General features: G+C 33.1%; 107 protein-coding genes and 2 riboswitches (2 of these 109 cut by a window edge). Of the genes, 83 read left to right on the forward strand and 24 right to left on the reverse strand.

Annotated elements, in window-relative coordinates:
* The 22 genes from NRK67_10355 to NRK67_10460 form a co-directional block, all read left to right on the forward strand.
* Positions 1 to 723: the 3' portion of an ABC transporter permease gene (locus tag NRK67_10355; GenBank protein UUV19802.1), read on the forward strand. Its footprint begins 444 nt before the window's first position; the window shows 723 of its 1,167 coding nt (coding positions 445-1,167); its start codon lies beyond the left edge, outside the window; the stop codon is at positions 721 to 723.
* 72 nt (positions 724 to 795) lie between these two features.
* Positions 796 to 1,485: an ABC transporter ATP-binding protein gene (locus NRK67_10360; protein ID UUV19803.1), complete on the forward strand. Its 690-nt coding sequence runs from the start codon at positions 796 to 798 to the stop codon at positions 1,483 to 1,485.
* Positions 1,486 to 1,580: 95 nt separating this feature from the next.
* On the forward strand, positions 1,581 to 2,486 hold the full coding sequence (locus tag NRK67_10365; protein ID UUV19804.1) for a phosphate butyryltransferase: 906 nt from the start codon (positions 1,581 to 1,583) through the stop codon (positions 2,484 to 2,486).
* A gap of 32 nt (positions 2,487 to 2,518) precedes the next feature.
* A complete protein-coding gene (buk, locus tag NRK67_10370) occupies positions 2,519 to 3,586 on the forward strand; it encodes a butyrate kinase (protein UUV19805.1) in 1,068 nt (355 codons plus the stop codon).
* 319 nt (positions 3,587 to 3,905) lie between these two features.
* The gene (raiA, locus tag NRK67_10375; protein ID UUV19806.1) at positions 3,906 to 4,451 is read left to right on the forward strand and encodes a ribosome-associated translation inhibitor RaiA; all 546 of its coding nucleotides are present in this window, start codon (positions 3,906 to 3,908) and stop codon (positions 4,449 to 4,451) included.
* 155 nt (positions 4,452 to 4,606) lie between these two features.
* Positions 4,607 to 6,100 carry a cobyric acid synthase gene (locus NRK67_10380; protein ID UUV19807.1) on the forward strand — a complete coding sequence of 498 codons (1,494 nt, stop codon included), beginning with the start codon at positions 4,607 to 4,609 and terminating at the stop codon, positions 6,098 to 6,100.
* Between the two features lie 79 nt (positions 6,101 to 6,179).
* Positions 6,180 to 6,734: a bifunctional adenosylcobinamide kinase/adenosylcobinamide-phosphate guanylyltransferase gene (cobU, locus tag NRK67_10385; protein UUV19808.1), complete on the forward strand. Its 555-nt coding sequence runs from the start codon at positions 6,180 to 6,182 to the stop codon at positions 6,732 to 6,734.
* 21 nt (positions 6,735 to 6,755) lie between these two features.
* Positions 6,756 to 7,493 carry an adenosylcobinamide-GDP ribazoletransferase gene (cobS, locus tag NRK67_10390; GenBank protein UUV19809.1) on the forward strand — a complete coding sequence of 246 codons (738 nt, stop codon included), beginning with the start codon at positions 6,756 to 6,758 and terminating at the stop codon, positions 7,491 to 7,493.
* Positions 7,486 to 8,088 carry a histidine phosphatase family protein gene (locus tag NRK67_10395; GenBank protein UUV19810.1) on the forward strand — a complete coding sequence of 201 codons (603 nt, stop codon included), beginning with the start codon at positions 7,486 to 7,488 and terminating at the stop codon, positions 8,086 to 8,088. Before cobS ends, NRK67_10395 begins: the two co-directional genes overlap by 8 nt.
* Entirely contained in the window at positions 8,075 to 9,124 is a 1,050-nt protein-coding gene (gene cobT / locus NRK67_10400) for a nicotinate-nucleotide--dimethylbenzimidazole phosphoribosyltransferase (GenBank protein UUV19811.1), read from the forward strand. Before NRK67_10395 ends, cobT begins: the two co-directional genes overlap by 14 nt.
* A gap of 13 nt (positions 9,125 to 9,137) precedes the next feature.
* Positions 9,138 to 9,821, forward strand: a complete 684-nt coding sequence (radC, locus tag NRK67_10405) for a DNA repair protein RadC (protein ID UUV19812.1) — start codon at positions 9,138 to 9,140, stop codon at positions 9,819 to 9,821.
* Between the two features lie 11 nt (positions 9,822 to 9,832).
* A complete protein-coding gene (locus NRK67_10410; protein UUV19813.1) occupies positions 9,833 to 11,125 on the forward strand; it encodes a stage 0 sporulation family protein in 1,293 nt (430 codons plus the stop codon).
* Positions 11,125 to 11,790 (forward strand): methyltransferase, encoded by a 666-nt coding sequence (locus tag NRK67_10415; protein ID UUV19814.1) that lies wholly within the window; start codon positions 11,125 to 11,127, stop codon positions 11,788 to 11,790. The genes NRK67_10410 and NRK67_10415 overlap by 1 nt, the downstream gene beginning before the upstream one ends.
* A 215-nt stretch (positions 11,791 to 12,005) precedes the next feature.
* The gene (locus tag NRK67_10420; GenBank protein ID UUV19815.1) at positions 12,006 to 14,441 is read left to right on the forward strand and encodes a DEAD/DEAH box helicase; all 2,436 of its coding nucleotides are present in this window, start codon (positions 12,006 to 12,008) and stop codon (positions 14,439 to 14,441) included.
* Positions 14,442 to 14,463: 22 nt separating this feature from the next.
* Positions 14,464 to 16,536, forward strand: a complete 2,073-nt coding sequence (locus tag NRK67_10425; GenBank protein ID UUV19816.1) for an HDIG domain-containing protein — start codon at positions 14,464 to 14,466, stop codon at positions 16,534 to 16,536.
* Between the two features lie 47 nt (positions 16,537 to 16,583).
* The gene (ybeY, locus tag NRK67_10430) at positions 16,584 to 17,054 is read left to right on the forward strand and encodes an rRNA maturation RNase YbeY (protein ID UUV19817.1); all 471 of its coding nucleotides are present in this window, start codon (positions 16,584 to 16,586) and stop codon (positions 17,052 to 17,054) included.
* A gap of 249 nt (positions 17,055 to 17,303) precedes the next feature.
* Complete coding sequence (locus NRK67_10435) at positions 17,304 to 18,017, forward strand: diacylglycerol kinase (GenBank protein UUV19818.1); 714 nt, start codon at positions 17,304 to 17,306, stop codon at positions 18,015 to 18,017.
* A 12-nt stretch (positions 18,018 to 18,029) separates the two neighbouring features.
* Positions 18,030 to 19,571: a DUF2974 domain-containing protein gene (locus tag NRK67_10440; GenBank protein ID UUV19819.1), complete on the forward strand. Its 1,542-nt coding sequence runs from the start codon at positions 18,030 to 18,032 to the stop codon at positions 19,569 to 19,571.
* A 110-nt stretch (positions 19,572 to 19,681) separates the two neighbouring features.
* Positions 19,682 to 20,254 carry an elongation factor P gene (gene efp / locus NRK67_10445; protein UUV19820.1) on the forward strand — a complete coding sequence of 191 codons (573 nt, stop codon included), beginning with the start codon at positions 19,682 to 19,684 and terminating at the stop codon, positions 20,252 to 20,254.
* Positions 20,255 to 20,345: 91 nt separating this feature from the next.
* Positions 20,346 to 21,206, forward strand: coding sequence for an endonuclease/exonuclease/phosphatase family protein (locus NRK67_10450; protein ID UUV19821.1), 861 nt, complete (start codon positions 20,346 to 20,348; stop codon positions 21,204 to 21,206).
* Between the two features lies 1 nt (position 21,207).
* Entirely contained in the window at positions 21,208 to 21,831 is a 624-nt protein-coding gene (locus tag NRK67_10455; GenBank protein UUV19822.1) for a thiamine diphosphokinase, read from the forward strand.
* Positions 21,832 to 21,899: 68 nt separating this feature from the next.
* The gene (locus tag NRK67_10460) at positions 21,900 to 22,187 is read left to right on the forward strand and encodes a hypothetical protein (GenBank protein UUV19823.1); all 288 of its coding nucleotides are present in this window, start codon (positions 21,900 to 21,902) and stop codon (positions 22,185 to 22,187) included.
* 75 nt (positions 22,188 to 22,262) lie between these two features.
* On the opposite strand, the gene yfcE is transcribed toward NRK67_10460, so the two are convergent.
* The 7 genes from yfcE to NRK67_10495 all read right to left on the reverse strand — a co-directional run bounded on the left by yfcE (position 22,263) and on the right by NRK67_10495 (position 27,404).
* Positions 22,263 to 22,799 (reverse strand): phosphodiesterase, encoded by a 537-nt coding sequence (yfcE, locus tag NRK67_10465; protein ID UUV19824.1) that lies wholly within the window; start codon positions 22,797 to 22,799, stop codon positions 22,263 to 22,265.
* 1 nt (position 22,800) lies between these two features.
* Positions 22,801 to 23,808 (reverse strand): UDP-glucose 4-epimerase GalE, encoded by a 1,008-nt coding sequence (gene galE / locus NRK67_10470; protein UUV19825.1) that lies wholly within the window; start codon positions 23,806 to 23,808, stop codon positions 22,801 to 22,803.
* Between the two features lie 369 nt (positions 23,809 to 24,177).
* Positions 24,178 to 25,056: a DMT family transporter gene (locus tag NRK67_10475; GenBank protein UUV19826.1), complete on the reverse strand. Its 879-nt coding sequence runs from the start codon at positions 25,054 to 25,056 to the stop codon at positions 24,178 to 24,180.
* Complete coding sequence (locus NRK67_10480) at positions 25,049 to 25,801, reverse strand: hypothetical protein (GenBank protein ID UUV19827.1); 753 nt, start codon at positions 25,799 to 25,801, stop codon at positions 25,049 to 25,051. The genes NRK67_10475 and NRK67_10480 overlap by 8 nt, the downstream gene beginning before the upstream one ends.
* 16 nt (positions 25,802 to 25,817) lie before the next feature.
* Entirely contained in the window at positions 25,818 to 26,165 is a 348-nt protein-coding gene (locus tag NRK67_10485) for a hypothetical protein (GenBank protein UUV19828.1), read from the reverse strand.
* 19 nt (positions 26,166 to 26,184) lie between these two features.
* Positions 26,185 to 26,814 (reverse strand): tetratricopeptide repeat protein, encoded by a 630-nt coding sequence (locus NRK67_10490; GenBank protein ID UUV19829.1) that lies wholly within the window; start codon positions 26,812 to 26,814, stop codon positions 26,185 to 26,187.
* A gap of 74 nt (positions 26,815 to 26,888) precedes the next feature.
* Positions 26,889 to 27,404 carry a hypothetical protein gene (locus tag NRK67_10495; GenBank protein UUV19830.1) on the reverse strand — a complete coding sequence of 172 codons (516 nt, stop codon included), beginning with the start codon at positions 27,402 to 27,404 and terminating at the stop codon, positions 26,889 to 26,891.
* Between the two features lie 443 nt (positions 27,405 to 27,847).
* On the opposite strand from NRK67_10495, the gene NRK67_10500 reads away from it, so the two are divergent.
* The 7 genes from NRK67_10500 (at position 27,848) to NRK67_10530 (ending at position 35,617) form a co-directional block, all read left to right on the forward strand.
* Positions 27,848 to 28,732, forward strand: coding sequence for a radical SAM protein (locus NRK67_10500; GenBank protein UUV19831.1), 885 nt, complete (start codon positions 27,848 to 27,850; stop codon positions 28,730 to 28,732).
* Positions 28,726 to 29,019 (forward strand): SPASM domain-containing protein, encoded by a 294-nt coding sequence (locus NRK67_10505; GenBank protein UUV19832.1) that lies wholly within the window; start codon positions 28,726 to 28,728, stop codon positions 29,017 to 29,019. Before NRK67_10500 ends, NRK67_10505 begins: the two co-directional genes overlap by 7 nt.
* Positions 29,016 to 30,296 carry an MFS transporter gene (locus NRK67_10510; protein UUV19833.1) on the forward strand — a complete coding sequence of 427 codons (1,281 nt, stop codon included), beginning with the start codon at positions 29,016 to 29,018 and terminating at the stop codon, positions 30,294 to 30,296. Before NRK67_10505 ends, NRK67_10510 begins: the two co-directional genes overlap by 4 nt.
* A 479-nt stretch (positions 30,297 to 30,775) precedes the next feature.
* Positions 30,776 to 31,060 carry a hypothetical protein gene (locus tag NRK67_10515; protein ID UUV19834.1) on the forward strand — a complete coding sequence of 95 codons (285 nt, stop codon included), beginning with the start codon at positions 30,776 to 30,778 and terminating at the stop codon, positions 31,058 to 31,060.
* Positions 31,054 to 32,751, forward strand: a complete 1,698-nt coding sequence (locus NRK67_10520; protein UUV19835.1) for an ABC transporter ATP-binding protein/permease — start codon at positions 31,054 to 31,056, stop codon at positions 32,749 to 32,751. Before NRK67_10515 ends, NRK67_10520 begins: the two co-directional genes overlap by 7 nt.
* Positions 32,752 to 33,028: 277 nt before the next feature.
* Positions 33,029 to 33,673 (forward strand): hypothetical protein, encoded by a 645-nt coding sequence (locus NRK67_10525; GenBank protein UUV19836.1) that lies wholly within the window; start codon positions 33,029 to 33,031, stop codon positions 33,671 to 33,673.
* A gap of 270 nt (positions 33,674 to 33,943) precedes the next feature.
* A riboswitch (purine riboswitch) is annotated at positions 33,944 to 34,041 on the forward strand.
* Between the two features lie 289 nt (positions 34,042 to 34,330).
* The gene (locus NRK67_10530) at positions 34,331 to 35,617 is read left to right on the forward strand and encodes an NCS2 family permease (GenBank protein ID UUV19837.1); all 1,287 of its coding nucleotides are present in this window, start codon (positions 34,331 to 34,333) and stop codon (positions 35,615 to 35,617) included.
* A 75-nt stretch (positions 35,618 to 35,692) separates the two neighbouring features.
* On the opposite strand, the gene NRK67_10535 is transcribed toward NRK67_10530, so the two are convergent.
* Positions 35,693 to 36,145, reverse strand: a complete 453-nt coding sequence (locus NRK67_10535; GenBank protein UUV19838.1) for a SoxR reducing system RseC family protein — start codon at positions 36,143 to 36,145, stop codon at positions 35,693 to 35,695.
* 202 nt (positions 36,146 to 36,347) lie between these two features.
* Here NRK67_10535 and NRK67_10540 point away from each other — a divergent pair, with 202 nt between their 5' ends.
* The 12 genes from NRK67_10540 (at position 36,348) to NRK67_10595 (ending at position 47,960) form a co-directional block, all read left to right on the forward strand.
* Complete coding sequence (locus NRK67_10540; protein UUV19839.1) at positions 36,348 to 37,622, forward strand: maltose ABC transporter substrate-binding protein; 1,275 nt, start codon at positions 36,348 to 36,350, stop codon at positions 37,620 to 37,622.
* Between the two features lie 133 nt (positions 37,623 to 37,755).
* Positions 37,756 to 39,045 (forward strand): sugar ABC transporter permease, encoded by a 1,290-nt coding sequence (locus NRK67_10545; protein ID UUV19840.1) that lies wholly within the window; start codon positions 37,756 to 37,758, stop codon positions 39,043 to 39,045.
* The gene (locus NRK67_10550; protein UUV19841.1) at positions 39,045 to 39,884 is read left to right on the forward strand and encodes a sugar ABC transporter permease; all 840 of its coding nucleotides are present in this window, start codon (positions 39,045 to 39,047) and stop codon (positions 39,882 to 39,884) included. Before NRK67_10545 ends, NRK67_10550 begins: the two co-directional genes overlap by 1 nt.
* A 186-nt stretch (positions 39,885 to 40,070) precedes the next feature.
* The gene (locus tag NRK67_10555; GenBank protein ID UUV19925.1) at positions 40,071 to 40,943 is read left to right on the forward strand and encodes a radical SAM protein; all 873 of its coding nucleotides are present in this window, start codon (positions 40,071 to 40,073) and stop codon (positions 40,941 to 40,943) included.
* A 33-nt stretch (positions 40,944 to 40,976) separates the two neighbouring features.
* On the forward strand, positions 40,977 to 41,678 hold the full coding sequence (locus NRK67_10560) for an NAD-dependent protein deacylase (GenBank protein ID UUV19842.1): 702 nt from the start codon (positions 40,977 to 40,979) through the stop codon (positions 41,676 to 41,678).
* Between the two features lie 60 nt (positions 41,679 to 41,738).
* Positions 41,739 to 41,966: a hypothetical protein gene (locus NRK67_10565; protein ID UUV19843.1), complete on the forward strand. Its 228-nt coding sequence runs from the start codon at positions 41,739 to 41,741 to the stop codon at positions 41,964 to 41,966.
* A 100-nt stretch (positions 41,967 to 42,066) separates the two neighbouring features.
* Positions 42,067 to 42,166, forward strand: a riboswitch (TPP riboswitch).
* Between the two features lie 125 nt (positions 42,167 to 42,291).
* On the forward strand, positions 42,292 to 42,591 hold the full coding sequence (locus NRK67_10570; GenBank protein ID UUV19844.1) for a thiamine-binding protein: 300 nt from the start codon (positions 42,292 to 42,294) through the stop codon (positions 42,589 to 42,591).
* Positions 42,560 to 43,333: an ABC transporter permease gene (locus tag NRK67_10575; GenBank protein UUV19845.1), complete on the forward strand. Its 774-nt coding sequence runs from the start codon at positions 42,560 to 42,562 to the stop codon at positions 43,331 to 43,333. The genes NRK67_10570 and NRK67_10575 overlap by 32 nt, the downstream gene beginning before the upstream one ends.
* A 17-nt stretch (positions 43,334 to 43,350) precedes the next feature.
* Positions 43,351 to 44,304 (forward strand): ABC transporter substrate-binding protein, encoded by a 954-nt coding sequence (locus tag NRK67_10580; GenBank protein ID UUV19846.1) that lies wholly within the window; start codon positions 43,351 to 43,353, stop codon positions 44,302 to 44,304.
* 14 nt (positions 44,305 to 44,318) lie between these two features.
* A complete protein-coding gene (locus tag NRK67_10585) occupies positions 44,319 to 45,047 on the forward strand; it encodes an ABC transporter ATP-binding protein (protein UUV19847.1) in 729 nt (242 codons plus the stop codon).
* Between the two features lie 10 nt (positions 45,048 to 45,057).
* Positions 45,058 to 46,014 (forward strand): thiamine ABC transporter substrate-binding protein, encoded by a 957-nt coding sequence (locus tag NRK67_10590; GenBank protein UUV19848.1) that lies wholly within the window; start codon positions 45,058 to 45,060, stop codon positions 46,012 to 46,014.
* A gap of 440 nt (positions 46,015 to 46,454) precedes the next feature.
* Entirely contained in the window at positions 46,455 to 47,960 is a 1,506-nt protein-coding gene (locus NRK67_10595; GenBank protein ID UUV19849.1) for an ABC transporter permease subunit, read from the forward strand.
* Between the two features lie 122 nt (positions 47,961 to 48,082).
* Here NRK67_10595 and NRK67_10600 read toward each other — a convergent pair whose 3' ends face one another.
* Complete coding sequence (locus NRK67_10600) at positions 48,083 to 48,718, reverse strand: LysE/ArgO family amino acid transporter (GenBank protein ID UUV19850.1); 636 nt, start codon at positions 48,716 to 48,718, stop codon at positions 48,083 to 48,085.
* 208 nt (positions 48,719 to 48,926) lie between these two features.
* On the opposite strand from NRK67_10600, the gene NRK67_10605 reads away from it, so the two are divergent.
* From NRK67_10605 to NRK67_10625, 5 genes are all read left to right on the forward strand, one after another.
* A complete protein-coding gene (locus tag NRK67_10605) occupies positions 48,927 to 49,532 on the forward strand; it encodes a hypothetical protein (GenBank protein UUV19851.1) in 606 nt (201 codons plus the stop codon).
* Between the two features lie 252 nt (positions 49,533 to 49,784).
* Complete coding sequence (locus NRK67_10610) at positions 49,785 to 52,433, forward strand: valine--tRNA ligase (GenBank protein ID UUV19852.1); 2,649 nt, start codon at positions 49,785 to 49,787, stop codon at positions 52,431 to 52,433.
* 169 nt (positions 52,434 to 52,602) lie between these two features.
* Entirely contained in the window at positions 52,603 to 52,896 is a 294-nt protein-coding gene (locus tag NRK67_10615; GenBank protein ID UUV19853.1) for a WYL domain-containing protein, read from the forward strand.
* 100 nt (positions 52,897 to 52,996) lie between these two features.
* Positions 52,997 to 53,377 carry a VOC family protein gene (locus NRK67_10620; protein ID UUV19854.1) on the forward strand — a complete coding sequence of 127 codons (381 nt, stop codon included), beginning with the start codon at positions 52,997 to 52,999 and terminating at the stop codon, positions 53,375 to 53,377.
* Positions 53,378 to 53,650: 273 nt separating this feature from the next.
* Entirely contained in the window at positions 53,651 to 54,436 is a 786-nt protein-coding gene (locus NRK67_10625; protein UUV19855.1) for a Cof-type HAD-IIB family hydrolase, read from the forward strand.
* A 129-nt stretch (positions 54,437 to 54,565) separates the two neighbouring features.
* On the opposite strand, the gene wrbA is transcribed toward NRK67_10625, so the two are convergent.
* Positions 54,566 to 55,171, reverse strand: coding sequence for an NAD(P)H:quinone oxidoreductase (wrbA, locus tag NRK67_10630; GenBank protein UUV19856.1), 606 nt, complete (start codon positions 55,169 to 55,171; stop codon positions 54,566 to 54,568).
* 181 nt (positions 55,172 to 55,352) lie between these two features.
* Between wrbA and NRK67_10635 the strand changes: the two genes are divergently transcribed.
* A complete protein-coding gene (locus NRK67_10635) occupies positions 55,353 to 55,529 on the forward strand; it encodes a hypothetical protein (GenBank protein ID UUV19857.1) in 177 nt (58 codons plus the stop codon).
* A gap of 51 nt (positions 55,530 to 55,580) precedes the next feature.
* Here the strand turns inward: NRK67_10635 and NRK67_10640 are convergent, their stop codons facing one another.
* Genes NRK67_10640 through NRK67_10650 form a run of 3 tightly spaced genes read right to left on the reverse strand, consistent with a single transcriptional unit; the run spans position 55,581 to position 59,256 of the window.
* Complete coding sequence (locus tag NRK67_10640) at positions 55,581 to 57,230, reverse strand: iron ABC transporter permease (protein UUV19858.1); 1,650 nt, start codon at positions 57,228 to 57,230, stop codon at positions 55,581 to 55,583.
* Positions 57,230 to 58,225 carry an ABC transporter ATP-binding protein gene (locus NRK67_10645; protein ID UUV19859.1) on the reverse strand — a complete coding sequence of 332 codons (996 nt, stop codon included), beginning with the start codon at positions 58,223 to 58,225 and terminating at the stop codon, positions 57,230 to 57,232. The genes NRK67_10640 and NRK67_10645 overlap by 1 nt, the downstream gene beginning before the upstream one ends.
* 8 nt (positions 58,226 to 58,233) lie before the next feature.
* Entirely contained in the window at positions 58,234 to 59,256 is a 1,023-nt protein-coding gene (locus tag NRK67_10650; protein UUV19860.1) for an ABC transporter substrate-binding protein, read from the reverse strand.
* A 358-nt stretch (positions 59,257 to 59,614) separates the two neighbouring features.
* Between NRK67_10650 and NRK67_10655 the strand changes: the two genes are divergently transcribed.
* Together NRK67_10655 and NRK67_10660 are read left to right on the forward strand one after the other, a co-directional pair.
* A complete protein-coding gene (locus tag NRK67_10655) occupies positions 59,615 to 60,556 on the forward strand; it encodes a sugar phosphate nucleotidyltransferase (GenBank protein ID UUV19861.1) in 942 nt (313 codons plus the stop codon).
* 216 nt (positions 60,557 to 60,772) lie between these two features.
* The gene (locus NRK67_10660; protein UUV19862.1) at positions 60,773 to 61,576 is read left to right on the forward strand and encodes an SIR2 family protein; all 804 of its coding nucleotides are present in this window, start codon (positions 60,773 to 60,775) and stop codon (positions 61,574 to 61,576) included.
* Positions 61,577 to 61,937: 361 nt separating this feature from the next.
* Here NRK67_10660 and NRK67_10665 read toward each other — a convergent pair whose 3' ends face one another.
* Positions 61,938 to 62,801: a GNAT family N-acetyltransferase gene (locus tag NRK67_10665; GenBank protein UUV19863.1), complete on the reverse strand. Its 864-nt coding sequence runs from the start codon at positions 62,799 to 62,801 to the stop codon at positions 61,938 to 61,940.
* A gap of 599 nt (positions 62,802 to 63,400) precedes the next feature.
* On the opposite strand from NRK67_10665, the gene NRK67_10670 reads away from it, so the two are divergent.
* The 3 genes from NRK67_10670 to NRK67_10680 all read left to right on the forward strand — a co-directional run bounded on the left by NRK67_10670 (position 63,401) and on the right by NRK67_10680 (position 67,676).
* Positions 63,401 to 65,977 carry a PEP-utilizing enzyme gene (locus NRK67_10670; GenBank protein ID UUV19864.1) on the forward strand — a complete coding sequence of 859 codons (2,577 nt, stop codon included), beginning with the start codon at positions 63,401 to 63,403 and terminating at the stop codon, positions 65,975 to 65,977.
* A gap of 415 nt (positions 65,978 to 66,392) precedes the next feature.
* The gene (locus tag NRK67_10675) at positions 66,393 to 67,265 is read left to right on the forward strand and encodes a YadA-like family protein (protein UUV19865.1); all 873 of its coding nucleotides are present in this window, start codon (positions 66,393 to 66,395) and stop codon (positions 67,263 to 67,265) included.
* 21 nt (positions 67,266 to 67,286) lie between these two features.
* Positions 67,287 to 67,676 carry a hypothetical protein gene (locus tag NRK67_10680; GenBank protein UUV19866.1) on the forward strand — a complete coding sequence of 130 codons (390 nt, stop codon included), beginning with the start codon at positions 67,287 to 67,289 and terminating at the stop codon, positions 67,674 to 67,676.
* 79 nt (positions 67,677 to 67,755) lie between these two features.
* Here the strand turns inward: NRK67_10680 and metH are convergent, their stop codons facing one another.
* The 6 genes from metH to NRK67_10710 all read right to left on the reverse strand — a co-directional run bounded on the left by metH (position 67,756) and on the right by NRK67_10710 (position 76,448).
* Complete coding sequence (gene metH / locus NRK67_10685) at positions 67,756 to 71,181, reverse strand: methionine synthase (protein UUV19867.1); 3,426 nt, start codon at positions 71,179 to 71,181, stop codon at positions 67,756 to 67,758.
* Entirely contained in the window at positions 71,178 to 72,377 is a 1,200-nt protein-coding gene (locus tag NRK67_10690; GenBank protein ID UUV19868.1) for an aspartate kinase, read from the reverse strand. Before NRK67_10690 ends, metH begins: the two co-directional genes overlap by 4 nt.
* A gap of 27 nt (positions 72,378 to 72,404) precedes the next feature.
* On the reverse strand, positions 72,405 to 73,211 hold the full coding sequence (locus tag NRK67_10695; GenBank protein ID UUV19869.1) for a homoserine O-succinyltransferase: 807 nt from the start codon (positions 73,209 to 73,211) through the stop codon (positions 72,405 to 72,407).
* 25 nt (positions 73,212 to 73,236) lie between these two features.
* Complete coding sequence (gene metF / locus NRK67_10700; protein UUV19870.1) at positions 73,237 to 74,112, reverse strand: methylenetetrahydrofolate reductase [NAD(P)H]; 876 nt, start codon at positions 74,110 to 74,112, stop codon at positions 73,237 to 73,239.
* A 64-nt stretch (positions 74,113 to 74,176) separates the two neighbouring features.
* Positions 74,177 to 75,448: an O-acetylhomoserine aminocarboxypropyltransferase/cysteine synthase gene (locus NRK67_10705; GenBank protein UUV19871.1), complete on the reverse strand. Its 1,272-nt coding sequence runs from the start codon at positions 75,446 to 75,448 to the stop codon at positions 74,177 to 74,179.
* A 40-nt stretch (positions 75,449 to 75,488) separates the two neighbouring features.
* Positions 75,489 to 76,448: a homoserine dehydrogenase gene (locus tag NRK67_10710; protein UUV19872.1), complete on the reverse strand. Its 960-nt coding sequence runs from the start codon at positions 76,446 to 76,448 to the stop codon at positions 75,489 to 75,491.
* Positions 76,449 to 77,041: 593 nt separating this feature from the next.
* On the opposite strand from NRK67_10710, the gene NRK67_10715 reads away from it, so the two are divergent.
* From NRK67_10715 to NRK67_10740, 6 genes are all read left to right on the forward strand, one after another.
* Positions 77,042 to 77,182 (forward strand): hypothetical protein, encoded by a 141-nt coding sequence (locus tag NRK67_10715; protein ID UUV19873.1) that lies wholly within the window; start codon positions 77,042 to 77,044, stop codon positions 77,180 to 77,182.
* A 244-nt stretch (positions 77,183 to 77,426) separates the two neighbouring features.
* On the forward strand, positions 77,427 to 78,944 hold the full coding sequence (locus NRK67_10720; GenBank protein ID UUV19874.1) for a 2-isopropylmalate synthase: 1,518 nt from the start codon (positions 77,427 to 77,429) through the stop codon (positions 78,942 to 78,944).
* Entirely contained in the window at positions 78,945 to 80,261 is a 1,317-nt protein-coding gene (locus NRK67_10725) for an aconitase/3-isopropylmalate dehydratase large subunit family protein (protein UUV19875.1), read from the forward strand.
* Positions 80,254 to 80,793 (forward strand): 3-isopropylmalate dehydratase, encoded by a 540-nt coding sequence (locus tag NRK67_10730; GenBank protein ID UUV19876.1) that lies wholly within the window; start codon positions 80,254 to 80,256, stop codon positions 80,791 to 80,793. Before NRK67_10725 ends, NRK67_10730 begins: the two co-directional genes overlap by 8 nt.
* A 26-nt stretch (positions 80,794 to 80,819) precedes the next feature.
* Positions 80,820 to 81,878 carry a 3-isopropylmalate dehydrogenase gene (gene leuB / locus NRK67_10735; protein UUV19877.1) on the forward strand — a complete coding sequence of 353 codons (1,059 nt, stop codon included), beginning with the start codon at positions 80,820 to 80,822 and terminating at the stop codon, positions 81,876 to 81,878.
* A 25-nt stretch (positions 81,879 to 81,903) separates the two neighbouring features.
* On the forward strand, positions 81,904 to 82,821 hold the full coding sequence (locus NRK67_10740; protein ID UUV19878.1) for a branched-chain amino acid transaminase: 918 nt from the start codon (positions 81,904 to 81,906) through the stop codon (positions 82,819 to 82,821).
* Positions 82,822 to 82,971: 150 nt separating this feature from the next.
* Here the strand turns inward: NRK67_10740 and NRK67_10745 are convergent, their stop codons facing one another.
* Positions 82,972 to 83,628, reverse strand: a complete 657-nt coding sequence (locus NRK67_10745; protein UUV19879.1) for a hypothetical protein — start codon at positions 83,626 to 83,628, stop codon at positions 82,972 to 82,974.
* A 170-nt stretch (positions 83,629 to 83,798) separates the two neighbouring features.
* On the opposite strand from NRK67_10745, the gene NRK67_10750 reads away from it, so the two are divergent.
* The 5 genes from NRK67_10750 to NRK67_10770 all read left to right on the forward strand — a co-directional run bounded on the left by NRK67_10750 (position 83,799) and on the right by NRK67_10770 (position 91,047).
* Complete coding sequence (locus NRK67_10750; GenBank protein UUV19880.1) at positions 83,799 to 85,634, forward strand: glycoside hydrolase family 3 protein; 1,836 nt, start codon at positions 83,799 to 83,801, stop codon at positions 85,632 to 85,634.
* A 158-nt stretch (positions 85,635 to 85,792) separates the two neighbouring features.
* The gene (gene murQ / locus NRK67_10755) at positions 85,793 to 86,710 is read left to right on the forward strand and encodes an N-acetylmuramic acid 6-phosphate etherase (protein UUV19881.1); all 918 of its coding nucleotides are present in this window, start codon (positions 85,793 to 85,795) and stop codon (positions 86,708 to 86,710) included.
* 95 nt (positions 86,711 to 86,805) lie between these two features.
* A complete protein-coding gene (gene murP / locus NRK67_10760) occupies positions 86,806 to 88,209 on the forward strand; it encodes a PTS N-acetylmuramic acid transporter subunit IIBC (protein ID UUV19882.1) in 1,404 nt (467 codons plus the stop codon).
* Between the two features lie 50 nt (positions 88,210 to 88,259).
* The gene (locus NRK67_10765) at positions 88,260 to 89,309 is read left to right on the forward strand and encodes a MupG family TIM beta-alpha barrel fold protein (protein UUV17770.1); all 1,050 of its coding nucleotides are present in this window, start codon (positions 88,260 to 88,262) and stop codon (positions 89,307 to 89,309) included.
* 127 nt (positions 89,310 to 89,436) lie between these two features.
* Positions 89,437 to 91,047, forward strand: coding sequence for an alpha,alpha-phosphotrehalase (locus NRK67_10770; protein ID UUV17771.1), 1,611 nt, complete (start codon positions 89,437 to 89,439; stop codon positions 91,045 to 91,047).
* A 55-nt stretch (positions 91,048 to 91,102) separates the two neighbouring features.
* On the opposite strand, the gene NRK67_10775 is transcribed toward NRK67_10770, so the two are convergent.
* A complete protein-coding gene (locus tag NRK67_10775) occupies positions 91,103 to 91,918 on the reverse strand; it encodes a hypothetical protein (GenBank protein UUV17772.1) in 816 nt (271 codons plus the stop codon).
* A gap of 192 nt (positions 91,919 to 92,110) precedes the next feature.
* Here NRK67_10775 and NRK67_10780 point away from each other — a divergent pair, with 192 nt between their 5' ends.
* Together NRK67_10780 and gmhA are read left to right on the forward strand one after the other, a co-directional pair.
* Positions 92,111 to 92,980, forward strand: coding sequence for a LysR family transcriptional regulator (locus NRK67_10780; protein UUV17773.1), 870 nt, complete (start codon positions 92,111 to 92,113; stop codon positions 92,978 to 92,980).
* A 14-nt stretch (positions 92,981 to 92,994) separates the two neighbouring features.
* Positions 92,995 to 93,570 carry a D-sedoheptulose 7-phosphate isomerase gene (gene gmhA / locus NRK67_10785; GenBank protein ID UUV17774.1) on the forward strand — a complete coding sequence of 192 codons (576 nt, stop codon included), beginning with the start codon at positions 92,995 to 92,997 and terminating at the stop codon, positions 93,568 to 93,570.
* 63 nt (positions 93,571 to 93,633) lie between these two features.
* Here the strand turns inward: gmhA and NRK67_10790 are convergent, their stop codons facing one another.
* Positions 93,634 to 94,821, reverse strand: coding sequence for an ROK family protein (locus NRK67_10790; protein ID UUV17775.1), 1,188 nt, complete (start codon positions 94,819 to 94,821; stop codon positions 93,634 to 93,636).
* A gap of 219 nt (positions 94,822 to 95,040) precedes the next feature.
* Here NRK67_10790 and NRK67_10795 point away from each other — a divergent pair, with 219 nt between their 5' ends.
* The 3 genes from NRK67_10795 to galT are packed head-to-tail and all read left to right on the forward strand — an operon-like array spanning position 95,041 to position 98,821.
* The gene (locus NRK67_10795) at positions 95,041 to 96,204 is read left to right on the forward strand and encodes a galactokinase (protein UUV17776.1); all 1,164 of its coding nucleotides are present in this window, start codon (positions 95,041 to 95,043) and stop codon (positions 96,202 to 96,204) included.
* Between the two features lie 26 nt (positions 96,205 to 96,230).
* The gene (locus tag NRK67_10800) at positions 96,231 to 97,265 is read left to right on the forward strand and encodes a galactose mutarotase (protein ID UUV17777.1); all 1,035 of its coding nucleotides are present in this window, start codon (positions 96,231 to 96,233) and stop codon (positions 97,263 to 97,265) included.
* Between the two features lie 38 nt (positions 97,266 to 97,303).
* Complete coding sequence (gene galT, locus NRK67_10805; protein ID UUV17778.1) at positions 97,304 to 98,821, forward strand: UDP-glucose--hexose-1-phosphate uridylyltransferase; 1,518 nt, start codon at positions 97,304 to 97,306, stop codon at positions 98,819 to 98,821.
* Between the two features lie 99 nt (positions 98,822 to 98,920).
* Here the strand turns inward: galT and NRK67_10810 are convergent, their stop codons facing one another.
* The gene (locus NRK67_10810; GenBank protein UUV17779.1) at positions 98,921 to 99,397 is read right to left on the reverse strand and encodes a hypothetical protein; all 477 of its coding nucleotides are present in this window, start codon (positions 99,395 to 99,397) and stop codon (positions 98,921 to 98,923) included.
* 576 nt (positions 99,398 to 99,973) lie between these two features.
* On the opposite strand from NRK67_10810, the gene rapZ reads away from it, so the two are divergent.
* The 15 genes from rapZ to NRK67_10885 form a co-directional block, all read left to right on the forward strand.
* Positions 99,974 to 100,831 (forward strand): RNase adapter RapZ, encoded by an 858-nt coding sequence (gene rapZ / locus NRK67_10815; protein ID UUV17780.1) that lies wholly within the window; start codon positions 99,974 to 99,976, stop codon positions 100,829 to 100,831.
* The gene (uvrC, locus tag NRK67_10820) at positions 100,819 to 102,588 is read left to right on the forward strand and encodes an excinuclease ABC subunit UvrC (protein UUV17781.1); all 1,770 of its coding nucleotides are present in this window, start codon (positions 100,819 to 100,821) and stop codon (positions 102,586 to 102,588) included. Before rapZ ends, uvrC begins: the two co-directional genes overlap by 13 nt.
* Before the next feature lie 45 nt (positions 102,589 to 102,633).
* On the forward strand, positions 102,634 to 102,999 hold the full coding sequence (locus NRK67_10825; GenBank protein UUV17782.1) for a response regulator: 366 nt from the start codon (positions 102,634 to 102,636) through the stop codon (positions 102,997 to 102,999).
* A gap of 85 nt (positions 103,000 to 103,084) precedes the next feature.
* Positions 103,085 to 104,071: a hypothetical protein gene (locus tag NRK67_10830; GenBank protein UUV17783.1), complete on the forward strand. Its 987-nt coding sequence runs from the start codon at positions 103,085 to 103,087 to the stop codon at positions 104,069 to 104,071.
* Positions 104,071 to 105,582, forward strand: coding sequence for a SpoIIE family protein phosphatase (locus tag NRK67_10835; protein UUV17784.1), 1,512 nt, complete (start codon positions 104,071 to 104,073; stop codon positions 105,580 to 105,582). Before NRK67_10830 ends, NRK67_10835 begins: the two co-directional genes overlap by 1 nt.
* A 177-nt stretch (positions 105,583 to 105,759) precedes the next feature.
* Complete coding sequence (locus NRK67_10840) at positions 105,760 to 106,374, forward strand: hypothetical protein (GenBank protein ID UUV17785.1); 615 nt, start codon at positions 105,760 to 105,762, stop codon at positions 106,372 to 106,374.
* 15 nt (positions 106,375 to 106,389) lie between these two features.
* On the forward strand, positions 106,390 to 107,205 hold the full coding sequence (locus tag NRK67_10845) for a purine-nucleoside phosphorylase (GenBank protein ID UUV17786.1): 816 nt from the start codon (positions 106,390 to 106,392) through the stop codon (positions 107,203 to 107,205).
* A 30-nt stretch (positions 107,206 to 107,235) separates the two neighbouring features.
* A complete protein-coding gene (locus NRK67_10850) occupies positions 107,236 to 108,753 on the forward strand; it encodes an ABC transporter ATP-binding protein (GenBank protein ID UUV17787.1) in 1,518 nt (505 codons plus the stop codon).
* Complete coding sequence (locus tag NRK67_10855; protein UUV17788.1) at positions 108,753 to 109,805, forward strand: ABC transporter permease; 1,053 nt, start codon at positions 108,753 to 108,755, stop codon at positions 109,803 to 109,805. Before NRK67_10850 ends, NRK67_10855 begins: the two co-directional genes overlap by 1 nt.
* Positions 109,805 to 110,683, forward strand: coding sequence for an ABC transporter permease (locus NRK67_10860; GenBank protein UUV17789.1), 879 nt, complete (start codon positions 109,805 to 109,807; stop codon positions 110,681 to 110,683). Before NRK67_10855 ends, NRK67_10860 begins: the two co-directional genes overlap by 1 nt.
* A 171-nt stretch (positions 110,684 to 110,854) precedes the next feature.
* Complete coding sequence (locus NRK67_10865) at positions 110,855 to 111,715, forward strand: B12-binding domain-containing radical SAM protein (GenBank protein ID UUV17790.1); 861 nt, start codon at positions 110,855 to 110,857, stop codon at positions 111,713 to 111,715.
* A 225-nt stretch (positions 111,716 to 111,940) separates the two neighbouring features.
* The gene (locus tag NRK67_10870; GenBank protein ID UUV17791.1) at positions 111,941 to 112,261 is read left to right on the forward strand and encodes a DUF3870 domain-containing protein; all 321 of its coding nucleotides are present in this window, start codon (positions 111,941 to 111,943) and stop codon (positions 112,259 to 112,261) included.
* 77 nt (positions 112,262 to 112,338) lie between these two features.
* Positions 112,339 to 113,169 (forward strand): glutamate racemase, encoded by an 831-nt coding sequence (murI, locus tag NRK67_10875; GenBank protein UUV17792.1) that lies wholly within the window; start codon positions 112,339 to 112,341, stop codon positions 113,167 to 113,169.
* A 282-nt stretch (positions 113,170 to 113,451) separates the two neighbouring features.
* Positions 113,452 to 114,456: a toxin-antitoxin system YwqK family antitoxin gene (locus tag NRK67_10880; protein UUV17793.1), complete on the forward strand. Its 1,005-nt coding sequence runs from the start codon at positions 113,452 to 113,454 to the stop codon at positions 114,454 to 114,456.
* Positions 114,457 to 114,544: 88 nt separating this feature from the next.
* On the forward strand, positions 114,545 to 115,343 hold the 5' portion of the coding sequence (locus NRK67_10885; GenBank protein UUV17794.1) for an MATE family efflux transporter. 554 nt of this gene lie beyond the right edge of the window; only the first 799 of its 1,353 coding nucleotides appear in the window; it begins with the start codon at positions 114,545 to 114,547; its stop codon lies off the right edge, out of view.

A 115,343-nucleotide genomic window follows, 5' to 3' on the forward strand; every position in this document is an offset into this window, starting at 1 on the left:
GATCAGCTGGGAGCGAAATTAGGAGATAGAATCACTGTAGTATCTGCTGATAATAGGGAGATGCATCTGACTATAGTGGGAGTCTTCCAATCGGGGTACTATGAATATGATACTACTATGATAATAGTTCCGCTTCGGGCAGTACAAATTTTATCCTATACTGGTGATACGGTCACTAGTTTAGAGGTTTTTTTAGATGATGTATATAGTGCAAACAAAGTGTCGGGACAAATTCAGACGAAAACCAATATGAGTACAAGGACCTGGGGAGATTTAAACAGGAATTTACTAGCTGCCCTGTCCCTTGAAAAAACAGTGATGATCTTAGTATTTTCATTGATTGTAATCATTGCAGGGTTTGTAGTATGGGTAATATTAAATATGCTGGTTAAGGAAAAAACAAGAGATATTGGAATAATGAGATCTATGGGATTTAGCAGCAAAAATATAATGAGAATATTTATGTTGGAAGGGCTGTTTCTGGGATCCCTCGGAATCATGATTGGACTCGGTATATCAGGCGGTATCCTCTGGTATGTAAAGGACAACACGATAAATCAAATAACCAATATTTATTACTTAAATAAGATACCTGTAGAGATAACTTCTAAGGAAGTGCTGGTAATAGTTGCGGCAAATATAGTTATTATATTTTTATCAAGTATTTTCCCGGCTTATAAAGCGGCAAAGTTAGAGGTAGTCGAGGCATTGAAGTATGACTAATATTTAGAACTTAGTCTATATTAAAAATAAATTCGCGGGCAAAAAAAGGTTTTAAAAATAGGAGTTGAAAAGATGTCTGATATAATATTAAAGATAGAGAAATTGAACAAACGTTATAAGGATAAAAAAAGAGATATACAGATATTAAATGATTTGGATTTTGAGATAAATAGGGGAGAATTTGTTTCGGTACTTGGAAAATCCGGTTCAGGTAAAACTACATTTTTAAATATGATCGGGATGCTGGATAGACCGGATTCCGGAGATGTTTATTATGCAGGTAAAAATGTAAGTGTGGCACATAGTTCAAAAATAGATCTTTTAAGAAATGAGATGCTGGGATTTATATTTCAATTTCATTATCTTTTACCGGAATTTTCAGCTCTTGAAAATGTTATGCTGCCAGGACTTATCGGGAAGAAAAAAAATCGGGAAGAAGTAAGGAAAAAAGCTGTAGAATTACTTACAGAGATGCAGTTAGGTGATAGGTTGGATCATAAACCTACTGAGCTTTCTGGAGGAGAAAAACAGAGAGTGGCTATAGCAAGGGCAATGATAAATGAACCTAAGATAATATTAGCTGATGAGCCGACAGGAAATCTAGATGAAGAAACTAGTGAGGTAATTCATGACCTCTTGAGAAAAATCTGCAGAGAGAAAAATCAAACTATAATAGTGGTAACTCATAGTACGGAATTAGCAAATATAACAGATAAAAGGTATCATCTGACCAAGGGAAAATTAGAGCTGGTAATTGATTAACTAAAAATTTTGATTACAAACTAAAATCTTATAATTACTTTATTGGAGTAATTATAAGTTTTTAGTTTGTATGAAATATAACCGAGGGGGGCAAGATGAAAAATTTTGAAGAAATACTATCTAAAGCACAACAGCAAGGGGAAAAAAAAGTTATTTCTGTAGCTGTAGCTCAAGATAGGGAGGTTTTATTATCAGTTGAGGAAGCTAGAAAAAAAGGTGTTGTAGATGGAATATTAGTAGGAGACTCTGTCAAGATAGAAAAAGTGGCCGAGGAACTGAACATAGACCTGTCTAACTACAGAGTTATCCACAAAACAGATGATGTAGAAGCTGCCAGACAAGCTGTAATAGAGGTATCTAGTGGAAGAGCAGATATGTTGATGAAGGGGCTAGTTGATACAAGTGTGGTTTTGAAAGCTGCATTAGACAGAGAAGTTGGTCTTAGAGGAGATGGGATACTGTCTCATGTTGCTGTATTTGAAATTGAAAACTATGACAGATTATTTTTTATTACAGATGCAGCTATGAATATAGCTCCAGATGTGGAAGCTAAGAAAAAAATAATAGATAATTCTGTAAAGGTAGCTCGTGCTTTGGAGATAGAGGTTCCAAAGGTGGCTTGTATTTGTGCTAAGGAAAAAATGAATCAAAAAATGCCGGATACAGTGGCTGCACATGAACTGGAAGAGATGAGCAAAAGGGGAGAGATAGAAAATTGTATAGTAGGAGGACCTTTTGCACTGGATAATGCTGTGTCAATAGAGGCTGCTAAACATAAGGGGATCGATCATGAAGTAGCTGGGATGGCAGATATTTTATTGGCTCCGGATATCGAAGGCGGGAATATCCTATATAAATCTATATCTTACTTTGCAAGATCTAAGGGAGCAGGATTGATAGTAGGAGCTACAGCTCCAATTATTCTTACTTCTAGAGCAGACAGTGAAGAAACTAAGTTAAATTCTATAATATTAGGAGCAATGACAGCAGGAAAATTATAAATTTATATATGGTCCATAGGGGGGATAAAGAAATGAGTTACAAAATATTAGCAATTAATCCAGGGTCTACATCTACAAAGATAGCGATCTATGAAAATGAAAAGGAGATCTTTGAAAAAACTCTGAGACATACTAATGAGGAGTTAGCACCATTTGAAAATATTTCAGATCAATTGGAGTTTAGAAGGGAAGTTATCTTAGATGCGGTATCTGAATCAGGGATAAAAATCGAAGAATTAGCAGCTATTGTAGGTAGAGGCGGATTGTTAAAGCCAATTGCTGGTGGAACTTATGAAGTAAATGAAGATATGCTGGCAGATTTAAAGGTTGGAGTATTGGGAGAACACGCTTCAAACTTAGGTGGGAGGATAGCTCATGAGATAGCTTCTACGATCTCAAAACCTTCGTACATTGTAGACCCTGTAGTGGTAGACGAGTTAGATGAAGTAGCCAGAGTATCTGGTATTCCTGAATTGGAAAGAAAGAGTATTTTCCATGCATTGAATCAAAAAGCAGTAGCCAGAAGAGCTGCTAAAGAGATGGGTAAATCTTATGATGAGTTAAACTTAATTGTTGTACATCTTGGAGGGGGAATCAGTGTAGGAGCTCATTCAAATGGTAGAGTTATAGATGTAAATAATGCACTGGATGGAGATGGACCATTCTCACCTGAAAGATCAGGACAACTTCCTATTGGAGATTTGTTAAAGATGGCTACAAGCGGTAAATATGATATGGACTTTATAAAAAAAAGAATCAAAGGAAATGGTGGGGTAGTAGCATATTTAAACACCAATGACATGAAAGAAGTTACTGATAATGCTGAAAACGGAGATGAGAAATCAAGCCTGATTGTAAAAGCTATGGGATACCAGGTAGCTAAAGAGGTAGGAGCTATGGCTGCTGTACTTTCTGGGAAGGTAGATGCAATAATCTTAACTGGAGGAATCGCTTATTCTAAGAAAATAGTAGGAGATATCACAGACAGAGTTTCATTTATAGGAGAGGTAAAGGTGTATCCTGGAGAAGATGAGATGCTGGCTTTGGCTGAAGGTGGTTTAAGGGTATTGACAGGGGAAGAATCTCCTAAGAAATACTAATATATATAATTTATCAGAAAAAGGGTTCCCATAATGGGAGCCCTTACTTTTATAGTTTGATAAATTAAACTTGTAAGGGGCATCACCAAGTTTCCTAATTGATAAAAGTAACACTAAGGGATCTAAAAAAATTAGGAAATATAAAAAAATAAAAATCTAGATCATGCCTATCTGAATGTGATGTTACATTGCTTATTTTTATATAGAAATTTATTTTTTTAAATTAAAGTAGGAAAATCAAAAAAATGAGGTATACTTAAATTAAGAGGAACAGCTAAAACCTCTGAATACATAATTTCTAATAAAGGAAGTGAAGTCTATGAGAATGATTATAAGCGGGAGACATTTAGAAGTTACACCAGGAATAAGAGCGCATGCTGAGAAAAAAATAGGGAAAATTAAAAAATATTTTGATCAAATAGCGGAGGTGTATATCACTCTTTCAGCACAACACGTAAAAACAGGGAAGGTTCATACAGCAGATGTATTAGTTTATGTAAATGGTTCTAAAATAAAAGCTACAGTAGAAGAGATAGATCTATATGCTGCAATTGATGAGGTAGTAGATGTACTTGAAAAACAACTGACTAAACATAAAGAAAAATTAAGAGACAATAAACATGCTAAAGCTCTTAAGAAATTTGATTATAATGCTGAAACTGGAAATATAACAAGGGAAAAGACAAGTAGGATCATCCCTACTAAGATAATGGCTAAGCCTATGGAAATAGGAGAGGCTATCTTACAGATGGAAACTATGGGTAAAAAATTCTACATATTTATGAATGCTGAAACAGAGGAATTAAATGTAGTATATAAAAGAAGAGACGGAGATTACAGCCACGTAGAAGCTGGATGGGAATAGGAATAACTGAAAAGGGGTTAATCATACCGATTAACTCCTTTTTTTCTTGTTTTTATCACTGTAAATAAACCCCAAATCATGGTATATTTTGATGTGTTATAAATATTTAAAGAAAAAATAATTTTTAATTTCGCTATATGCGATGGGGGGAAAAGATGAAAACACATAAAAATCTAATGGTTCAGGGAACAGCATCATCAGTGGGGAAGAGTTTGATAACTACTGCATTATGCAGATTGATATATAAGAAGGGGTATAGTGTTTGTCCGTTTAAATCACAAAATATGGCGCTTAATTCATATATAACTGAAAATGGACTGGAAATGGGAAGAGCCCAAGTGGTACAGGCAGAGGCTTGTGGAATAAAACCTGAGGTATATATGAACCCAATATTATTAAAGCCTACCAGTAACAGAAAATCCCAGGTGATTTTAAATGGAAGAGTTGTAGAGAATATGGGGGCTGTGAAATATTCAGAGTATAAGGAAGGTCTGAAAAAAGAGATCTTAAAAAATTATGATTATATAAAGTCAAACTATGATATATCTATAATTGAAGGTGCAGGAAGCCCGGTAGAGATCAACCTTACAAAGGGAGATATAGTAAATATGGGAATGGCCCATATGGCAGATTCACCTGTAATCTTAGTGGCAGATATAGACAGGGGGGGAGTATTTGCAAGTGTAGTAGGGACTATGACACTTTTTACTCCTGAAGAGAGAGCTAGAGTAAAGGGGATAGTTATAAATAAATTCAGAGGTGATGTGAAGATATTGGAACCTGGACTCAGACAGTTAGAAGAAATTATAGGAGTACCTGTTTTAGGAGTAGTACCCCATACAAAATTAGATATAGAGGATGAAGACGGAGTAACCGATAAATTTAAAAGAAAAACTATAGATAAAGATATAAGAATATCCGTGGTAAAATTAAAACATATGTCTAATTTTACAGATCTAGATGCCTTTAACCTCTATGAAGATGTATCTATAAAATATGTAGACAGGGCAGAGGATCTAGGAGATGAAGATATGATAATTATTCCTGGATCTAAAAGTACGATAGATGATTTAAAAGAACTAAAAGAGATGGGGATAGCAGAAAAGGTAGTTAAATTATCTAAGAGCGGAACTATAATATTTGGGATCTGTGGCGGATATCAAATGCTGGGAGGGAAAATAGAGGACCCCCAGAAATTAGAGGGAGATGTCAGTGAAATATCTGGATTGGGACTACTAGATCTTACTACTACCATGGAAAAATCAAAAAATACCCTTCAATATAATGGTGAAATATTAACAGATGAGGGGTTGTTTGAGGGGCTTTATGGTAAACCGATAAAGGGATATGAGATCCACCAGGGTATAACTAATGGTGAGGAAAAAGGAATATTTTTAGATGGGGAAAGATACATAAACGGAGTTATAAAAAACAATATAATCGGGTGTTATATCCATGGAATTTTTGATAATACAGAATTTACTCGTGGTTTTTTAAATAATATAAGAGCACAAAAAGGCTTAGATGGAATAGATGCTACAACTACTTTTGAGGAGTTTAAAGAAAAAGAGTATGATAAATTAGCTAAAGTTGTAGAAGAATCCTTGGATATGGAAAAATTATACGAGATAATTGGAGTATCCCGTTAATTGAAATGTCAGTCTATAAGTGATATACTTAAACTAAGGCTATAATCTTTAGGTTTTGCAAAGGCACACAGGGGGAACAATGGGAAAAATTATATATATAACAGGGGGAGCCAGAAGCGGGAAGAGTACTCTAGCTGAAAGTATAGCTCTGAATAATTATAAAACGAGAACATATCTTGCAACAGCGATTCCGTATGATGATGAGATGGTAGACAGGATAGATAAGCATCTGATTCAAAGGGGAGAAGACTGGGAGACGGTAGAAGGGTATAAAGATATATCAAAACTCTTAGAAGGCAGGATGGAAAGTGAAGTGGTCCTTTTAGACTGCCTGACTAATATGGTAAGTAATCTTCTTTTGGATAACCATGTGGACTGGGACATGGTGACTCCTTCAGAGGTGAATGAGATGGAGGATAAAATAATCTTAGAGATAGATAACCTCTTGGAGTGTATAAGTTCGCATAGGGGAGATTTTATAATTGTCAGCAATGAACTGGGAATGGGGCTGGTACCGCCATACCCGTTGGGAAGATATTTTAGGGACATTTCAGGCAGGATAAATCAAAGGATCGCTGGAGAAAGCCGTGAAGCTTATATGGTGGTTTCAGGACTTAAAGTTAAATTAAAATAGAGAATTAATAGGAGGAATGTGATGAAGGGATTTTTACTTCTTTTACAGTTTATGACGAGAATACCTACTCCAAAAATGGAGTATGAACCAAAAAAATTAGGGAAGGCTATGAAGTTTTTCCCGGTAGTTGGAATGATAATAGGTGCAATTTTATATTATTCATTTATAGTTTTAAATCAATTTTTTGACAGTCCAGAGGTAATAGCAATACTAATAATATTAATAGATATAGTACTTACAGGTGGACTACATCTAGATGGTTTAGCAGATACATTTGATGGAATATTTAGTTATAGAAGTAAAAAACGTATGTTAGAGATAATGAAAGACTCTAGAATTGGAAGTAATGGAGCGCTATCTTTAATAATTTATTTTGCTTTGAAGGGAACACTTCTAAAAGAGGTTATATCGGTAGATGAATCACCTTATTTTTTACTTGTAATGCCTGTAATAGCAAGATTTAACAGTACTTTAAACTGTGGGGTAGGAAAATATGCCAGACCTAGCGGAATGGGGAAACATATAGTAGAGGAAACAAATATGATAGGTGTGATGATATCATTCGCTATAACAGCTGCTTTTTCATATTATTTTATAGGAATAACAGGGATATACGCTCTTATAGTAGTTAGTATCTTAGGAATATACTTTGCTAAATTAATGGAAAGAAAGATCGGCGGGATAACAGGAGACACCCTTGGTGCTGTAGTTGAGATGTCAACAATAATAGTACTTCTGGTTGGAGCTATAAATGGGTAAATTAGTTTTAGTAAGACATGGAGAGAGTGAACTAAATAAAGAGAATATTTTTTTTGGGCATTTGGATCCTAAACTTACAGAAAAAGGACAGGATCAGGCTCTGAAAACAAAGGAGATATTATCTGGTGCAGAGTATAAAGAGATCTATAGCAGTCCGTTAAAAAGAGCGGCACAAACAGCTGAAATAATAAATATAAAAAAATATAATCTGAATTTTGTTGAGGAGCTGAAGGAACTAAATTTTGGGATTTTAGAGGGCCTTACATATGAAGAAATACTGGAAAAGCACCCTGAAGATGCTGTGGAATGGAAAGAAAACTGGCAGACATATGACTATAAAACAGGAGAAAGTGTCCAGCAATTACAGGAAAGATGTGTGAATTTTGTAGAATCACTGGATCTATCCAATGGGAATGTAGTAGCAGTGTGTCATTGGGGAGTAATCAATTGTATCTTAAGTTATTATTTTTCCGGGGGGTTGAATGGATACTGGAAATTTGCTCCTAATTATGCCGGAATAATAGTTATAGAATTTACAGATGGATATCCAATCTTAAAGGGGATTAATATAGGAGATGTCGATGGAATTATATAAGGCAACATTAAAGAGGATAAAACCTTTGAATACTGAGGTAGCTGTAGAGGCTAAGAAAATATTGGATGAAAAGATGAAACCTTTAGGCAGTCTGGGGAAATTAGAAGAACTGGCTATTCAGATCTCTGGGATAACCGGAAAACTGGATAATACTATTTTAAAAAAATTACACCTGGTGGCTTCGGCAGACAATGGAATAGTGGAAGAAGGAGTCTCCTCTTGTCCTATTGAATATACCAAGATTGTTTCTGAAGCGATGTTGTCCAAGGTAGCTGCTATTGGAATTTTATGTGACACACTGGATGTTGATTTTAAATTAATAGACATAGGGATAGCAGGAGAGATAGACAGAAAATACACAAATTTATACAGAAAAAATATAAAAAAGGGTACCAATAATTTTGTGTATGAGCCGGCTATGACCTATGATGAGTGTATAAAAGCTATAGAAGTAGGTATATCTATTGTAGAAGAAAACCTGGATTATGATATATTCTCCAATGGAGAGATGGGGATAGGAAACACTACTACAAGCAGTGCTATCCTTTATGCATTGACAGGAGAAAATTTAGATCTGATTGTGGGCCGTGGCGGCGGATTGAGTGATCAGGGACTTATGAAGAAAAAAAAGGTGATAAAGGATGCTGTAGAAAAATACAACCTCTTTGAAAATGATCCTATAGAGATCTTACGATGTGTAGGAGGGCTGGATATTGCCTGTATGGCAGGTATCTACCTTGGGTGTGCATCTAATTCGAAACCAATATTGATCGATGGATTTATATCTAGTGTGGCAGCGTTGGTCGCTCAAAAGATAGCTCCTGATACGGTGGAGTATATGATAGCTACCCATAGAAGTGAGGAGCCGGGAATGGCAATTATAAGTAAAACTTTGGGAAGAAAAACATTTTTAGATATGAATATGAGGCTGGGAGAGGGAACAGGGGCAGTCCTTGCCTATCCAATAGTAACCTCGGCTTTAGAGGTAATGAAAAGGATGAAAACTCCAAAGGAAGTTTATAAAATCTTAGGATAGCAGGGGGAGTGTCGTGAAAGCTAAAGAACATTCAGGGCATAGAGACAGAATTAAATCTAAAATTTTAAAGAATGGTTTAGATGGATTTTTAGACTATGAAATTTTAGAAGCACTATTATTTTATACCATCCCAATGAAAGACACCAAGGAATCAGCTAAGAAGCTTTTAAATGAATTTAAAACTTTAGAAAGGGTTTTGAGTGCGTCTAAAGATGAGATATTATCGTTAAAAATAAAAGGGATAACCGAAAATACCTGTATTTATTTTAGACTCCTACACGATTTAAATAAAAAATTATACAAGGAAAAATTCAGGGAACAGATTGTTTTAAACTCTGTAGAAGCTGCATATGATTATTTAAAAAGCAGTATAGGACTCTTGGAGAAGGAAGTTTTTAAAATTATATTTTTAAGTGCTGATAACAAATATTTAGGAGATGAAATTATATTTTTAGGAACAATAGACAGAAGTCAGATATATCCCCGGGAGATAGTGAAATGTGTGTTGAAATATAATGCAAAATCAGTTATATTTTCCCATAATCATCCTTCAGGGAATCCAAAACCATCTCAGGCGGATCTTGAGATAACCAAAAAGTTAAAAAAAATACTAGAACCTTTAGAAGTGAGGGTTTTAGATCATATAATTATAACCCCGGAAAAATATTATAGTTTTTCAGAAGAGGGGATTATATAGAGGAGGCTACAATGAATAAATCTAACAAGATGACTATAGAGGAAAAAATGGCCATGAGATTAAGGGAAAAAAATAAAAAAGAAAATCCAAAAAAAGAAATAACAGATGAAAGTCATAAAAATAAAGCAGAAAACAAAAAAAATGATAAAAAGAGTAAGCCAGAAGTTGTAAAAAAAGAGATGAAAAAACCAAATAAACCAAACAAATCAAACAAACCAAATAAACCCAAAAAAGTAGAGAAAGCAGAGAAAGTTAAAGAGGAAGAATTAGCTATGCCGGCTCCTGCTGCTTGTGGAACAGAACCTTGTGATGAAAACTGTGTGAAAAAGAAGGCTGCCAAAGAGGAATTGAATAGAGATATTTTAGATGAAGAGTGGGAAGCTGAAAATAAGGCTGCAGATGCCAAGAAAAAAGTTGAAAAAAAACAATATAAGATCTTAGGGATTATGTTTGAAATAACTAGAAAAAGATATTACTTTGAAGTGGTAGATGAAGTTGAGTATGCAGTTGGAGATAGGGCTGTAGTAGATACTGCAAGAGGTAAGGAGATAGGGTTAGTATACATGGCTCCTAAAATGATGGGAGAAGAATCATTGGTATTGCCATTAAAGCCGGTAATTAGAAAGGCTACTCCAGAGGATAATCATCAGTTTGAAACTCTCAAAGCAGAAGCAGAAAAAGCTAATATTATAGGAAAAGAAAAGATCAAAAAACATGAACTGCCTATGAAGTTAGTAGCTACGGAATTTACCTTTGATAAATCAAAATTAATCTTTTACTTTACAGCAGAAGGCAGGATAGACTTTAGAAATTTAGTAAAGGAATTAGCAACTATATTTAAACTGAGAATAGAGCTGCGTCAAATAGGTGTAAGAGATGAAGCTAGAATATTAGGGAGTCTGGGAATCTGTGAGAAGGAACTTTGCTGCAGGATCTATATCAATAAATTTGACTCAGTACTAATTAAGATGGCGAGAGATCAAGGACTGGTAATAAATCCTTCAAAAATTTCCGGAGCCTGCGGCAGACTACTTTGTTGTATTAAATATGAATATCAGCAATATGCTGAAGCTCTGTTAAAATGCCCGAGTATGGGGCAGACAGTAAGTGTGGAAAATAGCAGAGGAAAAGTAGTCGGGATAAATCCATTGAATGAATATCTATATGTAGATGTAGAAGGAAAAGGCAGAATGAGGTTGAATTTGGATGAGGTAAGTTTTGATAAAAAAGAAGCCAGAAAACAACATAAATCTAAGAAAAAAACACCTGAAGAAGCAGCTGTGAAAGGATTGGAAGCAAAATAATGAGAACAGATGAAAATTTAGAACCCCTGGATCATGGGATGGTTATTTTACAGAAAAAAGATGGATTTAGGTTTGGGGAAGATGCTGTTATGGTGGCAGAATTTTTTAGACCAGCTAAAAATGGGAAGCTTTTGGATATAGGGACAGGAACGGGGATAATCTCCCTTATTCTGTCTAGAAATCCCAAGATAGATAATATTACATCGGTAGAGATCCAGGAAGAGATGGCTGGTATGGCCAAAAGAAGTGTAGAAAAAAATGATCTTGGAGAAAAAATAGAGGTCCTCAATATAGATATAAAAAAATTGAACAGAGGGAATACCTATGACTATATAGTAAGTAACCCACCTTATATGAAAAGTTCCAATGGGAAGGTAAATCCCCACTCTATGAAAGCGATTTCCAGACATGAAATCACTTTAAATTTGAAAGAATTGATAGATGAGAGTAAGAGACTTCTAAAACCAGGAGGTACTCTGACACTGATCTATAGGAGTGAGAGGATGGTAGAACTACTTAATAATCTATCTCAATCTGGATTTTATCCAAAGAGGATACAAAATATATTCAGTGAAAATACTAAAGTCTCCAAGCTTTTTATGATTGAAGCTGTCAAGGGGAAAAATAAAGGTTTTGAATTTTTAGAGCCCCTGTATATAAAATAAAAGAGATAATATAATATTAATCTATAACTAAAATTTTAAACTATACATTTTGAATTTTTAACTAAAAAGAGGCGTTGCCTCTTTTTTAGTATACGAAAAATTCTAAAATTTTTATAAAAATAAAGTTAAAAAAATGTCGTATTCTGCATAACTGGATGAAACATCACGTTTCTTTTATTTTGTGGTATAATAGGAGAATAGAAGGTGAATAAATAATGATATTAGAAAAAATTTCAGAAGATATAATAGAAAAGATGAAAGAAGAAATTGAGAACGCCCATGGAAATGAGGTGTTTTTTCGTGGTATTCCAAATAATGAAGGAATAGTAGATGAGATAGAGGTGATTGCCAGAGGAAACAAAGGATCGGTCCCGGCTCTTCTCAAGAGGATGAAAAAAAAGGAAGTAATAATCCATAACCATCCTTCGGGATATCTATATCCATCTGATGCAGATGTAGCTGTGGCTTCTATGTATTCTGATCAAAAAGATGGAGCTTCATATATTGTAAATAATAGTGTAGATGACATCTATGTCATGGTAGAGATAAATAAAACAGAGATTCAAAAGATAGATATAGGGCCCTACTTTGAGGAGAAAGGTCTTTTAGCAGGAATATTTAAGGGATTTGAGTATAGGAAAGAACAATTTCATATGGCTAAACATATTGAGGAGGGACTCAATAATAAAACTAAGGTTGTAGTAGAAGCAGGGACAGGAACTGGAAAAACCCTCGCTTATCTAATACCCAGTATAGAGTGGGCTGTAAAAAATGAGAAAAAAGTAATTATTACAACAAATACTATAAATTTACAGGAACAGCTCCTCCACAAAGATATCCCCATAGTTAAAAAACTGCTGCCACAGAAATTTACCTATGTTTTGGTTAAGGGCAGGGGAAACTACCTGTGTAATAGAAAGGCGGCTAATATAGGGATTGGAGGAAGTTCAGAGATCGATGAGATGAGTAGTTCTCAAAAAGATCAGGTAAGCTATATATTGAAGTGGTTTAAATCCACTGAAGCCGGTGATAAGGGCGAACTCCCCTTTGAGGTAGATTATATAGTTTGGGAACAGTTTATGAGCGAAACGGATATATGTGCAGGGAGTAAGTGTGCTTTTAAGGAGAGCTGCTTCTTTTTAAAATCCAGGGAGGAAAAGAAAAAGGCCGATGTGTTGATCACCAATCACCATATGTTTTTTGCTGATTTATCCATACGAAAGGAAGTGGGATTCAATACAGATTATTCAATATTCCCGGACTATGATTTGGTAGTATTTGATGAAGCCCATAATATAGAGAATGTTGCCAGGGATTATTTTTCTTATGAGGCGTCTAAATATTCATTTAATAAGACGATGAACAACATCCATCACATAGGAAAGAAAAAAGATTCCAGCAAGTATACAGGTCTTTTGAATTATTTGAGAAACATAAAATATAAGGGGTATGATTCTATAAAAAAGGAGATCATAGAAGAGTTGATATCCCGGCATATAGATCTGTCTAACCGTGGAAATGAATACTATCTAAAGGTTATAGAAGCCTTTGCAGGACAGTCCCAGGGGAATATCAGTCTTCGTCTGAGAAAGGAAGAGTTAAAACACTGGGAACACTGGGAAACATTGAAGGAGCTGGAAGAAGAGATGCTTCTGACCTACAATGCCTATATGAGAAGACTGAAGAGTTTAACCCGGGTAATAAAGGATATCGACGATGAAACAGGAATAATAAGTGATTTCACAAAATATACCGAGAGGCTGGAAACATATTTTTCCAACTATAATTTCATAAAAGAGATGGATGATAAAAACTTTATCTATTGGATATCTCTGAACCAAAAAAAGAGTAATGTAAAATTTGTAGCGACACCTTTAAAAATAAGTGATGAATTGGATGAGAATCTATATTCTAACTTGGAACATATGGTGTTTACCTCTGCAACGATAGCAATTAACGGCAGTTTTAAATATTTTAAAAAATCTATAGGACTTCATGAGGAGGTCTTGGAAAAGATAATCGATTCACCCTTTGATTATGACAGACAGATGAAGGTATATATTCCAAGGGATCTTCCATCTCCTACAGATCGTGGGTTTTTAGACGGGATAAAAGATTTTGTAGAAAAACTTATAAAGAGGACAAAGGGGAACACATTTTTATTGTTTACCTCATATTCTACATTAAATTACCTATACTTTATGTTGAAAGACAGACTAGAAGATGAAGGGTATGAATTGTTTATCCAGGGGCAGGCACCGAGGAATCAATTGGTGGATATGTATAAAAAAAGTACTAAACCTGTACTCTTTGGGACAGCATCATTTTGGGAAGGGGTAGACGTGAAGGGAGATAAGCTAAGCTCTGTAATCATAGTTAAACTGCCATTTAAAGTACCCAGTGATCCTGTGGTAGAAGCCATCATAGAAAATTTAAATGATGAGGGGAAAAATGCCTTTATGGAATACCAGATACCTGAATCAATAATTAAATTTAAACAGGGAATCGGGAGGCTTATCAGGAGCTGCGATGATAGAGGTGTAATAACAATTTTAGACAATAGAATTATAAGAAAACGATATGGGAGTCTATTTATAGATTCAATTCCAACAAGAAATATTCATATAAAAAACAAAGATAATATCATATAGGAATGGTATTGGAGGAAAAATTATGAAGAAGATTGAACTTTTTGGTAGAAGGTTGACAATTGGGTTTGAAAAAAAAGAAAAAATGAAAAAAGAGATTAAAGATCTTGAATATTCTGCAAAGGAAGTAGTCAATGAGAAAGTAGTATATCTTATCCTAATCTTGGTTCTGACTGTAGTCAGTGCGAATACATATTTATTTAACGGTTATTTAAAATTAGGAGACGTAGCCATAAGGGATATAGTCGCTCCTACAGATATAATTTATAATGATACAGCTGCAAAGGAAAGGATAATCTCTGAAATAATAGAAAATTCCAGAAAGGAATATATAAGTGTAGGAAGTGTAGAAGAAGCTACTATTCAGAGGGTAAAAGTTTTTTTTGAACAAATAAAAAAAGAAAAAAAAGTAGAATCCGAATTAGCTTATCAGAATATAAAAAATAGTTTTAATATCGAAATTTCATCTGAACTTTTTACATATTTATTTGAAAAATCAGATAAGGAATTAGATGACCTGAGGGATAAATATTTAAACGATATAAAGATCCTATATAAGCAGGGAGTTAAAAAAGACGGAAATCTATTGAGGCTCAATAGTTTATTTGAGAAAATTGAGGAATTGGATTCTTATGAAGAAAATTTTATGAAAATTTTTATCAAACCTAACTATATCTTAGACAGTGAAAAAACGGAAGAATTACTCAACGAAAAGATAGACCAGGTAAAAAATGTTTCGGTCCGTATAAATGCCGGGTCGGTAATTTTAAAAAAAGGTGAGGCAGTTTCAGAGAGTAAGGTAATCATATTAAAAAATGCAGGACTGTATGGGAAAACCAGTAAGGTAATAAAGTTTATGGGAACACTTATCTATCTGTTTATATTATCCATAGTATTTAAAAATATTTGTACGAAGTTTCTGTTCAATGAAATAAGAAAAAAAAGTTATTATAGTGCTATAATGCTATCTATTGCTGTAGGAATAATATCTTTCAGGGTTATAGATCCCAACTGGAAATATATTCTCCCTATAGAAACAGTATTTATCCTGTTGGGAATCCTGATAAATGTAAAAACCAGTTTGATTATAGGTGGATTTTTGATCCTCTATGGTATTCCATTAAATGGATTTAGTATAGAATATCTGGTTATAGAAATATTCAGTTTGATAGTTTCGTTATATCTGATAACAAAAATAAAAAATAGAACAAATATTATCAATACAGGGATATATATAGGGATGACAAAGGTGTTTATAGTGTTGACTATAGCAGTTGGTATGAATATGGAGTTCATAGACAGTCTGATTAAGAGTGGGGTATTATTTTTGTCGGGAGCTTTTACAGGGATGTTAACTATAGCTCTCCTCCCATATTTTGAGAGGACATTTAATATTTTGACAGATATAAAACTGCTGGAATTAGGAGACCTGTCCCAGCCACTGCTCAGACGGCTATCGGTAAATGCTCCCGGGACATTCCATCATTCTATGATGGTAGCGACCCTCTCAGAGCAGGCTACAGAAGCTATAGGCGGTAACCATGTACTGGCTAGAGTTGCATCTTATTACCATGATATAGGAAAGATGAAAAGGCCGCAGTTTTATGTGGAAAATCAGGCTGATGGAGTAAATCCGCATAATAATCTGAGTCCTACTTTGAGTACCCTTATAATCACATCTCACACTAGAGACGGTGACGAGATGGGAAGGGAATATAATCTGCCAAAGGAAATAAGGGATATTATGTATGAGCATCAGGGGACAACGTTACTGGCTTACTTTTATAATAAAGCAAAACAAAATAATCCTCATTTAGAGGAAAGTGACTTCAGGTATAGCGGACCTAAACCTAGGAGTAAGGAATCGGCAGTAATAATGCTGGCAGATTCCATCGAGGCAGCAGTAAGATCATTGGATGAAAAAACGCCGGTGACAATAGAAAAGATGCTGAGAAAAATTATAGGGTCAAAGATCGAGGAGCAGCAGCTTTCAGATGCAGACCTTACATTTAAAGAGATTGAAATTATAATTCAAAGTTTTACAAAGATACTTATGAGTATCCATCATGTAAGGATAAAATATCCGGGACAAAAATAATTAACTGATATAGGAAAAAATAAAAGAATAAAATTGCAGGAGGAAAAATGGAAATAACTGTTGAATTAACTAAGGGAATAGAGGGATATGATGAATTTATAGATTTAGAGACTGTAGAAGATTATATAAAAACTGTTATAGAGGATGAGTATAGCAACGAAAGAGATGTCTATATGTCACTTTTACTGACTAACAATGAAAATATACAAGCTGTAAACAGAGATTACAGGGATAAAGATCAGCCTACAGATGTGATCTCGTTTGCCTATCTAGACAATGAAGATGATTTTCAATTAGGGCCTTATTTGACCCTGGGTGATATAGTAATATCTTTAGAGAGAGTAGAGGAGCAGGCCAGTGACTATAACCATAGTTTTAAAAGAGAGTTTTACTATGTATTGACACACGGGATCTTACACCTGTTAGGTTATGATCATATAGAGGATGAGGATAAAAAAATAATGAGAAAGAAAGAGGAAGAGATCCTAAAGAAACACGGATATAGCAGAGATATTTAAAGTTATTTTAAATATTTCTAGACTAAAAAAGTTATGGGAATCTAAATAGGATTTTATGGCTGAGCCCTAATGGCAGTGATTAAAACCAATAAGAAAAAGGAAATTATCCCATATAGAGATATAATGAATTAAAAGTTTTTATTTTAAGATTAAAAGGCTGAATAGTTGGCGAAATAGATCTGAGGTTTACTTTGTAGCTTTTTAAGTTATCGATTATAAGTTTCGCTGTAGGCGGTTTGAGGTGGTTTTATGACAAAAAAAATAACTAAAAATGGTAAGTTTAGTGAAAGCATAAATTATGCCCTGGAGGGAATAGTTACGGCTATAAAAACTGAACGAAATATGAGGGTTCATATATTTGCCGGAATTTTAGTGATTATACTGAGTCTTATTTTTGGCGTAACAGGATCTGATCTGAAAAGTCTTTCTTTTGCTATATCTCTGGTATTCTTTGCAGAACTTATGAATACTGCTATAGAAGCCGCTGTGGATATCAGTACAACAAGGTATCACCCACTGGCTAAAAAAGCCAAAGATGTAGCAGCTGGAGCGGTACTTGTAGTATCTCTCAATGCTCTGGTGATAGGTTATATAATTTTTAGTGAAAAATTAAAAAAAGATACTTTTGAGGTCTTTAGATTGTTGAAATCTTCTTATGTGGACACTGTTTTACTTATAATATTTATAGTGGTAATTGGAGTTTTTATAATTAAATCTTACTATAAAAAAGGGAAGTTGTTACATGGAGGAATGCCCAGCGGACATTCAGCAGTAGCTTTTGGACTCTGGGTAGGAGTATCTTATGCTACAGAAAATATAGTGGTAACAATACTAACTTTTGGAATAGCACTTTTAGTGGCTCAGTCTAGGATCGAAGGCCGAATTCACTCTCCTAAAGAGGTTATGGCAGGGAGTATCTTAGGGACATTTGTTACCTATATTTTATTGAGATTGATATTTTAAGGTGGTAAAATTATGATAACAGAATTAGATTATTTAGTTCTCAGTGGTCTTTCATATGGTGATTTTAAAGAGGAAGACATAGGATTTTCTTTGGAGGAAATATTGTTTTTGAACAGTGAATCTAAAAAAAGACTGCTTTCTTTCCCCAATGAGGTCTGGTCTTATGGAGGAAGCGAGATATTTGAAAGGACATTTCATACTTTTTTATGTGAATGGAAAGTTATAGGTATAATGGACGATACCTATAAACAGGGAACAGAAAAAACAGGCTTTTATGCTATAGCTTTTGAAAAAAATAAACAGATAGTTATTTCCTATAGGGGAACAGAACTCAGTTCCTTTGGAGAAGCATATAAGGATTTTATAGAAACCGATCTTCTGCTAGGTGTGGATAAAAAACCAAAACAATTAGAACAGGGAGTGGAGTTCTATAAGAAAATTTTAAAGGTACAACACGAGAGTATAGCTCTGACCGGGCACTCTCTGGGAGGAGGAATAGCCCAATATGTTGCCTTGATCTCCGACCTGGAAGAGCTTGGAATCCCAAAGGTTTATACATGGAATGCTGTTGGAATCAATAAAGTCGGGATATTAAGCTTAGAGGATTTTTTAGAGTTTGATTCTATAGCAGAGAGAAAGTGTTCGTCTCTAAAAAATAATGAAGTCCTGTATAAAAGGGTAAAAACTTATTACTATAGTTATCTTTTAAAACTTTTGAAAAAAAATAACTATATCAAAGACAAAGAGAGTATAAAAAAAATCTCTAAATTAGAGTTTAAACTGGAATTAGATGAAGATGCAGAGAAAAGATTGGAAAGTATATTTACAACAGCCAATAAACCTCTACTGCCCTTCTTTGCTAAAAAAGAGGAACAAAAAAATGAACTGGTAATGAGTCCTAAAGTTTTTATAGATGATTTCTTCAATGAAGATATGATCTATGAGGAGTTGACCAGAGCAAGAAAATTTATTAAGAAATTCAAAAAAAATAATAAATACGATGAACATATAATTAATTTTGTTCATTCAGAAGATTTTACAATCACACTTTATCCTCATTTAGGGAGTACATATGCAATAAATAAAGGACTGGTCAGGTCGGATGAAAAATTACATCCCCTCTTAAAGAAGATGTATGCCTTTACTAAATCCATGAGAAGTTATCATATGTACCAAGTGTTTTTACCTTTCTTTAGTTTTGAAGGTGAAGACAGGGGACAGATAAAAAAAGAGTTAAGTATTGACTATATAGCTACTGAGGTCAGAAGAGTTATCTATCAGGAAAAGAATTTATCCGATGAATTTTTGGGATTTTATTATAATAGTTTGGAATTAGACAGTGAAAATTATTATAAGATCAAAAAAACTCTCCTCCACGGGATGGGGATGACCAAGGCAGATATAAAATATTTGAAGGAATCGGTTGTAATGATAAAAAGGATGAACTATGAAAAATTCAGAGAATTGTGGAAAAAAGTTCGAAACAAGGTAGGAAGTCCCTATATGAAAAAGGATATATACGACCTGATAAGTTTTCATGAAAGGCATAAATAACCCTTATTTTTCTTGAAGATTCTTCTGAATTATTGTATAATTAATTAAAAATGTTGATCTGAAAAGATCGGCTGTCAGGGAAAAAGAGAAAATAATATGGAGGAATAAAGATGAAATCAGCAGATAAATTAAGAGCAGGAAGTACATTTGAAGAAAATGGAGTACCATTTTTAATATTAAAGGCAGAAAGATTCCAATCAACATCTGGAAAGAGACAAAGAGCACCAGAAATCACATTTAAAGTAAAGGATCTTATTAGTGGAAGAATCAATGAAACTACAGTAAAGGCATCTGATATGATGAATGACATCATGTTAGATAAGCAATCTATGCAATTTTTATATGAAGATGGTGGAGAATATAACTTCATGAACCAGGAGACATTTGAGCAAATCGGATTACAAAAAGAAGATTTAGATGGTGCTGTAAACTACTTAAAGGAAGAAGTTATCATTGATATCTTATTCTATGAAGGAAGACCAGTAGGAGTAGAATTAGAAAACCACATGGTATTCAGAGTTACTTATACAGAGCCTGGATTAAAAGGTGATACTACAGGAAAAGCACTTAAAGCTGCTACAATTGAAACTGGATATGAATTAATGGTTCCATTATTTATTGAGATGGATGAATTAATCAGAATAGATACAAGAACAGGTAAATACGTAGAAAGAGCTAAGTAAGAGACCTTTAAACCTAGAAAATTTTAATTTTCTAGGTTTTTTTTAACTCAAATGAAATTAAATAATAATTTTATAGAGAGAGGGAGTAACTATGAAAAGAATATTAAAATTAATAGTAATATTTATGATTACTACTATACTTGCCTTTGGATCAACAGCATATATTGCCAGTTTTAATACCCTTCACCTGGGATGGAAAAATGATCACAAACAGGAAAAGATAGAGGGGATAGCCAGTATCATATCTTCCTTTGATCTGACAGGTATTCAAGAAGTCATGAAAAAAGACGAAGTAAAAAAACTGACAAATGAACTGAAAGCCCAGACAGGGATAGAGTGGAGATATCATATCTCTCCCTATGCAGTGGGCAGCAAGAAATACAGGGAATATTTTGCATATATCTATAGAACAGACAAAGTGAAACTCCTGAAAAAAGGTAAATTTTATCCAGAAGAAGAGAGGGGTAAGTACTTTATGAGGGAACCATATGGTGCTAAATTTCAAATGGGAGACTTTAAATTTACCTATGTTTTGGTACATTCGATATTTGGAAAGAAAAAAATCGAGAGGCAGTTGGAAGCTATACAGATGGTCGATGTATATGATTGGTTTAAAGAAGAGTATGATAAGAATAGTGAAGAGAATATAGTTATAATCGGGGGAGATTTTAATATCCCTTCCTATGATGGTGCTTTTTCTGGTTTTTTAAAGCATAGTGATATGATTGTCGATGCAATACCTCCTAATCAAAAGACAACCATAGGAAAAAATGGTTTGGTATCTAGTTATGATCATATCTTTTATCCCTATGAATTTATGGAAGGATGGTATACAGGGAGAAACGGAGTATTAGATTTTACAGACAACAATTACAGGGAGATAAGAAAAGTAATCTCAGATCATTTACCTGTATTTATAGAGGTAAATACCACAAGAGACAGGGGAGAATAGTATGAAAAAAAAGGCGATAATATTTTTAAGTGGAAGAGTTAATTTAAAGGCAGACTATTATAAAAATATAAAATACAATGAGTATGATATATATTGTGCAGATGGCGGAGCAAATCATGCTTATAACTTAGGAGTGATTCCAAAACTTATATTGGGAGATCTGGATTCTATCACAGAAGAGGTGATATCCCATTATAAAAAATTAGAAGTGAAATTTGAAAAATTCTCTGTATCCAAAAATTTTACAGATGGTGAATTGATCTTAGAGAAAGTAACGGCTGAATATAAAGATGTTTTAATCCTGGGAGGATTAGGAGGGCGAACAGACCATTTTTTAACCAACTTGAACCTCTTGGAAAAGTATCAGAATATTACATATGCAGATGAGAATGAGATAATCTTCTGGGTGAAAAAAGATATGGAAATTTGTGGTCAAAGAGGTAAAACTATCTCCTTTATTCCTCTTACTCCAATAGATTCATTGACATTAAAAGGGTTTACCTATCCGTTGGACAGAGCTGATATTCCCAGGTCCAGTTCTCTCTGTATGAGTAATATAATAGAGCAGGAAGCTGTACGAATAAAATACAATAACGGTTCCGTTATAGGAATAATTCAGAAATAATTATCAGTATTTATAGGAAAAACAGAAATAATATAGTATATATATAATATAGAATATAGGAGGTGATTGTGATGATGTATATTACGCTGTTGTTAGTAGTATTGGCTATTATAATATTTTATTTGGCAGCACTTTTGGTATTTACGCCCTATGAGGAAGATGATAAATATGTTCTTAAAATTTTGGAATCAGGATACAAACTTCATCTGGTCGCTACTGGAAAACACGGGATATTAAAAAGAATAACAGATGATAGTGCTAAATTGATATTGACCTTGGTATACTATATCTTAAAGGATAGAAAATATACCGACAGTATTGAAACTAAAAATGAAGATGAAGACGATAATAATTAAAAAAATCCCAAAATAGTAATCTACTATTTTAAGGGATTTTTTTAATATTTAGGATGCAGCATCACGTTGCCTTTTTTAATATTCAATAGATTTAAAGGTTTGACCATCTAGATCTTTAATTTCCCAAGAGGAGGAAGTTAGGATTCCATATGAATTGGAATTTCCACCCTTTGGAAGGGTTATAGATCCCGGGTTAAATATAAAGATATCTTTTTTTTCTGCCAATGGCAGGTGGGTGTGGCCGGAGATCAGAATATCACCCTCACCTATGGGAAGTTTTTCCTCGGTAAAGAGGTGACCGTGGGTAGCAAAGATACGTTTATTTCCTAAAAATAAATTAGTGAAATCACTCATAACAGGAAACTCTAAAAGCATCTGGTCTACTTCGCTGTCACAGTTTCCCCTCGTAGCTATGATCTTATTCTTATAGAGATTCAATTTTTCAGCAACTAACTTTGGGTTGTAATCTGTAGGAAGGGGATTACGTGGTCCATGATAAAGGATATCTCCTAATATGAGGATGTAATCTGCCGCCTCTCTCTTAAAACATTCCAATGCTTTTTCCAGGTAGTAAATTGAACCATGTATGTCTGACATAACAAATATTTTCATCTTAGTATCCCTCTGGGTTATTAGATTGCCATTTCCATGAATCTCTGCACATATCTTCTAAAGTTTTTTCAGTTTTCCAGTTTAATTCCTTTAAAGCTTTTTCAGAGTTAGCATAACAAGTAGCCACATCTCCAGCTCTTCTTTCTACTAATTCATATGGAATCTTTACATTGTTTACTTTCATAAATGTATTTACCAGGTCCAGAACGCTGATCCCATCTCCAGTTCCTAAGTTATATGCTTCTACACCGGTTTTATCTTTGAACCTTTCCAGTGCTCTGATATGACCAATAGCCAGATCAACCACATGGATATAATCCCGGACTCCAGTTCCGTCATGGGTGTCGTAGTCAGATCCAAAGACACTTAATTTCTCCCTTTTTCCTACAGCTACCTGGGTGATATATGGCATTAAGTTGTTTGGAATACCATTTGGATTTTCCCCGATCCTCCCGCTTTCATGGGCACCGATAGGATTGAAATATCTCAGAAGGGCAATTCCCCACTGATCATCAGAGATATACAGGTCATTTAAGATCTGCTCTATCATAAGTTTTGTGCTGCCATATGGGTTTGTAGCACTTAGAGGCATAGTTTCTAATAGTGGTGATGTGTTGTTTAATCCATATACAGTTGCAGAAGAACTGAAGACGATCTTTTTAACACCATGGTTTTTCATTACTTCACATAGAATAAATGTAGTTGTCAGGTTGTTATGGTAGTATTCGATAGGTTTTGCTACCGATTCTCCTACTGCTTTATACCCTGCAAAATGAATTACAGCATCTATTTTATTCTCTATAAATATTTTATTTAAATTATCTTTGTCTAACAGGTCGATCTCGTAAAATTTAAATTCCTTCCCTGAGATCTCTTTTATCCTATCTAATACCTTTGGATTACTGTTGGAAAAATTGTCTGCAATAACTACCTCATAGTTTTCTTTTAATAATTCGATTACTGTGTGGGAACCTATGTATCCGGCTCCTCCAGTTACTAATATTTTCATAACTTTACCTCCTGCCTATGGCAAAATATTTTGTATTGATTTTAAAATCATTATACCATAAAGAGAAAAAACTTTCCTAAGGTATATAGGGGTTTGAGTTATATTTAATAATAAAAAAAGAACCCTTAAACCATATATTATAGTTTAAGGGTTCTTTTTTTACTTTAGCTCAAGTATAGTTTTAAATTTTATGTATGTTAATCGGTATTTTTTTATTTCCTCTCCCATGACCGTCGTATTCATTACACAAAACTAAGGTAAAAAGCATTAAAAATCCAATGCAAACTAATGATTTTCTATTCACAGATAAAACCTCCTTTGTTTTAATTAGATTATTTAAATGATGATGGTCTTACTTAACTATTTTTTTTAATTATATCCTTTTTTTGATATAAAAATACCTATAAGAGTTATAAAGACACCTAAAATTTCAAGAGATGAGAGTCTTTCGTTAAATATAATGAAAGAATATATCGCTCCTATAACTGGCTGAGATAAAATTAAAACAGATGAAAGTGTCACTGAAACCTTTCCTAAGCAATAACTTAATAACCCTTGTCCTCCAATTTGTGAAACGAAAGCTAGACCTATTAATGGGTAAAAATCAGTAAATGTTAAAGGTATTTTGATTTTTTCCATAGTTAATCCGGCTATCAATAAAACTAAACAACTACTCAAACCGCTTATAAACATTATATCTAATGATTTAACTCTTTTTCTTACTTTATAAACCGTTAACAAAAATAAAGCATAAAAGATTGATGTTAAAAAAGCTAAAAGATCACCTTTATAATTTTCTGTATTAGGATTAATTTTTCCGTACATTAATAAAATTACTCCCATTAAAACAATTCCTAATCCTAAAAAAAATAATTTAGGAATCTTTTCTTTAAATATAAAATAAGAAATTGGAACTATAGTAAAAGGTACTAAATTAGCTAATAAATTACTATTTGCTACTGTTGTTAAATGAAAGGATATATTCCATAAAATTAAATCACATGCTAAAAATACTCCTGCCAGTAAAATCAAAATAAAATCTTTTTTATCAATTTTGCTTAAATTTTTTTTTACAACAGGAAATAAAATAGGAAGAGAAAATAAAACTCTATAAAACCCTGTCATTACAGGTGGAACAGTGCTTAATTTTACAAAAATCCCGCCTGTTGCTAAAAAACAAATTGCTATAATTATTAAAAGTAAATATTTAACATTTCCTTCTTTTGTTAAAGTAAGTGTTTTAGTCATAATAAAACTTCCCAAAATCTTTAGAAGGTTCAAATGTTGCAATAACTCTCTCTGCTTCAGAGCCTAAAGTTCTTCTTTTTAATTTAAAATCTTTAATAATCCCTGTATTTAAAAAATGTGTTCCACCACATGGCATTACATAACCATTACATTCCCAATATATGGCTTCTTTTTCTTCTGAATGTGAATATAATTTTATTTCTTTATTTTCATTTGCCAATTTCATCACCTTTTCATAAACTTTTTTTAGTTCTTCCTGAGTAAATTTTTCATCTAATTTAAAATCTAATCGCGCTGATTTTTCTGAAATCTTTGCTCCGTAAATCCTAAGGGACAAATCTTCTTTTCTAATTTCATTTAAAGCCATTAAGACTAAATGAATTCCCGTGTGATTTAAAGTAGCCATAGCTCTTCTTTGCTTATCCACCTCTATCTTTACCCGATCTCCTACTTTAAAAAAATTATTATTTTTTACGTTATCTACATAGTGCAAAATTTCATTTTCAACTTCTATATTTGGGAAATCATTTATTTTTATTTTTCTGCCTTTTAATTTCTTAGTATCAAAAAAATTAATTTCCTTATTATCATTTAACTTGATTATTTTACCAATATCTCCTACTTGCCCTCCTCCTTCTGGATAAGCTATTGTATCTTTTAAAATAATTCCTTCTTCTAGTATTTTTAAGATTTCTGTTTCGTAACTTAGTAAAAATGGACTCTTATAAAAAAATTTTCCTGTCATAATAATAATTCTCCTCCTAAATTTTTATTCTCATAATTTCTTTATTTTTATGTCTTAGTAGATACTCTCCCTCTTTAATAAAAATATTATTTAATACTAATGAATTATCTATATTTTCAAAATTTAATTTTTTTGAATTTTTTAAAATTTCTATTTCAGATAAGATAACGGATTTTTTTGTCAAAATAAAATGAGAGTTATTTATTTTTGAATGATCTGACAAAATAACATCAGCTCCATATTCTTTTAAAGTGTTAATTTTATCTTTACTAAAAGTATCTGGAATTACTAATTTTAAATTATATCCTCTTTTTAATGCTGTTATAGCTAATCCTAATTCCAGTATCTCCCCTTGTTGCTTCAATTAAAGTGTCTCCTTTTTTTTATAGATCAATATTTTTAATTAAAAGAAATGCTTCGTATTCCATATTATTATTAAGATAATATTTTAATATATAAATAATAAATTCTGAACTTAAATATTTTAATTCAATTTGTTTAATATGTTTTATGAGCTTTTCCTGTTTTAGAGGTCTTTTCCCATAGAGAACAACCAGGTGCTTAATACTTTCTAGATGTTTTTCAAAACTAAAAGAAGTATTGGGTAAACTTATTTTAAAACTAATCTCTTTTTCAAATGCTTCTGCAGCTTTTGTTTTTTCTCCCAAACATAAATAAACTAACCCTATATTCCAATAAGTTTGATAGAAAGTCTCCCCTTGGAGGTGGGTTAAAACAGTTTCTAATTTTTTTAAAGTATTTATCATAAGGGTTTCATATTTCATGTCTCTGGCACAGGAAAGAATATTGACATAGCATATTTCTAGTTCCTTATAATTTGTAGGATCACTCACCCTTTTTTTGAAATATTCAATGGCTTTTTCATATTTTCCTAAGTTTTGATAGCAAATCCCCAGATTATTATAAGAATGGTAGTAGTGTTTTGTAATCTCCTGCATATTAGTAACAATTTCAAAACAGGTAACAGCTCTCCTATATTTTTTAGTTCTCAAAAGGTTTACTCCGGTATTATAAGCGAGGAGAGCCTTTGTTTTATATGGAGCTGTATCGATTTTTTTATGATATCTCAGGTAGATATCATAGTAAGTTCAATTTTTTCTAATCTGATGATTTCAATTAAAACAGAGTAGAAAAGAGCAGGGCAGGAGAAATTATTTAAAAGATCATAATAGATCTTTAAAGCTTCTTCTTTTTCACCTGTTTTTTGTTCATATTTTGCTGTGATATAACGGTATTTGCAGCTGTGAACTTCGCTTTCTCCTTCAAATAACTCTATCTCTTCTTGTTTTTCTTTGGAATAGATACTTTTATTTATAATACTGTCATCGACTAATTTTTCCAACTCCTGCCGGGGAGTTAAAAATACAAAATCAGATATCTCATCTATAGTAATGACTTTATTTATTCCTCTTTCTTGGAAAACTCTATTGAAAGAATCAACCAGTAAAGGGATATGTTTTTCTTTAAAAGAATTATGCCCTTTTTTTATTTTGGTGAGATAAGTAGAACTAATTCCTTTACATCCCAGTTCTTTTAAAGTTATTTTATATATTTTAGCTATTTGAAATATTTTATTTTCCATAATAACCTCCCGAATGATACCAATATTGTATAATGGATTTCAGATTTTTTCGAACAAAATTGATTTTATGGCAAAAACTGAATAGAATCGTGTTAAAAAATTCAGTTTTGAAGTTTTTAGATAAAAAGTTCTTATTTCTTTATATTTAAAAGTATAATTCTATCATAATAAGAATTACAATATGTAAAATAATTTATAAATCACTTTTTTAAAGAAAGGAGGACTGAATGAAAATAATCGTTATACCTAAAAATGAAGCATTTGAAATGGAAGCTAGACATAATTGTTGTAATGGAAATACAGGTGGTGCAAGTTAAATTTAGTTTAAATTAAATTGTAATTCTTATATTCAAAAATCTAAAAATTGTATTTCTAAAATAAAAATGAAATACAATTTTTAGATAATTTCAATAATTTTATAGTAAATTAAAAAGGAGAAAGCAATGTTAAATTCAATTTTTAATATTCCATTTCATAATGGAAAATATATATTTAATTCTAAAAATGGTGGAATAGTAGAGTTACCTAAGGATAACAAATTTAAAGATGAAGAAATAGCTTATTTAAAAGAACATGATTTTATAGTTGAAAATAATGAAAAAGAAGTTGAGGAATTGCTGAATGAAACTCTAGAATTTATAAATCGAGACATCGAAACATTAGAAATTACGATACAGTTAACTGAAGAATGTAATTTTTCTTGTGTCTATTGTTATCAAGAAAAAAAAATTAAGGAAATTACTTTTGATAAAGCGAATTCTATATTGGGAACATTTCGTAAAATTCTGAGTGTACACAAAATAAATACAATTAATGTTCATTATTTTGGAGGAGAACCTCTTTTAAAAAAAGATATGATTTATTATTTAGATTTAAATTTAAAAAAAATGGCAAAAGTTTATAATTTAAAATATCATGCATATTTAACAACAAATGGATATTTTTTAGATGAGAAATTGTTAAAAAATATTGAATTTGAAAAAATAAAAATAACAATTGAGGGATTAAAGCAGACACATAATATGCTAAGAAAATCTGAATCTCCAAATTTTGATATAATCATGAAAAATATTGAAAATACTATTCTTTATATAAAAAAACTAGAAATAAGAATAAATTTGTGTGGTGAAAATATAGATGAGTTTGAAAAATTAGTTGATTTAATCTATACTAAATTTGATAAAACTAGAAATAAAATAAAAATAGACATTTCACATATGCTTAAATATAACCCTACAGATAAATTTACTCAACTTAGTCTTGAAGAATTTTCTAAATTTAATTTATTTGCAAGAAAAAAATACAAGAAAAAGGTTTTAAATTGTTGATACCAAAAAGAATAAAACATCCTTGTTCATTTATATTTAAGAGAGCTATTGCTTTAGATCCTAATTTAAATATTCAATTTTGTAGTGGAGAAGAGGTCTCTTTAAATGAACCTTTTAACTCTCAATACTTTATAAAAAAAGAAGACTTTGTCCTTCCTAAGGAGTGTAAACTTTGTAATATTTTACCATTATGTCTTGGAGGGTGTCCTATTAGAAAAAAAAATATAGGATTAGCATGTATTCCTGAAAAATTTATAATTAAAGATATTTTGGAGAGCGTTATATGAATAAACTAAATAAAGGTGATGGTGTAGTTAAAACTAAAATGGCTGATTCTAATTTTGTGATATATTTTGCTGGACAACTTGTATCTCTTATAGGCAATATGATGGAAATGGTAGTGTTCCCACTACTAATTTTAGATATTACAGAGTCAGGAACTAAAATGGGATTAGTTGTAGGAACATCTATGATAACCTTTTTTCTTTTTTCTTTTTTTACAGGAAGCTTTGTTGATAAACATCCTAATTGGCAAAAAAACATACTAGCTACATCCGATATTTGTAGTGGACTAGTTATTTTAGGGTATCTACTCTTAGTTAAAGAAGTAACAGTTACAAATATTTTAGTGTTAGTTCTCTTACAAAACATTCCAAGTTCTTTTTTTAACTCAACAAATAATACTATTTTTACAAGGATTACAGGAAAAGAAAATTTGGAAAAAATTACTTCCATTATGAGTATAGGAAGAAATACTATTGGTGTTTTAACTCCTTTACTAGGTATTTTTGTTTATGTCCATTATGGATTTAAAGTTTTATTAATCATTAATATGCTGACATTTATAATTTCTGGGGTTTTAGAATATACTATAAAAGTACGTCCTATAAAAAAAGTTGAAATTAATGAAAATAAAAAGAAAAAAGGTTATAAGGAAGTTGCTAAATTTTTAAATACAAATAAAGTTTTAAAAGACTTGACGATTCTCTCTGTTATAATTAATTTTCTTTTTGCCCCTTTGTTAGGAGTTTCTCTGGTCTATTTTGTCAATAAAACTCTAAAAATGGGAAGTGAATATATAGGTTATTTTCAAACTTCTTTTTTACTTGGTATTATTATAGGTTCGTTTATTATATTTAAGTTAAGCAATAAATTTCAATTTAAATCACTTTACTCAGAATTAGTTTTAGCTCAAACTACTACAATCTGGTCATTTTATATAATACTAAGTCATCTTTGGAGTTTTAATGAAACTTATGCAAAAATATTTTATATTTTAGGAATAATAGTTATAGGAATTTTAACTTCATTCATGAATATCCCTATGATGTCTTTTCTACAAGAAAGAGTCGAACAAAGTATCAAAGGAAGGTTTTTTGTCTTTTATAATGCAGTAACAGGTATTTTTACACCTGTTAGTGGAGCTGTTATAGGAGTTGCTATGGACAATTATAGTATTAAATCTATTGTCACTGTTATAATTTTTTTATCGATTGTTATACAATTTTATTTTGCATTTAAACTCAATCTACGAAAAAGGCATAAAGCTCTTATTAGATTATAATAAGTTAAATAGTTTTTTTATATTTTTTAACATGACTTTATCTTTTATCTTTTTTAGAATATCAAATAATACACAAAATATAATACCGTTTATACGGCTTTGATTTTTTTTTGGATTGGAAATGGATTAGCTTATATTTTGAATTCAACATATATTAATAATTATGCACCTCAAAAGTATAAAGCTTCAATTTTTTCTCTAGTCAGTAGTCTCGCAACAATAGCAACTTTTTTTATTCAAATTATTTTAGGATATATTATTGAAAAAAATGGATTTAATAGTTCATTTTTAATAGGTATTGTTATTTCATGTTTATTAATAGTAAATATTCTTAGAAGGAATTCGAATTTAATTATAAAATGGTTCACTCATGCACCAGATAGATATCTACTTATAGGTAGAAAAAATAGATCTGAAAAAAGGAAGAAAAAATTGAATTTATCAAGGACATCAAAAATTTAAAGAGAGAGGTCTAAATAATGAATAATTTAATAGAACTAAATCATAATAACTCAAAATTTTTTAAAAAGTTAAGAAACTATGGTGTCGATGATCTTAATGGAATTTGTAGTGAGTGTCCTTTAAATTCTGAGTGCTTAGGTGGGTGCAGATTAAATCCATATATTAAAAATAAAAGTATTGTAGGTTCTAACACACTGTGTCAAGAGTTTTATAATAAAGCCAGGAAAGGGAAATTAGAATTAGATACATTTCCTTCTGGAATCCTAACAATTAAGAATTATGGGGGAAGTAAAAAATGTTAAAACAATATTTATTTTTAGAAAAGAAAAAAATGACATTGTTAGTTTTTATTATGCCGATCCATGCATTTCTTCAAACTCTATCTGCTTATGGATTTCAAAGGATGACAGATTCCATATTAGAAAGAGATAGTTCAAGTATTATAGGTTCTTTTATTTTAGTCATATCGATAATCTTATTTTCAATGACGACTTTTGTTGTTAAAAATATAGTTTTTCACCAATACCTATCTAAAAGCCTTCTTTTGGTTAAAAATAGAATCTTCAAAAATATTTTAAACAGACATGTTGTTGAATTCAACGAAAGGAATATAGGGGAGTATAACTCAAGTTTAGTAAATAATATAAATGAACTAAAATATAGGCTGTTTATCCCAAGCTATAATCTGGCCTATAGCGTAATATTAATACTAGCTTCTTCAATTTATCTTATAACTATTGATTATAGGGTTCTTTTATTAGTTATGATCCTTATATTTATCAATATAAAGCTGTCCTTTAGCTTCGGAAATAAGATTGAGAAAAAAAATCAAAGTTATATCCAATCTTCGAATATTTTTTCTAGTAAAATAAATAATTTTTTGCTGGGGTTTGAGGTTTTAAAGTCATTTAACGTAGACAAAAAGATAAGCGATGATTTTAAAAAAATAAATGAAGATGTGGAACAAAACAGGTTTAATGTAGAACTTATTAAAAATCTTGTAGATGGAGTTGTTAGTTTCTCTTCCTCTTTTACTATCACTATTCCTTGGATGATAGGGGCGTACCTTTATTATACAAACACAATTAGTATGGGGAAAATAATGGCTATCTCTCAATTAACAAATTTAATAGCAACTCCTTTGATGAACCTTCTTCAAAACTATAATGAGACTAAAACAGGTATAGGAATAGTTAAAGAGATTGAAAAACTATCTACTGTTAAGCCGGTAAAAAAACGACTGCAGACATTAGATTCTCTTAGAAATTCAATAGAATTAAAAAACTTTTCATTTAGTTATGACACTAAACCAGCACTTGATAATATTAGTTATTGTTTTGAAAAAAATAAAAAATATGCAATTGTAGGATCCAGTGGGAGTGGAAAAACAACCTTAATGAAATTAATTTTGCAATATTATGATAATTATCAGGGAAATTTATTTTTTGACAATAAAGAAGCTAAAGAATTAAAGATAAAAGATATTAACAACATTGTCAGTGTTATTCATCAAAATGTATATTTATTTAATGATACTATTAAAAATAATATTATTTTAGATAAAAATTATTCAGAGAAGGAGTTATCAAAAGCAATTGAACTAAGTGGAATAAATGATTTTATTGATGAGTTTGAAGATGGGCTGGACACCCTTGTTAAGGAAAATTCAAATAATATTAGTGGAGGTCAAAAGCAAAGGATTGCAATTGCCAGATCTTTTATTAAAAATAATGATGTTATTATTGTTGATGAAGGAACTTCTTCTTTAGATAATAACTCTAGTTTTTATATTGAAAACGCTTTATTAAATAAGGGAGGGATTACCTTAATTTCAATTACTCATAAGTTAAACTCTAAATTATTGGAACAATACGATGAAATTTTAGTTTTAAATCACGGAAAACTAGTTGAAGCAGGAGGATTTAAAGAACTTTTAGAATTAAAAGGATATTTCTATAATTTATATTACTTTGGAAGAGGGGATGACTCATAATTTTGTGTAAACTAAAATTTAAAAAAGAAGTTTTTTACGGGACTAGCCAAAAAAGTCTGTAAATAAAATATGAAGAAGCAGCTTCCTGTGGTAGTAATATTACTAAAGGAAGCTATTTTTTATGACAAAAGGAAAAGGTCATGATTTATCAGATAGAAATATTATTTAAATATATCACAAAATTTAATATCAATCGGCACTGTGACAATTAGGTATAAATTTTTATTTTACAATAAAATATATTTTAAAATAAATTCTAATAAAAAAGGGGAAGCTTATGAATAATAAATTTCTAATATCAGTTAAAGGAATCTTGGTATATAACCAAAAATTATTATTACGAAAAAACCAAAGAAATGAATTTGAGTTATTAGGTGGAAAATTAGAAAAAAATGATATTTTTTTTGAAAAAAGACTTATCGAAGAATTCCAAGAAGAAAGTGGGATAAATATCGAAGTTCATTCTAGCAGAGAACCTTGGTTATACACTATAGATAATAAAAATATAATTATTTTGCCATTTGTATGTTCAGCCAAAACGATTCCTACTTATTTATTTGATAGTGATGGAGGAGAGCTTTGCTGGGTTTCTATTGAAGACATAGAAGAGTTAAATATGCCATATGGATACTATGATTCTATAGAAAATAATATTCCAAGAAAAAGTTGTTCTCCATTTGAAGGGAAATATTTTAAAAATATCCCTAATTATGTTGATAACTACTATGAGGTTCTAGTAAAAATAAGAGATAGGAAAGGTAATATTATTTTTTCTAAACCGTTGGAGAACTTTACTACCCCTAGAGAATTAATAGAGAAAGATTTAAAGAGTATAAAAATCAGGTCAGAAATTTGTACTTTAGAAAATTCTAAGTTACACATAAACTACACATTAAATGATAGTGGTTCCGACTTAAAATAAATAATTGAAATAATTTTATTAAAGTATATTTTATAGTAAAACAGTAAAAATATTGAATTTATCAGGGGCATCAAAAATTTAAAGAGAGAGGTTTAAATAATGAATAATTTAATAGCACTGAATCACAATAAATCATTGATAATAAGAGAAGGGAAATTAGGTCTTGGAATGAATATAAGGTAGATGCGTTATCTAGAAACAATAATACCCCTAAATTCTTAAAGAGCGACATATATGAAATGTTTTGTAATTTTATGGAAAAAGTGATATAATCTTCTAAATAAAAAAACTTATATAAATTTCGGATATGGCGAAAAGTTTCTACCAGCTACCTTAAAGAGCTGACTATAAGAAGATAGATACCTAATATTTTAATATATATAGAGGTTCTGTTTTCCTGAAACAAAGGGAAACAGAATCTTTTTTTATTATCCAGGAAATTATACTCGTTAAGGGCATCACCAAGATCTCTACTCGATAAAGAGTATCACCAAAGTATCTAAAAATTTACGATGTAAATTAAGAACTTTGAGATAAAAGATTATAAAAACCTGGATTGTGCTTGATTGGATGCAACGTCACGTTGCTTTTTTATTTAAGAAACTATAAAATTATTGGATTCTACCTATTAAAAAATTTAAGGACGGGGGAAGCAGGATGTTGGAAAGAATGTTTAAATTGACCGAGAGAGAAACTTCGGTAAAGCAAGAGGTTATTGGGGGACTTACTACGTTTATGACTATGTCATATATTATATTTGTAAATCCTTCTATAATGTCAGACACAGGAATGGATAAAGGGGCTCTTATTACTATTACATGTTTAAGTGCTGCAATTGGTAGTTTGATAGCGGCATTTTGGGCAAATGCACCACTTGGATTAGCACCAGGGATGGGACTTAATGCATTTTTTACCTATACATTGGTTATTGGAAAGGGAATACCTTGGGAAACAGCGTTAGGAGTTGTATTTATATCGGGATTATTCTTTTTAGTTATGTCAATTGGAGGAATAAGAGAGAGGATAGCCCAGGCAATTCCTGTGGAACTGAAGATAGCTTCTACAGCGGGAATCGGACTTTTTATAGCTTTTATAGGACTAAAAAGTATGGGACTTATCGTAGCAAATCCGGCAACATTTGTATCACTTGGTAAATTTACTCCTACAGTTGTTTTAGGAGTTATAGGAATCATGGTATCAGCTCTCTTAGAGCTTAGAAATGTAAAGGGTGGAATGTTGATTGGGATGATCACTACGACTGTTTTAGGGATGATGATAGGAGTTGTTGAACTTCCTACACAGATAATCTCAATGCCGCCGTCAATAGCACCTATAGCATTTAAATTAGATATATTAGGAGCTTTACAATTTGCATTGATCGGGCCTATATTTTCATTTATGTTTGTAGACCTGTTTGATTCATTGGGAACTCTTATCGCCTGTGCCAAGGAGATGGGGATGGAAGATGAAGACGGGAATATCTTATCACTGGGTAGGATGATCCATACAGATGTAGCATCTACAATAGTAGGGTCACTATTAGGATCTAGTACCGTTACCACATTATCAGAAACTACAGCAGGGATAGCAGCAGGAGCCAGAACAGGGTTAGCTTCAGTTGTCATCGGGATATTGTTTTTACTTTCACTGTTATTTACACCCATTGTAGGGATTGTACCAGCTTATGCTACAGCACCGGCTCTTATTATTGTTGGAATCTATATGTTTAAAAACCTGAAGGAACTAAATCTCCATGATTTTAAAACAGCGCTGCCAGTATTTGCAACAGTTATCATGATGCCTCTTACATACAGTATCAGTACCGGGCTTAGTTTTGGATTTTTATCATTTATAGTAGTTCATGTAGGAACAGGGGAATATAATAAAGTTTCTCCGGTTTTATGGGCTATAGGGGGACTTTCACTTCTAAGTTTAGTAGTATAAAGAATAAATAAAAAAGAACTCCATGGAGTTCTTTTTTATTGCACTCTGAGAGTTTCTTATTAAGAAACTCTTTTTTTATTCTTTAGGACCACAAGTGGTTATCTTTATCTCATCGGCAGGGACAACTTCCTTGATAGAGATCTCCTCTTTGATCAATTTACTCCCACTTTTTTTATCGTAGATATAAAAACCTAAAAATGATATCACCAGGGTAGCGAAACTGACAAATATTCCCTGCCCTTCACTGGCACCTAATTTAGAAGCTATGATATAGCTTAGAATCATTAAAATTACAGGGAGGATATAGATGAGAAGAGCCAAATTCAAGATAAATTTATTATTTATCTCAAAGGTTATAAGATCTCCTATATTTACTTTTATATCCTCGTTAAGCTCGTATTGATATAGATCAGCTATAGTTTTATCTTTCTGCCCGCATCCAGAGCAGTGAGCACAAGAACTGTCTCTAAATAGTTCTATATATAAATTTTTTCCTTCAATTTTTCTAACAATTCCTTTATTTTCCACAAAGATTCCTCCTAGATACATTATTAATTTATTATATCACATTTCCTGTTATTTTTCTCAGACTCATCCAATGTTCTTAGTGAACGTTTAAAAGCTGTTATGTATGGTTTTGTTACTTAATGGTTGACATTTTGCAAAAAATGAACTAGACTAATAACAGAAGCAAATGAAACGTTTCCAAAAAATTTAAAAGGGGGAAAAAATGAAAAGAATTTTATATGGAATGATGATTTTTATCTTATCATTTGGGATGATGGCATGCGGAGGAAAGGAAGAAAGTAAAGATGCACCTAAAGAAGCAGAAGCTACTCAAACGGCAACTGATGAAGTTGTACCGGAAGAGGGAGCAGTATTAAAAGTATGGGAATCTAAGGGAACGGTTGGAGAATATATTAAATTTGTAGCAAAAAAATATGAAGAAAAATATGGAGTACATGTTGTTTTAGATGAAAACAACATATCTACTATTAAAAATAAAGTAATCCAGGATGGACCAGCAGGAGCAGCAGCAGATGTTTTTGTTGCACCTCATGACCAGATTGGAGATTTGGTTCAATCTGGACTTATCATGGAAAATTTATTGAGTGCAGACAGAGTAAAAAATGACTTTATGCCAGCTGCAAGGATAGCAGTTACAAATGGAGGAAAGGTATACGGATTCCCTCTAGCAATTGAGACATATGCTCTATATTACAACAAGGATCTTTTACCTGAAGCTCCAAAGACATTTGAAGACTTAATTAAATTTGGAGAAAATTTCACAGATAAATCTAAAAATAAATTTGGAATTTTCTGGGACATTCCTAACTTTTATTATGCTCACATGTTCATGGCTATGGATGGAGGATATGTTTTCGGAAAAGATGGTACAGATGCTAACGATATAGGTTTAGATAATGAAGGAGCTATTAAGGGGATAAATGAGATGTTGTTATTAAAATCTATCTCAGTTGAAAATGCAGCAGATGTAAGCTATGACGCCATGACAGGTTTATTTGCAGAAGGGAAAGTAGCTGCTATTATAAACGGGCCATGGGGACTAGAAGGAGCAGAGAAATCAGGAGTTAACTTTGATGTTGCACCGATTCCTACATTTGACGGGAGACATCCGGCTTCATTTTCTGGAATTAGAACTTTATTAGTAAACTCATATACAAAATATCCAAAGGCAGCTCAATTATTTGCTGAATTTGCGACTTCTGATGAGATGTTAGTGGAAAGATTTAAGATGACTAATCAATTGCCGCCAGTTAAGGCACTTATCGATGCACCTGAGATTATTAATCACAAATATACAAAGGCTTTCTTAGAACAGGCTCAATATGCAGTACCTATGCCGGCTATTCCTGAGATGGGATTAATCTGGGAACCAGCAGGAGCAGCAGTTACAGATATTTGGAATGGAAAGGTAACAACTGAAGAAGGATTAAAAAATATGACTAAAATCATAAAAGAGCAGATGGAAACTAGAAAATAAGCAACGTGACGTTGCATCCACTTAAATTTTCTCTCTTTGACGAGGGAAAGAGAGTTATCACCAATAAACATCAGTTAAAAATTTAATGAGCACCTTTCTGGTGCTCAAATAATATGCAGAAAAGAGGTAGGAGATGAATAGGGAAAGAAGATCAATGCTGTTGTCTTGTCTTTTTATGGGACTGGGGCAGTTATATAATAAATATTTTCTTAAGGGAATAGTTTTATTTATAATTGAATTATTATATCTTATAAAAATACCAAGAATTATAAAAGGAATTTGGGGAGTTGTAACACTGGGGGAAACTACTCAGAAAATGAATGGATTCCAAATTATACAGGGAGACCACTCAATTTTTTTACTGATTGAAGGTGTTGTAACTATTATGATGTTGTTTATTCTGTTGGGGTTGTATATATGGAATATTAAAGATGCCAAAAGAATAGGGCATGAGATGGACAATGGTAAATCTTATATGACAACAAAACAATATTTAATAAAGGTATACGATCAGAGCTTTGTGTCTATAATGTTAACACCGGCTACCATGGGTGTATTATTTTTCATCTTGCTACCAATATTAGTAACTGTTCTGGTAGCTTTTACAAATTATTCAGCACCAGATCATATCCCCCCTAGAAATTTAGTGGATTGGGTAGGATTTAAGAATTTTATAGATATTTTCAAGTTAAAAATATGGAGTAAAACATTTTTTAAAATAGGAAGTTGGACAGTTGTATGGGCCATTCTTTCAACACTGTTAAATTATTCGTGTGGGCTTATCATGGCACTTATGATGAACAGAAAAAATATTAAATTTAAAGGTTTCTGGAGAACTATATTTATCCTGCCTTATGCTGTTCCGGCATTTATCTCTCTATTGGTATTTAGATTACTATTTAGTGGAGTCGGACCTGTTAATAATTTAATTGTCAGTTTCGGGTTTGATAAAATACCTTTTTTAACAGATCCATTGTTGGCAAAAGTTAGTCTGATCCTGATCAATACGTGGCTTGGAGCACCATATTTTATGGTATTATTATCGGGATCTCTGACAAATATTTCAGACTCAATCTATGAAGCCGCAGAGATTGACGGTGCTTCTAAATGGGTTCAATTTTGGAAGATAACCTTACCGTTACTATTGTTTCAGACAGCGCCTGTATTAATATTAACTTTTGCATATAACTTTAATAATTTTGGAGCAATATACCTGTTAACAGGTGGAAAACCGACCAATTCAGCCCTGAGATATGCAGGGGAGACAGATATTTTAATAACCTGGATATTTAAATTAACCAGTGATCAAAGTCAATTTCATATGGCGGCAGTGATATCAATAATTTTATTTATTTTTATAGCATCATTTTCCACATATCAATTTATGAAAAGTAAGTCATTTACAGAGGAGGATATGATGTAATGAGTAAAACAAAAATTATAGATAAGATTTTAGATGGGTTAACATACCTCGGTTTAATATTGATAACACTCAGTGTACTTTTGCCTCTGACATGGATTGTATTATCATCTATGCAGGTTGGAAACAGTCTATACAGCTCTAGCTTCTTACCGAATTCATTGACGCTGGATCATTATAAAACTTTGTTTACCAAGACAGATTTTCCCATCTGGTATATGAATACCTTGAAAATAGCAACATTGAATATGATTTTAGGAGTTATTATTACAACTCTTACAGCCTATACATTTTCTCGGTATAAATTTAAGGGAAGAAAACAAGCTATGATAGGAATGCTGGTATTACAGATGTTTCCGTCATTTTTAGCCATGACAGCCATCTATATTTTAATTACTAAGATGGGTCTTATGGACACCCATGCAGGACTTCTAATAGTATATATTGCCGGACAGATTCCATATAATTCATGGCTGGTAAAGGGATATTTTGATGGGATACCTAAGAGTTTAGATGAGGCAGCCAGAGTAGATGGGGCAGGTCATTTGACTATATTCTTAAAGATAATTATGCCTATTACAAAACCAATAGTTGTATTTGTCGCTCTGACAAATTTTATTGGACCATGGTTTGATTTTATCTTTCCTAAATTACTGCTTAGAAGTGCAGATAAAAAAACTCTAGCTGTTGGGATATTTGAATGGATCTCAAGCAGGGCAAATGACAATTTTACACAGTTTGCAGCAGCATCTATATTGATCGCTGTACCTATTGCCGTTTTATTTATGTATCTGCAAAAACATATTGTGGCAGGATTATCTGCCGGAGCAACTAAGGGATAGGGGAAAAACCTCCTAAATTATTGAACTCAATAATTTAGGAGGTTTTTTTATTGTTAAATTATGTTTTGAAGTAACTAACTCCTCGATTTTAAAGAGTTGCATAACAGGAAAGTTTAGTTATTAAGTTTTATTATCCTATGTTATAATAAATACCATAGAAGAGGTGAAAAAATTATGAAAAAAGAGATGAAAAAGTATAAAAAAGTATATATAGAGATAACCAACAGATGTAATTTAAAGTGTAGTTTTTGTCCTCAAGGGGAAAGGGCTCCTAAAATTATGACCACAGATGAATTCAGGCATATCTTAGATGAAATAAAGCCATACAGTGACTATGTCTACCTCCATGTAAAGGGAGAACCATTGTCACATCCAAAGATAGGTGATTTTTTAGACCTTGCAGAGGAAAAGAATATAAAAGTAAACATAACTACCAATGGAACCTTGATAGGCAGAGTAGGAGAGAAAATAGCAGGTAAAAAAGCGTTTAGGCAGATTAATTTTTCCCTCCATTCATTTGATGGTGATATAGATAAGATAGATGAAGATGACTATTTGAAAAAAATATTAGATTTCACAAAAAAATCACTCTCTTTAGAAAATACCTATATCTCCCTGAGGTTGTGGAACTTCCATAGTGGAAATAAAAATAAGGTCCAGATGGAAGGGAACAGGAAGATCTTAGAGAAGATAGAAAGATATTTTGATTTGGATTATAAGATCGAGGAGAAGCTGGTTCCAGGTCGCGGGCTGAAGATAAAAAACAGATTATATCTTAATACAGATCTGGAATTTAAATGGCCGGAACTAGGTGACCAATATGAAAATGAAGACGGGTTTTGCTATGGACTCCGGACTCAGATAGGGATCTTAGTGGATGGAACGGTAATCCCGTGCTGTCTCGACGGTGAAGGAGTAGTAGATCTTGGAAATGTCTTTAAAAAGTCATTTAAAGAGATAGTAGAGGGTGAAAGAGCAACTGCAATCTACGATGGATTCAGCAATAAAAAAGCTGTTGAGGAACTCTGTAAGAAGTGCACTTTTAAGGAAAAGTTTTAAATATAAGGTTACTGTAATTTAGGAGGAAACTCTATGTATGAAAAATTGAAAAAAATAATAGATGAAAGTGATAATATTGTGTTCTTTGGAGGAGCTGGTGTTTCTACAGAAAGCGGGATCCCTGATTTTAGGAGTGCTACAGGTTTGTATTCCCACAGCCCTGAATATCTAGTCAGTAGAACATATTTTGATAAAAACAAAGATGGATTTTTTGAATTTTATAAAAAACATCTGGTGTATTCAGATGTTGAACCAAATGATGCCCACAGGGTCTTGGCATACTTGGAAAAAATAGGTAAATTAAAGGCTGTGATTACCCAGAATATAGACGGACTTCATCAAATGGCAGGGAGTAAAAATGTCTTGGAACTTCATGGAAGTATCCATAGAAACCATTGTATGGACTGCGGGACCTTCTACACCTTAGATGAACTTATGAATAGAAAAGGTGTCCCCCACTGCTCTAAGTGCAGCGGGATAATAAAACCGGATGTTACTCTGTATGAAGAGATTCCAGATATGAATAGTTATGACAGGGCCATGCATTATATTGCCGCTGCAGATGTTTTAATCGTAGGTGGGACTTCATTGGTAGTTCAGCCTGCTGCCTCATTGGTAGATCTTTACAGGGGAAATAAATTAATTTTGATAAATAAAGATTCCACTAGGTATGACAAAAGAGCTGATCTGGTTATTTCAGATAAAATAGGAAAAGTTTTAAAGGCAGTAAAATAGAAGATTAAAGAATCTTTGAATTATAAGCAAAACTAGTTTTAAAATAATAGGAGGAAAAATATGTACGATTTACAGGAATGTGTGGAAAAATTAAATGATTATTTAGAGGAGTTATTGCCTGAGATAGATGGTGAAATAGATATTGATATGAGTGAGGAAAAGGATAACTATTATTGGAATTTTGACTATGACAAAAGAAGTTATATGCTTACTTGTAACAAGGAAACAGGAACTATTCTGGGGGAAAGCTGGAGAGAGGGAAGTAAAGCACAGTATAAAAGACATTAAAAAATAATGAAAATTTTTTACAAGATAAAAACAGCCCTAAAATTTGAGATATATTAAAAAAAAGTTGTAATTTTGGGGTATTCTGATACAATAAAGTACAAATAAGTATTGCAGGAGCTTTTGCTGAGAGGAGATGTTATAGTCTCGACTGTTAACCTGATCTAGATAATGCTAGCGTAGGAGAATTTTTATAGGGTATGAATAGTATATTTGTATTTAATAAGGCTTCCTTCGGGAGGTCTTTTTTGTTTGAGTTAGAGGGGCAATTATTAATTACCCCTACGTATTATTAATTTCGCAAAAGGCGATTAAGAGGAGGAAGGAAATGGCACTGGCAAACATGGATATTCAAATATTACCTACGATAGAGGGTGGAGAAAAGGAAAAGTATACTGTGATAGATAGAGTGATAGAGCATATCATAGGAACTGGGTTAAAGTATGAGGTAGGAGGGCTGGGAACAACTATTGAAGGTGAGTTCAAAGACCTTTTGGGTATATTGGAAAAAGCTCAGGAAATTTGTTTCAATGAAGGTGCTGAAAGGGTAACAACTATAGCAAAATTTGATCATAAAAAAGAAGGGATAACTATAGATGAAAAAGTCGGTAAATACAGAAAAAAATAATCTATTTTTAATAAGTTTGTTGGTATTAGTAGTGGGGTGTGAGGTAATAATCAGAATCTTGGAGATACCCGGATATATTCTGCCAGCTCCGACAAAGGTAATTAAAGCGTTGTACAGCCAAAAAGAAGTTTTATTCAGTCACTCTTTGGTGACTCTCTTTGAAGCTTTGACGGGGTTTATATTATCAATTATATTGGCTCTGATTATAGGAGGAGTCGTATATCCATTTGAGAAGGTAAAAAAAATGCTGTATCCATACCTCTTAATCAGTCAGACGATTCCATTGATCGCCATAGCCCCTGTCATATTGATTTGGTTTGGATTTGGGATTCTGCCTAAGATAATAATAGTGGTATTAATCTGTACATTTCCCATGCTCCTTAGTTTTTTAGGGGGATTGGAGGAGGTAGACAGGGAAATACTGGATCTATTTCAGGTTATGGGAGCCGATAAAAAGTATATATTTTTTAAAGTTATCCTCCCCTCAAGTCTGCCTAGTTTTTTTTCAGGGGTAAAAATAGCGGCGACTTATTCTATAATGGGAGCAGTAATAGGAGAGTGGCTGGGGGCTAAAAGCGGGTTGGGAATATATATGACCAGAGCTATCAGCTCCTTTAAAACAGACTACCTTTTTGCCGCGATAATAGTGGTAGTTATCCTTAGTCTGGTAATTTTTAAGGGGATAGAATATATAGAAAAGGCAGCTATGCCATGGAAACAAGGGAAAAATAGAAATTTGTAGAAGAAATAGGGGGAAGAATGAAAAAAAGAATTATAAGTTTATTGTTAATTTTAAATGTCGTCAGTGTATTTGCACTGGAAAAGGTGGATATAGTTTTGGACTGGACACCTAATACAAATCATACAGGAATATATGTAGCGAAAAAAATGGGATATTTTAAAGCAGAGGGAATAGAGGCGGATATATTACAGCCGGCCAATGGAACTTCTACCCAGTTAATAGCCACAGGAAGAGCTGATTTTGGTGTAACCTATCAGGAAGCTGTAACTTTTGCCAGATTAGAAGGTCTGCCTGTAGTTTCATTGGGAGCAATAATCCAGCATAATACATCTGGTTTTGCTTCATTGAAGGAAAAGGGAATAGAAAAACCAGCGGATTTTAAGGGTAAAAACTATGGTGGATGGGGATCACCGGTAGAGGAAGCTACCCTAAAGGAATTGATAGAAAAAGATGGTGGTAAGATTGGAGATATAAATATTCTTACAACAGGGTCTATGGACTTTTTTAAATCCAGTGCAAATGATGTGGATTTTGCATGGGTATTTGAAGGGTGGACAAATATAGAGGCCAAATTGCAGGGGAAAAAGTTGAACTATATCAGACTTAGAGATTATTCGAAAGATTTAGACTACTACACTCCGATATTTGCAAGTAGTGAAAAACTTATAAAAACAAATCCAAAATTAGTAAAAAAAGTAATGAGAGCTATAAAAAAAGGATATGAATATAGTATAAAAAATCCAGAGAAAGCCGGGGAGATCCTCTTGAAGGATGTCCCGGAATTAGATAGAAATTTAGTTATTGAAAGTCAAAAATATCTGGCTTCTAAATATACCGATGATGCCCCTTACTGGGGACATCAAAAATTAGAAGTATGGGAAAGATATCAAAAATGGCTCTATAAAAATAATTTGATAGAGGGAACTACAGATATGGAAGAAGCTTTCACCAATGAATTTTTGAAAGATTAAAGAATAGGAGATTTATGATATTAGAAATAGAGAAACTATCGAAAAGGTATGGAGATGTAGAAGTAATAAAGGATCTGGATTTACATATAAAAAAAGGAGAGTTTATCTCCATAGTTGGGCCTTCCGGGTGTGGAAAAAGTACTCTTTTTAAGATAATTACAGGCCTTTTGACAGAATATAGCGGCAGAGTCAGGATAGATGGAAATATAGTTAAAAATAAAGTTATCTCCTACCTGCCTCAAAAAGATCTGCTGCTCCCATGGAAGACTCTCTACGAAAATGCTACGATCCCATTAGAAATAAGTGGAGTAAAAAAAGAACGTTGGAAAGAAATCATAGATCCGCTGATGGAAGAGTTTGGTCTTTTAGGATTTGAAAACAGGTATCCCCATGAATTGTCTGGGGGGATGAGACAGAGGGGAGGCCTTCTCAGAAGTTTTTTAATCGATAGTGATCTAATGTTATTGGATGAACCCTTTGGAGCCTTAGATGCTCTGACCAGGTCATCTATGCAGGACTGGCTTTTGGAGATTTGGAAAAAACATAATCATTCTATCTTGTTTATAACCCATGATATAGAGGAAGCTGTCTACCTTTCAGACAGAGTATATATTATGTCTGCCAGACCAGGCAGGTTTTTAGATGAGCTGGAGATCAAATTTTCCAGACCGAGAAAAAAAGAAGTTATCTTGTCACAGGAGTTTTTAGAATATAAGGGAAGAATATTAGAAAAATTAAAATAGGGGGAAGAAGATGAAAAAAAGTATTTTATGGATTTTAATGGTATTATTAGGAGTAACAAGTTTTTCAAAGGAAAAAATAGTGGTTTATGTGCCTAGCTCTATGACATTTTTACAGGAAGAGGTAGGACAGGATTTCTATGATAAAACAGGGGTAGAAGTAGAAATTGTAGGGATAAAAGGAATTCCTGCCAGATTAAAATTAGAAAAAAGAAGACCAAAAGCTGATATAGTTTTGGGGTTATCAGAGATAAATGTAATTCAGGCTAAAAAAGAAGGGACTATAGCCAGCTATAAACCTAAAACAGCCGGGAAGATAATGAAAGAGGAATATATGATAGACAGCGAATGGTATTCTACTCCATTTGATTTCGGATCGTTGGCTATAAATGCAAATAAAGATGGATTTCAAAAGATGCCGGCATCTTTTGAAGATCTTAAGAAGTTAAAAGGACAGTTAATCGTTTTAGATCCTAATTCATTTACCGGTCAGGAGTTTATGATGTGGACAGTTGCAGTATATGGGGAAAACTGGCTTAAATTCTGGGAGGAGTTAAAACCTGCCATGAAAACAGTAGCTCCAGGATGGAGTGAAGGATGGGCAAAATTTACAACCAATGAAGCACCTCTTATGGTAGGTTATGCTACCAGTGATCTTTACTTTGACGAAAAGAGCTCATATAAAAGCTTTATTCCAAGTGAAGGGGGATATATCTATGTACAGGGAGCTTCTATAGTAGCAAAAAAAGATATAAAGGATGGAGCAAAATTATTTATGGACTATATTTTAGAGGAAAAATTCCAAAGAGCCATGGCAGAAAAAAACTATATGCTTCCAGTAACAGATATAAAATTAGGGGATGAATATAGTAGGATTCCGACATCAGCGAAACTAGTAAAAGTTAAGACTAGTGATTTGGAGAAGATAGAGGAATATAAGAAGGAATTAATTAAGTTATTGAAAAGATAAACTATAAATTTCAAAAAAATCTGAAAAAATCTGTGTAATCTGCGACAAATTATTAATTGAGTATAAATAATTTTAATAATCATGAATAGAAAGTTCCAAAGTTTCCGCCTTTGATACGGGATACTTTTTCTCAACAGCAAGAAATAAGTATCCAAAAAGTGCCGGAAGTTTATAAATTGTCTTAGCGGGCAGGTGCCAAGGATCCCCGTTTCTTAGTGGGATGCCTGACGGACATAGAGGGTATAACGAAACTAGTGAGATATTTATTGTGGAGTTGACGACTATAAACTTCAGAGGAAATCAGAGCTATTATCAGATATAATCCGTGTTCTATTGATTTATTCGTGATGATTAGTGTAGATTGGTGGAAAACAAGATTTTTAGACTAGAAATTTTTTGTGATTTGTGGCAAAAATAGTAGAAAAAGTGAGGGAAAAAAGATGAAAAAAGCTAGGATTTTGAATATAGGATATCTGATATTATGGATATTTCCTATATATATATTTGGACGAGATTTCTTCTACTTAGAAGACTTAATAGGAATAATGGATAATGAGACCTTGGGTCTCGTCCTTATGTCATTTAAGCAGGGAATCCTATCTTCAATTTTAGCTTTTATTGCAGCCATCCTTCCTGCATATTATGTGACTTATAGAAGGGGATTACTTAGTACTCTTATGGAGGGGACTATATTTATCCCCTTCTTTTTTCCTGTAATATCTACAGTAATAACATTTTCACTGGTATTCAACCTGCCCTTATTAAAGGATTTAGGAATTTTATACAGTCTGAAAGCTATCTTGATTGCAAATGTATTTTATAATGCACCGATATTTGTAAAATATCTGTCTTTAGGACTGAAGAGGATACCCAATGAAGTGATAGAAGCCGGTTTGGAGTCCGGAGCCAGTAAGTGGGTTATTTTTACAAGGATAAAACTGCCTCTTATCTTACCTCAGATATTCAGAGGGTTTTTCCTGGTATTTACCTATTCATTTACCTCTTTTGGGATAGTACTGTCTCTTGGAGGATTGAAATTTTCCACTCTGGAAGTGGAGATAGTAAATTCCCTTATGGGAAGTGCCGATTTTTCCAGGATGTTTGCTTTGGGGATAGTTCAGTTTATAATCCTGACAGGAGTGAATATTATCGGTGAAAAGATTACCGGATATGAACTGGAGGAGGATGAAAAAGTTGGAGAAGTATCTCTGATTACAGTGATATATAGTTACCTCTTTATTCTCTTTGAATTTGGGATTGTGGGGATAAATTTAGTTTTTTCCTTCTACAACTATTATGACAAGAAGTTTTCTTTGAGGGCTTTTATAGATATCTTATCCCCTGCTTTCAACAAAAAATACCCAGTGATAGAATCTATAATAAACTCAGGGATGATAGCTATGATAACTGCCTTTATAGTGGTAGTATTTACCTATCTGCTGTTAAAATTATCCGGTAAATTCAGCACCTATATTATATTTTCTACCTTTGGAATCTCCAGTGGGTTCTTGGGGATAACCCTGGTCTATACAAATATAATCTATGATATACCCTATATAGTTTTACTTATAGGAGGATTTTTTCTGACTACAGTTCCTCTGGCTTATTCATTTATGTATCAATATATAAAGAAGTTTCCCATGGATATATTAGAAGCCAGCAGTATAGACGGGGCAAATAAATTCCAGACCTTTATCTATGTGGAACTGCCAATCCTAAAGGAAGTTCTGACTGGAACCTACCTGCAGATTTTTGCTGTTATCTATGCAGAGTTTACTATAACCTATACTATGCAGCTGGGAAGATATCTTCCCCTTTCGTCAGTGGTAAACTATAATCTGTATACCAATAAATTATTTTTGGAGAGTGCAGCCATGAGTAGTCTGAATATAGTTATAATAGGGATATTATTTATGATTCCTTATATGAGAAGGAAAAAAATATAGTAAAGGATTTGATTTCAATATTGCATGTGAGGATGAAGAAGATAAAATAGAACATTTGCAGATATAAAAAAAGAACAAGCAGGGAAGCCAGTCAACTCCTCCACTTGTTCTTTTTTTACCTCCTAAGCTATTAAATGATTATCTAGTGCAAAGAAAACTAATTTACTTGCAATTCTAAGCATAATTAAACCGATAACTATATCTAAAATTTTCCAAGTAATTTCTTTTTTAAAAATAGGGATAAGAATTCGCGCCCCATAAGCTAAGCCAAAGAACCAGACAAAGGATGCCGTACAAGCTCCTATAATAAAATCAATCTGTTGGTGCTCAGCAAACTTTGCTCCAATACTTCCTATTAAAATAACAGTGTCTAAATATACATGGGGATTTAAAAGAGTCAGTGCTAGTATAGTAACTATTGTTTTTTTCAATGAATCACTGGTTTTATCATTTCCAACATCAAAGATTTCACTACTCTTAATGGCCTTTATAATAGAAGATATCCCGTAATAAGCAAGAAATATAACCCCAAAAGCTGTAGAAAGAAGCATCAAGGTCTTATTCCCGTCTATTATAGAGCTTAAACCTAAAGTTCCTGCTGTAATGAGTATCATATCTAAGATAGAGCATAATAATGCTGTTATAAATACATGTTTTTTTAATATTCCATTTTTCAAAACATAACTATTTTGTGCTCCTATAGCTATAATTAAACTGATTCCAACTCCAAATCCCTGGGTAAATACCGATAAATCCATTTTTATCCCTCCTAAAAAATAGTTGTTGTTACTTTATATATAGGTTATTATAAACTATACAGAAGAACATTGATATATTGTGATCAAATAAATTTGTTTAAATTTGGTTATGTATATTGTGAGAATAAGTACAGATATTATTTGGGACATCAAATAGATGTGTTCAGTTTTATAATAGCTCTTAAAAACTTAGTGTTTGCAGAGTGTCATGAAAAATAAAAAAATGGAGGAGATTAAGATTAAAAGACAATTATTAGTTTTAGTATTTACTATGTTTTATACTTTGAGTATGGCTAGTGATATCAATATTCAGATGTCTGAAAGAGCTATAAATTCATTTGCAGCAGCTATAAGTCCCTTGGAAATTAAAAAAGAAATTAAAGTTTTGGATCAGAAAACAATGGCTCAGTATACCATAAAAAATATGGTGATAGTTCTGAAAAAAGACCAGATCTATATAAGTGGGAATCTTAATTTAAATCTTAATGGGAGCACATTGGATGCTGCTATTAATGGAGAATTAGAACCTATATTAGATAATAAAACAGGAGTATTATCACTAAAATTATCCAAAGTAAATATAGTTGGATTGGAGTTTTTAAAATTAGATAAAGCTTTAAAGGATCATGTTTTGATACCTTTAAAGCTGAATGATTTAAAACCGATAAAGGTCAAAAAAAGTAACAATGAGTATCAGGAAATATATCCTAAGATTACAAATGAGAGTATTTTAATAGCAGATAAACTAATAACTATTAGCGGAGATATATCATTTAAAAAGGGTGGGAAACTTATAAAAATAGAAGTTAGATAGTTAGAATTTAAAAAATCTAAATTGACAAAAGTCTAAAAAAATGATAGTATTTATGAATAAATTTAGAGGGAGGAAATACATTTATGAAAAGAGTAGAGGTCAAAGTTAATCACATTTTAATCAAATTGATATAGGTGATAGCTATGGTTTTGAATTTTTATAAAACCCTTGAATAATATAAAGAGATTAAAAGTAGCTATTTTGAATAAAATAGCTACTATTTTTTTGTAAAATAAACTTAGGAGGTCACTTATGACGGAATTAGACAAGATATATTCTCCGACGGAGATAGAAAACAAGTGGTACAAAACATGGGAAGAAAATAAATATTTTAGAGCAACAATGGACGATGAAAAGCCTAACTATACTATAGTTATGCCGCCACCAAATGTAACTGGTGTATTACATATGGGACATGTTTTAAATAACAGTATCCAGGATACTATTATTAGATGGAAGAGAATGAGCGGATACAATACTCTTTGGATGCCGGGAACTGACCATGCAGGGATCGCTACTCAAAACAGGGTAGAGAGAAAATTAGCAGAAGATAACTTAACTAGAGATGATCTTGGAAGAGATAAGTTTATCGAAAAAGTTTGGGACTGGAAAAATGAATATGGTGGGATAATCACTAATCAATTAAGAAGATTAGGAGCGTCTCTTGACTGGGAAAAAGAAAGATTTACAATGGATGAAGGTTGTTCTGAATCTGTAAAAGACATATTTGTAAAGTTATACAATGATGGATTAATTTACCAGGGGGAATATATGGTAAACTGGTGTCCACAATGTGGAACTGCTTTAGCTGATGATGAAGTAGAACACAGTGAACACAAAGGTCATATGTGGCATATAAAGTATCCTGTAAAAGATTCTGATATAGAGTTCGTAGTAGCAACTACAAGACCGGAAACGATGATAGGAGATACTGGAGTAGCTGTAAACCCTAACGATGAAAGATATAAAGATCTAATAGGTAAAACGGTAATTCTTCCTCTTACAGGAAAAGAGATTCCTATTATAGCTGATGACTATGTAGATATGGAATTTGGAACTGGTGTAGTGAAGATGACTCCGGCTCATGACCCTAATGACTTTGAGATCGGAAAAAGACATAACTTAGAGATCACAAACATATTCACTCCAGACGCTAAGATGAATGCTTTGACTGGAAAATATGAAGGAATGACCCGTGAAGAGGCAAGAGTTGCTATCGTTGCTGATCTACAAGAGCAAGGATTCATGGAAAAAATAGAGGATTACGACAATAAAGTCGGAGGATGTTACAGATGTAATACAAATATAGAATCTAGAATATCTAACCAATGGTTTGTTAAGATGGAATCATTGGCTAAAGACGCACTAGAAGTAGTTTATAATGGTGATGTTAAGATCATGCCAAAGAGATGGGAAAAAGTTTACTATAACTGGTTAGAGAATATAAGAGACTGGTGTATATCTAGACAGATCTGGTGGGGACATAGAATACCTGCATACTACGGACCTGATAACCACTTATTCGTAGCTAAATCTGATGAAGATGCAGCTGCTCAAGCTCTTGCACACTACGGAAAAGAAGTTGAATTAGTTCAAGAAACAGATGTATTAGATACATGGTTCTCATCTGCTTTATGGCCTTTCTCAACATTGGGATTACCTGAAAATAAAGACTTAGAAAGATTCTACCCAACAAATACATTGGTAACTGGAGCAGACATCTTATTCTTCTGGGTTGCCAGAATGGTAATGATGGGAATGTATGAGATGAAGGAAATTCCATTTGAGCATGTATTCTTACATGGAATAGTTAGAGATGAGCAAGGAAGAAAGATGTCTAAGTCATTAGGAAACTCTCCTGATACATTAGAATTAATAGACAGATATGGTGCAGATGCCATCAGATTTACTATGATCTATAACACATCTCAAGGACAGGATGTACATTTCTCTGAAAAATTAATTGAGATGGGAAGAAACTTCTCAAATAAAATATGGAATGTATCTAGATTCGTATTAATGAACTTAGAAGATTTCGATATCAATAGTGTAAATAAAGATGAATTAGAGTTAGAATTAGTAGATAAGTGGATCTTCTCTAAATTAAATAAAGCTTCTAAGAAAGTAAATGAACATTTAGATAGTTTCACATTAGATGAAGCTGCAAAGGGAGCATATGAGTTCTTAAGAGGAGACTTCTGTGACTGGTATGTTGAGTTAGCTAAGACTAGACTATATAACAGTGAAGATGAGAAATCTAAGAAAACTGCTCAATATGTATTATGGACAGTATTAGAAGAAGGATTAAGATTATTACATCCATTTATGCCATTTATTTCAGAGGAAATCTGGCAAAAATTAGGAGCTAAAGGTGAAACAATTATGCTTGAGTCTTTCCCTACTTGTAATGAAACTTTAGTAGATGAAGAAGCAGAAGCATCTTTCGAATACTTACAATCTGTGGTTTCTGCACTTAGAAACATAAGAGCGGAGATAAATATATCTCCTGCAAAGGAAGTAAAGGCAATCTTAAGAACAAGTAATGAATCTGAGCTTAAAACTTTAGAGAACAACAAAACTTTCCTAACTAAGTTAGCTAAATTAGAAACTTTAGAATTTGGAGATGTTGAAAAACCTACAGGTGCAGGGTTCAGAGTAGTAAAAGATTCTGAATTATATGTACCATTAGCAGGACTATTAGATCCTGAGGTTGAGATCAAGAAGATAGAAGCACAAATGGTTAAGGTAGAGAAGGACCTGGCTAAGGTAAATGGTAAATTATCTAATGAGAAATTTACTTCTAAGGCACCTGCTCATATCTTAGAAAGAGAAAGAAAGATACAAAAAGAATACCAGGATAAGTTAGATAAATTAACTGAAAACTTAGAAGCATTTAAATAAAAGCAACGTGACGTTGCATCCAGATAAGAAAAAAACTCAGGGAATCCATTTGGATTCCCTGTTTTAATTTTGAGGGATTTCCAATATTTTGTTGTATACTTATTAGTAGAGATGTAGAAAATGTTATAATAATGGATTTTTAAAAGCAAAGATATAAAGAGGAGGGAGGATGAAAAATTTAATAGTAAAGGCTATAGAGGAAAAAAGATTGATGTCATTGACCTATGACAGTTTAGACAGGGTTGTAGAACCCCATGCCTGCGGTATATCAACTAAGGGGGATCAAACATTGCGTTGTTTTCAGGTAAAAGGAGACCATGCTTCTAAAAAACCTCATGACTGGATGCTCCTAAAGTTTTCAAAGATAAGGAATTTAGAGGTTTTGGAGAAAAAATTTGATAGTCCGAGAACAGGATATAAAAAAGGTGATAAAGCATTTGAAATTATTTATAAGGAGTTATAAATCGTGTATAAAAACAAAAACTTCGCTGCTGTTTTACTTGTAAAATTCATAAAGTTATAGTAAAATTTCGGGATAAAAGCAAGTAACTGGAGGAGAATAGATGAATTATAAATTAGAGCATGGATGTATCAGAGTAATGGATTTGGATAAATCATTGGAATTTTATAAAAAAGCATTGTCTTTGGAAGAAGTAAACAGACTGGATTATTCGGAGTATGAATTTACTTTGGTATATTTAAGTGATAAAAACAGAAATTTTGAGATAGAGTTAACATATAATTATAACACTGAAAAACCCTATGAGATGGGAAATGGATTCAGTCATTTTGCATTGACTGTAGCTGACTTAGAAAAATCCCATGAATTCCATAAGAATATGGGGCTGGAAGTAACAGATCTTAAAGGCCTTCCAGGGGAAAAACCTAGGTATTATTTCGTTACAGATCCCGATGGATATAAGATAGAAATTATAAGAGGTTAGACACCTCATCTCTTTTTTCCCCCTCCTAAAAAGGGAGAGAGGAAGTTAGGAAATAGAATTTATAGATAGGGGTTCCAATAGGGACCTCTTTTTTTATGTGATTAATAATTATATTTGATCCTCTGTAATATATATATTGTTATTTTAAGTTAACTTTTTTAACCTTTATTATGAATAAAACTTACTCTATATTGTCGTTGAATATATCTAGAAAAATCAGTTATAATACTTTATGTACAACATTTAAAGGATAAATTTCTAGGAGGAAATATTTTGATAAAATTAATAGCAACTGACATGGATGGGACTTTATTAAATAGTAAACACGAAATAAATTCTGAATTTTGGGAAGTTTGGGAAAAACTTAGAGCAAGAGACATTACTTTTGCTTGTGCCAGTGGAAGGCAATATTATAATTTGGTTAAAAAATTTGAAGATATAAAAGATGACATTTATTTTATTGCAGAAAATGGAAGTTTTGTAGCTTATAGAGGTGAAATTTTACATATAAATACTCTGGAACGGAAGAAAACTTTTGAATTTATAGAACTTGCGAGAAAAATAGATGGTGTAAATATCGTGTTATGCGGAAAAAATAGTGCTTACATAGAATCAAATGACTCTAAATTTATAGAGGAAGTTAAGCCATATTATGAAAAGTTTGAGATAGTTAATTCTTTAGAGGAAGTAGAAGATGATTTTTTAAAAATTGCTCTATGTGATTTTAAGAATTCAGAAGAAAATAGTTATAAATATTTTAAAGAGTTTGAAGATAGATATAAAATTACTGTTTCTGGTGGAGTATGGCTGGATATCTCTAATTTAGATGCCAATAAAGGAAGTGCTATCAGGAAATTACAGGAAATATTAGGAGTTACTCCTAAAGAAACCTTAGCTTTTGGAGATTATTTAAATGATGTAGAACTATTGGAGAATTCTTATCATAGTTATGCTATGGAAAACGCTCATCCTAAACTAAAAGAGATTGCAAAAAACATAGCAAAAAGTAATGAAGAGAATGGAGTAGTTGAAAAAATAAAAGAACTATTTGAATTATAAGAGGGGAGATTATCTCCACCTTTTGGTTCCCCCTCTCCTTAAACAGGACGAGGAGGGAGCTAGAAAATAGAAAAAACTAAAAGCTAGGAAAAATTGGATTATTAGTTCAATTTTTCCTAGCTTTTTAAGTTATGAGGCAGCTATCTTCTTTGCTATCTTGGCTACATGTTCCCCTTGAAAATGTGCAATTTTCAGCTCATTTTCCGATGGTTTTCGGCTTCCATCAGCTCCAGCAAGGGTGGTTGCCCCGTAGGGAGTACCTCCAGTGACCTCCTCCATATTAAGGAGTTCCTGACAGGAATAAGGTGTCCCCACAACGATCATCCCATGATGAAGCAGGGTGGTATGAAATGAAGTTATAGTTGTTTCCTGACCTCCATGCTGTGTGGCTGTAGAAGCAAAAACACTCCCTACTTTCCCGATTAATGCTCCATCCATCCAGAGTTTCCCTGTCTGATCTAAAAAACTCCTCATCTGGGAACACATATTTCCAAATCTTGTAGGAGTTCCAAAAATAATAGCATCGTATTTCGGTAGCTCATCAACCGATGCAATAGGAGCCTCCTGGTCTAATTTAGCTCCTGCATTACGTGCAGCTTCTTCAGACATAACTTCCGGTACCCTTTTAATAGTTACTTCGACTCCATCAATACCACGAGCCCCCTGGGCTATAGCTTTGGCCATAATTTCCACATGACCGTACATACTGTAATATAGGATCAATATCTTTGTCATTAGCATCCTCCTCATTTTTATTTATAAAAAACATCTATAGGTATATTGATCAAAAACAAAAAAATCCTTTTAAATTTACGATGAGAAATACTGATTAGGAGATTTTAAATAGCAGGAAAAGAAGATATAAGGAGTAGTTATTAAGATATGGGTGAATATTGAATTCAAGGTGGTGTAAGTCATGAAAAAACAAGAAAAAGAAGCACTGGTTAAGTTTTTGAGTGGATTGGGATTTATAGTTTTATTAATCGGCTTATTCACAGATTTATATGAATTTACTCACGGTTTAATTGGAGCGATAGCAATAGGGATAATAGCGGGAGTGATTGCCAGATATCTAGGTGTTGAAAAAAAATAGGTGAACGATTTAATAAATCGTTCACCTATTTAATATATATTTCTAGATTGTTTAGATATTTAATTTTCTTCCTCTAGATAAAAATTTAAATAAGAGGATAGAAAGAACAGATATAACTGTCAGGATAGTTGAAAGAGCTGCTGCACTTCCAAAACTATCCCTAATAACTTCTGTATATATTGCAACAGCAATAGTTCCTGTTTTCCCGGTATATAATATAATAGATGAACTCAGTTCATTTATAGTAGATATCCAGCTGAGAATCAACCCGGAGAATATACCAGGTCCCATCATTATAGCTGTTACTTTAAAGAAAGTCTTCATAGGAGAGACTCCTAAATTTATAGACGCTTCCTCTATACTGGGATCTATCTGATGCAGGATAGCAGTTCCCGATCTAACGGTATATGCTAATTTTCTGATAACATAGGAAACTATAAGGATAAACCCTGTTCCGCTCAGAAGTAACGGTCTCTTATTAAAACATACCAATAATCCTATCCCCAGAACTGATCCCGGAATAACATATGGGAACATAATTAAAATATCCAAGATAGGAGCTAACCTATTTTTCTTCTTAAAGATAATATAAGAGAGTACAAGTCCTAATAACAGCATAGCCAATATAGATATAACAGAATATAGGAAAGTGTTATAGATATTAGATGAAAGTTTATTCATAATATTATAGTAGCTGTCCAAACTAAATCCTGAAACAAATAATGGTCCGTTGGTTTTGAGAAACGAAGTATAGATAACAACTAATTGAGGCAGGAATGCTATAAATGATATAATTCCTACAAATATAGTAGCTAAAATTCTATTGCCAGGTGTAAGGCTAGCTTTTTTCGGCGGTCTGAGGGCATTCATCTTATAATTTTTCCTGGAAATAAGATATTTCTGAAGGAAAAGTATGATGGTAGAACAGGCTACAACCACAACACTGATAGTACTTGCAACAGTGGCATCTCCACCCATCTCACTCATAAATTCATCATAGATCATAACAGGTAAGACCTTGTATCCTTCACCAATCAGCATAGGAGTACCAAAATCAGCCAGTGAGGTCATAAATACCATAAGAGCTCCGGCAGTGATCGAAGGCATAACCAATGGAAAAGTTACTGTAAATAATCTCTGTAACCTGCTCATACCCAAGTTTTCAGAAGCCTCCTCCAAGGAAGCATCAATACTATTTAGAGCTCCCGAAGTATAGATATATACATAGGGGAAAAATTTCAGGGTAAATACAATTACTATTCCTATAAACCCATAGATAGTTGGCATAACTATTCCAAATGGGCTCAACAAATTAGTAATCCATCCGTTTCTTCCTAATAGCAGGATCCAAGAATATGCTCCTATAAATGGAGGAGACAGAAGGGAAATCATGATAACCAGATCTAAAAATCCCTTGAAATATATGTTGGTTCTACTCATAAAATAAGCTATGGGAATCCCTATCAAAGTAGCAAAGATAGTTGCAGCAAAACACACTGCCAAACTATGCTTTAATGCATTGAAATAATAGGGCAGGGAAAAGAAATCTATATAATTTTCTAAAGTTAATTTTCCTGTTGTAGAACTTATAAAACTTTCACTTACCAGTGAAAATGAAGGATAGATCAAAAATAAAAATATAAGTGCTAAAGATGTTATGGAAATAATATTCCAGAAGTTTAGATGTTTATTTATCTTCATTAACATTCCTCACTTTTATCAAAATGTTTTCTCTTATCTTCAGGGAAAAGAATTCCGACTTTTTCTCCAATACGTTTAATCCCCATATCTTTAGAAAATACTTTTACCTCTATATCTTCTTTATTTTCCAATGTGATCTCGTAGGAGACACATTCACCTAAGAATGTAGTCAAAGTAATTTCTCCATTGATAGTCCCGGAATCTGTATCTACAATTAAAGTATCTTCAGGTCTTACAGAAAGGATCTTTGTTTCATTTCCTGTAAGGGCACTATCATAGATAAAGTTTGAAGTTCCTATAAAGTTAGCAACAAATGCGTTGGCAGGAAAAGAATAGATCTCCTCCGGAGTTCCGATCTGTTGAACTACTCCTTTGTTCATAACTGCAATCCTGTCTGAAACAGCAAGTGCTTCCTCCTGGTCATGAGTTACGTAGATAGTTGTGATATCCAGTGAAGACTGAAGTTTTTTAATAGTAGCTCTCATCTTAACTCTAAGTTTAGCATCTAAGTTAGACAGGGGTTCATCCATTAAAAGGATCTCAGGATGGATAACGATAGCTCTGGCAAGAGCTACCCTTTGCTGCTGTCCACCGGAAAGTTCAGCAGGTTCTTTTGTCGCCTGATCTCTCATCTCAACCATATCCAGAGCATTTAAAACTCTTTCTTTTATCTCTGTTTTAGAGACCTTCCTGGCTTTTAATCCATAAGCTACATTATCAAATACACTCATATGAGGGAAAATAGCATAGTTTTGAAAAACCATTCCTATATTTCTTTTGTGAGCAGGAGTATTGTTTATTTTGTTCCCGCTGATAACAACATCCCCAGAAGTGATCTCGTTAAATCCTGCAATCATCCTTAAAAGAGTCGTTTTCCCGCAACCAGAAGGTCCTAGCAGTGTAAAAAACTCTCCTTTTTTTATATCTAAATCAGCTCTGTTAACAGCTATAAAATCATCGTATTTTTTAGTTATATCTTTAATATTAACACCCATTTTTTTTCTTACTCCTTTCCTGAAACTATATTTTTCCATCTTTTAACTATTGTCTTTTTACTTTCTGAAGCCCATCCAAAATCATAGTCAACTAACTTGATCTCCGAGAGAGGAAGTAAACCTTCTGGAGCAGCAACATCGTTTCTTACTCCTCTGATTTTAAATTCGCTAGCTAAAGTCTTTTGAACTTCTTCACTTACGATATAATCTAAGAATAATTTAGCATTTTCTTCATTGACAGCACCTTTTATTAAAGCTGCAGCATCAGGAACAGCAGAAGTTCCCTCAGATGGGTATACTATTCCTAGGTGTCCACCAGCATTTTTATATTTAATAGCTCCTTTTTCATGAGCTAACCCAATGTAATACTCTTTATCTACGACACCTTTAGGAACACCAGAAGAACTTCCTAAAATTTTACCATCTAAATTAGCTACAAATTTCTTAATGAAATCAAATCCAGAGTCTGTATCTTTTCTAAAAGCAGTTAATAAAGTAGCTGTGATAGTATAAGATGATCCAGACTTAACAGGTGAAGCCATAGCAACCTTTCCCTTCCATTTAGGATCAGTAACATCAGCCCAAGAAGTAGGGATGTCGTCTCCAGTTACAAGATCAGTATTATAGATAATAACCATAGGCAGCAGTGCAAAACCAAACCACTTATCTTCAGGATCTCTGAATAAAGGATCTATCTTATCGTGACTTGCAGTTTTATATGGTGCAAAGTATTCCTTGAATGAGTTAAGAGATTCAGCTCCTCCCCCCCAGATTACATCTCCCAAAGGGTTTGTACTTTCAGCTTGAATTCTCTTAAGAATTTCTCCTGTTCCAGCTGCAACGACATTTACCTTTATTCCTGTTTCTTCAGAAAAACTATCTGTAATAGTAGTTAAAAGTTGAGATGGGTGTGATGAATATACAGTCACCTCGTTACTTTTAGTTGCAGTTTCAGTAGTTTTTGTTTCTTCTTTTCCACAGGCTACAGCTAATAGAAGTGCAAGTGCCAGTATTAATTTTAAAATTTTCATATATTTCCTCCCTAGTATTGTTTTATAATAAGTCTAATAGTTAATTTTTTAGACAATTACATTAAATGATATCAAATTTAATTCATGATTGCAATTGAATGTTTTACTTTACTTTAACTATATCTTAATTTTATCTTAACTATATTTAGACAACCATGTAAATGGTATAAAATTCAGATACCTAATGCAATTTAAAAGGAGATGTTAGGGAAATTAAGAGATATATTTAAGCAAATTTCCATATACATTAAGAAAAGAGAAAAAAAGATCTCTATTAAGAGTGGTTATTTTTATGTTATACTTTTCTATAGTTTGAAAAATAGAAAATTTTTATAGAAGATGATGAAGGAGAATTAAGATGAAAAAAAGACCTACATTGGTTATTATGGCAGCAGGTATGGGAAGCAGGTATGGAGGATTAAAGCAGATTGATCCAGTCGGTCTAAACGGAGAGATCATAATGGATTATTCTATCTATGATGCCAGGTTAGCAGGCTTCGGTAAAGTAGTATTTGTTATAAAGGAAGAATTTTATGATATATTTAAGGAAAAAATAGGAGACAGAATATCAAGGTTAGAAAATATAGAGGTTAAATACGTATTCCAGGATATAAAAACTATTCCTAATAAATATAAACTTCCAAAAAATAGGATAAAGCCTTGGGGAACCGGTCATGCTGTCTTATCTTGTAAAGACGTAATAGATGAGCCTTTTGCAGTTATAAATGCCGATGACTTCTACGGTTCCACAACTTTTAAATTGATCTATGATGAACTTATAGATCAGACAGATGAATATGGGTATTCTATGGTAGGATTTCAATTAGATAAAACAATCAGTAAAAATGGTAGTGTTGCAAGGGGAATATGCACCCTAGATAGGGAAGATTACTTGGTTACAGTGGAAGAAAAGACTCAAATAGAGGAAGTTTCGGGGACTATTTATTCCTTTGAAGACAGATATAATCCTAAAGGGGAAAAAACTGAACCTGTAAAAGTAGAGTTAGAAAGAGATATTCCTGTGTCTATGAATATTTGGGGATTTATGCCATCTATTTTTAAGGAATTGGAGTTCGGATTTGAAAAGTTTTTAGGTGAAAATATAGGAAAATTAAAATCTGAATTTTATATTCCCAGTGTTGTAGATGATCTGATTAAATCAAAAAAAGCTACTGTAAAAGTAATAAAAACTGTGGAAAAATGGTATGGAGTGACCTATCAGCAGGATAAAGAAGATGTTTCTGGGGCTTTAAAAAATATGACTCCTAGTATCTATCCGGATAGATATATAAATAGTTAAAAAAGTGGAAATAAAAAGAGATAAAAATTTAAATTTTTATCTCTTTTTATTTTTTTCTATATTTTGAATCATAGAAAAAAGGGGTATACTAAAGATGAGATATTAAAATATATTAGTCAGAAAATTCAAAGGTATTTTTCATAGGTTATTTATAGTAAGGACTAATTTTTTAATAGAATGAAAAAATCTAAGTACCTTAAAAAGGGGAGAGAAATTATGAGGGGATTAGTTGAATCAATTCAGGATAAAAATGCTATTTTATTTGTTGGTGCCGGCGTATCGATGAATTTAGGCCTGCCTTCCTGGAATTCATTATTAGATTATATTGCAAAGGAATTAGAGTATGAACCTGAAGTTTTTAAATCTTTTGGAAATGCACTGACCTTGGCGGAGTTCTACAAGATAAAAAAAGGTGATATCGGTCCTCTGAGAAGCTGGATGGATAGGAACTGGCATAGTGGCGATATAAAAATTGAAGATTCCAAGATACATAAACTGATATTTGATTTGGACTTTCCTATTATATATACTACAAATTATGACCGGTGGATTGAAAGAACCTATGACTGTTATGAAAAAAATTATAAAAAAATAACCAATGTAGGAGATCTGGTAAATTTAAATAGTATGCACACCCAGATAATTAAATTTCACGGTGACTTTGATGATGAAAGATCCATTGTGTTGACTGAATCCAGCTACTTTGAAAGATTGGATTTTGAAACCCCCTTAGATATTAAGCTCAGATCAGATATACTGGGTAAATCAATTTTATTTATCGGGTACAGTCTTCACGATATTAATCTTCGTTATCTACTTTACAAGCTTAATAAACTTTGGGAAAATAGTACCCAATCCAGTTCGAGACCAAAATCTTATATATTTTTAGTGGATTCTAACCCTGTAGAAGATCTGATCTTAGAAAAACGAGGGATTAAAACCTTTACTTCTAAAAATAAAAATCCCAGTGAGAGCTTACTGGAATTTTTGGAAAAATTAAATAATGATTTATCAAAATAGGAGAAATTTATCGAGATCACTGAAAAAGTCCCTTTGAAATAAAATTAATTGAACCGATGTAGAAGTCGGTTCTTTTTGTATGCAAGAATAGTAGGAAATTTAGACCGAAGTCCGGCGGATTTTGAGAAATAAATTTTCGAAGAACTCTTTAAACCCTTCTTTTCACATCTAGTGTAGCACATCCTACACCGACTGTTTTTATTAGATTTATACATAGACTAGATTGATTATATGTAGTCTATAATTTAATTACTATAAGTTAGTCCACATACCTCTTTTAATGTGTCTCAGTTACTTTCTTAATTATTTAATTTTAATGGTGATATTTGAAAATAAATTTATATTTCATATTTATAATGATTTATTTATTCAATGCTGGGATGTGAAATCTTTTAAACTCAACTCCTGGAATAAATCCAAGTTCATAATAAACTGATTCTGCAGCATTTCCCAAATCTACAAATAAGCGTAATACAGGATATTCATTATTTAAAACAGTTAACGCCTTTTTAATCATTATTTTTGCGAGATGTTTTCCTCTATGCGACGGATGAACCCCTATATTATATATTAAAGGCCACTCTTCAAAACATGAGATAAGGCAGCCACCTATTAAATTTTTTCCATCTTTATCATATATAAGTGTAGATGCTTTAACTAATATCTCTTTAGTACTATCCTTAAAATACTCATTTACTTCCTCTAGAGCATCTTCATACTTAGAATATGTATCACTATTAAAACTTTCATAAAACAATTTAGCAATTTCCATACTATTGTTCTGTTCAGGCGTTTTTACTATTATACTATCATCCCAATTAAATTCAAAAACTCCAGTCGGTCTCATCATCCATCTCTTATTTTTATCTGATGAAAAACCCATCATTTGAAAATATTCATATTGCTCTTGTGGAATTTGATAAGCATATATGTTTTTATTGGAATCTGACCATTTAATCAATAGCCTTTTTAGTAACTTTGTTATTTCAAATATGTTTGTAAAAGGTGGGATAATAAATAATCGTGATAGTACATTAGGTTCTATTAGAACTCCACCTACTCTTACTTCACCACATTTTATCCAGTAAAAACTATTGTGTTTTGCAAAGGGGTTGTCTAAACTTACTGCTAATCGTAAATCCCAATGTTTAACTGCAAATTTATTATAAATTTTATCCCCATAAATTGACTCATATATTGCAAATTCTTTAGGATTAGCTATCACAATTGAATATTTATCTGAGAGTTTATAATAATCTATCCTGCTTGATCAATTTTTCATATTATCTTAATCCTCCTTTACATAATACAAGACCATTCCTCTTTTGTTTTTTCTAAATATGTGTACGAACTTAATCATAATAAAAAAACATAAATATAAAAGTTAAAATATTTCTCCTTTTCATATTGTTATTACTCCTTGTAAAATATTTTTTCTTTAAAGTAGTCTAAAAACGTTTGGTCTGCATTACTTCTTTATTTATCCTAATCTTTCATAATCAATAAAACTTAGATGATATTTCTACAATGGAATTTTACTCTATAATCACTAAAAATAAAAGTTTAAATATGACATAAAGTTTACTTTTGGCATTTTTATATTAAATGAAGAAAATTAATAATACTTAAAAGCTTAGTTTTGCATCATTAGCATATTTAATTGTCCGATTCTTGAATTAATCATCTTAATCAGCTCACTTATTTTTATTTTTTTAATGTTCATATAGACGTAAAGTTTATCCAGTTGAAGGAATTGTTATTGTAAACAGGTATAGAATAATGAGATTAAATATAGATTTAAGAGATTTAAAGTAAGGAGGAAGGATGAAAAAATTAATATATCATTTTGATACCGTAGATATTGTAAAATTGTCCGAGGTAGGAGGCAAAGCTAAGTCTTTGATAGAAACTACAAGAGCTGGGTTAAATGTCCCTGATGGATTTGTACTGACTGTGGAATTTTTTAGTTCCTGGGTGGAAAATCTAAAAAAAAATGAAATATGGGATGAGTTTTTAAAAGATCCTTCCAGGGAAAACTGTGAAAGATTAAAAAAAATAGCTGCTAATTTAAAATTTACAGAAGATCAAATAAAGATCTTAGAAGGGGCAAAAAAGAGGTTTAGAGGGGATTCTATTTTTGCAGTTCGGTCTTCTTCTCCAGAAGAAGATCTGGAAGGGACTAGTTTTGCAGGAATGTATGAAACAAGTCTGGGAGTGACGGGGGAAAATTTGAAAGATAATATAAAAACTGCCTTTGCCTCTATGCTGGATACAAGGGTAGTGGAATATAAAAAAATACAGGAAATGTCCATGGAAAATCCTGAGATAGCAATAATAATTCAAAGACAGATATCTTCTGAGATAAGCGGGGTAGCATTTTCATTGAATCCGCAGAATAACTGTTACGATGAGACATACATCAATGCAAGTTTTGGGTTGGGAGAAAGCATTGTGTCCGGCCAGGTAACACCGGACAGCTATGTTGTAGAAAAGGTTCAAAGAAAAATAATGGAAAAGAGGATTTCAGAAAAAAAAACAGGGCTATGGTTAAAAGAAGAGGGAGGCATAGTAGAAAAAGAAATTGAAGATAAGGATGCTCCGGCATTGACAGATGAGGAGATTCTTTTAGTATCGGATCTTGTGTCTAGATGTGAAAATCATTATGGGTTTCCGGTAGATATAGAGTGGGCCGTGGCAAAAGGGGAACTTTATCTGTTGCAGGCTCGTCCCATAACCAGTTATCTCCCCATCTATGAGGAGATGATGACACAGCCGGGGGAAAGAAAGATCCTCTATATGGATTTAACTGTACTAACCCAGGGGTTTTCAGAAAATATTTCTATTTTGGGTTTAGAAATATGGGGAAAGATGGTAGATGCTGCCAAGGGAGGACTAATGCCTGTAGGTAAAGATGGAGCAGTAATAAATATCCATGGCAGGCAGTATATGAATATATCCAATTATTTAAAACTCATGGGAGGGAACAGAACCACCCAGCTATGTGGGAATTACGATAAACCTACCAGGATGATCTTTGAAAGTATAAATTTAAAGGAAGAATATGAGGCTGAAACATTAACCCCAAAAATGAAAAAAGTGAAAAGTGCTATATTGAGACAAGTATTTCGTATGAGTTTATTTCTCATAAAAGGATTGTATAAGGAAAAAAAGCTGGTTCGGGAATATTTGGAGAAGGGGGAAGAGGTATATCAGTATGCTATAACCAAGGTAAAAAATGACCGCTCCTTTGATGTGGTAATAGATGAAGCTTTTAAAGAATTTGAAGGTTTGATAAAACCGGCATATATAATTATGTTGGGGATTTCCGGTTATTCTAAGATAAAGAAGATGTTTAAGGGGATGGGATTAGACGACGAAATTGTATCCTTAAGTATGGATCTCCAGGGGAATCCTACAAGTAAAATGGGGCGTGAAATGTTAAGGTTAGCTTCTTTTGATGAGGTCCAAAAGGTATCAAATGGAAAAGAGTTTGCAGAAAAACTTTCTAGAAATGAGTTTTCCAAAGAATTTATGGTAGTTTATGAGGAATATATACACAGGTATGGAGCCAGAGGATTTAAGGAGATAGATATCGCAGCCCCCCGATCCTATGAAAATCCAAAGAAGTTTTTTACCCAGCTGAAGGCATTAAATATCCATGATAATGTAGTGCTGACAGTAAAGGAAAGAAAGCAAAGAGCTTACAATAAACTATTGGCAAAAGCGGAAGAATTAGGAAAAAAGAAAAAGTTTATTAAATATGCCGAAATATATGACGAGACCATGGGATATAGGGAACACCCTAAATATATCTATGTAATAATCAATGATGCTCTGAGAAAGGTAGCCCTTGAAATAGGAGAGCAGTTTAAATATGAAGGAAGACTGAAATTCATAGATCAGATATTTGATCTGACCATAAAGCAGATAAGAGAGGCTCAAAACAATAAAGAGATGAATTTACAAGATATAATTGAAAAAAATCTGAAAATGCGAAAAAGCAGGGAACATATTAAAGAATGGCCTAAGATAATAGACAGCCGAGGGAAGGTATTCAGATATATAAGGGAATCGAAAGAGGGAGATTTAGTAGGAGATCCTATCTCGCCGGGAGTTATCCGAGGGAGAGCCAAGGTACTCAATTCTCCCTATGAAAAATCTCTGGAGAAGGGTGAAATTTTAGTTGCCAGAGCTACAGAACCAGCCTGGACCCCTATTTTTGTAAATGCATCTGGGGTAGTGATGGAAATAGGAGGGCCCCTCCAGCATGGTGCAATAATAGCTCGTGAATATGGAATTCCCTGTGTGAGTGGTATTCATAAGGCCACGGGAATTATTAAGGATGGTGATTTACTGGAAGTAGACGGATCCAGCGGGATAGTCAGGATCATAGAAGAATAATTCAAGAAAATTCCTTTCAGGGGAAATAGAGGATAAAAGATAAAAGGATTGTAGATAAGCAAAAAGGATCATAAGGAAGCTTAAAAGCTTTAAGGTGATCCTTTTTTATTATTATCCAGGTATAAAATTTATGGAATAAATAAAAAAATATAAAAATCCAGGTTATGCCTGTTTGGATACAACGTCACGTTGCTTTTTTAGTATAAAAATTACTGTATTTTAGAAGGACTTATATTACGATAAAAAAACAGTTGTAATTCAAATAATTCACCACCTAAATGAAATGATTTTAAATTTAAAATTGTTGTTGACTTTTCTTTATCGTGGTGGTAAACTAAATCTCGTTAAATATAGATATCAATATATTTATGTTGAAATATATACGAAAAGGAAAAGGATTTAGGGAGGGAAAGAGATGAAAAAGAGAGTTTTATTTTTAGGGATGATTTTATCAGTTGTAAATATTGCGAATGCAGAAACAGGAATGACTAGAGAGATAGAGGAAAGATTTGAAAAGAATGAGGCGTATGTAAAGGCTATAAGAGATAAATCTATGGAAGTTATCAAACTGGCTAATTCTAATTTAGAAGTAGGAAAAGTTAATAATAGAAATATAATTGCAGTTAATAAAGAAACTGAAGCAAATACAGATGACATTGTTGCAATAAATGAGAAAATAGCTATTCATCAAGCTGAATCTGATATAGCAATTAAACAATTAAAAGAGCAGGATGAAGCTATTTTTAAAATAGTCGGGAAAACTAGAGATGGTAATGAAGAAGGTGAAAGAGTAAATAAGATAGACGAAAATAATAAAGAAATAATTAAGAATGATATAAGAATAACAACTCTTGAAGGCCAAACAAAGTCAGTGGAAACAAATGAAGCTAATATAACAAAAAATAAAGCTAAGACTGAAGTGAATGAAACGAATATAGCAGCAAATACAGAAAAAATAGAGTATAATAGCAGAGGTATCTCTAATAACTCACAGAGGATAGGTAGTTTAGAAGGAAAGGTAGATGGTCTCGAAACTGAGATGAAAAAAGGATTTGCCATGGCAGCGGCCATGTCTTCCATAGACTTTCAAGTACTAGATGTGGGAGATGCAGGTTTTGGTTTTGGTGTAGGGAACTATAAAAATTCAGATGCTGTGTCCCTTGGTGTAGGAGTAAGACCTACAGAAAACATGACTTTAAATGTAAAGGGAGCCATGTCTACAGGAAAAGGCCAGGAAACAATGGTAGGTGGAGGAGCTGTCTACAAGTTTAATTTATTCGGCAGCTAAAATATACCTTAGGAGGTAAAAATGAAAAAAATATTATATATAATATTGATTGTTATCTCATTTACTGGATGTTCTGTGTTAATAGCCGGTTCTAAACCTACAAAACCAATAGATGAGGAAAAAGTAATAAAATTGGAGACACGAGAACAGGTAGAAAAAAAATTGACCAGAAGCATTGTAAAAGAAGAAAAAACAGAAAACGGGACTTTGGTGACCTATGAAAAATGGTATGACAGGGGTGCTAAGGTAAGGATGGTTCTTCATGCTGGATTAGATGTCGTTACAGTCGGTCTTTGGGAACTTATAGGTACTGTAGGAGAGATAAATACCAATCCAACAGCTTTCTATGATCTGGATATTTTATACGGAAAAAATAATGAGATAAAAGACGTGGTTGTAAGGGAAAAGTAAAATTTGTAAAGTTTAAATATAAAGACAGGGACTCCTAATTAGGAGTCCCTGGTCTTTTTATTTAGTGAAAAAGGTCATACTAATAAATAGAAATACCTAAATTTTCTTTCATTTTATTAAAATCAATTCCTCTGTGTTTTGCTAAAGATTCTACCTGATTTTTATCGATTTTTCCTAGATCAAAGTATTTGGCATTTTCACTGAAAAATAGGAGGCCGCAAACACTATGAATTGGTGTCATTGTATAGTTTGGACTAAGGGTTACTCCTAATTCCCACACATTCATCAGATCAAAGACCTCTTTTTTCATAGAGTGATCAGGTAACATCGGATAACCTACTGCTGGTCTTATCTTAACCTGGATGATCTCATTTACATTTTTCTCTAGATGCTCTGCAGCAGCTTCTGTTAACCTGTTACCTAGTAATTTATACATAAGATCTTCATATTCTGTTTTTCCAGATACAGTATCTATCGATACTGCAAAGGCTCCTATATAATCTTCATCTTCTATAAAGTCTGCCAGTGATAACGAAGTTTTCCATTGCTGGGTCCTTACCATGGGAAATTTTAGACCATTAATTTTTAGAATATCCATAGGTTTTCTCTCCACATTAAAAATCCCATATCTTGCAGATATCTTTAATTTTTTATCTTTTAATATTTCTAGATACTTTTTACCATCTATTAAAATATCTATCTCTTTAGAAGTATCCTTTATCTTCCAATCATGTAAAAATATATCCCAGTTGATATATTTTTCTATATCTGCAACAGTAATATTTAGATCGAATACACCTGTTTTAGATGGTTTTTTTACCTTGTTGATTATTTTTTCCCTTCTTTTAAAGGCTTCTTCTAAATTTAGGTAGGATCTCTCTTCTTCGGTTTTTTTATAGGCTTTTCTCAACTCTTCATATGAATTTAATATAGCAGATTTATATTCCAGATCTCCTCCTAAGATCTTATCTAATACAACTACTGTGTTAGAAGCATCTGTCAGATGAAATACACGACCATTATAATTTGGTTCTATTTTTATTGCAGTATGAAGGCTGGATGTAGCAGCTCCTCCAACAAAAAGTGGGATATCTATCCCTTCATTTTTCATCTTCTTAGCTACCCTTACCATTTCCTGTAGGGATGGTGTGATGAGTCCGCTTAAGGTAATGCCATCTACTTTATTATTTTTTACTGCAGCTATAATATTATCCATAGAAACCATTACTCCCAGGTCGATGATCCTATAACCATTGCACTCTAAAACTGTTTTTACTATATTTTTTCCGATATCATGAACATCGCCGTCTACAGTTGCCATAACAATAGTTTTCTTATGTCCCATATCAATTTGTTCATTTTTAATTGTGGGAGTTAAATAAGTTACAGCTTCTTTCATGATTACAGCACTTTTGACTACCTGGGGCAGGAACAACCTTCCAGTATTAAAATATTCTCCTACTTTTTCCATCCCTTCCATCAATATATCTTGTATTATTGAGATTGGAGAGTATTCCTTCAATAACAGGTCTATAAGAGGTGTTAAATTCAATTTATTTCCATTAATCAAATTATTTATAATCTGAACCCTTGGATCGGATTCTTTTTCTTCTGTTTTAGGGGTTATTATCTTTTCGATCTGTTCATCTAACAATGAATCCAAGATATCTTCTGTATTCATGATCAGGCTGTAGATCTTATCTTCCAAAGATTTTTTTATCTTAACTGTCTTTTCTGCCGGATTCATTATTACCATATCCAGACCGCTTTCCTTGGCTAACCTTAAAAATACCTGATGAATTGCATGTCTTAATGGATTGTTACCCTTGAATGCAAATGAAACATTGCTTAATCCGCCACTTGTTTTGGCGTAAGGTAAATTTTCTTTTATCCATTTTATAGAGTTTATATAGTCTTTTGCATAATTTCTGTCTGTTTTTTCTCCCGTTCCAATTGTTAAAATATTTGTATCAAAGATAATATCAGCAGGGGAAAAATCTATTCCTAACAGCAGATCATAGGATCTTTTGGAAATTTCTACCTTTTTTTCAAATGTATCTGCCTGACCCGTCTCATCAAAGGCCATAACCACCAGAGCAGCACCATATTTTTTTACTATTTCAGCTCTCCTGATAAACTCCTTCTCTCCGTCTTTTAGACTGAGTGAGTTGACAATTCCCTTAGAGGGAAGATTTTTTAACCCTTCCTCTATTATCACAAAATCCGAGGAGTCAATCATGATAGGGACCTTTGCATTGTCAGTAGAAGATAACAATAATTTTATATATTTTTTCATTTCTGCTTTAGAATCTATCAATCCATCGTCTAGGTTGAGGTCTAGGATATGAGCTCCGCCATTTACTTGAGTTCTTGAAATTTCTAAAGCTTCATCATATTTATTTTCCTTTATCAGCCTTGCAAACTTCCTGGATCCTGCGACATTATTTCTCTCTCCTACGACTAAAAATCCATCTTCATCTAAAACTTCATTTCCCGAAATATTAAATTCTAAGTTTTTTTTCTTTGAAATTCGAGGTTTTTTATCTTTTACTGCTTCTGCTATGAGCTTTATATGTTTAGGAGTTGTACCACAACATCCTCCTATAATATTTATTCCTGAATCACTTATTAGGTCGTTTAAAATTTCTGCCATCTCTTCTGGAGTCTGACTATATTCTCCTATTTCATTGGGTAATCCGGCATTCGGATATATAGAGACAGGTTTATGGGTAAATTTCCCTAATTTATGGATCAGTGGTATTAATTCGGCAGCTCCAAAAGAACAGTTCAAACCAAAGGATAGGATAGAGTCCCTGTCTAGGGAAACAACCAGTGATTCCATAGTCTGTCCAGATAAAAGTCTTCCAAATTTATCCACTGTGGCTGAGATCATAATTGGAAGATTTTTTCCCTCCTCCTGAAAGACCTCCTCTGCTCCGACAACTGCAGCCTTTGCATTTAAACCATCAAATATAGTTTCAATAAGGAGGAGATCCCCTCCTCCATGAAGGATTCCACGAACCTGTTTTTTATAGGCATCTTTTAATATGTCAAAATTCATTTCTGATGAATCTATACTTATACTTTTATTAGAAGGACCTATAGAGCCTGCCACCCATACTTTTTTTCCAGTTTTTTCAAGATGATCCAAAACTGTAAGTTTAGCAAGTTTAGTTCCCTCTAAAGATACTTCATATGCCAAATCCCCCAGGTTATAATCTGCCATAGATATAGTGTTGCCATTAAAGGTATTAGTTTCTATAATATTAGCTCCGGCCTCTATATAGCTGTTATAGATCTCCTTTATAATATCAGGTTTGGTTAGATTGAGGAGTTCATTAGCTCCTTTTAGTTTAGAAGGGAAATCTTTAAACCTTTCACCTCTAAAATCTTCCTCGATTAAGTTATAGTTTTGAATAGATGTTCCCATAGCTCCATCTAAAACCATTATTTTTTCTTTTAAAATCTGTTTTATATCCATATCGATATTCATATTCGTATTCATTTGACCTCCTCAATTAATTTTCTATGAAGGAGGGATACCGCCTTTTCTAGATCTTTCTGCGGGATGATGCAGGAAATATTTATGTCTGATGAAGATACCATCTCAATTGAAATATTATTTTCAGATAATACTTTAAAAACTTGTGCTGCTACACCCTTTGATTTTACACCTATTCCTATGACAGATACCTTCCCGAGATTTGGGAGATGAATTAGATTTTTTCTACTCTCAGGATATTTTTCTTCTAAAACTTCAAAAGCTTTTTCCAGTAACTCCTGTTTTAAGATACATGAGATCGTAGCGCCCCTTTCAGGATCAAAATCATGGGTAATGATATCTATATTATACCCTTTATTAGATAAGGTATTTATGACATCTACCAATCTATGGGGGGTGTCCCTTAAAGTTATTTTAGATAAATTTTTATTGTGGGTAATTCCTCTTATCACTTCTTTTTCCATCTCATCTTCTCCCTTGACAATACTCCCTTTTTTCCATGAATATGAGGAGCGTAAATGTATTTTTATATTATATTTACAGGCCAGCTCCACACTTCTGCTATGGAGGACTTTAGCTCCGTTCCCGGCCATCTCTATCATCTCACTATAGGTGATCTTATTGATCTTCTTAGCGTCTTTAACTACCCTTGGGTCTGCTGAATAGATTCCATCAACATCTGTATAAATTTCTATTTCTTGTGCATCTAAAACTACTCCCAAAGCTACAGCAGTCGTATCAGAACCTCCCCGTCCCAGTGTGGTTATATTTCCATATGGATCAATCCCTTGAAATCCTGCTACAACAACTATATTCCCTTCCTTTAATGCTTTTTTTATCTTTCTGCTCTCTATATCTAAGATTTGGGCACAATTGTGATTACTGCAGGTCTTTATCCCTAGTTGTGCTGCGGTAAATGAAATGGCACCTTCCCCTAATTCCTCTATTGCCATAGCTAAGAGGGCTATCGATATTTGTTCTCCAGTTGACAATAGTACATCTAACTCCCTTTTTTTAGGAGTTTTAGATATATTGTGTGCTTTTTGTAGAAGGGTATCGGTATATCCTCCTTGGGCAGATAATACAACGACTATATCATCTCCCAGTTTTTTTCTTTCTACTATTTTTTTAGCTATTTCTAATATCCGTTCTGTATTTTTTACAGAGGTCCCTCCAAATTTCTGAATAATAACTCCCACTTTTATCTGCCTCCGTTCCTATTGTATTTATTCGATTATCATATTTAACCAATTTTTATAAAAAATATCTCTGTGTTTATCCCAGGTAAATAAAATTTCTTTATCTGGATCATTATTTCTATAGTAGTTTTCAGGAATATTTTTGAGGTCTCTTCGATATTCTTTATCTAACATGTCCATTTGATATTCACCATGTCCTGAGATATAGATATTTTTTAAGTCTTTTGTGGCTGCCATATATACTCCGGCTTTTTTATTTTCTGCGATGATCATAAGACCTGCTCCTATAATATCCTCTTTTTTATTGTAGGTATTTCTAGAGTGAGGGGCATGAAACTCATCTAACTGAATCAGTTTATTTTTATTAACTCTATGGTTAAAAATCCCGAATATCTTCTCTTTTAGCGGGTATTTTGAAATTTTATAGTGGTGATATAATGCTCCCTGGCTGGCCCAGCAAATGTAGATACTGGGAATATCCGAATTAAATACAGGTTTTAAGTTATCCCAATATTTTACCTCTTCAAATTTTATATTCTCTATAGGAGCCCCTGTTATAATCAATCCCTGGTAATTCCTTTCCTCTAACTTACTGAGTGGAATATAGTTTTTTTCTATATATTCCATTGAGGTATGTTTTGAAATATGATTATCCGGGTATAAAAATTCGACCTCTACTGTTAAACTATACCTGCCTAGGAGGTTAAAAAATTGAGATTCAACCTCCACCTTAAAGGGCATTAAATTTATTATTCCTATTTTTATTTCAGCAGCAGATTTTTTTTTATTTTTAAAGAGGATACCACTGTCTTTAGAATCTTCTATACCTCTCAAATTATTATTGCATAGAATAGATATTTTACTCTGCCTCCCCGATTCCTTTTCGAATATATTTTATGTTTTCTAAGATTCTTCTGGTCACATGGACCTTATTCATTGTATAGATATGAATTCCTTCTACCCCGGAAGCTATTAAATCTATGATTTGCTCTGTGGCATAGGTTATTCCAGCTTCTTCTAATGCCTTTGGATTGTCCTTAAATTTATCTAGTATAGCTTGAAATTTCCTTGGGATCCTTGCATTACACAGTTCCCTTACTTTTTGAATCTGTTTATAATTTGTCACAGGTAATATCCCGGCAACTAAGGGGATATTTAAATTTAATTTTTGAGTTTTTTCCTTAAATGCATAAAAATCTTCATTATCAAAAAATAGCTGTGAGACTAAAAAATCTGTCCCAGACTCAACCTTTGTTTTCAGATGAAAAAGATCCAGAAGATCATTATTTTCAAAGTGTACCTCAGGATAAAAAGCTCCTGCCACAGAAAAATTATCTTCTTTTTTTATGTGTTTTACCAGATCACTGGCATAGCTGAAGTGTGAATCATGGATTTGATCTCTGGGAATGTCTCCTCTAAGGGCTAAGATGTTTTTTATTCCATTATTTTTTAACTGTGTCAGAGTAGTATTTATAGACTCCTTGGTAGCACCTATACAGGTTAGGTGAGCCATGGTTTCTATTTTGTTTATATTTTTTATTCTCTTGGTTATCTCCACAGTCCTGCTCTGACTGGTTCCCCCTGCTCCATATGTGACACTTATATAATCGGGTTTTAGTTCAGCCAGCTCATCGATAGTTTTATATATTTTTTCTATGGGGAACTTATTGTTTGGAGGGAAAATCTCAAATGAGATTACGGTTTCTTTATTTTTAAATATGTCTTTTATCTTCATAATTTCTCCCTGTTAGTTAAATTTGTAGGTTTTTTTTGCATGTTTAATTAAATAAAAAATCAGTTTATTTGGAGCTTGTTATTGCATTTTCCAGGTCTCCTATGAGATCATCTATATTTTCTAATCCTATTGAAATCCTTATCATATTTGGTTTTATCCCTGTTGCTTTTAATTGTTCATCACTTAACTGGCTATGAGTTGTACTTGCAGGATGGATGATTAAAGATTTTGCATCTGCTACATTGGCCAGATGGGAAAATATCTCCAAATTTTCTATAAATTTTTTTGCTCTTTCCTTTCCCCCATGTAATCCAAGGGTGAATATCGATCCGACACCTTTTTTATAATATTTATTGGCTAATTGTTTCTGTTCTTTTTTTGTAAATTCTGGATGAGTTATCCAGTCCACTTCTGGATGGGAGTTTAGATATTCAGCCACTTTTTTTGAATTTTCTACATGTCTTTCTACCCTGAGTGAAAGGGTTTCAATCCCCTGTAAGATCAAAAAAGCACTAAAGGGGGAAAGAGCCGCTCCTGTATCCCTTAATAACCTTACCCTTGCTTTTACTATAAATGCCTGATCTCCTAAATCTGAATAGATCAGATTATTGTATCCGGAATCAGGGATATTAAATGATTCAAATTTATCATCTTTCCAATCAAAATTCCCACCATCTACGATAACTCCTGCTATTGTAGTCCCATGACCTCCTAAAAATTTTGTAGCTGAATGGACTACTATATTAGCCCCATGTTCAATGGGTTTTATTAGATAGGGTGTTCCAAATGTGTTATCTACAACTAGGGGCAGACCATGTTTTTTAGCTACTTTTGATATGGCATCCAGGTCGACTATTTGTCCTGTTGGATTTTCTAATGTCTCTATAAAGATCACCTTTGATTTTGAAGTTATGGCGTCTTCTAAGGTCTTTAGGTCGGATGTGTCGAAGAACCTTGTTTTTATCCCAAAATCTTCTATTGTATTGGATAAGAAGTTATAACTCCCCCCATAGATTCCCTTTGCTGAAACTATCTCATCCCCTGATCTGGCAATAGTCAGAAGGGCATAAGTTATAGCTGCCGATCCCGAGGCAACTGCCAATCCTCCTACCCCACCTTCTAATGCCGCTACCCTTTTTTCTAATACCTCAGTTGTAGGGTTTCCAATCCTTGTATAGATATTTCCTTTTTCTTCCAGGTTGAATAACCTAGCTCCGTGATCTGTATCCTTAAAAGTATATGACGCAGTCTGATAGATAGGTACTGCCCGGGCTCCCGTTAATGTATCTTTTACTTGTCCTGCATGTAATTGTAATGTCTCAAATTTAAAACTCATAGTTGTTCCTCCTTGTATTTTGATTATTTTTTTTAATGTTTTATCTTTGCCAGCTTCTACTGTTTATCACCTTATAGAGATCTGAAACTACTGCATTTGCTGTAGCACTTCCTCCTGCACCTTCACCATAAAAAATTGTCTTTCCTGTATAACTTCCCTCTATTTCCACAGCATTGTATATTCCATTGACCTCGTAGAACAGTTCATTTTTTCCTACTAATGTTGGTTTAACAGATAGGGTTATCTTTTCTGTTAGTTCATCTATTACAGCTTCTCCTAATAATTTATATTTCTGGTTGTTCTTAGCAGCTTTTTCTATATCTTTGGCTGTTAATCCTGTGATTCCATCTATTTTGATCTCTCTAAATTCTTTTATTTCTCCCCAAGCCAGGTAACTCAGTAAACTTATTTTATGAGCAGAATCAATCCCTTCAACATCAAACGCCGGATCTGCTTCAGCATATCCTTTCTCAGTTGCATCTTTTAAAGCTTGTTTATAACTGGCTCCCTCACTCATCTGTGTCAAAATATAATTTGCTGTTCCGTTTAATATTCCCCTTATTTTTTTTAATTTATTGGGAAAGAGGGATTCTTTTAGGGGAGACAATATAGGTATTCCTCCCCCTACAGCAGCCTCAAAAAAGATTTTTACATCTTTTTCTTTTGCCAGCTGGAATAACTCATTTCCATGGACAGCTAAAAGCTCCTTATTAGCTGTGACCAGGTTTTTTTCTGCTGTTAGAGTTTTTCTGGCGATCTCTAATGGAATCTTTATCCCCCCTATTAATTCGATGACGGTATCGATAGAGGGATCCTCTATTACCTCTTTATAGTCAAAAGTAAATAAATAATCTTCATATACTTCCCTGGCTGTTCTATTACAAATTTTTATAACTTCGATCTTTTCTCCTAATAATTTTTCTATCTTTGCCCTCTGGCAAGAAATAATACTAAGAACCTCCCTTCCTACAGTACCTATTCCAATAATTCCAACTTTCATCTACTACCTCCAAATGAATTTTGTAAAATAAAAAAGCCTGCGGAGTTTCCCACAGGCTTTCTACTTAAAGATGCTTGTGAACAAACTCGTAAGTTACTACAAAACGAGTCTGTTCTTAAATTTAAAAAATTTAAGTTACAAACTCTACCAAAGCATCATCATTAGCATATTTAATTGTCCGATTCTTGAATTAACCATCTTAATCAGCTCACTTATTTTTATTTTTTTCTTCAGATTAAAACTTTTTTGTTACTAAAGTTTTAATTTTTAAACATTCTAGCATAATTTTTTTTATATGTAAAATTATTTTTTTTTGATCTAATCATTTTTTATTATTTCATAATATCTTTTTTCCTTAAACTTTTTCCCTGTTTTTTAGGTGGAATTATTCTAATTAAAGAATTATAAAGGTGATAAAAATTAGTTTTTTTTATTCTATAAAAAAACTCTCTGACTCTAACAATATCAATAATTTGATCTATTAGTTTAAATATTAAGTATGAAATTTAATTTTTATTTTTCAAAAAATTGTTGACAGAAAAAAATTAAACTGTTATTATCTTTCTTAATTACAAAACGAGGAGGAAAAGAATATGATTTTAACTAATATCTTATCTATAAATTTATTATTATTGCTGCTGTTATTATTATTGCCATTAGGCTGCAAGCAATTGAATAGATTAAAAATGATATTGGGAAAATTATATACTTTTGAACACCCTGTTTTAAAATAATTGGGTAGAGTATAACTATGATGGCAGCTGATATTATTGGCTGCTTTTTTTTATAAAAAATTATAAGAAAAAATATAATTTTTTTTTAGGCAGCTATAATTATAGCTGTCTTTTTTTATAGTTTAGGAAGTATAAAAATTTATGAAATATACAAAAAATAAAAATATAGATTGAGCCTGTCTGGATGCAACGTCACGTTGCTTTTTATAATCATTGAAGGTTAAATAATTGGGAGGATAGAACTATGGAAAAGATGATAAAGATATTTGATACAACATTGAGAGACGGGGAACAGTCACCGGGATGCAGTATGAACATAGGAGAAAAAATAGAGGTTGCCAAACAACTAGAAAAATTAGGCGTAGATATCATAGAAGCAGGATTTCCGGCTTCATCTAAGGGGGATTTTAATTCCGTCAAAGCAATAGCTGAAAGCGTCACAAATGTAAAAGTGGCAGGACTTGCAAGAGCATTAAAGGGGGATATCGATACTGCATGGGAAGCCATAAAAGGTGCAAAATATCCAAGGATCCATACATTTATCGCTACATCTGATATCCATATGAAATATAAATTAAAAAAGACACCTGAAGAGGTTTATAAACAAGCTGTAGAGATGGTTAAATATGCAAAATCTAAGTGTGACGATGTAGAATTTTCAGCAGAAGATGCTACTAGAACAAGACCAGAATTTCTTTATAAAATAGTAGAAGGAGCTATAGAAGCAGGAGCTACAGCTATAAACATACCTGATACGGTAGGATATACTACTCCAGATGAGTTCTATAAGATAATCAAAGGGGTCAGGGAAAATGTAAAAAATATAGATGGGGTGGATATATCGGTACACTGTCACAATGATTTAGGATTGGCAGCTGCTAACTCACTAGCCGCAGTGAAAGCAGGAGCCACACAGATAGAGTGTACCATAAATGGGATAGGAGAGAGAGCAGGAAATGCAGCTTTAGAAGAAGTGGTTATGGCTATGGGTGTAAGAAAGGATATCTACCCTGGACAAAATAGAATAAATACAGAAGAGATATATAAAACAAGTCAGCTTATCACAAAAATAACAGGAGTTGAGGTACAGCCGAATAAAGCTATTGTAGGAGAAAATGCTTTTGCCCATGAATCTGGGATCCATCAGCATGGGGTACTAGAAAATAAAGAAACCTACGAAATCATGACTCCTGAATCTATAGGACTTAGTAAAAACAAGATGGTACTTGGAAAACATTCGGGGAAACATGCCTTTGAAAGTCACTTAAAGGAATGCGGCTATGAAATGAGCAGGGAAAAAATGGAGGAAATCTTTATACGATTCAAAGAGCTGGCAGACAAGAAAAAAGATGTATCAGCAGAAGACATCGAAGCTCTGATAGATGGAACAAATGAAATAAAAAATAAGACCTACATATTGAATAGATATACTGTAAATACAGGTAATACAATCACTCCTATAGTTTCTATAAACATGGAAAAAGATGGAAAAAATATAGAAAATGTAGCCATTGGAGACGGCCCTGTAGATGCAGCATTTAAAGCTATAGATAAAATTATAGATGTGGAATTTAAACTAAATAAGTATGTAATAAAAGCAGTGACAGAGGGGAGTGATGCCCAGGGAGAAGTTTTCATAAGACTGGGTAAAGATAGGAAAAACTATAACGGCAGGTATACAAGTACCGATATAGTAGAAGCCAGTATCAGGGCATATATGGGAGCAATAAATAATTATTTTAACGAGGAAGGGAGAATATAGATGACTATAGTAGAAAAAATTTTAGCAAATAAATCAAATAAAATAGAAGTGAAACCCGGAGATAATATCTGGGTAGATGTAGATATCCTAATGACTCATGATGTGTGTGGTCCTGGAACTATGGGAATATTTAAGGAAAATTTTGGTGAAGGTGCCAAGGTATGGGATAAAGAAAAGGTAGTTTTAATTCCAGACCATTATATATTTACAAAAGATAAATATGCCATGAGAAATATAGAATATGTGACTAAATTTGCCAAAGAACAGAAGATAAAACACTTTTATGAACCATTTACCGATGACTACAAGGGTGTGTGCCATGTAGCTCTTGCAGAGGAGGGGCACAATAAACCGGGAGATGTATTGTTCGGGACAGATTCCCATACATGCACCTCAGGAGCCTTTGGACAATTTGCTTCTGGGATAGGAAATACAGACGCAGGATTTATCATGGGAACTGGGAAACTTTGGGTAAGGGTACCTGAATCGATAAAATTTAAGTTTGATGGTAAGTTTCCCAGTTATATCATGGGAAAAGATGTGGTGTTGCAGACAATTGGAGACATTGGGTTTGATGGAGCCACATATAGATGTATGGAATATAGTGGAGAAGCTATCTCGGGATTAAATATGGAAGAGAGGATGACAATCTGTAATATGGCCATAGAAGCCGGAGGAAAGTGTGGGATAATAGCTGCCGATGAAGTGACTAAAAAATATCTGGAAAAAAGAGGAGTAACAGATTATGAAGTTCATAACTCAGATGAAGATGCAAGTTATCATTCTGTTCATAGCTATGACGCCAGTAAGGTAGTTCCGGTAGTTGCAAAGCCATACTCCCCAGGGAATGTAGAACCTGCAGAGAACTTATCTCATATAGAGGTAACGAGATCATATATCGGATCTTGTACAGGGGGGAAAACAACAGACTTTATAGCCGCAGCTAAGATACTTAGAGGGGAAAAAGTAAAGATAGAAACCTTTATAGTCCCGGCTACAAGGAACGTAGAAAGAAATTTTGAAACGATTACCATAGGGGGAGAAACACTAAGAGAAATATTTGAAAATGCAGGTTGTAAGATAGGACCACCATCATGTGCAGCATGTTTAGGAGGACCAGAAGACACATTTGGAAGAACCCACGGAAATGAGGTAGTAATATCTACAACTAATAGAAACTTTCATGGAAGGATGGGGTCTATGGATTCTAAGGTATATCTGGCTTCTCCTTATACGGCAGCCGCATCAGCATTGACAGGGGAAATAACAGACCCAAGAAAATATATTGAAAAAATAGAGGTGGAAATAGATGGATAAGATAAAGGGAAAGGCATATGTAGTAGGAGATAATATCGATACGGATCAAATAATTCCAGCAATTCACCTGGTGTATAGGACAGATATAGAGGAAGAAGCTAAAAATTATGGTAAGTATGCCATGTCTGGGATGGATCCTAGTTCGATAAAAGTCCCTTTTATAGAGGGAGACAGATATGAATCAGATTATACAATAATGATCTCAGGGAAAAACTTTGGGTGCGGGTCATCTAGGGAACATGCTCCTTTATCACTTGACAAAGCAGGAATAAAAGCTGTGGTAGCTGAGAGTTATGCAAGGATATTTTATAGGAATTCTGTAGACGGAGGGTTCTTGATCCCCTATGAGACCAAAAACAGATTAATAGATGAGATTAAAACTGGAGATGAGATAGAAATTACAGGAACAAATTTAAAAAATATAACTACAAATAAAGAATATACCTTGGGAGAATTAGGAGATATAGAGGAAATAATAACAGCCGGCGGAATATTTAACTATGCTGCACAGAATGGATTTATATCTAAATAGGTCTGCATTAAATTAGGAGGATAGAGATGGAATATAAGATAGCAATCATGCCGGGAGACGGCATAGGTAAGGAAATATCAGAAGGAGCAGTAAGTGTCATAAAAAAAATAGGAGAAAAGTACAACCATGAATTTAATATAAATTATGCTGATATTGGAGGAGTTGCTATAGATAACCACGGAACTCCACTACCGGAAGAAACAATTGAGATATGTAAAAATAGTGATGGGATAATTTTAGGAGCAGTAGGAGGTCCTAAATGGGATCATCTTAAGGGAGAAGACAGACCGGAAAAGGGCCTTTTAAATATCAGAAAAGAATTAGGACTATACACCAACTTAAGACCGGCTATAGTTTATGAACCTTTAAAAAATGCTTCTCCATTAAAGACAGAGATAATCGGTGAGGGTCTTGATATCTGTATAGTCAGGGAACTGACTGGGGGGATTTATTTCGGGGAAAAAGGTGTAAGGGAAGATGGAACAGCCTACGATATTCTCTCTTATAATGCTGAGGAGATAAAAAGGATCGCAGTAAAAGGTTTTGAAACAGCCATGAAGAGGGATAAAAAAGTGACAAGTGTAGACAAATCCAACGTATTGGAAAGTTCGAGACTGTGGAGAAGAGTTGTGATAGAGGTCTCAAAAGACTATCCAGAGGTAGAATTAAACCATATGTATGTAGATAATGCAGCTATGCAGTTACTGATAAACCCGACTCAATTTGATGTGATCTTAACTATGAATATGTTTGGAGATATATTATCAGATGAAGCCAGTATGATAACGGGCTCTATCGGTATGCTGCCATCAGCCAGCATAGGAGAAAAATATGGGTTATATGAGCCGATCCATGGATCAGCACCAGACATAGCAGGACAAGATATAGCCAATCCAATAGCCGCTATTTTATCGGCAGCTATGATGTTTAAGCACTCTATGGGATTAGTAGAGGAAGGAATGGCCATAGAGAAAGCTGTGGAAAAAGTTTTAAATGACGGTATGAGAACGAAGGATATCTATACAGATTCAACTAGATTAGTTGGGACTCAAGAGATGGTAAGTTTAGTAGTGAAAAATATTTAATAGATAATATATTTAGGAGGAAATTATGATAGATACTAAAAAGATATGGATAAATGGGGAGATGATAGATCACGACAATGCCAAGATCCATGTTTTATCTCACGCAATGCACTATGGAAGCAGTTTTTTTGAAGGGATAAGAGCCTATAAAACAGAGGAAGGAACAGCTATATTCAGATTAGATGAACATATTGACAGACTATATAACTCTTGTAAAATATACAGAACGGAAATTCCATATACAAAAGAGGAGATAAGAAAAGCAATATTCGATACTATAAAAATCAATGGAATAAAAACAGCATATATCAGACCATTGGTATATAGGGGGTATAATTCTTTAGGAGTAGATCCATCCAGCTGTCCGGTGGAAACAATGATTGCCACTTGGGAATGGGGGGCATATCTAGGGGAAGAAGCTCTAACTAAGGGAGTAGATGTATGTGTTTCATCATGGAGGCGATTAGCTCCAAATACAATGCCTACAGCTGCTAAGGCTGGGGGAAATTATCTGAGTTCTCAGCTTATCAAGATGGAAGCACTGGAAAATGGATATGATGAAGGAATAGCATTGGATTATTCTGGAAATGTCAGTGAAGGAAGTGGGGAAAATTTATTTGTGATCTCTAATGGGAAGATATACTCTCCCCAGTCAGGATCATCAGCTCTTATTGGTATTACCCGGGATTCTGTTATAACAATAGCCCGTGACCTAGGGTATGAAGTTGTGGAAGAGACTATTTCCAGGGAATCGTTATATACAGCAGATGAACTATTTTTTTCAGGAACTGCTGCTGAGATAACTCCAATAGCCAGTGTTGATAAGATAAAAATCGGAAAGGGTCAAAGGGGGCCTATTACAGAAAAAATTCAAGAAGCATTCTTTGAGATGACCAAGGGGAAGGATAGTAAATATGATTCCTGGTTGACTTTGGTTAAATAGGTTTAAATAAAAAATGAGGCTGACCTAAAAGGGTTATGCCTCATTTTTGCTATCTAGTTTACTTGTGAGTAGTTTTTATTTTTTATAGTCTAGAAATAAAAAATTATAAAAATTTAGTTTCTGCTTGTCTAGATGCAACTTCACGTTGCTTTATTTTTTTAACATATAGGCTTTTAAAAGAAGTGCTTCATCCTTGATATTCCTATGGGTTACTGATTTGACGTCAAAATCAAATATTTTAAAAACATACTGAATAAAACTGCCGGTGAATACCGCTGTGATTACGGTACCTATTCCTGCATATCCTCCTAAAAAGTATCCTATGACTAAAACGGTAACTTCAATACTACTTCTTATAAACATCACAGAAAAATTAGTTTTTTTGGTGAGAGCAACCATCAATGCATCTCTGGGACCGCACCCAAGACCGGTAGAGATATACAGGTAACAGCCTATACCCAGGATAAATAATCCTATAAACATCATGGGAACTCCCAGAAGAGGAGTGTCGCTGAGAGGGATCAGCTTGGAAAAAAGAATTAAATCCATAAAAGTTCCAATGAATATGATATTAAATACGGTACCGCTGCCGATCTGTTCCCCTAAGAAGACATCTAAAGTTATAACTAAGATTCCAACAAGGATACTGGCTTGGCCGATTGTAATATTTCCGACTTTTGAGATCCCTTGGTGGAGAACATCCCAGGGAGAAAAACCTAGATTGGATCTTATAATGATAACAATTCCTAAGGAACAGACGAAAAAACCTAAAAATAATTTTATATATTTTAAAATTTCATTTTTCATTGAATACCTCCTGTATATAATTTTAATATTGTTGTAGTATAACTTGTTTTTTAATTTATAACAAGGTGGGAATAACAAGTAGTTAAAAACGGAATAAAAAAACTCATAATTGTTTTAAAAGAAGAATTTTTTATAGTATAATCTATCATAAAATAAGAGAGGTGGAAGATATGAAAAAGATGGAAAAAATATTGGCAGGGTTAGGATTATGTTTAGGAATCTTAGGGTGTACAAATATTGCAGAGAGCATGGTAGAGGCAGATACACCTAAAATAAGAGCAGAAAAAATAGTTGAGAAGATGAGTGATCGTGAAAAATTAGGACAGCTGATCATGATAGATTTTAGAAATTGGAATAAAAAACCTTTTACTGCAATGAACCGAGAGGTGAAACAAATTATCAAGGATTATAAACTGGGAGGGATTATCTTATTTAGGGAAAATTTGGTAGATACAGAGCAGACGGTAAAATTAATAGATGATATGCAGAATATATCCCAAAATATGCCGTTATTGATAGGTGCAGATCAGGAGGGCGGATATGTTACCAGATTACAGCAGGGGACGGAGATGCCAGGGAATATGGCCTTGGGGGCAAGTAGAGATCTGAACTTAGCGTATGAGGTGGGAAAAACTATTGGAATAGAATTGGATGCATTGGGGATAAATTTTAACTTTGCACCAGTTGTAGATGTAAATTCCAATCAAAATAATCCTGTAATCGGAGTGAGATCTTTTGGAGATGATCCCAAATTAGTAGGAGATATGGCATCCTCTTATATAGACGGGCTCCAGGGAAAAGGATTGATCTCTACAATAAAACATTTCCCGGGACATGGAAATACAGAGGCTGACACCCATATTGGACTGGCTACAGTAAATTATAATAAAAGGCAGTGGGAAAATATAGATAAGGTACCATTTCAAATGGCTATTGATAATGGGGTAGAGGCGATAATGACAGCCCATGTTATTATTCCTGCCTTAGATGATACGAAAATGAGATCTCAAAAAGACGGGACTTTGATTGGAACTCCTGCAACTCTTTCTAGACCAATAATGACAGGAGTATTGAGAGATGAGATGAACTTTTCTGGAATAATAATAACAGATGCTTTGAATATGCATGCTATATCTGAAAACTTTGGAGAAGCTGAAAGTGTTGAAAGGGCAATATTGGCAGGTGGGGATATTATGCTTATGCCGGTAATTGTATGGAGTCAGGAGGATGTTAAAAAATTAGAGATCTTATACTCTACTATATTAAAAGAGATGAAGATTAACAGGGAACTAAAAAACAGGGTAGAGGAATCAGCAGAAAGAGTTGTAGAGTTGAAGTTAAAAAAGGGGTTAGGTAAAAAAGCAGATGTTGAGAAAAGGATAAAAGATGCAGAAAAAATAGTAGGGAGTAAAGAAAATAAAGATATAGAAAAAAGAGCGGCTGAAAGAGGGGTCACCCTTATAAAAAATGAGAATATTTTACCTATGAATCTGGTAAAGGGTAAAAAAATACTATTGATTGCTGAAACTAAAACCCGTGGAAAGATCATGGAAGATGAAATTCTAAAGATAGAAAAAGATGTAAAGATAGAAAAACTTACAGCAGATTATAGGGACGGATTAACAGAAGAATTAAAAAATGGAATAAAAAATTCTAATTATATAGTTTTAGCTACTTACAATCTAAAAAAGAATACTAAGATCAATGAAATAATTGAATTTGTTAATGGAAATAATAAAAAAATGGTAACCATATCTACGAGAAATCCCTATGATATCATCTATACTCCTACAGTAAGAGCAAATATAGCTATCTATGGAATAACAGGGTTTGATCAGACTAACAATGGAAGAAATTCATTGGAAGCCAATATCAGAGCAGGGATAAGGGTTGTATTTGTAGGAAGTGACGGTTCCTCAGTGGTTCCAGAGGGGAAACTGCCTGTAAATATAAGGGATGAAAGGGGACAAATAATCTATAAATTTGGTCATGGACTGACCTATTAGATAAAAAAAAGTGGGACATTTTATTCAGTTGAGCATAAAATTTTTACCGGTTAAATTTAATTTTTAGAAGTATTTCAGAGATAAAAAAACTTTTCCTATTTGACTTTTGGAATAAATTATTCTAAACTAAGGGTATATCTAGTTTGATGGAGGAGATCATGGAATTAAATTTAAAACATATGGTAACTGAGAGCAGGAATGAAAATACTACAGATATAGATATGCTGGATACCATGGAGATGGTAAGGGTAATCAATAACGAGGATAAAAAAGTTGCTTTAGCAGTTGAGAAAGAATTGGAAAATATAGCAGAAGCTGTCGATGAAATAAGTTATGCATTTTTAAATGGGGGAAGACTCATATATATAGGTGCTGGAACATCTGGAAGGCTGGGAATATTAGATGCCAGTGAATGTCCTCCTACATTTGGAACACCGGCAGAATTAGTAGTGGGGCTCATTGCAGGAGGAAAAGATGCTATTTTAAAAGCTGTTGAAAATGCTGAGGATAATAAAGAGCTGTGTGTAGAGGATTTAAAGGGGATCGGTTTTAATGCTAAAGATATATTGGTAGGGATAGCCGCAAGCGGAAGAACACCATATGTAATGGGTGGAATCGAATATGCCAAGGAACTGGGAGCTGTAACAGTTGGTGTGAGCTGCAATCCTGACAGCATCTTAGCTGAATCTGTAAAGGTAGCAATATCTCCAGTAGTAGGAGGGGAAGTAGTGACAGGATCATCCAGGCTAAAGGCCGGAACAGCACAAAAATTGGTGTTGAATATGCTCACTACCGGATCCATGATAAAGATAGGAAAGGTATATGGAAACTTAATGGTAGATGTAGAAGCTACCAATGAAAAGCTGGTGGAAAGACAGAAAAAAATAGTCATGGAAGCCACTGACTGTACCAGAGAGGAAGCAAGCTCTGCCCTAAGAGATACAGGGGGGCATTGTAAGACTGCTATCCTAATGCTCCTAGGAGGTTTAGGGGCAAAGGAGGCTGAAATACTGCTGTCAGAAAAAAAAGGTTTTATCCGAGAGGCACTGAAAGCAGCTAAATTTATCTTAGAATAGATTTTTAAATATATAAAGAGGAATAGATTACCTGTATTTATAAATTTAAATTATCGATTATATATTGGGCTGGGAGTCGTTATAGGGGGGAAGAGATGGATTATAAGGAAATTGCAGAGAAAATAATGAAGCTTGTAGGAGAAAAGAAAAATATTTATGGATACACAAGCTGTATGACACGTTTGAGGATATCGGTAAAGGATTTAGAAAAAGTTGATCTGGAAGGATTAAAAGCCATTGAGGGAATATTGGGATTAAATGAAAACGGTGATGAATTACAACTGATATTCGGTCCTGGAAAGGTCAAAAAAGCATATACAGCAATGGATCAACTCTATAAATCAACTGCTGAGAATCAAAATAATCAAGAGGCAAGTTTTGAAGAGATGGTAAAAAAACAGAAAAGTGCTGTAAAAGCCAGAAGGACAAGTAAGTTCCAGGGATTTATGGCAAATTTTTCCAATATATTTGTTCCATTAATTCCGGGATTTATCGCAGCAGGAATGCTGGCAGGATTAGCAGGGCTGTGTAAGGAGTTGAATATAACAGGGGACTGGGTTAACTATATAAATGTCTTCAATAAATCGTTGACTAAATTTATGTATATAATGATAGGATTCAATGCAACTAAGGCATTTGGAGGGTCAGGAGTAATAGGAGGGATGTTGTCGGGACTGTTTTTACTTGGATATGGTGATGGAGGAAATAGCGGGATGGCAGAATTTTTTGGTCAGACTATTGAACCTCGTGGGGGAATGATAGGGATATTATTTACTACAATAATTGCAGCTAAATTTGAAATATTTATCAGGGAAAAATTTTCATGGGAACCGACAGATATAATTACCACTCCTATAATTACCCTATTAGCTATGGGAACCTTGACTTATACATTGATTATGCCATTGTCCTTTAAACTCTTTGGTCTTATGAACTATGCTTTTGCAAATCTAAATGGAAACCCAATTGGAGGAGGAATTTTGGCAGGACTATTCCTGCCCTCAGTTATGATGGGAATACACCAGGGGTTTGTGCCGGTATATCAGGGGTTGGTAGAAACAACAGGGATGAACTCATTATTTCCAATCTTAGCCATGGCAGGAGCAGGTCAGGTAGGAGCAGCACTAGCTCTCTATGTAAAAGCTCCTAAAGAATCCAATTTACGAGAAAATATAAGAGGGGCAATTGTACCGGGATTCTTGGGAATAGGAGAACCGCTGATTTATGGTGTTACACTGCCTAGAGTCAAGCCATTCTTTACATCTATGGCAGGAGGAGCCATTGGGGGAATATATATAGGGATCATGTCCCAGATGGGATTTGCCTTTGGATTAAACACTGTATTTGGATCTTCAGGAATCCTGGGATCTTTTGCTATGACATCTAACAGCGGAGTATTCACAGCAATAATTCTATATGTTTCAGCATTAGTAATTGCATATATTTCCGGATTTATCCTTACATATCTATTTGGATGTAAAAATGTAGATCTATCCTAAAAAAAATTAATATAAAAAGATTTGAATATTTTAAACTAGGAGTGATATAGGTGATAGGAATCTCGGTATTTCCCGGAATGGAGATGGGAATAGAGGAAAATTTAAAGTATATGGAAAGAGCTAAAGAAAGTGGAGTAGAGATCGTATTTACTTCTATGCATATTCCGGAAGCAGATGAAGCTAGAGTTTTATTTGAGTTTGAAAAAATTTTAAAACAAACAAAAAAATTAAATATGAAATTAATTGTAGATATTTCAAATAAATATATAGGGAAGTACAAATGGGAGAACTATAATATTTTTGCCTTGAGATTAGATTTTGGTTTTTCAGATGAGGAGATAGTAAGATTAAGTAAAAAATACCCCATTCAATTAAATGCCAGTACTGTATCTAAAGAATGGATGGAAGATCTTATGGAAATAGGGTTGGACAGTTCTAAAATAACAGTTTGTCATAACTATTATCCCAGGAAGGACACAGGGGTATCTATGGGTCTATTGAGGCTAAGAAATAAATATTACAGATCTTTAGGGATGGAAATAATGGGATTTGTATCCAGTAATTTTAAAAAAAGAGGGCCTGTCTATGAGGGACTTCCTACTGTAGAAGCTCATAGGGGACTTCATCCTGTAGTGGGAGCGCAAGAATTATTGAGAGAAGGTTGTGATCTTGTGATTGTAGGAGATCTTATGGCCAGTAGAGAGGAGTTATTACTTTTGGGGAAGGTAGAGAAAAATTCTTGGCTGCTTCCTGTAAAAACTTATAAAATGAGTCCACAGGAAGAAAAAATCTTTAATATCATTCATAGAAATAGAATGGATCCAGGGGAGTTTCTTATAAGATGTGAAAAATCAAGGGAGATTTTTAAAGAGCCCATAAAAAAAGGTAATATTATAGATAGAAAAGTTGGATCGGTGACAATAGATAATATAGGATATGGAAGGTATAGTGGAGAATTACAGATATGCCAAAAATATTTTTCTTGTGATCAAAGGGTGAATGTAGTAGCACAAACTTTAGATGACGGAAGGCTGATTCAAAGGATAAAAGAGGGGGAAAATTTTAGATTTTGTGTAGTAGAAAAAGCAGGTAAAGGATAGATACTAAAGGTTGATATTGATTTTAAATTATAACTAAAAAAACTTGTGAAAAAAAGTATTTTTTTTACAAGTTTTTTTAGTTTATAAGGTATAATAGCACCACGAACAAAATATAGGGGGGAAGAATATGAAAGACATCAATAAAAATTTAAAAGATAAAGTAGTATATCAGATATATCCTATGAGTTTTATGGATACTACCGGAAATGGAATTGGAGATATCAGGGGGATAATAAGTAAACTTGATTATTTGGAAAATTTAGGAGTAGATCTTCTATGGTTAACCCCTATCTACAGCTCACCTAAAAATGATAATGGCTATGACATTGCAGACTACTATCAGATCGATCCTGATTTTGGAACTATGGAAGATTTTGATCTGCTTTTATCTGAGGCAGAGAAAAGAGGGATGGGAATCCTTATGGATATAGTGGCTAATCATACATCTACAGAGCACATTTGGTTTAAAAAAGCTCTTGCAGGGGAAAAAAAATATCAGGATTATTATGTCTTCAGGGAGAAAGAATTTGTAGAAGATCACCCTATAACTTCAATATTTGGTGGAGATGCATGGAAGTATATTGAAAATTTAGATCTATATTACCTGCATAACTTCGATAAAACCCAGGCTGATCTGGACTGGGATAACGAGGAAGTAAGGAAAGAAACTTATAAGATGATGAACTTTTGGTTAGAAAAAGGAGTAAAAGGATTTAGATTTGATGTAATAGATATGATCAGTAAGATCTGGGAAAGGTGTGAGATGTCCAATGGTCCAAAACTCCATGAATATATAGAGGAGATGGCTGATGCTACTTACAGAAACTATGATGATACTTTTACTGTAGGAGAGACCTGGTCAGCGGATTTGGAACATGCTAAAAAATATTCTAACCTGGAAAATACTGAATTTTCAACTATTTTTACATTTGAACACACTATGTTTGGACCAGATAAATGGAGTACAACTATCGATTTATTAAAGCTGAAAGAGATCTTTGAAAAGTGGCAAAAAGGAATGCATAATGAGGGATGGAACTCACTTTTTTATAATAACCATGATTTGCCCAGGGCGATATCCAGATATGGAGATGACAGGGAAGAATTTAGAGAACTTTCGGGAAAGGGATTAGCAATCTTACTTCATTTGATGGAGGGGACACCATATATCTATCAAGGGGAAGAGATCGGAATGATCAATCGGCCTTGGACCAGGGAAGAGATGCAGGATGTAGAAGCTATAAACTATTTTGATATGGCAGTGAAAAAAGAAGAGGAAAAAGAGGTACTAAAGAAGATAGAGAATATTTCCAGAGATAATGCCAGAACACCAGTCCAGTGGGAGGACAGTAAAAATGCCGGATTTACAGATGGGACCCCTTGGATTGAAGTCAATGAAAGTTATAAAACAATAAATGTAAAAGGTGCGTTAGAGGATAAAAACTCTATATTTTATACCTATAAAGAGTTGATAAAAATCAGAAAAAAAATGGATCTTATTAAAAATGGTACTTTTGATCTGATAGATAGAAAATCTAAGGAACATTTTTCATATATGAGGGAACATCAGGGGAAAAAACTCTATGTTTTTGCTAATATGACAGATAAAGACATAATTATTTCGGAGATGAAAGATTTAGAAGATGGAGAAGTAATTATCTCAAATTATAATGAGACATATAAAGATGGGAACTTGAGACCATACGAAGCTTTTGCAATTAAGGTTAAAAGTAATTAGTAGAGAATAAATAGTAGAAAACAAAAAAGAAGTAGAAGGCGGAATTATCCGTTTTCTACTTCTTTTCAATTTTTATAGTCCCATTGGATGTTCCCAGGATTAAAAACTTATTGGTCTCTACTCTTGGGAATTCATTTTTTACATGGATTAGATCACCGAAAATAGAAAAGTTAAAATTATGATTTTCGGGGATCTTTATAGTAAGACTATGATTTGAAGTAACTATTTTTGAATCTGAGATAATATTCTGGAATTCAGCTGAAATAGAAGCATTAGAGGTGGAAATATTTCCTACTTTTTCAGCGTTTTTTATTTTTATTTTCCTATTGGTAGTTTTAATATTGAGGACACCCAGGGTATTTTTGGTAATTACCCGGCTGAATAGACCTTTTACATAGATGTCTCCTACAATATTGGATAATTTAATATCTTTATTTGAGTTCATAACTTCGAGAGTTCCCACAAGGTTATCTATAGTTATCTTTCCTTTGGAATTATCGATAGAAAAATTCCCATTTATCCCGTTTACAGAGATGGAGCTATTTGTAGTTTTTATAAGATATTTAAAGTTAGTGTTTTGAGGGATCAAAAGATCAAATTTAATCTTGGTTTTAAAAAAACTATTTTTTTTCTCATTATTTAAATTATATTGTAAAGTATCTTTGGTTATAGTATTTTTTATTATGGGTGTTCTTTTATTTGACAACTGATTTAATATTATACTTTCACCAGCATAGGGAATGATATTAAGGTTGATATATTGCCCCTTAATCTCAATAGTTTTAATGCCTTTAGAGGAAATTGTCCCATTGGAAAAGGTGGTGGTATTAATCAATATTAAGAAAAAAAATAAAAATATTGAGTTCTTCATGGGTCACCTCCTAAATTATTTATATTAAATAAATTATAACATTTTATTATAAAAAATGCATGAAAACCTAAAAGAAAAAAAGATATTTAGAAAAACTCCGGGAGGACCCTTATATTATTGAAATTAGTTATTGAATAAGAATATAGATGTGTAGTATACTGAAATATAATTAAATTATTGAGGTGGGGAAATTTGGATTTACACTATTTAAGAATATTTTATGAGGTAGCTAAAGAATGTAGTTTTACAAAAGCAGCACATAATTTATACATAAATCAGTCGGCAGTATCTATACAGGTAAAAAAGTTTGAAGAACTACTAGGAACTAAGTTGTTTGACAGGAGTTCAAAGAAGATAAAATTAACTTATTCAGGGGAAGTTTTATACAAGATGAGTGAGGATATCTTCCAAAAAGTTAAGCGTGTGGAAAAAGAGATGGCAAGAATAGTAGAAGTGGATAGAGCCAGGATAAGTATTGGAGCTACAACTATCATAGGAGAACCACTACTTCCAAAATTAATGAGAGAATTTTCTAAAGTATATCAGGAGATTGAATACGATATCTTGATAGCTTCTAAGAAGGAAATTTTGGAAAGATTAAGAGACGGTGATATAGATGTAGCTATCATCGATGAAACCCATATAACAGATATAAATTTAGAGATTATAGATGTAGGCAAGTTTCCGCTATGTTTAATTAGTGCAAAGGATTACAGGGATATCAAGGAAGTTGCTGATACTCCTCTTATTATCCGTAAGCAGATATTAAAACATAATGAGGCTGTAACAGCTATAGAAAATAACCATGAAATAGAATTTAAAACTAAAATTCCAATTACTGGAAGTTTAAGTATGATCAAGTCTTTTGTCAGAGAAGGGGTTGGAAATGTGGTGTTACCTTATTATACAGTCTATGATGAGGTTAAATCAGGAGAATTTAAGGTTATTGAAAAGATAGATGAAGTATCAGATGGATACCAAATAGCTATCACAAAGGATAAAAGAAGCTTGTTGGAGATCATTAAATTTATAAACTTCACGAAGAACTTTAAAATAATATAAGAAAGGAGAAAAATATGAATTTAATTGAGTCATATGAAATAGAATTAAATCTATTAAAAGATTTTATAGAAAAGGAAAAAGAAGAAAAATTAACAGAGAAAGTGGCAAAGAAATTAGCAGAAGCTTTTGGGAATAAAAATAAAGTACTTATCTGTGGAAATGGTGGAAGTAACTGTGATGCCCTTCATTTTGCAGAGGAATTTACAGGAAGGTTTAGAGGGGACAGAAGAGCACTCCCTGCAATCTCGATTTCAGATTCATCTCATATAACTTGTGTCGGAAATGATTTTGGTTTTGATGAAATATTCGCCAGAGGTGTAGAAGCTTATGGTAAAGAGGGAGACTTCTTTATCGGACTATCTACCAGTGGAAACTCTGCTAATGTAATAAGAGCAGTAGAAGAGGCTAAAAAATTAGGAATGACTACCTGTGTACTCCTGGGAAAAGATGGGGGGATGTTAAAAGGGATGTGTGATTATGAATTTATTATTCCCGGGCAGACTTCAGACAGAATACAGGAGATTCATATGATGATATTACACATTATCATAGAGGGTGTAGAAAGAATAATGTTTCCTGAGTTATATTAGGAATAAGAATAAAAAAAGCTAGAAAATCAAGATGATTTTCTAGCTTTTTTAGTTTAATTAAGATTAAACCCTTAAAATCTTTCTTCCTTTAAAGAGATTTTCATAGACTAAGGTTGTAGCACCTATAGTAGCAGCATCACTGCCTAATTTAGAAGGGATGATCTTTAGATCCAGCGTAGAAGTTTTTAATGAGTATTTTTTTACTCTATTCATTAATTTTTTATAAAATAATTCTCCTCCACTATTGATCTCTCCAACTATGATTATTACTTTTGGGTTTAAGAGATTGACTAAAAAAGAGAGGGAATATCCAAGATTTTCTGCAATCTCCTCCAATATGTTTAGTGAAAACTTGTCTCCGCTTAGTGCTAAATCACATATTTTTTCTATACTGGGATCCTTCATATAGGACTCTCCTGCTTTAGCATTCACATGGTTTAAAATTCTCTTACTTCCAACAATAGCTTCCAGACATCCATACTTTCCGCATGAACATAGATGAGGACTATTTTTTTCAATTGTTATATGACCAATCTCCCCTGCACTATATCCTTCGCCCCTATAAAGTCTGTTGTTGAGTACAATACCGGCTCCGACCCCTTCTCCGATATTGATAACTACAAAATTATCTTCATCTATGCCTATCCCGTTTTTATGCTCTCCTAATGCCATGGCTCTGACATCGTTGTCGATAATTACAGGGAGGGAGAATTCTTCTTCGACTACAGCCCTTAAATTAAAATTTTTCCATTTATAGTGGGGTGAAAAGATCGAAACTCCATTTTCATAGTCTACCATCCCATTGAGTGCAATTCCTATTCCTAAAATTTTATCCCTATTTACATTATCGATAAGTCTGGAAATAAGGGTGAATAAATTATTTAAAATATGTTTTTTTCTCTTATTTTCTAATATAAAATTTTCTCTAGTTAAGACAGTACCGTTGACGTCGCTTAAAATCCCATGGATCCCATTGGGAGATAAGGTGATTCCCAGGATATAACCGGCATGAGGATTGATATCTAATAATATAGGCGGCCTTCCTCCAGAAATAACGCCAATCCCGGATTCTATAAGGATATCTAAGTCTATCAGTTTTTTTGTTAATTTAGTGATACTGGCAGGAGTGAGGCCTGTTAAAACAGCCAGATCAGCCCTAGATTTTAATCCTTGAGTTTTTAAAATTTCTATAATATTTGAGATGTTTATCCTCTTAATCAGGTCTGAATTACCCATCGTTCGTTTTATCATAATGACTCCTAAAATATATATTTTATTTACCTTAAAATTAGATTTAAAGATTATAAAGATCTAATGGCATCTAAAGAAATTATATGTTTAAAGAAAAAATAAGTCAATAAAAAAGATGACTTGACTTTTAAAAGAAAAAAGCATATAAATATATCATAAAAGAACTTTATTAACTCAGTTAATAAAGTGAAGGGGAAGTAGAAAAAAAGGGGGAACGTGATGTTAGAAAAATTAATAGATGACTTTAAAGATAAATTCGGCCTAGGAGATGTGAGAACTTTTTTTGCACCTGGGAGGGTTAATTTAATCGGAGAGCATACGGATTATAATGGGGGACATGTATTCCCGTGTGCACTTTCATTTGGAACTTATGGGGTAGTAAGACCCAGAATAGATAAAAAATTAAGATTTTATTCAAATAATTTTGAAGATGTAGGAATAGTAGAGGTAGATCTGGAACATTTGATCTATGATGAGAAAGATAATTGGACAAACTACTCCAAAGGAGTGATAAAGGTCTTTAAAGACGGCGGATATAATTTTAAGACAGGTTTTGATATGTTGGTTTTTGGGAATATACCCAATGGGGCCGGGTTATCCTCATCTGCATCTTTGGAACTTTTGACATCTGTGATATTAAAGGGGCTTTATAATTTGGATATAGACATGATTGAGATGGTAAAGATGAGTCAGAAAGCTGAAAATGAATTTGTAGGTGTAAACTGTGGAATAATGGATCAATTTGCCATAGGGATGGGAGAAAAAGATCGGGCAATATTGCTAGACTGCAATACATTGGAATATATATACGCACCTGTAGAATTAGGAGATGCATCTATTATAATAGCCAACACAAATGTCAGGAGGGGGTTGGCTGACTCCAAGTACAACGAGAGAAGGGGAGAATGTGAAAGGTCTTTGGAGGAACTACAGATTAAATTAGATATAAAATCTTTAGGAGATCTGACTATAGAGGAATTTGAGGAAAATAAAGAGCTGATAAAAAATAAAATTGACAGAAAGAGAGCACGGCATGCAGTCTATGAAAATCAGAGAACAATTGAAGCTGTAAAGAAATTGAATAATGGAAATATCCAAAGGTTTGGGCAATTGATGAATGAATCTCATATCTCGTTAAGGGATGATTATGAGGTTACAGGAGTAGAGCTGGATACCATGGTTAGACTGGCATGGGGTGAAGAAGGTGTGATTGGAGCCAGGATGACAGGTGCAGGATTTGGAGGGTGTACGGTAAATATCGTAAAAAATGAAAACATAGATAGTTTTATAAAAAATGTCGGACAAAAATATAAGGATGAAATAGGCTTAACGGCAGACTTTTATGTTGCTAATATTGGTGATGGAGCCAGGGAACTAATCTAAATTTATTAGAGGCGGTAAGAATAATTATGAAAATATTAAAAACAAAATTTGGGGTTCTAAAAACAGGGGAAGAAGTTTTTAAATATATATTAGAAAACGACAGGCTGGAAATCGGTATATTAAACTATGGAGGAATAATAACTGAAATTTTCATGTCTGACAGGGATGGGAGAAAAGAAAATGTAGTTTTAGGGTACGATAATATTAGAGACTATGAGGAGAAATCTCCCTATTTTGGAGCTATCACAGGGAGGATAGCAGGCAGAATAGAAGGGGGGAGTTTTGAATTAAAAGGAGTTCGATATAATTTAGCTGTAAATAATGGAAAAAATAACCTCCATGGGGGGATAAAAGGCTTAGATAAGAGGGTTTGGGATGTTTTTGAGGTAGAAAACGGAATAGAGCTGTCCTATACAAGTCCCCATATGGAAGAGGGATTTCCCGGAGAAGTAAAATTCAAGGTAAAGTATACATTGATAGAAGATACACTGGAGATATCCTACTTAGGGACTCCTGACAGAGATACCATCTTAAATCTCACTAATCATACTTATTTTAACCTTTCGGGAGATTGCCAGGAGGATATACTTAACCATGAGTTGTATATAGAAGCCGACAGGATTCCGTTTTTAGATGAAAATTCTATTCCCCATGGACAGACTTTTAACCTGACGGGAACACCATTTAATTTTAAAACTCCTAAAAAAATAGGAAAAGACATAGATTCAAATAATTTTCAATTGAGATCTGCCAGGGGATATGATCATCCATTTATTTTAAGAAAAGAAAAAGAAATGGAAGTATATATAGTTCATGAAAAAACAGGCAGGAAGTTAGAGGTATATACAGACCAAAAAGCAGTAGTTGTATATACAGGAAATTATCTGGGAGATAATCAGGGAAAACTATCTTGTGGTGTCACAGCTAGACCCAGATTAGGAGTATGTCTTGAAACTCAGGACCTGCCAAATCATATCAATGTAGAGGAATTTAAAACCACTGTCTATACACCGGATAATCCATATAGAGCTGTAACGAGATATGTATTTACCAAGAGTTAATTGATTGTGCAGTAGTGAAAAAAATTAGGAGGAGAAAATTGACAGATATAAATTATGAGATAGAGCGTCTCCTGCAATATGGGATACAGAAAAAATTATTGGATAAGATGGATCTGGTTTATACCAGGAATTCTATCTTGGAAGTATTGGAGATAGATGAGTTTAAAGGTGTAGAAATGAAAAATGAAACTCTAGAGAATCCGGTGGAAATCCTGGAAAATATACTGGATTGGGCAGCTGAAAATAATAGACTGGCAGAAAATACAGTGACCTATAGAGATCTTTTGGATACTAGATTAATGGGGTGCTTGATGCCCAGGCCATCTGAAGTAGTAAAAGAATTTTATAAAAATTTAGAAAAAAACGGGGTAGAATATGCCACTGAAAATTATTATGCAATGTCCAAGGCATCTAACTATATAAGGACTGAAAGGACAGCAAAAAATATGCATTGGTATTCCCCTACAGAATATGGAGATTTAGAGATAACTGTAAATTTGTCTAAACCGGAAAAAGATCCTAAAGTCATAGCGGCTGCAAAACATATGAAAAGCAGTTCCTATCCGAAGTGTGTGTTGTGTAAAGAAAATGAAGGATACAGAGGGCGATTGAACCACCCTGCCAGGCAGAATCATAGGATAATACCCTTGGACTTAACCGGTGAAGAATGGTTTTTACAGTATTCTCCTTATGTTTACTACAATGAGCACAGTATCATATTTTCAGAAGAACACAGACCCATGAAAATTTCAAAGGTTAGCTTTATGAGACTGCTAGAATTTGTAGAGAAGTTTCCTCATTACTTTATAGGATCCAATGCGGACCTGCCTATTGTAGGGGGATCTATCCTCTCTCACGATCACTTCCAAGGAGGGAATCATGAGTTTGCTATGGCTAAGGCTCCAGTAGAAAAAAAGGTTAAATTTAAAAAATACCCAAATATAGAGGGAGGGATAGTAAAATGGCCTATGTCAGTAATAAGACTTTCTTCTGAAAACAGTTCAGAATTAGCAGAATTAGCAGATGAGATACTTCATACTTGGAGAAATTATTCAGATGAAGAAATAGGTATATTTGCTGATACCGGAGATGAGCCCCATAACACAGTAACTCCCATTGTCAGAAAGAGGGGTGAAATATTTGAATTAGATATTGTTTTGAGAAACAACAGGACATCAGATGAACATCCATTGGGGATATTTCATCCCCATAGAGAGGTGCATAATATAAAGAAGGAAAATATAGGTCTTATAGAGGTCATGGGATTGGCGGTACTTCCAGGGAGGCTTAAGGAAGAGCTGGCTATATTAGAGGAAGTCCTTTTAAAGGATAATTATATAGAGGAGATAGAGAAAAATAAAAAAATAAAAAAACATCTGAGTTGGGCAAAGAAAATTAAAGAAAAATATAATAATCTTACTTTAGATAGTGTGAAGAAAGTTTTACACGAAGAAGTAGGTTTGGTATTTTCTAAGGTATTAGAAGATGCAGGGGTGTATAAAAGGGATGGAGAAGGGCAGGGAGCCTTTATGAAATTTATAAAAATATTCTGCTAAGGTAAAAAATGCTGTAGAGATATCAGTATTTAAAATACACCTGATTAAATTACAGTTTAAATTTTTTATTTGTTGAGAAAAATCGACTTAAAAAATATTTTAGGAGAAATACACTGCACTGAGAGCATAGTAGATAGCCAGCAGGCTGGAAAAAACAGCACTAGAAAAAAACCTGAATTTAATAGGGATAAGGTTTTGTATGATGAAATTACCCAAAATACTTATAGGGAGAGCTCCTATATAACTTTTAAAACCGATATTTAAAATAAACCATCCAATTTTTTCAAGGGAGAAAAGCCGGATGAAAAAAATATGTCTGGCTATCCATATGGGATTGAAATAACAGAGTGCTAGGACAGTTTTTATGATTTTTTTATGTTTAAAAGGGGTAACTTTTTTATCGATCCAAATAAAATAATTTGGGATTTCAAAGGCATAGATGGTGCCACCTAATAACATCATACCTAATATTCTTAAAGGGGAAAGGTCACCTCTTATAAGGGTTGCGATGGTATCCCCGATGGAGTAGATAAGGACCCCTCTTAAGATGTTGTTTTTAGTGTATATTAACTTCATAAGTTACCTCCCAGAGACAGAATAAATGATTAAAAAATATTTTTAATAAAGATTAAATTTAGACGTTTTTATACTATAATTTACCGGTAATATTAAAAAATCCTTTTAAATAGTATAGGGTGTATAAATAAAGCTTAACCTCTAATAATTTTCTAAGAAAAAGTATTGACACCACCAATATCTTGTAGTATTATTAAATTAACAAGAGACCTTACCTATTAGCGACTATCTTGATGTTTTGGGCCTAATGTCGTCGCCGGGGTTGGCGCTGTATATGATAGATCAGAAAAATCACGAGGGTATAACGAGCCCCTACGGATACTGTATATTATATATATCTGACTACCACTTTTTGAACCAGGCGACCAAAACTATACAGAGGGCTGTAGGTCAGGGCTTGTTTAAAGACTTCTATGAGGTCTTTTTTTTATATCTATCAAGTTATGAATTATTTGTAAAAGTTAAAAAATATCATATTACTCCTAATTGGACGAAACGTAACGTTTCTTTTTTATATCTATTAAATTGAGCCTTATTTTGATAATATATAGATATAAAATTATTTGAGGTGAAATAATGGAAATACTTATTATAACGGGAATGAGTGGTGCAGGTAAATCAACAGCACTTAATTATTTTGAAGATCGAGGGTATATGACCATAGATAATATGCCTTGTTTTTTTATAGATGGGTTTAAGCTGTCTGTATATAGAGAAAGGATAAAGAATGTCGCCATAGGGGTCGATATCAGGTCTTTTGAAAGGACAGATGAATTTTTAGAGTTGTTAGAGAGTTTAAAGGGAGAGGGAGTTTCTTATAAGATCCTTTATTTAGATGCTAAAGATGAGGTGATATTAAATAGGTATAACCTAACTAGAAGATCTCACCCTTTGAAAAAGTCGAATTCTATTGTTGAAAATATCTATTTAGAGAGAAAGATGCTGTCTGAAATAAGAGAGTTGGCTGATATAATAATAGATACCAGTGATTTTACACCTAAAAAAATGATTGAAAATTTAAAAGCCAGATTAGAATATAAAAAAATAAGGGATCTGGTACTGACTATAACTACATTTGGATTTAAATATGGAGCCCCTATAGACCTGGATATGATGTTTGATACAAGATCACTGCAAAATCCATACTACATAGATGAACTGAGGCCTAAAAATGGAAATGATAAAGTTGTCCAGGAATATGTGATGAATGGAAGCGGGAGTGAAGAATATCTGAAGAGGATAGAGGAGATGCTGGAATTTTTATTGCCCCATTTTATAAAAGAAGGGAAAACTCATCTGACTGTTGGAATTGGATGCAGTGGAGGAAAACATAGGTCGGTGACTATAGCCAGTAAACTTTATGAATATTTTAATAAAAAGGAAAATATTAAGGTGTTATTAAATCATAGGGAGCAGGAGAGATGGAGTCTTTAATAGATAGATATGAAATTCCAGATCTTCCTGGAGTTTATTTGATGAAAGGAAAAAAAGAGGTAATATATGTAGGGAAGGCTAAAAATTTAAAAAAAAGAGTTTCCTCATATTTTAAAAAGGTTTATATAGATAAAAAAACAATGGAATTGGTAGATCACATAAAGGATCTGGAATTTATAGTGTGCAAAAGTGAATTAGATGCACTTATTTTGGAAAATAATTTAATAAAAAAATATATGCCGAAATATAATATCCTCCTAAAGGATCAAAAGACCTATCCCTATATCAAGATATCTTTAGAGAAGTTTCCTAAGATCTCTATCATTAGAAGGAATAAAGATCTGAATATTAAAAATGGAGATTATTTCGGCCCCTATCCCAATGGGAGCGGATTTTTACTAAAGACTCTTATAAAGATATTTAAAATAAGGGACTGTAATAGAGATATGAAAAAAACATATCCTAAACCCTGCTTGAAGTATTATATGGATCGATGTATGGGTCCCTGTGTCTACAAGGAGATAGAGGAAAGATATAAAGAGAGTGTTGAAAATGCCAAATATTTTTTAAAGGGCAGGGGAGATAAGCTGTTAAAACAGCTGAAAGAAGATATGGATAGATTCAGCAGGTCTATGGAGTTTGAAAAAGCCATCCAGTATAGGGAACAGATTAAAGCCATTGAAAATTCATTGAAAACACAGGTGACGGAAGTTTTAAAAAATATAGACGAAGATGTATTTGTATGCAAACAGGATGGAGATATATTGTTTTTGACTATATTAAAGATCAGAGACGGGAAGATCCTGGGAGTTAACAATTTAAGAGTTGATATACCCATAGAAGATGATATTTTGGTGGAGAGTTTTCTGAGGTATTATTCCAATGAAAAAATGCCTAAGAATATAATTTTAGACAGTTTATTTTCAGAAAAAAAAGAGATATTAGAGGGATGGGGAAAAAATTTCCTCCATATAAACTTAAAACTATATTTTCCTGTGGTTAAAAGCAGGCGAAAAAAACTCTTAGAGATGGCATATCTCAATTTAGAGGAAGAGATTAAAAAATATCATAATCAAAAAAGTGTATTGGAGGAGGGAATGAAAGTCCTCTATAAAACTTTAAATTTAAATAAATTTCCTCGAAAAATAGAGTGTTTTGATATATCTAATATCTCTGGAAAAGATGCTGTAGGAGCCATGAGTGTAGCAGTTGAAGGAAAACTGGCAAAGAAGCATTATAGAAAATTTAAGATAAAAACCAAAGACACTCCTGATGACTATCATATGATGAGAGAAGTGATTCAAAGGAGGTATTCTAAGTTAGCTGAAATAGATCTCCCAGATCTAATCCTGATAGATGGAGGGTTGGGACAGTTAAATGCAGTGGAAGGAGTTTTTTTTAAGTTAGAAAAAGATGATTTAGTGGATATAATTAGTATAGCCAAGAGGGAAGAGGAAGTGTTTAAGGCCGGGGAAACCAGCTCCTATATCTTTCCTAAGAATTCAGAAGCTCTAAAGATATTGCAGAGGCTGAGAGATGAGGCTCATAGGTTTGGAATAACCTACCATAGAAATTTACGAAAAAAAAGGGTAATATCTAGTGAATTAGATGAGGTAGAAGGGATAGGTCCAAAAAGAAAAAAGGACCTCCTAAAAAGGTTTAAATCAGTGAAGAGGATAAAGGCAGCAACTTTAGAAGAGTTATTAGAAATTGTACCAGAGAAAATAGCGTGGCAGATAAAAAAGGTTTTGAATTAATTTTATCTGTTATAAGTTTCATTAAAGGTAATGAGGGGGAGAGAGATGAAAAAAGTATTAGTTGTAGATGATGAGTTAAGTATTAGATTGCTACTGAGAGAGATAATTGAAGATCTGGATATGGAGGTTTTTGAAGCAGAGACTGCTGTAGTGGGTTTACAGATGATGAAGGAGGAAAATTTTGATCTTATCATCATGGATATTCAGATGCCTCAGATGAATGGATTGGACGCCATGAGAAAATTAAGGGAGGTAACAGATGCTCCGGTATTTATTTTGACTGCCTTCAGTCATTTAGAGGGTGTGGTGGAAAACTTAGGAGTGGAGATCCAAGGTTTTATAGAAAAACCATTTGATATAGATGAATTAGCCCAGAAGATAAAAAAACAAGTAGAGGGTACCAGTAATTAATAAAAAAATAATTACCGGGTTATAGGTCTCGAATAAGAGGTTTTGAAAAAAGTTTCAAAAATTAAGAAAAGAAAGGAGAAAAATATTGTATAAATATATATTGCTTTTAGTATTAGCCCTAAGCACTACTGCCTGTACAGGAGTGTCCAAGGTAAAGGAAAGGTATCACAGGGCACCATTTGAAAAGGAAATAAAAAAAGGAGATTATGAGCTGACTCTCTATAATATTAATTATCCCTCAAAGTATGAGGAAAAAATAAAATTTTATAATGACTTTGATATTCTTATGAGGAAATTATTGGTCTATGATTCAACGATAAATGTTATGTACTCTGAGAAATTTAAAGATGATATTATCCATCTGAAAAACAGCTATATCCTCCCGGAAGAGGTGGCTTTTTCAAAGTCTGCATCGGAACTATCCCAGGTAGACAGAGATAATATAGATAAAAAGGTGACAATAAAATTAGATGAAAAAGTTGGGAGAACCCAGTACTATCTGAATAAACAGGTTTATTTTTGGAAAAAAATAATGGCCAGTGACGAGAAATTCAACAGTGGGAGAAACTATACAGAATTAGATAAGGAAAAAGTTATTTTACAGATGGAAGATAAGAGAAGAAAATTATTTAAAATAGTAGAACAGGTAGAACTAAACCTGATTCTAAAGGTAGAGGAGCCTTATTCTGACAATAAAAGTGAATATTGGCAGGAAAAAGATGTTTATATAGACAGAAATACGGATTTAACACCTAAAGTCTTTAGGGAACAGGGATATCTATACTTAAATGATGTGCAGGAAAGAGATGTAAAAAAAATAATGGGAAATCAATTGAAATTTGATTCGAAAATTGTAGTAGTAGAAAATAAACTATACAATGGTTATACAGTTTCAGAGGGAAGCTATATCTTTTTTTACGGTGGGAAATACAGGGTTAGTTACTATGATGGCTATAATTTAAAGATAAAAGAAAAAGATGTATCTTTGAAAGATTTATTGACTATAGATGAAGAGTTTTTGATAGATGATTTTTTAAACCCAAAATCTTATAAAGAGAGGCAGGAAAAATAATGGAATATGTTTTAATTGTTTTTATAGTAGGAGTATTATCATTGATCCTGCTGAAAAAAAATGAAAGAAAAAATATAGATGAGATGCATACACTTATAGAAAAAATAGGTAAGAGGGAAGACTATTCAGAGATAATGGAAGAGCTCAAGGAATCCTATGAAGAAACGGTAAAAACCATAAGGTTTCAAGAGGCACAGTTGAATAACTCAGTTAAGGAGTTAAAAGAATTTAAAGATGAGCTTAATGTTACCTATGATTCTCTTTTAAAAAAATCGGCTCAGTTGGAATATTCCAACGAGGAATTGGAAAAAAAAGTAGCGAATTTATCCAATATAAATGCAGTAGCAAGGACCGTTCTGTCAACCTTGGAATTAGATAAGATTATAGGAGTTATCCTGGATGCTTATTTTGTTTTGACAGGGGTAAAGAAAATAGCAATATACCTGTGGAAAGATGGAGAACTAGAGTTGAAGCAGACAAAAGGGAAGTTTATAAACACAGGAAATGTAAATTTTTCAATGGAAGAGTTGGCTAAATACACTAGAAGTGACTATAAAAATATATATACCCAGATATCTAAATCCATAGAAGCTACAGAGGACGAAAGTATAGTTATTTCTGATCTGGTGGTAAAAGGGAAGGAACTGGGAGTAATCTATATCGTTGAAGATAGAGATAAGTTGAGTTATAGTGATGAGGCGACAATTTCAGCTCTGGCTATCCAGGTAGCCATTGCCATAAATAATGCTTTGATATATTCAGAATTAATAATAAAGGAACGTCTGGATAATGAACTGGAAGTTGCTTCAAATATTCAGAAAAAATTATTACCTCAGTCATTGGGAGATATAAATGGTGTCGAGATAGCACAGTACTTTAATCCGGCTAAGGAAGTGGGAGGAGATTACTATGACTATTCCCTTTCAGGAGAGAACAAACTTTGGATAACGATAGGAGATGTAAGCGGTAAAGGAGTTCCGGCTGCGTTTTTAATGGCTTTAATAAGATCTGTATTGAAAACGTTGGAATATAAAGACTCATATCCTCTTGAAGTTTTAACCGATCTAAATGATATAATTTACCCGGACATAAGTGAAGACATGTTTGTGACTATCTTTCACAGTCAATATGATTTTTTAACTAAGACACTTTATTACTCCAATGCAGGACATAATCCCCTTATCTTGTATAAAGCTAGAACAGGAGAAGTTTTAGAAGAAAATATTAAAGGGGTAGCAGTAGGATTTTTAGAATCTTATGAGTATAAAATGGGTAAGATAAAATTAGAGAAGGGAGATGTCCTTCTATACTATACTGATGGATTGACAGAGGCTGAAAATCCGAGAAAAGAACTTTATGGAATTGAAAGGCTGAAGGAAGTTATTAGCAAAAATTATGACCTGAATGCCGAAGGGATAAAGGTTGAACTTTTAGATTCCCTCAATGAATTTGTGGAAGAAAAGGAACAGATAGATGATATGACATTTGTTATTTTAAAAATTGAATTATAAAAAGGACTCATGTCCTTTTTATTTTTGTTTTTAAACAGTATCATTTGTTTAGAAAAGGTGCTAAATTTTGATTAGTGTGCACTTATAAGCTTAGATCTTAGTTAATTAGGTGGAATAGCTTTGACTTGCTCTTTAAATTTTAGTATAATATAAAAACTGTTTATAGGAGGTTATTAGGTGGAAATTAACTGGATTGACTGGTTTGGTTACTTAGCTTCATTAGTAATTCTTGTATCTTTAACGATGAGTTCAATTATTAAACTTAGATGGATTAACTTTGTGGGATGTATATTATTTGCAACATTTGGATTTTTAATCAATTCGTTGCCGACAGCGCTCATGAATGTTGGGATAGCAGTTATAAATTTATATTTCTTATATAATATTTATAACACCAAGGAGGAGTTTCAACTAGTAGAAGCAGAAGCTGATTCTAAATACTTTAATTATTTTTTAAAGGTGAATATGCAGGAGATAGAAAAACAAATATCTAAAGAGGAACTAAAAGCTCAAAATAAAGGTTTATACATGTTGAGAAATAACAATATAGCTGGAATTTTATTGGGAGAAAAGAGTGCAGATGGTGTATTTTTTATAAAGGTAGACTATGTAACTCCCCGATATAGAGATTATAAACTAGGTAAATACTTCTTTGATGAACACACAGAGTATTTTAAAAATAATGGAATTGATAAATTAATGACAGAAGGTATGGAGGATTCCCATAGACAGTATCTGAAGAAAATTGGGTTTAAGGAAACAACAAAAGATCTATATATTAAAAAAATTTAAATGGAGGTAAAATTCATGTATAGTAAAGTAGTTGAAACAACAAGCTTTTTAAAAGAAACAACAAAATATAGACCAAGAGTAGCTATAGTATTAGGTTCAGGATTAGGAAACTTAGTGGACTTTATAGATGATAAGATGGAGATTGATTATAGTGATATTCCAAATTTTCCTGTATCAACTGTAGCAGGTCATGACGGTAAATTAGTATTTGGAAAAATTGCAGGAGTAGAAGTAGTAGCGATGAAAGGAAGGTTTCATTTCTATGAAGGTTACGACATGAAAGAAGTAACTTATCCTATGTATGTTATGAAGCAGTTTGGAATTGAAAAATTAATAGTTAGTAATGCTGCTGGTGGAAGTAACAAAAGTTATGATCCGGGAACATTGATGTTAATAAACGATCATATAAATGCATTTGGAACTAATCCGCTTATCGGTAAAAACGATGACAGATTTGGACCGAGATTTCCAGATATGACAGAAGCTTATAAGATATACCTTAGAGATTTGGCTAAGGAAGTTGCAGATAATTTAGGTATAGCTTATAAAGAAGGTGTATATTTAGGAACTACAGGACCTACATATGAAACTGGAGCAGAAGTAAGAGCATTTTCTGGTATGGGTGCAGACGCTATAGGGATGTCTACAGTACCAGAGGTAACAGTAGCAAACTATTTAGGAATAGATGTACTGGGAATATCTTGTATCACAAATATGGCTACAGGAATAGCAAAAAAAGCACATTCTCATGAAGATGTAGTGGATGTAGCGAAAAAAGCTGGAGAAAATTTCTGTAACTGGATAGTAAATATAGTAAAAAAAATAGGATAAAAAAATATAAAGGGTTCTAGGAGGATCAGAGTGACAAACTATATTTTAGAAATGAAAAATATGAGAAAAACTTTTTTAGGTGGGAAAGTCGTAGCAAATGATGATATCACTTTAAACATAGTCAAAGGGGAAAAACATGCTATTGTAGGAGAAAATGGTGCCGGTAAATCTACATTGATGAAAATACTAAACGGATTATACACTCCTACATCGGGAACTATATCTTTAAATGGAAATGTTGTGGATATAAAAGGTCCTGGAGAAGCGGCTAAATTAGGGATAGGAATGGTATATCAGCATTTCATGTTGGTGCCTACCCTGACAGTTGCAGAAAATATGATCTTAGGTGTTGAGCCTACCAAGGGAATGAACCTTGATATTAACAAGGCTCGTGAAGATGTAAGAAAAGTATCTGAAAAATATGGTTTAGCCATAGACCCAGATGCTATAATATCAGATCTTTCAGTTGGAATCCAGCAGAGGGTAGAGATATTAAAGATATTATTCAAGGGTGCTGATCTACTTATATTTGATGAGCCTACAGCAGTATTAATTCCTCAGGAAGTAAAGGAACTATATAAGATAATGGATAACCTTATTGAAGAGGGAAAGACTATTATATTTATCTCTCATAAACTTCAGGAAGTATTGGATATTTCAGATAATATCACAGTAATCAGAAGGGGAAAAGATGTGGCGAATTTTGAGACTAAAGATGCCACAAAGCAAAAAATTGCAAATGCCATGGTTGGTAGACCGGTATTATTTACTACTGAAAAACCAGAGGTTACTATTGGTGAGAAGATAGTTGAGATCAAAGATTTAGAGGTAAAAAATAATAAAGGGTTACCGGCAGTAAAAAAAGTTTCTCTTGATATAAGAGCAGGAGAGGTATTAGGTATTGCAGGTGTAGAAGGATCCGGGCAATCGGAACTTGTAGAAGCTATTACAGGATTAAGAAAGGTAGAATCTGGAACGTTTACTCTGAATAGCGAGGATCTGGTAGGAAAGACTCCTAGACATATTACATTAGCCGGACTAGCTCATGTCCCAGAAGACAGACATGCAAGAGCAGCAGTATCAGAATTTTCAGTGAGAGATACATTTGCTTTTGGGGTACACAGAGAAAAGTTTACAAAGAACAGAATTTTATTAGATGTAGATAAATTAGAAAAAGAAGCAGAATTCTTTATGGAAGCTCATGATATAAGACCTAGAGGAATAAAAACAGCCTTTGGAAAATTATCAGGTGGAAACCAGCAAAAGATAATTGTAGCCAGAGAATTAGAGAAAAAACATGATTTCATCATAGCTTCTCAGCCTACAAGAGGTGTAGATATTGGAGCTATTGAAGCTATCCATAAGCTGATCTTGGAAGAAAAGAAAACTGGAAAGGCAGTGATGGTAGTGTCAGCAGAACTATCTGAAATCTTAAACTTAAGTGACAGAATAGCAGTTATGTGTGGTGGAGAGATTACAGGAATTCTAGGCAGAGAAGATGCTACAGAAGAAAAGATCGGAATCTTAATGGCTGGAGGGAAGTTATAATGAATAGAAAATTACAAGGATTATTAGTTCCTATCTTAGCGGTATTTATTGCACTACTTTTAGGGGCAGGAATAATCGCTTATTTAGGAGAAAATCCATTAACAGCATATTACTATCTGTTTACAGGGGCTTTTGATGGTCAGAGAGCAGTTGCCAGAACACTGTTAGAAGCAACACCTATGATATTTACCGGATTATCTGTAATGGTAGCTTTTAAAGCTGGATTATTTAATATCGGAGCTCAAGGTCAAGTTGTAATGGGTGGATTAGCAGCAGCAGCAGTTGGAGCTTTTGTACACAATATCGGAATAAATAATGTATTTGTAGTATTGATCATAGCAGCAGCAGCAGGTTTTGCCTGGTCAGGAATTGCAGGATGGTTAAAGGCCAAGTTAGGAGTACATGAAGTAATATCTACTATCATGTTAAACTATATAGCCTTAAACTTTGAGCAATATGGATTAAACTATCCATTAAAAGCTGGTGGACCTAATGGACCGAGTCCTCAAACTCCTCCAGTATTTGAAAGCAGCAGATTAGCTATGTTGATGCCTGATACAAAGGTGGCACTTAACGTAGGATTTATCATAGCAGTAATAGCTGTGATAATTATCTGGTTTATGTTTGAAAAAACTATCACTGGATATGAAATCAAAGCCGTTGGACTTAATCCTACAGCTTCTGAAAATGCAGGAATAAATGTAAAATGGAGAATATTATTTGCCATGGGATTAGCAGGATCGTTATCTGGTTTAGCAGGTGCCGAAAGAATCCTTGGTGGGGTAGGACAATATACCTACAGACAGGGAATCATGGGAAGTTATGGTTTTGACGGTATCGCAGTAGCACTGCTGGGTAAGAACACTCCAGTAGGAGCACTATTTGCAGCTATACTGTTTGCAGCACTGAGAACCGGTGGTAGATCTATGCAGTTTAATACATCTATCCCGAGTCAAATCATAATAATTATTCAGGCTATCATAATATTACTGATTGCAGCAGAGAACATGTTCCATGCAATATTAGATAAAAAAAAGAAGGTGAGTAACTAATGTCTATCTTTATAAGTTTAATCTTAGCTACAATCAGACAAGCAGCTCCTATATTAATTACGGCAATTGGTGGAATGTTCTCTGAACTTACAGGTGTTGTAAATATAGGACTAGAAGGTATGATGTTGATGGGTGCATTCTCAGCAGCAGTAGTTTCATACTATACAGGAAATCCATATGTTGGAATACTTGGTGGAATGATGGCTGGTGGAATCATGGCATTACTTCATGCAATCCTTAGTATTAAATATAAGGGAAATCAAGTAGTATCAGGGGTAGCGATCAATCTATTCGCTTCTGGATTTACAGTATTTATGTTAAGAGTATTATTCAATCAATCTGGAAATACTCCTACAGTACCTAAAACAGCTACATTCTTTGGAATGTCTATAATAGTATTTATAATCTATGCAATTGCCTTTGCATCTCACTGGTTTATCTATAAAACAGTATGGGGTCTTAGGATGAGAGCTGTTGGAGAACATCCATTAGCAGCAGATACAGTAGGTATCAACGTATTAAAAGTAAGATATTTTGGTGTAATCATGTCAGGGCTGTTAGCTGGTCTTGGAGGAGCTTACCTATCTATCGGTGCATTATCACAGTTTACTAAAGAGATGTCGGCAGGTAGAGGATTTATAGCCTTAGCAGCCTTAGTATTTGGTAAATGGACACCAGGTGGAGTATTAGGAGCAAGTTTACTGTTTGGTTTTGCAGATGCAGGACAGACTTTAATTCAGCAATATGTAACTGGGGTACCACCTCAATTTATTCAAATGTTACCATACATCCTTACACTATTAGCCTTAGCAGGAGTAGTAGGGAAGGCAGTGGCACCAGCTAGTTCTGGAAAGCCATATGATAAGAGTGACGACTAGAAACCCTCTTCCTTTTTATGGTTTCTCCCTGTGAGGGAGAAACCGAGGCAGGAGATGAGAGTTAAAATAAAAAAAGCAGTAAATCTAATTAGATTTACTGCTTTTTTTAATGGCAATAAATAAGTTTTTTTGTGGTATACTAAGAGAAAATGATTATAAAGGAGGCCATTCATGCCATATGAAGGAGCAATATACCGACCACCTAGTGAGAGCAACAGCCTGATTTTACAAGTTACTGTGGGATGTTCCCACAATAGATGTACTTTTTGTTCCATGTATAAGGATAAATCATTTCGAATGAAAACTAAGGAAGAGATATTTGAGGATATTGATAGTTATACCAATGATTTTTATACCAAAGCTTTCCTGGCTGATGGAGATGCAATGTTACTACAAACCGATCTGCTCATTGAAATAATCAGACGGATTAGAATAAAGATGCCGAAGATTAAAAGGGTTGGGATCTATGCCCACGCCAATAATTTAAAGACTAAATCTGTAGAAGAATTGAAATTACTTCACTCTGAGGGATTGAACATAGTCTATGTTGGGATAGAAAGCGGCAGTGATAAAATTCTGGAAAAAATAAACAAGGGGATCACTTCCAGTGAGATGGAAAAACAATTGGTAAAAGTCTCAGAGAGCGGGATAAAACTTTCTATAATGATCATCTCGGGATTAGGAGGCAAAGAATTAACCTATGAACATGCCATAGAATCAGCTAAACTCCTCAGCAAAGTTAAGCCTAAATTTCTCTCCCTCCTGACTCTGATGCTGGAGGAGGGAACTCAGTTTTATAACGATGTAAAGAGTAATAAAATAGAGTTGTTGAACCCCGAGGAGATCTTATTGGAGACCAAATTAATGATAGAAAATTTGGAGTTAAAAAATACTATATTTCGGGTAAATCATGCTTCTAACTACCTGAGTTTGGAGGGAGTGCTGAATAGGGACAGGGAACGGATTTTAGAAGAGATAAATACAGCTGTAAGAGATAAAGATTACATACCTGAATATTTTAGGAGATTGTAATTTTTAAATTTAATTTAAAAATTTAGATAAAAAAAGTTGACAAAATCATAAAATTAAATTATTATTAAGCATAAGTGAACCAAAATGAAATAAATTGTTTAAAAATTTTATATATAATATAAAAAAGTAAGATATCTTAGAATATACGATATTAAGTTATTCGAGTCAGATTTACTTCCTCAAGGGAGTAGTCTGACTTTTTTTTTGAAAAATAAGGGGGATAAATTGAAGAAAAAAAATGTATATGTATCGGGGTACGGAAAAGCACATGAAAAATCAGCTATAACAAAAATATATGGAATTTTTGCTCTGGGGATGATAGTAGATCCTAATACAGATGAGATCTTAGAAGTGGAAGGATCTTTAGTTTTGGATATAACTAAAAATTTTTTAAAGTGTCTGTTTGTAGGAGAGAAAATCACAGATGAAAAAAAAATAATTGAAAAGATTAATGATCTATATTTTGGAGCCTCAAAAAAAGCATTTATTATAGCTTATAAGGATGCATTGAGAAGGTATAAGGAGAAAATTAAATATAATATTTAAAGTGATTTTATCTATGGATTTTCTAGATGTGGAATGAAAATTTTTATAAAGCTATTACTATAATGGAGGTAGAAATAATGCATAAGATCGGCATATTTGATTCAGGGGTAGGAGGATTAACAGTTCTTAAAGAGATTCAAAATATAGTTCCTTTAAGTCATATAGTTTACTATGGAGACAATGGAAATGCTCCCTATGGGGATAAAACAGAATTAGAGATAAAGGAACTTTGCTTAAAAATAGGGGAGTTTCTATATGAAAATGAAGTTGATGTCATAGTGATAGCCTGTAATACAGCTACTGCAGCATCGATAAAGGCAATGAAAAACAAATTTCCCATCCCTGTCATAGGTGTAATAGAACCTGGAATAAGAGCAGCATTAGAAGTTACGCAAAATAAAAATATAGGTGTAATATTAACTCCTGCAAGTGCCAAAATGGGGGCATATAAAAATGTATTTGACTTAGTAGCTCCTAGTGATCATTCTCTGACTGAAAAAGGATGTAAACTTATCTGTCCAATGGTAGAAAATGGATGGGAGGATCACTATGGTAATTATCTAACCGATGAAATAATCAAGCTCTATATAGAACAAATTTCCTCTGAAATAGATACCCTTATCTTGGGCTGTACCCATTATCCTATTGTCGAAAAGAATATAGCTAAATATTTTAAAAAAAATATAGTGAATCCAGCCAATGAAACTGCAAATGAACTGTTGAAAAAACTTTCGATGATTAAACCAAAAGATGAAAATAATACCTGTCCAAAGGTTGAATTTATAGTCAGTGGAGACAGCGAGAAATTCATTGATTTTGCTGGGAAATTCTTGGGAGAAAAGATAGAAAATATATATGAATTAGACCTGCACAAGAAATATAAAGAATTATTTTATAACGCAGTATAAAAACTTTTGTTTTACCGAAGTCTTACTGTAAAAGATATGAAGCTCTCAGGATAAATATTCTGAGAGCTTTTTAACCATATTTAATTTACTTTATACTCCTAAAAAAATACCACTTATTTTGCTTATTTATTCTACTATATCCTTCTATGAAGGGGTAATTTATGGAATTATTAAGTGTAAAATAAAGGAAAATAAATATAACCTCAGTAATTTATATCAATGGAAAAAATAAATTTCTAAAAAAAATTATCTCAAGTAAAAATAAAAAAATAGGGGGCAGATATGAAAAAAATAGGAATTATATTGACTGTGTTGACACTAATATTAAGTGGATGTAATAATAACCAGACTAAAGGGGAAGAAGAAACAGGGAAGGTAGAAAAAATAACATTAAACCAATTGGAAAACAGGGAAGATATTCTCTATAAAGTAGGAGAAGAAGTGCCATATACAGGATTAGTAATTGGAAACTCTAGTAAAGGGGTTAATTTAACAGAGAGAAGTTATAAAGATGGGAAATTAAATGGAGAATATATAACTTATTATGAAAATGGAGAGATGAAAGAAAAAGTAAACTATAAGAATGATGAAGTAGATGGTGAAAAGGTAACTTATTATGAAAATGGAAATAGAAAAAGTGTATCTAATTATCTTGAAGGGGTATTAGAGGGTCAAAATATCAGATTTTATGATAATAAACAAGAGAGCGAAATAGAAAATTATAAAAATAATAAGTTGAGCGGTGAAAAGGTGACTTATTATAGGGGAGGAGAAATAAAGGAAAAAAGTAATTATGCAGGAGATAAGTTAGAGGGAGAATATTTGTTATTCTATACAAATGGTCAAATTAAATTAAAAGTAAATTATAAAAGTGGTGAGGTTGATGGGGATTATATAACCTACTATAAAGATGGTCAGATCAATAATAAAAAAACATATTTAAATAGAAATCTCAATGGGGAAGCTTCGGAGTATTATAAAGATGGAAATCTGAGAGTCAAAAAAAATTATAGTAACGGAAAGCTGGATGGAGAATATATAACTTATTATGAAAATGGTCAAATAAAAGATCAAAGTAACTATGTAGATGGAGAATATGATGGGAAAGATATCTCCTACTATATGACAGGGCAGATAAAAAAAGAAGCAAACTATGTAGAGGGTAAATTAAATGGAAAATATACTCGATATTATGAAAATGGAAAGAGAAAATATACTTATAACTACAAAATGGGGATACGAGAGGGAAATAAGGGAAAAGAATCTGCAGAAGATATAAAAAAATAATAATTTATTTTAAAGGAGGTGAAAATCTCCTTTTTTTTATTTCTAAATATGATAAAATTAAAAGAAAAATTAGAATTCAGGAGAGAGAATGAATATAGAATTAGAGAAAAAAAAGATATTGCCACTACTTATAAAATTTTCCATACCATCAACTGTAGCGGTTCTGATAAATATGATATACAACATTACCGACAGATATTTTATAGGTCAGAATGTAGGAAGGGACGGGATAGGAGCCTTAGCTATTATATTCCCTATAACTATATTGATAGGTGGAATTGGGATGTTTTTTGCCATTGGAGGAGCTTCAGAAGCAGGGATAAAATTAGGAGAAAGGGATAAGGATGGAGCCGAAAAGGTCTTAGGGACTACCATATTTTGGATAATCATGATCGGTCTCGGACTAACAGCTTTAATTCTTCTGAATTTAACTTCGATTTTAGAAATTTTAGGAGCCAGTAAAAATAATATAGGTTATGCCTATACCTACTATGCTTATATAATTCCAACACTTGTACTTCAATTGGTGTTTATGTCCCTCAATGCTTTCATCAGAACAGAGGGAAATCCCATGTTGTCTATGAAGATTAATTTGCTTGGAGCAGCTTTAAATACTTTTTTGGACTATATCTTAATTGTAAGATTTGGAATGGGGATAAAGGGAGCAGCCATAGGAACAGCTGCCGCCGGTGTAGTTCCTGCAGTAATACAGTTATATCACTTTTTCAGGTCGGACATAATAACTTTAAAATTAAAAAATATAAGACCTAATTTAGAAGTGATGACGGGGATTGCAAAGATAGGGATAGGGTCATTTTTAAACCAACTCCTAAATGGAATTTCAGTATATATTATGAATATCAAGTTAAACTATTATGGGGGAGATC

The organism is Fusobacteria bacterium ZRK30, from assembly GCA_024628785.1.
In the GTDB taxonomy this organism is placed as follows: domain Bacteria; phylum Fusobacteriota; class Fusobacteriia; order Fusobacteriales; family Fusobacteriaceae; genus Psychrilyobacter.

What these genes read in the sequence shown, in the direction of transcription:
- NRK67_10360 (UUV19803.1), top strand. Translation starts at nt 796, where the DNA reads ATGTCTGATATAATATTAAAGATAGAGAAATTGAACAAACGTTATAAG.
- NRK67_10365 (UUV19804.1), top strand. Translation starts at nt 1,581, where the DNA reads ATGAAAAATTTTGAAGAAATACTATCTAAAGCACAACAGCAAGGGGAA.
- buk (UUV19805.1), top strand. Translation starts at nt 2,519, where the DNA reads ATGAGTTACAAAATATTAGCAATTAATCCAGGGTCTACATCTACAAAG.
- raiA (UUV19806.1), top strand. Translation starts at nt 3,906, where the DNA reads ATGAGAATGATTATAAGCGGGAGACATTTAGAAGTTACACCAGGAATA.
- NRK67_10380 (UUV19807.1), top strand. Translation starts at nt 4,607, where the DNA reads ATGAAAACACATAAAAATCTAATGGTTCAGGGAACAGCATCATCAGTG.
- cobU (UUV19808.1), top strand. Translation starts at nt 6,180, where the DNA reads ATGGGAAAAATTATATATATAACAGGGGGAGCCAGAAGCGGGAAGAGT.
- cobS (UUV19809.1), top strand. Translation starts at nt 6,756, where the DNA reads ATGAAGGGATTTTTACTTCTTTTACAGTTTATGACGAGAATACCTACT.
- NRK67_10395 (UUV19810.1), top strand. Translation starts at nt 7,486, where the DNA reads ATGGGTAAATTAGTTTTAGTAAGACATGGAGAGAGTGAACTAAATAAA.
- cobT (UUV19811.1), top strand. Translation starts at nt 8,075, where the DNA reads ATGGAATTATATAAGGCAACATTAAAGAGGATAAAACCTTTGAATACT.
- NRK67_10410 (UUV19813.1), top strand. Translation starts at nt 9,833, where the DNA reads ATGAATAAATCTAACAAGATGACTATAGAGGAAAAAATGGCCATGAGA.
- NRK67_10415 (UUV19814.1), top strand. Translation starts at nt 11,125, where the DNA reads ATGAGAACAGATGAAAATTTAGAACCCCTGGATCATGGGATGGTTATT.
- NRK67_10420 (UUV19815.1), top strand. Translation starts at nt 12,006, where the DNA reads ATGATATTAGAAAAAATTTCAGAAGATATAATAGAAAAGATGAAAGAA.
- NRK67_10425 (UUV19816.1), top strand. Translation starts at nt 14,464, where the DNA reads ATGAAGAAGATTGAACTTTTTGGTAGAAGGTTGACAATTGGGTTTGAA.
- ybeY (UUV19817.1), top strand. Translation starts at nt 16,584, where the DNA reads ATGGAAATAACTGTTGAATTAACTAAGGGAATAGAGGGATATGATGAA.
- NRK67_10435 (UUV19818.1), top strand. Translation starts at nt 17,304, where the DNA reads ATGACAAAAAAAATAACTAAAAATGGTAAGTTTAGTGAAAGCATAAAT.
- NRK67_10440 (UUV19819.1), top strand. Translation starts at nt 18,030, where the DNA reads ATGATAACAGAATTAGATTATTTAGTTCTCAGTGGTCTTTCATATGGT.
- efp (UUV19820.1), top strand. Translation starts at nt 19,682, where the DNA reads ATGAAATCAGCAGATAAATTAAGAGCAGGAAGTACATTTGAAGAAAAT.
- NRK67_10450 (UUV19821.1), top strand. Translation starts at nt 20,346, where the DNA reads ATGAAAAGAATATTAAAATTAATAGTAATATTTATGATTACTACTATA.
- NRK67_10455 (UUV19822.1), top strand. Translation starts at nt 21,208, where the DNA reads ATGAAAAAAAAGGCGATAATATTTTTAAGTGGAAGAGTTAATTTAAAG.
- yfcE (UUV19824.1), bottom strand. Translation starts at nt 22,799, where the DNA reads ATGAAAATATTTGTTATGTCAGACATACATGGTTCAATTTACTACCTG.
- galE (UUV19825.1), bottom strand. Translation starts at nt 23,808, where the DNA reads ATGAAAATATTAGTAACTGGAGGAGCCGGATACATAGGTTCCCACACA.
- NRK67_10475 (UUV19826.1), bottom strand. Translation starts at nt 25,056, where the DNA reads ATGACTAAAACACTTACTTTAACAAAAGAAGGAAATGTTAAATATTTA.
- NRK67_10480 (UUV19827.1), bottom strand. Translation starts at nt 25,801, where the DNA reads ATGACAGGAAAATTTTTTTATAAGAGTCCATTTTTACTAAGTTACGAA.
- NRK67_10495 (UUV19830.1), bottom strand. Translation starts at nt 27,404, where the DNA reads ATGGAAAATAAAATATTTCAAATAGCTAAAATATATAAAATAACTTTA.
- NRK67_10500 (UUV19831.1), top strand. Translation starts at nt 27,848, where the DNA reads ATGTTAAATTCAATTTTTAATATTCCATTTCATAATGGAAAATATATA.
- NRK67_10510 (UUV19833.1), top strand. Translation starts at nt 29,016, where the DNA reads ATGAATAAACTAAATAAAGGTGATGGTGTAGTTAAAACTAAAATGGCT.
- NRK67_10515 (UUV19834.1), top strand. Translation starts at nt 30,776, where the DNA reads ATGAATAATTTAATAGAACTAAATCATAATAACTCAAAATTTTTTAAA.
- NRK67_10520 (UUV19835.1), top strand. Translation starts at nt 31,054, where the DNA reads ATGTTAAAACAATATTTATTTTTAGAAAAGAAAAAAATGACATTGTTA.
- NRK67_10525 (UUV19836.1), top strand. Translation starts at nt 33,029, where the DNA reads ATGAATAATAAATTTCTAATATCAGTTAAAGGAATCTTGGTATATAAC.
- NRK67_10530 (UUV19837.1), top strand. Translation starts at nt 34,331, where the DNA reads ATGTTGGAAAGAATGTTTAAATTGACCGAGAGAGAAACTTCGGTAAAG.
- NRK67_10540 (UUV19839.1), top strand. Translation starts at nt 36,348, where the DNA reads ATGAAAAGAATTTTATATGGAATGATGATTTTTATCTTATCATTTGGG.
- NRK67_10545 (UUV19840.1), top strand. Translation starts at nt 37,756, where the DNA reads ATGAATAGGGAAAGAAGATCAATGCTGTTGTCTTGTCTTTTTATGGGA.
- NRK67_10550 (UUV19841.1), top strand. Translation starts at nt 39,045, where the DNA reads ATGAGTAAAACAAAAATTATAGATAAGATTTTAGATGGGTTAACATAC.
- NRK67_10555 (UUV19925.1), top strand. Translation starts at nt 40,071, where the DNA reads ATGAAAAAGTATAAAAAAGTATATATAGAGATAACCAACAGATGTAAT.
- NRK67_10560 (UUV19842.1), top strand. Translation starts at nt 40,977, where the DNA reads ATGTATGAAAAATTGAAAAAAATAATAGATGAAAGTGATAATATTGTG.
- NRK67_10565 (UUV19843.1), top strand. Translation starts at nt 41,739, where the DNA reads ATGTACGATTTACAGGAATGTGTGGAAAAATTAAATGATTATTTAGAG.
- NRK67_10570 (UUV19844.1), top strand. Translation starts at nt 42,292, where the DNA reads ATGGCACTGGCAAACATGGATATTCAAATATTACCTACGATAGAGGGT.
- NRK67_10575 (UUV19845.1), top strand. Translation starts at nt 42,560, where the DNA reads ATGAAAAAGTCGGTAAATACAGAAAAAAATAATCTATTTTTAATAAGT.
- NRK67_10580 (UUV19846.1), top strand. Translation starts at nt 43,351, where the DNA reads ATGAAAAAAAGAATTATAAGTTTATTGTTAATTTTAAATGTCGTCAGT.
- NRK67_10585 (UUV19847.1), top strand. Translation starts at nt 44,319, where the DNA reads ATGATATTAGAAATAGAGAAACTATCGAAAAGGTATGGAGATGTAGAA.
- NRK67_10590 (UUV19848.1), top strand. Translation starts at nt 45,058, where the DNA reads ATGAAAAAAAGTATTTTATGGATTTTAATGGTATTATTAGGAGTAACA.
- NRK67_10595 (UUV19849.1), top strand. Translation starts at nt 46,455, where the DNA reads ATGAAAAAAGCTAGGATTTTGAATATAGGATATCTGATATTATGGATA.
- NRK67_10600 (UUV19850.1), bottom strand. Translation starts at nt 48,718, where the DNA reads ATGGATTTATCGGTATTTACCCAGGGATTTGGAGTTGGAATCAGTTTA.
- NRK67_10605 (UUV19851.1), top strand. Translation starts at nt 48,927, where the DNA reads ATGAAAAATAAAAAAATGGAGGAGATTAAGATTAAAAGACAATTATTA.
- NRK67_10610 (UUV19852.1), top strand. Translation starts at nt 49,785, where the DNA reads ATGACGGAATTAGACAAGATATATTCTCCGACGGAGATAGAAAACAAG.
- NRK67_10615 (UUV19853.1), top strand. Translation starts at nt 52,603, where the DNA reads ATGAAAAATTTAATAGTAAAGGCTATAGAGGAAAAAAGATTGATGTCA.
- NRK67_10620 (UUV19854.1), top strand. Translation starts at nt 52,997, where the DNA reads ATGAATTATAAATTAGAGCATGGATGTATCAGAGTAATGGATTTGGAT.
- wrbA (UUV19856.1), bottom strand. Translation starts at nt 55,171, where the DNA reads ATGACAAAGATATTGATCCTATATTACAGTATGTACGGTCATGTGGAA.
- NRK67_10635 (UUV19857.1), top strand. Translation starts at nt 55,353, where the DNA reads ATGAAAAAACAAGAAAAAGAAGCACTGGTTAAGTTTTTGAGTGGATTG.
- NRK67_10640 (UUV19858.1), bottom strand. Translation starts at nt 57,230, where the DNA reads ATGAAGATAAATAAACATCTAAACTTCTGGAATATTATTTCCATAACA.
- NRK67_10645 (UUV19859.1), bottom strand. Translation starts at nt 58,225, where the DNA reads ATGGGTGTTAATATTAAAGATATAACTAAAAAATACGATGATTTTATA.
- NRK67_10650 (UUV19860.1), bottom strand. Translation starts at nt 59,256, where the DNA reads ATGAAAATTTTAAAATTAATACTGGCACTTGCACTTCTATTAGCTGTA.
- NRK67_10655 (UUV19861.1), top strand. Translation starts at nt 59,615, where the DNA reads ATGAAAAAAAGACCTACATTGGTTATTATGGCAGCAGGTATGGGAAGC.
- NRK67_10660 (UUV19862.1), top strand. Translation starts at nt 60,773, where the DNA reads ATGAGGGGATTAGTTGAATCAATTCAGGATAAAAATGCTATTTTATTT.
- NRK67_10670 (UUV19864.1), top strand. Translation starts at nt 63,401, where the DNA reads ATGAAAAAATTAATATATCATTTTGATACCGTAGATATTGTAAAATTG.
- NRK67_10675 (UUV19865.1), top strand. Translation starts at nt 66,393, where the DNA reads ATGAAAAAGAGAGTTTTATTTTTAGGGATGATTTTATCAGTTGTAAAT.
- NRK67_10680 (UUV19866.1), top strand. Translation starts at nt 67,287, where the DNA reads ATGAAAAAAATATTATATATAATATTGATTGTTATCTCATTTACTGGA.
- metH (UUV19867.1), bottom strand. Translation starts at nt 71,181, where the DNA reads ATGAATACGAATATGAATATCGATATGGATATAAAACAGATTTTAAAA.
- metF (UUV19870.1), bottom strand. Translation starts at nt 74,112, where the DNA reads ATGAAGATAAAAGACATATTTAAAAATAAAGAAACCGTAATCTCATTT.
- NRK67_10705 (UUV19871.1), bottom strand. Translation starts at nt 75,448, where the DNA reads ATGAGTTTTAAATTTGAGACATTACAATTACATGCAGGACAAGTAAAA.
- NRK67_10710 (UUV19872.1), bottom strand. Translation starts at nt 76,448, where the DNA reads ATGAAAGTTGGAATTATTGGAATAGGTACTGTAGGAAGGGAGGTTCTT.
- NRK67_10715 (UUV19873.1), top strand. Translation starts at nt 77,042, where the DNA reads ATGATTTTAACTAATATCTTATCTATAAATTTATTATTATTGCTGCTG.
- NRK67_10720 (UUV19874.1), top strand. Translation starts at nt 77,427, where the DNA reads ATGGAAAAGATGATAAAGATATTTGATACAACATTGAGAGACGGGGAA.
- NRK67_10725 (UUV19875.1), top strand. Translation starts at nt 78,945, where the DNA reads ATGACTATAGTAGAAAAAATTTTAGCAAATAAATCAAATAAAATAGAA.
- NRK67_10730 (UUV19876.1), top strand. Translation starts at nt 80,254, where the DNA reads ATGGATAAGATAAAGGGAAAGGCATATGTAGTAGGAGATAATATCGAT.
- leuB (UUV19877.1), top strand. Translation starts at nt 80,820, where the DNA reads ATGGAATATAAGATAGCAATCATGCCGGGAGACGGCATAGGTAAGGAA.
- NRK67_10740 (UUV19878.1), top strand. Translation starts at nt 81,904, where the DNA reads ATGATAGATACTAAAAAGATATGGATAAATGGGGAGATGATAGATCAC.
- NRK67_10745 (UUV19879.1), bottom strand. Translation starts at nt 83,628, where the DNA reads ATGAAAAATGAAATTTTAAAATATATAAAATTATTTTTAGGTTTTTTC.
- NRK67_10750 (UUV19880.1), top strand. Translation starts at nt 83,799, where the DNA reads ATGAAAAAGATGGAAAAAATATTGGCAGGGTTAGGATTATGTTTAGGA.
- murQ (UUV19881.1), top strand. Translation starts at nt 85,793, where the DNA reads ATGGAATTAAATTTAAAACATATGGTAACTGAGAGCAGGAATGAAAAT.
- murP (UUV19882.1), top strand. Translation starts at nt 86,806, where the DNA reads ATGGATTATAAGGAAATTGCAGAGAAAATAATGAAGCTTGTAGGAGAA.
- NRK67_10770 (UUV17771.1), top strand. Translation starts at nt 89,437, where the DNA reads ATGAAAGACATCAATAAAAATTTAAAAGATAAAGTAGTATATCAGATA.
- NRK67_10775 (UUV17772.1), bottom strand. Translation starts at nt 91,918, where the DNA reads ATGAAGAACTCAATATTTTTATTTTTTTTCTTAATATTGATTAATACC.
- gmhA (UUV17774.1), top strand. Translation starts at nt 92,995, where the DNA reads ATGAATTTAATTGAGTCATATGAAATAGAATTAAATCTATTAAAAGAT.
- NRK67_10790 (UUV17775.1), bottom strand. Translation starts at nt 94,821, where the DNA reads ATGATAAAACGAACGATGGGTAATTCAGACCTGATTAAGAGGATAAAC.
- NRK67_10795 (UUV17776.1), top strand. Translation starts at nt 95,041, where the DNA reads ATGTTAGAAAAATTAATAGATGACTTTAAAGATAAATTCGGCCTAGGA.
- NRK67_10800 (UUV17777.1), top strand. Translation starts at nt 96,231, where the DNA reads ATGAAAATATTAAAAACAAAATTTGGGGTTCTAAAAACAGGGGAAGAA.
- NRK67_10810 (UUV17779.1), bottom strand. Translation starts at nt 99,397, where the DNA reads ATGAAGTTAATATACACTAAAAACAACATCTTAAGAGGGGTCCTTATC.
- rapZ (UUV17780.1), top strand. Translation starts at nt 99,974, where the DNA reads ATGGAAATACTTATTATAACGGGAATGAGTGGTGCAGGTAAATCAACA.
- uvrC (UUV17781.1), top strand. Translation starts at nt 100,819, where the DNA reads ATGGAGTCTTTAATAGATAGATATGAAATTCCAGATCTTCCTGGAGTT.
- NRK67_10825 (UUV17782.1), top strand. Translation starts at nt 102,634, where the DNA reads ATGAAAAAAGTATTAGTTGTAGATGATGAGTTAAGTATTAGATTGCTA.
- NRK67_10835 (UUV17784.1), top strand. Translation starts at nt 104,071, where the DNA reads ATGGAATATGTTTTAATTGTTTTTATAGTAGGAGTATTATCATTGATC.
- NRK67_10845 (UUV17786.1), top strand. Translation starts at nt 106,390, where the DNA reads ATGTATAGTAAAGTAGTTGAAACAACAAGCTTTTTAAAAGAAACAACA.
- NRK67_10855 (UUV17788.1), top strand. Translation starts at nt 108,753, where the DNA reads ATGAATAGAAAATTACAAGGATTATTAGTTCCTATCTTAGCGGTATTT.
- NRK67_10860 (UUV17789.1), top strand. Translation starts at nt 109,805, where the DNA reads ATGTCTATCTTTATAAGTTTAATCTTAGCTACAATCAGACAAGCAGCT.
- NRK67_10865 (UUV17790.1), top strand. Translation starts at nt 110,855, where the DNA reads ATGCCATATGAAGGAGCAATATACCGACCACCTAGTGAGAGCAACAGC.
- murI (UUV17792.1), top strand. Translation starts at nt 112,339, where the DNA reads ATGCATAAGATCGGCATATTTGATTCAGGGGTAGGAGGATTAACAGTT.
- NRK67_10880 (UUV17793.1), top strand. Translation starts at nt 113,452, where the DNA reads ATGAAAAAAATAGGAATTATATTGACTGTGTTGACACTAATATTAAGT.